Origin of the sequence: Pseudomonas sp. KU26590 (genome assembly GCF_026153515.1) — a bacterium.
GTDB lineage: Bacteria > Pseudomonadota > Gammaproteobacteria > Pseudomonadales > Pseudomonadaceae > Aquipseudomonas.
In genome coordinates this window covers 5,756,412-5,871,003 of sequence record NZ_CP110644.1, presented here as the reverse complement: position 1 = coordinate 5,871,003, position 114,592 = coordinate 5,756,412, and the positions used below count along the sequence as shown (strand labels likewise).

Annotated in this window: 104 protein-coding genes, 5 tRNA genes and 1 other RNA gene (2 of these 110 only partly in view); 62 read left to right on the top strand and 48 right to left on the bottom strand. The window is 58.3% G+C overall.

All coding sequences use genetic code 11. The annotated features are described in order from the left end of the window. Positions 1-932 carry the 5' end (the start) of a hypothetical protein gene (locus OKW98_RS26080; RefSeq protein ID WP_265387270.1) on the bottom strand. The gene continues 1,027 nt to the left of window position 1, outside the view, so 932 of the gene's 1,959 nt are visible here — the first part of the coding sequence; it begins with the start codon at positions 930-932; its stop codon lies beyond the left edge, outside the window. 1,132 nt (positions 933-2,064) lie between these two features. Here OKW98_RS26080 and OKW98_RS26075 point away from each other — a divergent pair. After that, on the top strand, positions 2,065-4,119 hold the full coding sequence (locus OKW98_RS26075; protein WP_265387269.1) for an autotransporter outer membrane beta-barrel domain-containing protein: 2,055 nt from the start codon (positions 2,065-2,067) through the stop codon (positions 4,117-4,119). Between the two features lie 411 nt (positions 4,120-4,530). Next, on the top strand, positions 4,531-5,424 hold the full coding sequence (locus tag OKW98_RS26070; protein WP_192133180.1) for a PA4780 family RIO1-like protein kinase: 894 nt from the start codon (positions 4,531-4,533) through the stop codon (positions 5,422-5,424). 80 nt (positions 5,425-5,504) lie between these two features. On the opposite strand, the gene OKW98_RS26065 is transcribed toward OKW98_RS26070, so the two are convergent. Beyond that, positions 5,505-5,957: a DUF2599 domain-containing protein gene (locus OKW98_RS26065; protein WP_265387268.1), complete on the bottom strand. Its 453-nt coding sequence runs from the start codon at positions 5,955-5,957 to the stop codon at positions 5,505-5,507. Between the two features lie 652 nt (positions 5,958-6,609). Then, entirely contained in the window at positions 6,610-6,990 is a 381-nt protein-coding gene (locus OKW98_RS26060; protein WP_265387267.1) for a hypothetical protein, read from the bottom strand. Between the two features lie 153 nt (positions 6,991-7,143). Here OKW98_RS26060 and OKW98_RS26055 point away from each other — a divergent pair, with 153 nt between their 5' ends. Continuing rightward, a complete protein-coding gene (locus OKW98_RS26055) occupies positions 7,144-7,341 on the top strand; it encodes a heavy-metal-associated domain-containing protein (RefSeq protein ID WP_265387266.1) in 198 nt (65 codons plus the stop codon). Positions 7,342-7,457: 116 nt separating this feature from the next. On the opposite strand, the gene OKW98_RS26050 is transcribed toward OKW98_RS26055, so the two are convergent. Next, entirely contained in the window at positions 7,458-9,317 is a 1,860-nt protein-coding gene (locus tag OKW98_RS26050; RefSeq protein WP_265387265.1) for a DUF4105 domain-containing protein, read from the bottom strand. A 72-nt stretch (positions 9,318-9,389) separates the two neighbouring features. Further along, positions 9,390-9,878, bottom strand: coding sequence for a DUF3015 domain-containing protein (locus OKW98_RS26045; protein WP_065987685.1), 489 nt, complete (start codon positions 9,876-9,878; stop codon positions 9,390-9,392). Positions 9,879-10,158: 280 nt separating this feature from the next. On the opposite strand from OKW98_RS26045, the gene OKW98_RS26040 reads away from it, so the two are divergent. From OKW98_RS26040 to OKW98_RS26020, 5 genes are all read left to right on the top strand, one after another. Continuing rightward, the gene (locus OKW98_RS26040) at positions 10,159-12,591 is read left to right on the top strand and encodes a Lon protease family protein (protein WP_265387264.1); all 2,433 of its coding nucleotides are present in this window, start codon (positions 10,159-10,161) and stop codon (positions 12,589-12,591) included. Between the two features lie 185 nt (positions 12,592-12,776). Continuing rightward, entirely contained in the window at positions 12,777-13,109 is a 333-nt protein-coding gene (locus OKW98_RS26035; RefSeq protein WP_265389841.1) for a hypothetical protein, read from the top strand. A gap of 171 nt (positions 13,110-13,280) precedes the next feature. Further along, complete coding sequence (locus tag OKW98_RS26030; RefSeq protein ID WP_265387263.1) at positions 13,281-13,769, top strand: TIGR00645 family protein; 489 nt, start codon at positions 13,281-13,283, stop codon at positions 13,767-13,769. A gap of 139 nt (positions 13,770-13,908) precedes the next feature. Beyond that, the gene (locus OKW98_RS26025) at positions 13,909-14,214 is read left to right on the top strand and encodes a DUF6482 family protein (protein ID WP_265387262.1); all 306 of its coding nucleotides are present in this window, start codon (positions 13,909-13,911) and stop codon (positions 14,212-14,214) included. 83 nt (positions 14,215-14,297) lie between these two features. Further along, positions 14,298-14,915: an FKBP-type peptidyl-prolyl cis-trans isomerase gene (locus tag OKW98_RS26020; protein ID WP_265387261.1), complete on the top strand. Its 618-nt coding sequence runs from the start codon at positions 14,298-14,300 to the stop codon at positions 14,913-14,915. 82 nt (positions 14,916-14,997) lie between these two features. On the opposite strand, the gene OKW98_RS26015 is transcribed toward OKW98_RS26020, so the two are convergent. Continuing rightward, positions 14,998-15,240: a hypothetical protein gene (locus OKW98_RS26015; RefSeq protein WP_265387260.1), complete on the bottom strand. Its 243-nt coding sequence runs from the start codon at positions 15,238-15,240 to the stop codon at positions 14,998-15,000. A gap of 166 nt (positions 15,241-15,406) precedes the next feature. Next, the gene (locus OKW98_RS26010; protein WP_074890505.1) at positions 15,407-16,375 is read right to left on the bottom strand and encodes a polyprenyl synthetase family protein; all 969 of its coding nucleotides are present in this window, start codon (positions 16,373-16,375) and stop codon (positions 15,407-15,409) included. 239 nt (positions 16,376-16,614) lie between these two features. On the opposite strand from OKW98_RS26010, the gene rplU reads away from it, so the two are divergent. From rplU to OKW98_RS25985, 5 genes are all read left to right on the top strand, one after another. Further along, positions 16,615-16,929 carry a 50S ribosomal protein L21 gene (rplU, locus tag OKW98_RS26005; RefSeq protein ID WP_003230856.1) on the top strand — a complete coding sequence of 105 codons (315 nt, stop codon included), beginning with the start codon at positions 16,615-16,617 and terminating at the stop codon, positions 16,927-16,929. Between the two features lie 33 nt (positions 16,930-16,962). Continuing rightward, positions 16,963-17,235, top strand: coding sequence for a 50S ribosomal protein L27 (gene rpmA / locus OKW98_RS26000; protein ID WP_037015434.1), 273 nt, complete (start codon positions 16,963-16,965; stop codon positions 17,233-17,235). Between the two features lie 241 nt (positions 17,236-17,476). Then, entirely contained in the window at positions 17,477-18,700 is a 1,224-nt protein-coding gene (gene cgtA, locus OKW98_RS25995) for an Obg family GTPase CgtA (protein ID WP_074890507.1), read from the top strand. 85 nt (positions 18,701-18,785) lie between these two features. Further along, the gene (gene proB / locus OKW98_RS25990) at positions 18,786-19,904 is read left to right on the top strand and encodes a glutamate 5-kinase (RefSeq protein ID WP_265387259.1); all 1,119 of its coding nucleotides are present in this window, start codon (positions 18,786-18,788) and stop codon (positions 19,902-19,904) included. 28 nt (positions 19,905-19,932) lie between these two features. Beyond that, positions 19,933-20,403, top strand: a complete 471-nt coding sequence (locus OKW98_RS25985) for a CreA family protein (RefSeq protein WP_133774346.1) — start codon at positions 19,933-19,935, stop codon at positions 20,401-20,403. 83 nt (positions 20,404-20,486) lie between these two features. On the opposite strand, the gene rpsT is transcribed toward OKW98_RS25985, so the two are convergent. Further along, positions 20,487-20,765, bottom strand: coding sequence for a 30S ribosomal protein S20 (gene rpsT, locus OKW98_RS25980; protein WP_037015424.1), 279 nt, complete (start codon positions 20,763-20,765; stop codon positions 20,487-20,489). Between the two features lie 250 nt (positions 20,766-21,015). On the opposite strand from rpsT, the gene murJ reads away from it, so the two are divergent. From murJ to ispH, 6 genes are all read left to right on the top strand, one after another. Next, a complete protein-coding gene (gene murJ, locus OKW98_RS25975) occupies positions 21,016-22,560 on the top strand; it encodes a murein biosynthesis integral membrane protein MurJ (RefSeq protein WP_265387258.1) in 1,545 nt (514 codons plus the stop codon). Positions 22,561-22,678: 118 nt separating this feature from the next. Further along, positions 22,679-23,626: a bifunctional riboflavin kinase/FAD synthetase gene (gene ribF / locus OKW98_RS25970; RefSeq protein ID WP_265387257.1), complete on the top strand. Its 948-nt coding sequence runs from the start codon at positions 22,679-22,681 to the stop codon at positions 23,624-23,626. 1 nt (position 23,627) lies between these two features. Further along, on the top strand, positions 23,628-26,459 hold the full coding sequence (gene ileS, locus OKW98_RS25965) for an isoleucine--tRNA ligase (RefSeq protein ID WP_265387256.1): 2,832 nt from the start codon (positions 23,628-23,630) through the stop codon (positions 26,457-26,459). Next, entirely contained in the window at positions 26,452-26,964 is a 513-nt protein-coding gene (gene lspA, locus OKW98_RS25960; protein ID WP_265387255.1) for a signal peptidase II, read from the top strand. Before ileS ends, lspA begins: the two co-directional genes overlap by 8 nt. Positions 26,965-26,971: 7 nt before the next feature. After that, the gene (gene fkpB / locus OKW98_RS25955; RefSeq protein WP_416148549.1) at positions 26,972-27,424 is read left to right on the top strand and encodes an FKBP-type peptidyl-prolyl cis-trans isomerase; all 453 of its coding nucleotides are present in this window, start codon (positions 26,972-26,974) and stop codon (positions 27,422-27,424) included. Between the two features lie 82 nt (positions 27,425-27,506). Then, on the top strand, positions 27,507-28,454 hold the full coding sequence (gene ispH, locus OKW98_RS25950) for a 4-hydroxy-3-methylbut-2-enyl diphosphate reductase (protein WP_265387253.1): 948 nt from the start codon (positions 27,507-27,509) through the stop codon (positions 28,452-28,454). Positions 28,455-28,475: 21 nt separating this feature from the next. Here the strand turns inward: ispH and OKW98_RS25945 are convergent, their stop codons facing one another. Beyond that, positions 28,476-28,979 (bottom strand): GspH/FimT family pseudopilin, encoded by a 504-nt coding sequence (locus OKW98_RS25945; RefSeq protein ID WP_265387252.1) that lies wholly within the window; start codon positions 28,977-28,979, stop codon positions 28,476-28,478. A 194-nt stretch (positions 28,980-29,173) separates the two neighbouring features. Between OKW98_RS25945 and pilV (OKW98_RS25940) the strand changes: the two genes are divergently transcribed. The 11 genes from pilV (OKW98_RS25940) (at position 29,174) to thiO (ending at position 38,096) form a co-directional block, all read left to right on the top strand. Next, positions 29,174-29,602, top strand: coding sequence for a type IV pilus modification protein PilV (gene pilV / locus OKW98_RS25940; RefSeq protein WP_265387251.1), 429 nt, complete (start codon positions 29,174-29,176; stop codon positions 29,600-29,602). Then, the gene (locus OKW98_RS25935) at positions 29,599-30,300 is read left to right on the top strand and encodes a pilus assembly protein PilW (RefSeq protein ID WP_265387249.1); all 702 of its coding nucleotides are present in this window, start codon (positions 29,599-29,601) and stop codon (positions 30,298-30,300) included. The genes pilV (OKW98_RS25940) and OKW98_RS25935 overlap by 4 nt, the downstream gene beginning before the upstream one ends. A 10-nt stretch (positions 30,301-30,310) precedes the next feature. Further along, on the top strand, positions 30,311-30,796 hold the full coding sequence (locus OKW98_RS25930) for a pilus assembly PilX family protein (protein ID WP_265387248.1): 486 nt from the start codon (positions 30,311-30,313) through the stop codon (positions 30,794-30,796). Then, a complete protein-coding gene (locus tag OKW98_RS25925) occupies positions 30,793-31,215 on the top strand; it encodes a type IV pilin protein (protein ID WP_265387247.1) in 423 nt (140 codons plus the stop codon). Before OKW98_RS25930 ends, OKW98_RS25925 begins: the two co-directional genes overlap by 4 nt. A gap of 125 nt (positions 31,216-31,340) precedes the next feature. Then, positions 31,341-31,823: a GspH/FimT family pseudopilin gene (locus OKW98_RS25920; RefSeq protein WP_265387246.1), complete on the top strand. Its 483-nt coding sequence runs from the start codon at positions 31,341-31,343 to the stop codon at positions 31,821-31,823. After that, on the top strand, positions 31,823-32,284 hold the full coding sequence (pilV, locus tag OKW98_RS25915) for a type IV pilus modification protein PilV (protein ID WP_265387245.1): 462 nt from the start codon (positions 31,823-31,825) through the stop codon (positions 32,282-32,284). The genes OKW98_RS25920 and pilV (OKW98_RS25915) overlap by 1 nt, the downstream gene beginning before the upstream one ends. After that, the gene (locus OKW98_RS25910; protein ID WP_265387244.1) at positions 32,281-32,973 is read left to right on the top strand and encodes a PilW family protein; all 693 of its coding nucleotides are present in this window, start codon (positions 32,281-32,283) and stop codon (positions 32,971-32,973) included. Before pilV (OKW98_RS25915) ends, OKW98_RS25910 begins: the two co-directional genes overlap by 4 nt. A 65-nt stretch (positions 32,974-33,038) precedes the next feature. Then, the gene (locus tag OKW98_RS25905) at positions 33,039-33,485 is read left to right on the top strand and encodes a pilus assembly PilX family protein (protein ID WP_265387243.1); all 447 of its coding nucleotides are present in this window, start codon (positions 33,039-33,041) and stop codon (positions 33,483-33,485) included. After that, the gene (locus OKW98_RS25900) at positions 33,472-36,552 is read left to right on the top strand and encodes a pilus assembly protein (RefSeq protein WP_265387242.1); all 3,081 of its coding nucleotides are present in this window, start codon (positions 33,472-33,474) and stop codon (positions 36,550-36,552) included. The genes OKW98_RS25905 and OKW98_RS25900 overlap by 14 nt, the downstream gene beginning before the upstream one ends. 14 nt (positions 36,553-36,566) lie before the next feature. After that, positions 36,567-36,962, top strand: a complete 396-nt coding sequence (locus OKW98_RS25895; RefSeq protein ID WP_265387241.1) for a type IV pilin protein — start codon at positions 36,567-36,569, stop codon at positions 36,960-36,962. A 30-nt stretch (positions 36,963-36,992) separates the two neighbouring features. Then, positions 36,993-38,096 (top strand): glycine oxidase ThiO, encoded by a 1,104-nt coding sequence (gene thiO, locus OKW98_RS25890; protein ID WP_265389840.1) that lies wholly within the window; start codon positions 36,993-36,995, stop codon positions 38,094-38,096. A gap of 84 nt (positions 38,097-38,180) precedes the next feature. Here the strand turns inward: thiO and OKW98_RS25885 are convergent, their stop codons facing one another. From OKW98_RS25885 to OKW98_RS25855, 7 genes are all read right to left on the bottom strand, one after another. Further along, on the bottom strand, positions 38,181-39,557 hold the full coding sequence (locus OKW98_RS25885) for an LLM class flavin-dependent oxidoreductase (protein WP_265387240.1): 1,377 nt from the start codon (positions 39,555-39,557) through the stop codon (positions 38,181-38,183). 34 nt (positions 39,558-39,591) lie between these two features. Next, complete coding sequence (locus OKW98_RS25880; protein ID WP_265387239.1) at positions 39,592-40,437, bottom strand: amino acid ABC transporter permease; 846 nt, start codon at positions 40,435-40,437, stop codon at positions 39,592-39,594. After that, positions 40,434-41,138 (bottom strand): transporter substrate-binding domain-containing protein, encoded by a 705-nt coding sequence (locus tag OKW98_RS25875; RefSeq protein WP_416148547.1) that lies wholly within the window; start codon positions 41,136-41,138, stop codon positions 40,434-40,436. The genes OKW98_RS25880 and OKW98_RS25875 overlap by 4 nt, the downstream gene beginning before the upstream one ends. Positions 41,139-41,428: 290 nt before the next feature. After that, positions 41,429-42,769 carry a sigma-54-dependent transcriptional regulator gene (locus OKW98_RS25870; RefSeq protein ID WP_265387237.1) on the bottom strand — a complete coding sequence of 447 codons (1,341 nt, stop codon included), beginning with the start codon at positions 42,767-42,769 and terminating at the stop codon, positions 41,429-41,431. A 2-nt stretch (positions 42,770-42,771) separates the two neighbouring features. Further along, the gene (locus tag OKW98_RS25865) at positions 42,772-44,364 is read right to left on the bottom strand and encodes a sensor histidine kinase (protein WP_265387236.1); all 1,593 of its coding nucleotides are present in this window, start codon (positions 44,362-44,364) and stop codon (positions 42,772-42,774) included. Further along, on the bottom strand, positions 44,354-44,593 hold the full coding sequence (locus OKW98_RS25860) for a PP0621 family protein (RefSeq protein ID WP_133774309.1): 240 nt from the start codon (positions 44,591-44,593) through the stop codon (positions 44,354-44,356). Before OKW98_RS25860 ends, OKW98_RS25865 begins: the two co-directional genes overlap by 11 nt. Positions 44,594-44,745: 152 nt before the next feature. Next, positions 44,746-45,768, bottom strand: a complete 1,023-nt coding sequence (locus OKW98_RS25855; RefSeq protein WP_108118973.1) for an outer membrane protein assembly factor BamD — start codon at positions 45,766-45,768, stop codon at positions 44,746-44,748. Positions 45,769-45,919: 151 nt separating this feature from the next. Here OKW98_RS25855 and rluD point away from each other — a divergent pair, with 151 nt between their 5' ends. From rluD to OKW98_RS25820, 7 genes are all read left to right on the top strand, one after another. Further along, the gene (gene rluD / locus OKW98_RS25850; RefSeq protein WP_265387235.1) at positions 45,920-46,882 is read left to right on the top strand and encodes a 23S rRNA pseudouridine(1911/1915/1917) synthase RluD; all 963 of its coding nucleotides are present in this window, start codon (positions 45,920-45,922) and stop codon (positions 46,880-46,882) included. 8 nt (positions 46,883-46,890) lie between these two features. After that, a complete protein-coding gene (gene pgeF / locus OKW98_RS25845) occupies positions 46,891-47,619 on the top strand; it encodes a peptidoglycan editing factor PgeF (protein WP_265387234.1) in 729 nt (242 codons plus the stop codon). 179 nt (positions 47,620-47,798) lie between these two features. Next, the gene (clpB, locus tag OKW98_RS25840; protein ID WP_265387233.1) at positions 47,799-50,363 is read left to right on the top strand and encodes an ATP-dependent chaperone ClpB; all 2,565 of its coding nucleotides are present in this window, start codon (positions 47,799-47,801) and stop codon (positions 50,361-50,363) included. A gap of 349 nt (positions 50,364-50,712) precedes the next feature. Further along, positions 50,713-50,788: transfer RNA gene (locus OKW98_RS25835), tRNA-Asn, on the top strand. Positions 50,789-50,808: 20 nt separating this feature from the next. Then, positions 50,809-50,885 (top strand) — tRNA-Pro (locus tag OKW98_RS25830). Positions 50,886-50,891: 6 nt separating this feature from the next. Continuing rightward, positions 50,892-50,967 (top strand) — tRNA-Lys (locus tag OKW98_RS25825). Between the two features lie 94 nt (positions 50,968-51,061). Further along, positions 51,062-51,138, top strand: a tRNA-Pro gene (locus OKW98_RS25820). Positions 51,139-51,240: 102 nt separating this feature from the next. On the opposite strand, the gene pstS is transcribed toward OKW98_RS25820, so the two are convergent. Then, a complete protein-coding gene (gene pstS / locus OKW98_RS25815; RefSeq protein ID WP_265387232.1) occupies positions 51,241-52,275 on the bottom strand; it encodes a phosphate ABC transporter substrate-binding protein PstS in 1,035 nt (344 codons plus the stop codon). 211 nt (positions 52,276-52,486) lie between these two features. Here pstS and OKW98_RS25810 point away from each other — a divergent pair, with 211 nt between their 5' ends. Beyond that, positions 52,487-53,887 (top strand): diguanylate cyclase domain-containing protein, encoded by a 1,401-nt coding sequence (locus OKW98_RS25810; protein WP_265387231.1) that lies wholly within the window; start codon positions 52,487-52,489, stop codon positions 53,885-53,887. Between the two features lie 1,549 nt (positions 53,888-55,436). Here OKW98_RS25810 and OKW98_RS25805 read toward each other — a convergent pair. From OKW98_RS25805 to OKW98_RS25790, 4 genes are all read right to left on the bottom strand, one after another. Continuing rightward, positions 55,437-56,735 carry an NAD(P)/FAD-dependent oxidoreductase gene (locus OKW98_RS25805; RefSeq protein WP_265387230.1) on the bottom strand — a complete coding sequence of 433 codons (1,299 nt, stop codon included), beginning with the start codon at positions 56,733-56,735 and terminating at the stop codon, positions 55,437-55,439. Positions 56,736-56,987: 252 nt separating this feature from the next. Further along, a complete protein-coding gene (locus OKW98_RS25800; protein ID WP_265387229.1) occupies positions 56,988-57,527 on the bottom strand; it encodes an MOSC domain-containing protein in 540 nt (179 codons plus the stop codon). Beyond that, positions 57,524-58,153 (bottom strand): DUF1780 domain-containing protein, encoded by a 630-nt coding sequence (locus OKW98_RS25795; protein ID WP_074888345.1) that lies wholly within the window; start codon positions 58,151-58,153, stop codon positions 57,524-57,526. Before OKW98_RS25795 ends, OKW98_RS25800 begins: the two co-directional genes overlap by 4 nt. A gap of 333 nt (positions 58,154-58,486) precedes the next feature. Beyond that, positions 58,487-59,389 carry a helix-turn-helix transcriptional regulator gene (locus tag OKW98_RS25790; RefSeq protein WP_265387228.1) on the bottom strand — a complete coding sequence of 301 codons (903 nt, stop codon included), beginning with the start codon at positions 59,387-59,389 and terminating at the stop codon, positions 58,487-58,489. 321 nt (positions 59,390-59,710) lie between these two features. On the opposite strand from OKW98_RS25790, the gene OKW98_RS25785 reads away from it, so the two are divergent. The 4 genes from OKW98_RS25785 (at position 59,711) to OKW98_RS25770 (ending at position 63,751) form a co-directional block, all read left to right on the top strand. After that, positions 59,711-61,054: an MFS transporter gene (locus OKW98_RS25785; protein WP_416147710.1), complete on the top strand. Its 1,344-nt coding sequence runs from the start codon at positions 59,711-59,713 to the stop codon at positions 61,052-61,054. A 194-nt stretch (positions 61,055-61,248) separates the two neighbouring features. After that, the gene (locus OKW98_RS25780; RefSeq protein ID WP_265387227.1) at positions 61,249-61,950 is read left to right on the top strand and encodes a fumarylacetoacetate hydrolase family protein; all 702 of its coding nucleotides are present in this window, start codon (positions 61,249-61,251) and stop codon (positions 61,948-61,950) included. Between the two features lie 51 nt (positions 61,951-62,001). Further along, the gene (locus OKW98_RS25775; RefSeq protein WP_265387226.1) at positions 62,002-62,766 is read left to right on the top strand and encodes an SDR family oxidoreductase; all 765 of its coding nucleotides are present in this window, start codon (positions 62,002-62,004) and stop codon (positions 62,764-62,766) included. A gap of 31 nt (positions 62,767-62,797) precedes the next feature. Next, positions 62,798-63,751, top strand: a complete 954-nt coding sequence (locus OKW98_RS25770) for a 2-hydroxyacid dehydrogenase (protein ID WP_265387225.1) — start codon at positions 62,798-62,800, stop codon at positions 63,749-63,751. Between the two features lie 198 nt (positions 63,752-63,949). On the opposite strand, the gene OKW98_RS25765 is transcribed toward OKW98_RS25770, so the two are convergent. Then, entirely contained in the window at positions 63,950-64,849 is a 900-nt protein-coding gene (locus tag OKW98_RS25765) for a LysR family transcriptional regulator (protein WP_265387224.1), read from the bottom strand. 156 nt (positions 64,850-65,005) lie between these two features. Between OKW98_RS25765 and OKW98_RS25760 the strand changes: the two genes are divergently transcribed. Next, a complete protein-coding gene (locus OKW98_RS25760; RefSeq protein ID WP_122535388.1) occupies positions 65,006-65,650 on the top strand; it encodes a hydrolase in 645 nt (214 codons plus the stop codon). A gap of 78 nt (positions 65,651-65,728) precedes the next feature. Here the strand turns inward: OKW98_RS25760 and OKW98_RS25755 are convergent, their stop codons facing one another. The 6 genes from OKW98_RS25755 to pilB all read right to left on the bottom strand — a co-directional run bounded on the left by OKW98_RS25755 (position 65,729) and on the right by pilB (position 71,025). Next, complete coding sequence (locus tag OKW98_RS25755) at positions 65,729-66,205, bottom strand: RidA family protein (protein WP_265387223.1); 477 nt, start codon at positions 66,203-66,205, stop codon at positions 65,729-65,731. 210 nt (positions 66,206-66,415) lie between these two features. Next, positions 66,416-66,619: a DNA gyrase inhibitor YacG gene (yacG, locus tag OKW98_RS25750; protein WP_062378727.1), complete on the bottom strand. Its 204-nt coding sequence runs from the start codon at positions 66,617-66,619 to the stop codon at positions 66,416-66,418. Continuing rightward, positions 66,619-67,239, bottom strand: a complete 621-nt coding sequence (gene coaE / locus OKW98_RS25745) for a dephospho-CoA kinase (protein WP_265387222.1) — start codon at positions 67,237-67,239, stop codon at positions 66,619-66,621. Before coaE ends, yacG begins: the two co-directional genes overlap by 1 nt. Next, positions 67,236-68,108: a prepilin peptidase gene (locus OKW98_RS25740; RefSeq protein ID WP_265387221.1), complete on the bottom strand. Its 873-nt coding sequence runs from the start codon at positions 68,106-68,108 to the stop codon at positions 67,236-67,238. Before OKW98_RS25740 ends, coaE begins: the two co-directional genes overlap by 4 nt. Positions 68,109-68,110: 2 nt before the next feature. Continuing rightward, a complete protein-coding gene (locus tag OKW98_RS25735; protein ID WP_265387220.1) occupies positions 68,111-69,328 on the bottom strand; it encodes a type II secretion system F family protein in 1,218 nt (405 codons plus the stop codon). Positions 69,329-69,330: 2 nt separating this feature from the next. Then, positions 69,331-71,025 carry a type IV-A pilus assembly ATPase PilB gene (gene pilB, locus OKW98_RS25730; RefSeq protein ID WP_265387219.1) on the bottom strand — a complete coding sequence of 565 codons (1,695 nt, stop codon included), beginning with the start codon at positions 71,023-71,025 and terminating at the stop codon, positions 69,331-69,333. Positions 71,026-71,249: 224 nt separating this feature from the next. Here pilB and OKW98_RS25725 point away from each other — a divergent pair, with 224 nt between their 5' ends. The 3 genes from OKW98_RS25725 to OKW98_RS25715 all read left to right on the top strand — a co-directional run bounded on the left by OKW98_RS25725 (position 71,250) and on the right by OKW98_RS25715 (position 73,015). Next, positions 71,250-71,684: a pilin gene (locus OKW98_RS25725; protein ID WP_265387218.1), complete on the top strand. Its 435-nt coding sequence runs from the start codon at positions 71,250-71,252 to the stop codon at positions 71,682-71,684. Between the two features lie 70 nt (positions 71,685-71,754). Beyond that, positions 71,755-71,830 (top strand) — tRNA-Thr (locus OKW98_RS25720). A 741-nt stretch (positions 71,831-72,571) separates the two neighbouring features. Continuing rightward, positions 72,572-73,015 carry a hypothetical protein gene (locus OKW98_RS25715; RefSeq protein ID WP_265387217.1) on the top strand — a complete coding sequence of 148 codons (444 nt, stop codon included), beginning with the start codon at positions 72,572-72,574 and terminating at the stop codon, positions 73,013-73,015. 243 nt (positions 73,016-73,258) lie between these two features. On the opposite strand, the gene OKW98_RS25710 is transcribed toward OKW98_RS25715, so the two are convergent. Both OKW98_RS25710 and OKW98_RS25705 read right to left on the bottom strand, forming a co-directional pair. Beyond that, complete coding sequence (locus OKW98_RS25710; protein WP_265387216.1) at positions 73,259-73,510, bottom strand: hypothetical protein; 252 nt, start codon at positions 73,508-73,510, stop codon at positions 73,259-73,261. Positions 73,511-74,520: 1,010 nt separating this feature from the next. Further along, positions 74,521-75,951 carry an IS1182 family transposase gene (locus OKW98_RS25705; protein ID WP_265387215.1) on the bottom strand — a complete coding sequence of 477 codons (1,431 nt, stop codon included), beginning with the start codon at positions 75,949-75,951 and terminating at the stop codon, positions 74,521-74,523. 1,329 nt (positions 75,952-77,280) lie between these two features. Between OKW98_RS25705 and OKW98_RS25700 the strand changes: the two genes are divergently transcribed. Then, positions 77,281-78,483 (top strand): hypothetical protein, encoded by a 1,203-nt coding sequence (locus OKW98_RS25700; RefSeq protein ID WP_265387214.1) that lies wholly within the window; start codon positions 77,281-77,283, stop codon positions 78,481-78,483. Between the two features lie 395 nt (positions 78,484-78,878). On the opposite strand, the gene OKW98_RS25695 is transcribed toward OKW98_RS25700, so the two are convergent. Further along, complete coding sequence (locus tag OKW98_RS25695; protein ID WP_265387213.1) at positions 78,879-79,346, bottom strand: hypothetical protein; 468 nt, start codon at positions 79,344-79,346, stop codon at positions 78,879-78,881. Between the two features lie 441 nt (positions 79,347-79,787). Here OKW98_RS25695 and OKW98_RS25690 point away from each other — a divergent pair, with 441 nt between their 5' ends. Beyond that, on the top strand, positions 79,788-80,765 hold the full coding sequence (locus tag OKW98_RS25690; RefSeq protein WP_265385849.1) for an IS5 family transposase: 978 nt from the start codon (positions 79,788-79,790) through the stop codon (positions 80,763-80,765). Between the two features lie 797 nt (positions 80,766-81,562). Here the strand turns inward: OKW98_RS25690 and OKW98_RS25685 are convergent. The 3 genes from OKW98_RS25685 to nadC all read right to left on the bottom strand — a co-directional run bounded on the left by OKW98_RS25685 (position 81,563) and on the right by nadC (position 82,896). Next, entirely contained in the window at positions 81,563-81,691 is a 129-nt protein-coding gene (locus OKW98_RS25685) for a hypothetical protein (RefSeq protein ID WP_265387212.1), read from the bottom strand. Between the two features lie 45 nt (positions 81,692-81,736). After that, positions 81,737-81,967, bottom strand: coding sequence for a hypothetical protein (locus OKW98_RS25680; RefSeq protein ID WP_265387211.1), 231 nt, complete (start codon positions 81,965-81,967; stop codon positions 81,737-81,739). An 80-nt stretch (positions 81,968-82,047) separates the two neighbouring features. Continuing rightward, entirely contained in the window at positions 82,048-82,896 is an 849-nt protein-coding gene (gene nadC / locus OKW98_RS25675; protein ID WP_265387210.1) for a carboxylating nicotinate-nucleotide diphosphorylase, read from the bottom strand. Between the two features lie 383 nt (positions 82,897-83,279). Here nadC and OKW98_RS25670 point away from each other — a divergent pair, with 383 nt between their 5' ends. From OKW98_RS25670 to OKW98_RS25650, 5 genes are all read left to right on the top strand, one after another. Beyond that, positions 83,280-85,520 carry a DUF1631 domain-containing protein gene (locus OKW98_RS25670; RefSeq protein ID WP_265387209.1) on the top strand — a complete coding sequence of 747 codons (2,241 nt, stop codon included), beginning with the start codon at positions 83,280-83,282 and terminating at the stop codon, positions 85,518-85,520. Between the two features lie 123 nt (positions 85,521-85,643). Next, positions 85,644-86,192, top strand: a complete 549-nt coding sequence (ampD, locus tag OKW98_RS25665; protein WP_265387208.1) for a 1,6-anhydro-N-acetylmuramyl-L-alanine amidase AmpD — start codon at positions 85,644-85,646, stop codon at positions 86,190-86,192. A gap of 15 nt (positions 86,193-86,207) precedes the next feature. Continuing rightward, positions 86,208-87,044 (top strand): regulatory signaling modulator protein AmpE, encoded by an 837-nt coding sequence (ampE, locus tag OKW98_RS25660; protein ID WP_265387207.1) that lies wholly within the window; start codon positions 86,208-86,210, stop codon positions 87,042-87,044. A gap of 337 nt (positions 87,045-87,381) precedes the next feature. Continuing rightward, a complete protein-coding gene (gene potE, locus OKW98_RS25655; protein ID WP_265387206.1) occupies positions 87,382-88,791 on the top strand; it encodes a putrescine-ornithine antiporter in 1,410 nt (469 codons plus the stop codon). After that, positions 88,788-91,073: an Orn/Lys/Arg decarboxylase N-terminal domain-containing protein gene (locus OKW98_RS25650; protein WP_265387205.1), complete on the top strand. Its 2,286-nt coding sequence runs from the start codon at positions 88,788-88,790 to the stop codon at positions 91,071-91,073. The genes potE and OKW98_RS25650 overlap by 4 nt, the downstream gene beginning before the upstream one ends. Positions 91,074-91,115: 42 nt before the next feature. On the opposite strand, the gene OKW98_RS25645 is transcribed toward OKW98_RS25650, so the two are convergent. The 3 genes from OKW98_RS25645 to OKW98_RS25635 all read right to left on the bottom strand — a co-directional run bounded on the left by OKW98_RS25645 (position 91,116) and on the right by OKW98_RS25635 (position 93,542). Further along, positions 91,116-91,388, bottom strand: a complete 273-nt coding sequence (locus OKW98_RS25645) for a hypothetical protein (RefSeq protein ID WP_074888396.1) — start codon at positions 91,386-91,388, stop codon at positions 91,116-91,118. Positions 91,389-91,628: 240 nt separating this feature from the next. Next, on the bottom strand, positions 91,629-91,910 hold the full coding sequence (locus OKW98_RS25640) for a hypothetical protein (RefSeq protein WP_265387204.1): 282 nt from the start codon (positions 91,908-91,910) through the stop codon (positions 91,629-91,631). A gap of 453 nt (positions 91,911-92,363) precedes the next feature. Further along, entirely contained in the window at positions 92,364-93,542 is a 1,179-nt protein-coding gene (locus tag OKW98_RS25635; RefSeq protein WP_265387203.1) for a sugar transporter, read from the bottom strand. A 464-nt stretch (positions 93,543-94,006) separates the two neighbouring features. Between OKW98_RS25635 and OKW98_RS25630 the strand changes: the two genes are divergently transcribed. After that, a complete protein-coding gene (locus tag OKW98_RS25630) occupies positions 94,007-96,706 on the top strand; it encodes an autotransporter outer membrane beta-barrel domain-containing protein (RefSeq protein WP_265387202.1) in 2,700 nt (899 codons plus the stop codon). Between the two features lie 119 nt (positions 96,707-96,825). Next, on the top strand, positions 96,826-97,029 hold the full coding sequence (locus OKW98_RS25625; protein ID WP_122535404.1) for a DUF6021 family protein: 204 nt from the start codon (positions 96,826-96,828) through the stop codon (positions 97,027-97,029). Positions 97,030-97,111: 82 nt separating this feature from the next. Here OKW98_RS25625 and OKW98_RS25620 read toward each other — a convergent pair whose 3' ends face one another. From OKW98_RS25620 to OKW98_RS25585, 8 genes are all read right to left on the bottom strand, one after another. After that, a complete protein-coding gene (locus OKW98_RS25620) occupies positions 97,112-97,444 on the bottom strand; it encodes a YceK/YidQ family lipoprotein (protein ID WP_265387201.1) in 333 nt (110 codons plus the stop codon). Positions 97,445-97,563: 119 nt separating this feature from the next. Beyond that, positions 97,564-97,980 (bottom strand): DUF1493 family protein, encoded by a 417-nt coding sequence (locus OKW98_RS25615; RefSeq protein WP_265387200.1) that lies wholly within the window; start codon positions 97,978-97,980, stop codon positions 97,564-97,566. A 76-nt stretch (positions 97,981-98,056) separates the two neighbouring features. After that, positions 98,057-98,401, bottom strand: a complete 345-nt coding sequence (locus tag OKW98_RS25610) for a hypothetical protein (RefSeq protein ID WP_265387199.1) — start codon at positions 98,399-98,401, stop codon at positions 98,057-98,059. Positions 98,402-98,657: 256 nt separating this feature from the next. Beyond that, positions 98,658-99,049: a transfer-messenger RNA gene (gene ssrA / locus OKW98_RS25605) on the bottom strand. A gap of 113 nt (positions 99,050-99,162) precedes the next feature. Further along, positions 99,163-99,453: a hypothetical protein gene (locus OKW98_RS25600; RefSeq protein WP_172610661.1), complete on the bottom strand. Its 291-nt coding sequence runs from the start codon at positions 99,451-99,453 to the stop codon at positions 99,163-99,165. 208 nt (positions 99,454-99,661) lie between these two features. Continuing rightward, positions 99,662-102,472 carry an FAD-binding and (Fe-S)-binding domain-containing protein gene (locus tag OKW98_RS25595; protein ID WP_265387198.1) on the bottom strand — a complete coding sequence of 937 codons (2,811 nt, stop codon included), beginning with the start codon at positions 102,470-102,472 and terminating at the stop codon, positions 99,662-99,664. Positions 102,473-102,546: 74 nt separating this feature from the next. Beyond that, positions 102,547-103,692, bottom strand: a complete 1,146-nt coding sequence (lldD, locus tag OKW98_RS25590; protein ID WP_265387197.1) for an FMN-dependent L-lactate dehydrogenase LldD — start codon at positions 103,690-103,692, stop codon at positions 102,547-102,549. 68 nt (positions 103,693-103,760) lie between these two features. Beyond that, a complete protein-coding gene (locus OKW98_RS25585) occupies positions 103,761-105,473 on the bottom strand; it encodes a lactate permease LctP family transporter (RefSeq protein WP_265387196.1) in 1,713 nt (570 codons plus the stop codon). A 430-nt stretch (positions 105,474-105,903) separates the two neighbouring features. Here OKW98_RS25585 and OKW98_RS25580 point away from each other — a divergent pair, with 430 nt between their 5' ends. Continuing rightward, the gene (locus OKW98_RS25580) at positions 105,904-106,671 is read left to right on the top strand and encodes a GntR family transcriptional regulator (RefSeq protein WP_265387195.1); all 768 of its coding nucleotides are present in this window, start codon (positions 105,904-105,906) and stop codon (positions 106,669-106,671) included. Positions 106,672-106,884: 213 nt separating this feature from the next. Here OKW98_RS25580 and smpB read toward each other — a convergent pair whose 3' ends face one another. Then, entirely contained in the window at positions 106,885-107,367 is a 483-nt protein-coding gene (gene smpB / locus OKW98_RS25575; RefSeq protein ID WP_074888437.1) for an SsrA-binding protein SmpB, read from the bottom strand. Positions 107,368-107,495: 128 nt separating this feature from the next. Between smpB and OKW98_RS25570 the strand changes: the two genes are divergently transcribed. Genes OKW98_RS25570 through OKW98_RS25560 form a run of 3 tightly spaced genes read left to right on the top strand, consistent with a single transcriptional unit; the run spans position 107,496 to position 109,654 of the window. After that, positions 107,496-108,899, top strand: a complete 1,404-nt coding sequence (locus OKW98_RS25570) for a sodium-dependent transporter (RefSeq protein WP_265387194.1) — start codon at positions 107,496-107,498, stop codon at positions 108,897-108,899. Positions 108,900-108,906: 7 nt separating this feature from the next. After that, entirely contained in the window at positions 108,907-109,341 is a 435-nt protein-coding gene (locus tag OKW98_RS25565) for a type II toxin-antitoxin system RatA family toxin (protein WP_074888440.1), read from the top strand. After that, a complete protein-coding gene (locus tag OKW98_RS25560) occupies positions 109,334-109,654 on the top strand; it encodes an RnfH family protein (protein ID WP_265387193.1) in 321 nt (106 codons plus the stop codon). The genes OKW98_RS25565 and OKW98_RS25560 overlap by 8 nt, the downstream gene beginning before the upstream one ends. Before the next feature lie 87 nt (positions 109,655-109,741). Here OKW98_RS25560 and OKW98_RS25555 read toward each other — a convergent pair whose 3' ends face one another. Next, the gene (locus OKW98_RS25555; protein ID WP_265387192.1) at positions 109,742-110,266 is read right to left on the bottom strand and encodes an outer membrane protein assembly factor BamE; all 525 of its coding nucleotides are present in this window, start codon (positions 110,264-110,266) and stop codon (positions 109,742-109,744) included. A gap of 98 nt (positions 110,267-110,364) precedes the next feature. Here OKW98_RS25555 and fur point away from each other — a divergent pair, with 98 nt between their 5' ends. After that, positions 110,365-110,772, top strand: coding sequence for a ferric iron uptake transcriptional regulator (gene fur / locus OKW98_RS25550; protein ID WP_065987616.1), 408 nt, complete (start codon positions 110,365-110,367; stop codon positions 110,770-110,772). 111 nt (positions 110,773-110,883) lie between these two features. On the opposite strand, the gene recN is transcribed toward fur, so the two are convergent. Further along, positions 110,884-112,557 (bottom strand): DNA repair protein RecN, encoded by a 1,674-nt coding sequence (recN, locus tag OKW98_RS25545; protein ID WP_265387191.1) that lies wholly within the window; start codon positions 112,555-112,557, stop codon positions 110,884-110,886. 276 nt (positions 112,558-112,833) lie between these two features. Between recN and grpE the strand changes: the two genes are divergently transcribed. Next, complete coding sequence (gene grpE, locus OKW98_RS25540; RefSeq protein ID WP_416147698.1) at positions 112,834-113,400, top strand: nucleotide exchange factor GrpE; 567 nt, start codon at positions 112,834-112,836, stop codon at positions 113,398-113,400. A gap of 103 nt (positions 113,401-113,503) precedes the next feature. Next, positions 113,504-114,592: the 5' portion of a molecular chaperone DnaK gene (gene dnaK / locus OKW98_RS25535; protein ID WP_265387190.1), read on the top strand. The gene runs 831 nt beyond the window's last position; the window shows 1,089 of its 1,920 coding nt (coding positions 1-1,089); its start codon is at positions 113,504-113,506; its stop codon lies beyond the right edge, outside the window.

Here is a 114,592-nt window from a genome sequence, read left to right as displayed (position 1 = left end):
GTAATGATGTCGTTTACTTTGGGGGTCGTGTAAGTCGGTACTTCAACTTCAACCTGGGCGCGAGCGTCATCGTCATTGACCACGCCATCACCAGCACCGGTGCTGTCTTTGTAAGCCGGAACGATGGGGGCGTCCAGCGCGCTCGGAACGTCAGAAAGAATGACCCGGATATTGGCCACGGGTGAATCTTTCGACACATTGCCGGGCTCGTCAGTGACTCGATAGCCGAACTTATGGAGTCCGTCCCCCAGTGCGACAATGTCGGCCTTTTTGAAGTGCAGAAGGACTTTTCGTGTGTGAACTTCGTCTGCATCCACAATTTCAATCGAGCCCGAAAGATAGACAGGCGGAACTGTGCCTTCAGCAATGATAAAGGGCTCGATGATGTCGTTGAGTGCGGTTCCGTCGTAGTCCGATACGGCCGTGATGAACTCATCGGCGACCAGATCACTTTCAAGCAGCGTGCCACTCAGCTCCGAGCCGTTTGCATCAAGCAACAGCGGCAGCAAATCTCCGCCTGGCGGGGTGCGGTCAACGACGACGGTTACCGGTGTCACTGGCCATCTGGGGTTTGAGCCTGTGCGAGTTGTATCCATGAAGCTGACGAGTAGCGGTCCCTCTGCCAGGGTGTATGACGAGTTGAGGGTGAAGCTGAAAATCGTCTTCGGGTCAGCGGCTTCTGCGGCGGTTATTACGTGTGCTGGTGTAACTCTATTGGCTGAGAGATTGCCCCCGATTGTGACATATATGTTGTGGCCCGCAGTAATTCCGGGCCAGGCAGGTACATCTACCCTAAGGCCTGAGTCGGCCTCCGTCACCTTGATTTTATTGGCGGTCAGTATGTTGGGTATCACAGCGGGAAGCAGGGTTGGATCCTCGGCAAAAGTACCCTTTCTAGGTTTCGAAGTTGAAAGTACTTCGGTGGTTCTCATGATGTTTACCTTCCTTGGGTTGTCGTGTTCGGCACCTTGGGGCGGATCTTCAAATGCCGAATCGTTGGGTGGCTTTGTTTGGAGATTTGAGAATAGCGACTCCAGGTTTTTTTTAAAAAGATTAAATCGACATAAGGTCGCTAACTTTTTGCAGTAGATCGTTTTGGTTTATTTCCAATCGAAATAACGGTAATCGCTATTCGACATAATGCATGTCGAATTTTAGACGTTGTCTTGACAGGCTCGGAAGTTGGCTTTTACTGAGAAGGCGGGCTGTCATAAATAGAGATGAAAAATCTGTTTGGCCAGTACGTGAATCTTCTGTCTGTAAGAACGCAGGGTGTATTAGGAGGCGAAGATTCTGAAGGGTCTCTAGGACACGTCCTACATTCCTGTAGGTCTTGTCCTACGTCTAATTTAAAGGGATTGCTGTTTAATGCGCGGCTGGCCATAAGTTGCGTAAAAGCAGCTTGTACAAAACGCTCAAGGGAAGACTTTTCGTGAATATAAGATACCTCGTCTGTGCACTGCCATTGTCGGTTATCGCGTCGGCTGTTGCATTCGCCCTGAGCTCATCGGCTTACGGGGGAGTAGTGCCTGAAGACGACACCCGTAACGTTGACGAGAACGCACGTGTGGAAGGCTGGTTGTTGAGCGCCAGGTCGACACTCAATGTCCTACCGGGAGCGAGTACTCTTGAAATAACCGCCGTAGACGGTGCGACGCTCAACATTACCTCCGGCAAGGTGTCTACCGCCTTCGAGGGGATCAACCTCGTTGGCTCCTCCGCCAATCTCACAGATGCCACCGTCGTCAGTACTGGCAGCTATGGATTGTTGGTCAATCGCGGGGGGCTAACGACAACGGCCCATCGCGCGCAGTGGTAACCGGGGGTAGCATTTCTGGCGTTGGAGGCGGCGTTTATGCAACCTTTGAAAGCGAAGTTGGCCTGTCCGGTGTCAGCGTCAACGGAAGCGGTGACGGTAGCGCTGACCCTTTTACGGGGGGCACGGGCCTGATTCTTGAAGGGGCGAGCGGCATTGTCCAAAACGGCAGCATTATCACAGGCTCCGCGCACGGTGTTTATCTCGGCGCTGATGCATTGAGTGAGGACTCCGGTGGGAGTACGTCGTTGTCGGTCCAGGGCTCCACCATTATCGGGACGGCCTCCAGCGCAATCGTCGTTCAGTCGTTCGAGCCGGACATACCCGCCAACGCGAATATTCTCATTGGTGCGGGTTCGCTTGTGCAGGGCGGTAATGGCGTTGCGATTGAAGTCACCGAGAGTGCCGCGGCCACCATTAAGGTGGATAACAGCACACTGCAGGGTGCAATTGCAGTCGCGGACACAGGGACAGCTTCTGCCACGCTCAGCAATGGCGCCAAGGTTAACGGGGATGTAACCAACGTCAGCGACGTAACGCTTAACGGCGCTTCGATTCTGACAGGTAATCTGACACGCACGACCGATCTGCTGGCCAGTGGTAATTCCGTCATCAACGGAAACGTGAGTGAGGTCGAAAGCTTCGTCCTCGACAGTGGCTCAAGCTTGACGGGTAATCTGAGTAATACCGCTTCACTCGTGGCCGGCGGTAAATCCACGGTTAGCGGCAACGTTACCAATGTGCAGAATTTCACCCTTAACGATGGCTCTCGGTTGACGGGTAATCTGTCCGACAGCGATACCCTTAGCGTCAATGGCGCGTCCCGCTTGGACGGTAATGTTTCAAACGTACAGAACTTCAACGTCACCGGAAATTCTTCGCTCAATGGCGACCTCGTCAATGTTGCCAACCTCAATCTGGACAATTCCTCCTGGACCACTGGTGGTGGCTCGGGCGTCGAGAATCTCACCCTCAATGCAGGCACGGTGAAGCTTGGCTCGGTCGACAGTACGTTCGAAACACTCAATGTCAACTCGCTGTCCGGTAACGGTCGGTTCCTCATGGACACGAATCTTGCGACTCATGAAAGTGATTTACTGAGTGTGTCCGGCGTGGCAAGTGGCAACTACGACCTGCAGATCAAAAACACCGGTGTCGAGCCCGTCAAGGGCGACCAGGACCAACGGCTTGTTCACACGGGTGCAGGCAGCACGGCAGGTTTCGGTGTCGTCGGCGGTCAGGTAGATGCCGGTACTTTTGTTTATGAACTCAAGCAGCGCGGTGACGACTGGTATCTGGTGCAAAAGCTCGAGGGTGGCGGTGGCGGTGAGGAAGGTGGGGGTGGCGAGGAAGGTGGCGGCGAGGACGGCGGTGACGATGGCAAACCGATTACCACGCCAGGTACACGTTCAGTTATTGGCTTGTTCAGCGCAGCCCCGACGGTTTGGTACGGCGAGCTGAGCAGCCTGCGCACGCGGATGGGTGAGCTGCGTTATGGCAAGGCCCAGGGGGGTGGCTGGATGCGCAGCTACGGCAATAAATACAATCTTTCGGCGGCGGGCGGGACGGCTTATCAACAGAACCAGAGCGGTATTTCCTTTGGCGCCGATGCACCGTTGCCCACTTCGGACGGACAATGGCTGGTAGGGGTGCTGGGCGGTTACAGCCGTTCCGACCTGGATATTGCGTCAGGCACCACTGGCCGGGTCGATAGCTACTACATTGGCGGTTACACCACTTGGCTATCGGATCAGGGCTGGTATGTGGACGCGATCCTTAAGGCCAACCGCTTCAAAAACAAGTCCGATGTGCGCATGAGCGATGGCACCAAAGCCAGTGGCGACTACAACAACTCCGGTATTGGTGTCTCCGTTGAGGCTGGCAAGCACATCAAGCTTCAGAACGATTGGTTCGTCGAGCCGTTTGCTCAGATATCGACGCTGTGGGTCGAGGGTGAAAGCTACTCGCTGGACAACGGTATGCAAGCCCGCAGCAACAAGGCGGACTCGATCCTGGGCAAGGTAGGCACAAGCGTAGGCCGCAACTTTGCTTTGCCACAGGGTGGCTTTGTTCAGCCCTACGTGAAAGTAGCCATGGCTCAAGAGTTCGCCAGGAGCAATAGAGTCAAGGTTAATACCAACAGTTTCAGCAACGACCTGTCCGGAAGCCGTGGGGAAATCGGAGCTGGCATCGCGGCTCAATTGTCGGATGTTTTGCAGTTGCATGCAGATGTTGGGTACAGCAATGGCGAAAACATCGAGCAGCCTTGGGGCGTCAACGTAGGATTGCGCTACAGCTGGTAACAGCGACGCTTTTCATGACCGCAAAAGAGGGCCCCGGACGGGGCCCTTCTGGAGTGAATAGAAGTACCGACCGTATTAAGGTTGTTTCACCGCTTTTGAATTCATCCGGACTCATTACAGTCAAGGTTTGCTTAGTAGCGTGACGAATAAACGCGGATGAGTTCATCGACTGCATGGGGACTGTCTTGCTCCGCCAGCAGGGTGCCGTCTGTCGATCAATAGCTCGGCGGCAGCCGGATCATCCAGCGGCCTGTCTGTCCGTTTCTCCTGCGGCACAAATTCTGCTTGAACAACCCGGTAGCGACAGCCGTGAGGCAATCAATCGGCTTACCCCCTACTCGCTGGCAGAGGATTGCCGTATAACGGGCAACAATCGCGTGTTCGGCAACGAAGGACCCAGAATAAAAGCTGATGAAGACTCCAAAACGCATTGAACCCCTGATCGAAGACGGTCTGGTCGACGAGGTGCTGCGCCCGCTCATGAGCGGCAAAGAGGCAGCTGTTTATGTGGTGCGCTGTGGCAAAGAGCTGCGGTGTGCCAAGGTGTACAAGGAGGCCAATAAACGTAGTTTCCGTCAGGCGGCGGAATACCAGGAGGGCCGCAAGGTCCGCAACAGCCGCCAGGCCCGCGCCATGGCCAAGGGTTCGAAGTTCGGCCGTAAGGAAACCGAAGACGCGTGGCAGAACGCTGAAGTCGCGGCGCTGTTCCGTTTGGCAGGGGCCGGCGTGCGAGTGCCCAAGCCGTACGACTTCCTGGAGGGCGTGCTGCTCATGGAGCTTATTGCCGATGAATACGGTGATGCCGCGCCGCGTTTGAATGACGTGACGCTTGAGCCCGATCAGGCGCGCGAGTATCACGCGTTCCTGATTCAGCAGATCGTGCTGATGCTGTGTACCGGACTGGTGCACGGTGATCTATCCGAGTTCAATGTGCTGCTCACGCCTACCGGCCCGGTCATTATTGACTTGCCGCAAGCGGTGGATGCTGCGGGCAACAACCATGCGTTCACCATGCTCGAGCGCGACGTCGGCAACATGGCGTCCTACTTCGGCCGCTTTGCGCCCGAGCTGAAAGAAACACGCTATGCCCGTGAGATGTGGTCCCACTTCGAAGCCGGCACGTTGTCCCCTGCGACCGTGCTGACCGGGGAATTTGCAGATCCGGATGACATTGCCGACGTCGGCAGTGTCTTGCGCGAGATCGAAGCGGCGCGACTGGATGACGCAAGGCGCCAGGCCGCGCGAACGGCGGACGATGCGCCGCCGAACAAGTCCGAAGAACCGCCTCCGCCCTGGATGCAGTAGCAAGCCGCCAATGAAGCGCTGGATCAGTGTCCAGCGCTTCATTTTTACGGTGCTCAGCCATCTCCAGGTCCGGCGCGGGCTCAGTGGTAGGCAGGGTCCGGATCGGGTTCGAGAGGGTTGCATCCGGATGCTACCGTTTTGGTATACCCCACGTATGGCCTCCACGGCTCCAGATTCCACTCAGTTTTTTCCCGCGCGATGTACAGGTGGCAGGTCAGTTGGTTGATCATGCCCCTGTTGTTCGACCAGTGCTCGCTTTGTCCGAACTTCTTGACGATTTCATAAAACATGTAAGCGGTTTCGCTGGAATCAATATAGCGTCCGCAGTCACTGGGTTTAAGCGACAGCATCCATTCGTTGAATGGATAGTCGCTGCTGTATCGATAGACCCACTTTCCGCTTTCAATGTATTCGGGGCAGTTCTGCTTGATAGAAGGCTTGAGTGGTTTCTGCTTCGCCACTTCAGCGGCTGATAGTTGCGTGGCGGCGGCGCTGGTTAACAGTGCTGCGATTAATAGCGTACTTGATTTCATGGGGTATTCCTCTCTAACGAATGTTGAGCGGTCGCTTGATGAACGTGTGCCAGTTCGTGATAAAGCGTTGAGTGATATCGCGCCCGGTTGAGTCAAACGACTTGATCCCTTCAGAGGCTATCTCGTAATGCTGGACGACAGGTTGTCGGCCCACACGAGTTGTGAGTAGAAAGTCGCTATGCTGTTGAATCTAATCCTTCCATGGGTTGAGGTGTCACGCCATTGCAATGCGCATTAAACGTATGCTGGCTTTTTGCGCGTACCGTGGCGAGTAAGTTTCAGTTTTTATCGCCCCGGAACATGGCTGTTCCAAGGGTGACGCTGTTATCTAGATGTTGTTTTGATGTGGCTTCAGGGTGTATGTGCGCCATGTTGCAAACTCCATGTAAGCAGGGCTGGGTGATCGTGTCGTGCATTCAACTTATAGATGGAAAGCGCGTTGTTTACCATGTTCTACGAATATCGATTCGCGATAGGATGCTGGCACGCATATAGCGAATAAAACAGCGGGGCGCCGGCAGCGCCGAGTTGCCTGTCGGAAGTTGTGCAATGAAATGGCACGAGTGGGGGGTATTGCGCGGGGATACGCTCACTGAAATCGATTGACTTCAGGCTGACCTCGCGGCGGTGGCGAGGTCATTGTTCGCCGTGATCAGTAATTCAAATCCGCTTTCTTCAAATACAAACCGCTGGGCCCGGACGCGATGCGGTATTTCAGAACGTCACCTGCATTGATGTGCAGGCGCGTGTTGTTCTGCGCCTCGATGCCCGGCGAGCAGCCCGGTGTCTGGCCCGGCAGCACACGCAGGCGCACCGACAAGTCGCCGGCTGGCAAATTGAATGACCGCGACTCTTCCTGGTACAGGCGGCCGACGAGTTGGTCCTGCATGAAAATCCCGATTTCGCAGGAGGTAGAGATCTCCAGGCGCTCGCGGGAAATGATCAGCACACCATAGTCCTGATCGGCATGAGCCAAGGTCGCGGAGGCCAACAGACCGGCTAAACCTGCGATACGCAGAACTGACCAGCGCATGGCTGATTCTCCTGATGACGTGAGTGGGCTCACTTTGGCGCAGAGCGTAGAGGAATGCCAGCCCGGCAGATCCATAGAAAACTTGACCTTGTCCCGACGGGAAGGTCTTAGATAGCGTGATCACACGTTTTCGATGGGAAGAGGAGTCAGCCAATGCAGGTATTCAAGGTTCAAGGCATGACCTGCGCGCATTGCGTGCGCGCCGTCACCGATGCCATTCAGGGACAAGACCCGACGGCGCAGGTGCAGGTTGATCTGGCGAACGGGGAGGTCAAAGTGCAAAGCCAGCTTGAGGCTGAGCAGATTGTGGAATTGATCGAAGAAGAAGGTTACGCCACGACGCGCACATAGCAGGGCTGGCCTCTTCCCGGCTAAAGCCAGTCCTGCAGAACCGTCGCGCGCATCGTAGGACCGGCTTCAGCCGGGAAGGCGTCAGGGGTCGCACAAAAAAATCACGAGCGTGCCACTCAATAGTGATACCACTTCAGCTCCAGCATCACTTCATTCACCGGCGATGTCAGCTGGCTGAAGTCGCGCTGCGCGCTGAGCCGCAGGCCAAGATTGCGCGACAGCTCCCATTGCTGATTGAGGCTGATGTTGCGCCGCACTTCACCGTTGGTGAAGTAATCGCCCTTGGTTTCCAGACTGAAATTACCCAGCGGGTTGCGCCACAGCACACCGGTATTGAACCCCGCGGCCGGCGAAACCAGCGCCGAGAAATCGTTGTTGTGCTCAACCCGCACGGTGCCCATTGCGAAGCCCAGCACGTCGTCCCCAAGCTTCCACGTGCCGCCGGCGCCGCCGTTGACATGGCTGACCAGGTTCTCGTCGCCGTGCTTGCCCAGTACGCGCTCAAGGCCGCCTGCCACCTGCCATGACCACGGTTGCAACAGCTCGTTGCGCGGTGTCAGCGAGCGAATGGTCGCCAGATCGAGCCGCTGCACTTGCCAACGATTGTCTTCGTATTGGCGCAGCTTGAGCTGGAGGATTTCGATCTGCGCGCCCAGCGGGAAGCCGTACGCGTTGTCGTTCAAATCGTGGTACGCCATGCGCAGGCCGTACTCTGCAAACGCCTTGTCATCCCGCGTCCCCGCACCCAGTTGCCAAGTGCGCGACTCATGCCCGTCCTCCGGCAGTCCCGGCCGCTCAATCTCCAGCGCCGGCGGCGGATTGGTGCTGATCGCGCGCAGCAGTTCATAGCTGCGTTGAGCGCTTGTAGGATCGCGCTCCTGACCATTGGCGCGATATCGCTCCAGCCTGTAGGCCGCGTCCTGAATCAGCGCGCGACGTTCCTTCGGCAGGGCGATGTAATCGGCACTCTGCATTTGCTTCTGGTCCGCACTGACTTTCAACACCCACTGCTGCTCGTCGTGATTCAACGGCTCGGCGCGGCTCAGCAGCTCGCGCTCCCGGGAAGGGCGATAGTCGATCTTCTCGACAAGTCCTGCTTCTTTCACAGCACGAACGGTGTCCGTGGGAATGGCTGTCAGACGAAACTGCGGCGTCAGGTCCAGGCTCGGACGAGCGACTTGGAGCAGCTCCAGCAAACGGTAGGAGCAGTTTTCGTCGAAGAAGAAATACCCGAAGCGAATCTGTTTGAGTTCCCACACGTGCTCGACCATGCGCCGGGTTTCTTCCGGCGTCAGATTGAGGCGGTATTCCCACAGATCACGGTTCTCAAGGCTACGGTACTCGGAGAGTTTTTCCTGATAAGGCACCAGCGCGAACAGACCCGGATAGCCTCCCGCCAGGCCTTTCCACGCGTACAGAATGCTGTTGTCGGAACCCTCGATGTAGGCGCCGAAGTTGATCGCGTAGCTGAGCAAGGCGGTCTTGTTGGCCTGCACGTCCGCCTGATCGATGCGCAGCAGCGTGTGGCCAAACATGGACGACGGGCTGTTGAGGTACGCCGCCGGGAAGATCAGCACGGTGCTGTCCGGGGCGACATCGGAAAACCACTTGTTGAATTCTTTGCAGTCGACCGCGGGCAGGTCGGTCAGCTTCAGTTCGTCACGCAGAAACCGCGTGCGGGAGGGGTAGACGCATTGAGGGTGTGCGTTTTCCTGGCCTTGGGTGACGGGGCGGTAGATCGCCTCAAGCGTCGCGGCCAGCTCGGCTTTGGGGTCATGGGCGCCGTTCTGGGCGAGGAAAAATTTCGGGTCGTCCACATAGCTGCGCCAGCCACCCAGCTTGCCGGCTTCGTAGTGACCGATGGAGATCCAGAACCTGGAATTGGCCAGTTGCTGCAAACGATCATTGTCGACGTGAGGCGCGGCGTACAGCGGGGCGCAGACACAGAGCGCCAGCCAGGCAAGGCGTTTGAGCATAGATTGGCAACTAGTCAGAAGTGGGCAGGGCGGAGAACCTGCCTTCCGGGGAGGAAGGCAGGCGGCACGACTTTAAGCTTGGGTCGCGTATTTAGCCAGAGTCGGATCGTTCTTCAGGATGTCGATGGTGTTGGTGTGAACATCTTCAGCAGTGGCGTCGGCCTTGGTGAAGATCTGCTGATAGTGCTCGTGGGTGACTGCGGCGAAATGCGCACGGTCTTCCGGTGCAACGCCCAGCACGACCGCGTAGGTGGTCAGTGCTTCGCCCTGGCCCATGGCCATGTCTTTGGAAAGCTCGTCCATCATGCCATTCATGGCAATCCAGGATTTGCCGCCGTAAGTCAGCGCGCTGTTGGTGGAGCAGCCGTTGGTGCCCGAGGTCATGCCGAAGGTGGCGTTGCCCGAAGTACCGTTGGTGGTGGAAGCGAGGAAGTGAGCGGGAGTGCCGCGTTGACCTTCAAACAGCATGTTGCCCCAACCGCAGTCCGGACCGCCAGGCGCTTGAGCCATGGCGTTGATGGACACAGCGGCGAAGAGAGTACCAAGAAGAATCCGTTTCATAGCTTTAGTCTCTGTTGTTTCAACCAAGGGTCGGATTCCTGGCCGATAGGGCGCCAGGGCGGACCGGTTATTTAAATTGTTACCAGTCGCGCAAGTTGGAGTTTAGGCACGATATGAACGTTCCGTCAGCTATTGCAGATTGTTACGTGTAATCCGCCTCCACCAGCTGTGTAGGACGGTTCCTCATATGGAAAAGCGATCAGGTGGTTCATGCCTTGCCAGTGCGGTGCGGCGAGCGCCAGAATGCGCCCATCTGCCCCGCCTGATGTAAGGATGTCCGATGCCCGATTCTGTTGCTGCCAGCTTGCGACTTGCGCCTGAAGCGCTGACCCGTCCCTTTTCCGCTGAACAGTTCAGCTTCACGACAACCAACGATCTGGAACCCTTTCGCGGCGTGCTCGGTCAGGAACGAGCGGTCGAAGCCCTGCAATTCGGCGTCGCCATGCCGCGGCCCGGCTACAACGTGTTCGTCATGGGCGAGCCCGGCACCGGCCGGTTCTCCTTCGTCAAGCGCTACCTCAAGGCCGAAGCCAAGCGCATGCAGACGCCGTCGGACTGGGTGTACGTCAACAATTTCGACGACGCCCGTGAGCCGCGCGCGCTGGAATTGCCGCCCGGCAGCGCCAGCGCTTTCATTGCCGACATCAACGGACTGATCGACAACCTGCTGTCGACCTTTCCTGCGGTGTTCGAACATCCGTCCTACCAGCAGAAGAAGAGCTCCATCGACCGCGCCTTCAATCAGCGCTACGACCGCGCCCTCGATGTCATCGAACGTCTTGCGCTGGAAAAGGACATCGCGCTGTACCGTGATAACACCAACATCGCGTTTACCCCGATGCTCGAAGGCAAGGCACTGGACGAGGCCGAGTTTTCGCAATTGCCGGAAGCCGATCGCGAGCGTTTTCACAACGATATTTCGACGCTCGAAGAGCGGTTGAATGAAGAGCTCGCCAGCCTGCCGCAGTGGAAGCGCGAGTCCAACAACCAGATGCGTGAGCTCAATGAAGAGACCATCATCCTCGCGCTTCAGCCGCTGCTGGCACCGTTGTCCGAGCAGTACGCCGAGAACGCCGCGGTGTGCGCCTACCTTCAGGCGGTGCAGGTCAACCTGCTCAGGACCGTGGTCGAGCAACTGGTCGACGACAGCAAAACCGATGCCCAGGCGCGCAAGCTGCTCGAAGAGCAATACTGCCCGAGCCTGATGGTCGGCCATTCCGCCAGCGGTGGGGCGCCGGTGGTGTTCGAGCCGCACCCGACCTATGACAACCTTTTCGGTCGCATCGAATACAGCACCGACCAGGGCGCGCTTTACACCACATTCCGCCAAATGCGGCCTGGCGCGTTTCACCGGGCCAACGGCGGTTTTCTGGTGCTGGAAGCCGAAAAAATGCTCAGCGAGCCGTTCGTGTGGGACGCCCTCAAGCGCTCCCTGCAATCGCGCAAGCTGAAAATGGAAGCGCCACTGGGTGAACTGGGTCGTCTGGCCACCGTGACCCTGACCCCGCAGACCATTCCGTTGCACGTCAAAGTCATCATCATTGGCGCGCGGTCGCTGTATTACACGCTGCAGGACCTGGATCCGGACTTCCAGGAGATGTTCCGGGTGCTGGTGGATTTCGACGAAGACATCCCGATGGTCGACGAGAGCCTTGAGCAGTTCGCCCAGTTGCTCAAAACCCGGACCTCGGAGGAGGGCATGGCGCCCCTGACGGCGGATGCGGTGGCGCGTCTTGCCACCTACAGCGCGCGCCTCGCCGAGCACCAGGGGCGCTTGTCGGCGCGCATTGGTGATCTGTTTCAACTGGTCAGCGAAGCGGACTTCATCCGCAGCGTGGCCGGTGACGAACGCACTGACGCGGGGCACATTGAGCGCGCGCTGAAGGCCAAGGCCACCCGCACCGGTCGTGTGTCGGCCCGAATTCTCGATGACATGCTTGCGGGCATCATCCTGATCGACACCCATGGTGCGGCGGTCGGCAAGTGCAATGGCCTGACGGTGCTGGAAGTGGGCGATTCGGCGTTCGGTGTGCCGGCGCGGATCTCGGCGACGGTTTACCCGGGTGGCAGCGGCATCGTCGACATCGAGCGTGAGGTCAACCTGGGTCAGCCGATTCACTCTAAAGGCGTGATGATCCTCACTGGTTATCTGGGCAGCCGTTATGCCCAGGAATTCCCGCTGGCCATTTCCGCGAGTATCGCGCTGGAACAGTCCTACGGCTACGTCGATGGCGACAGCGCTTCCCTCGGCGAGGTCTGCACGCTGATTTCCGCACTCTCGAAAACCCCGCTCAAGCAGTGCTTCGCCATCACCGGTTCGATCAACCAGTTCGGCGAGGTTCAGGCGGTCGGCGGCGTCAACGAGAAGATCGAAGGCTTCTTCCGACTCTGCGAAGCCCGAGGTCTGACCGGTGACCAAGGCGCGATCATTCCTCATGCCAACGTCGCCACACTGATGCTCGACGAGCGCGTGCTGCAAGCCGTGCGCGCGGGGCAGTTCCACGTGTATGCCGTGCGTCAGGTGGATGAGGCGCTGAGCCTGTTGGTGGGCATGTCGGTCGGCGAGGCGGATGAGGACGGTCAATTTCCCGATGATTCGGTCAACGGCAGGGTGGTGGACCGTCTGCGCGACATCGCTGAAATGCTCAGCGATGACGACCTCAAAGAGCTCGAAAAGGAGGCGCCACAATTACAGCCCGAGCTGAAAAGCTAGGCCTTTGACGTCAATGAAACGGGGCGCTTGATGGCAAAATGACCATTCGGCGCCCTTTTCGTTTTCGCGCTTTTCCAACGGGGTATTTGTTCGATATTGTCGGGTTGCAGCAGTTGTCAAAGGGACTGACGCGTTTCCCTCGTTATGCGAAGGAGATGAATACTGCAATCAATGAGGAGCTCGCCATGCCGCGCAGCCTCTGTCTCACTCGCCAATGCCTGGGTCTGGTGACCCGAATCGAATGTGTGGTTCGCCCGCTGTCAGGCGATAAAGGAATGTGGACCTTGTTGTTCGCTGCCGGGATGTCTGGCGAGCAGCCTTCCGCACTCAAGGCTCAGGGGCCTTTTCATGGACCGATTGCTGCCGAATCGGTGCTTGATGCCATTGCTGAAAGCCTTGTGTTGCATGGCTATCAAACGGCGGAGGAGATCCCTATCTGGGGCCTTCACCTTCAGGGGGAGCTGCGAAGAATCAACAGCGATGCCGCCCAGGGTCAGCGGACGTCTCCTGTCAACTGACCCCTGCGCCTCGACGAGTCCGGGATCTGCCTTCTGCTGTCTGCAGATGCGGATTTGTCGAGCGCCCCCAATGCCTCATCTTGCGTTATTGTTTCAACTCTTTTCGGGGTGGGTTGTGCTAATCGGCCTTCGCCCTATACTCGCGAGCTTTTAAATTACCTGTGAGCTTCAATGGAACGTTTTATCGAAAATGCCATGTACGCATCGCGCTGGTTGCTGGCGCCGATCTACTTCGGTTTGTCTCTGGGACTGCTGGCGCTGGCGTTGAAGTTTTTCCAGGAAATCTTTCACATCATCCCCAATGTGTTCGCCCTGGCTGAATCGGACCTGATCCTGGTGCTGCTGTCGTTGATCGACATGGCGCTGGTCGGTGGTTTGCTGGTCATGGTGATGATCTCCGGCTACGAGAATTTCGTGTCGCAGCTGGATATCGACGAAGGCAAGGAAAAGCTCAACTGGCTGGGCAAGATGGATTCTTCGTCGCTGAAGATGAAAGTCGCGGCGTCCATCGTCGCGATTTCGTCCATTCACCTGTTGCGGGTGTTCATGGACGCCAAGAACATCGAGCCGCAATACCTGATGTGGTACGTGATCATCCACATGACATTTGTGGTCTCGGCCTTCGCGATGGGTTATCTGGACAAGCTGACCAAGCAGTGATTGCGTGCACTTGTGGCCGTGCGGTGATAGCAGCGTTCTGAGCAAATATGACCAGCGGCATCGCTGGTTTCTTGCGCTACGGCCTCCATCAGCGAGACTGAGTACTCGCCTATTCAGCCAGTGACCACGAGGCTCGACCATGAACTTGCAGGAACTCACTTCCCATGCCGGCGCCGGCCGCATCGACGAACTCAACCTGATCTCCATAGAAGGCGGTATCTACCTGCTGGAAGCGAGGATGCAGGGCGTCGGACATCGCTTGGTCGACTCGCATAACAAGGCATTGCACCTGCGTTCCGTCGAGCACGCGCGGGAGCTGCTGCAGTCGGTGCCGCCGCTGCCGTTCAGTCTGGTCCACGCGGTGGTTCACGATGAAATGTGCGGCGTGCACGATGAGCTGGACCAGAACGTCAAGATTCCCCTGTCCATTCGCTCGGCCTGGTAGAGGTTACGGGTATTACGCTTTGTGCTAGGCTGCCCGGCCTTTAAATACGGGCGCCCCAGGGCGCTCTTCAGCGGAGCAGTCTCATGTCCGAAGTCAATCTGTCCACAGACGAAACCCGCGTCAGCTACGGCATTGGCCGTCAACTGGGCGACCAACTGCGTGACAACCCGCCGCCGGGTGTCGACCTCGACGCTATTCTGGCTGGCCTGACCGACGCTTTCGCCGGCAAACCGAGCCGTGTGGGCCAGGAAGAAATGGGCGCGAGCTTCAAAGTCATCCGCGAAATCATGCAAGCCGAAGCAGCTTCCAAAGCGGAAGCAGCGGCTGGCGCCGGTAAGGAATACCTGACCGAGAACGCCAAGCGTGATGGCGTGACTACCTTGGAATCTGGTCTGCAATATGAAGTGATCACCGCAGGCGAAGGCGCTCAACCGACCCGCGAAAGCAATGTGCGCACCCATTATCACGGCATGCTGATCGACGGCACTGTGTTTGACAGCTCCTACGATCGTGGCGAACCGGCTGAATTTCCGGTCGGCGGCGTGATTCCAGGCTGGACCGAAGCCCTGCAACTGATGAAGGCTGGCAGCAAATGGCGTCTGTACGTTCCTAGCGAACTGGCGTACGGCGCTCAAGGCGTTGGCAGCATTCCGCCGCACAGCGTTCTGGTCTTCGACGTCGAGCTGCTCGACGTTCTGTAAGACCGTGTAGCACCCGCTTCACGCTCGACAGATGCCGAGTCAGCCCCGCGCTGGCTCGGCATTGTCGTTTTATCTGCTGTCATCAATGCAGTTCACTGGCCGGACGCAATGCCCGCGCATAGCAGAACAGAAACAGACTTCGCACCATCTCCTTCTGAACGCCGGGTTCGCTCGAACTCAGGCTGCTGACATCCAGATCCCCCTGATCGCGCAATTCGTCGAGCGCCTCTTCCTCCAGCACTGCACACACTTGGCCTGTCTCGCGATCCAGGATGCGCAGGTAGGGCTGTGGCCGATCAAGCCAGGCATCAATCAGATACGTCATGTGCTTCTCCTTAAATGTTTCAATGAGAATAATTCTTATCTGAGGAATAGCAAGGATCTATTTGAGATTAATTCGCATTGAGTGTGAGGTCTGGCTAAACGGCCCTGGATCGCAGACAACAAAAAGCCCGTCACGTGGACGGGCTTTCAACGGAGCAGGGCAGGGGTCAGTGTGTGCGAGCGACCGCAAATTCACTCAGTTCGACGAGTGCGTCGCGATAGACGCTCGGCGGCAGTACGTCCAGACAGGCAATGGCGCGAGCAATGTAGTCCCGTGCCAATTGGGCGGTGTACTCAAGGGCACCTGACTTTTCCACGGCATCGCGGATACTTTCGAGATCTTCCAGGCCGCCTTTCTGAATGGCCTGGCGAACCAGCGCAGCTTGTTCAGGCGTGCCTTCGCGCATGGTGTAGATCAGCGGCAGGGTTGGCTTGCCTTCGGCGAGGTCGTCACCGACATTCTTGCCGAGGGTTTCCGCATCGCCGCGATAGTCCAGCAGGTCGTCGACCAATTGGAATGCCACGCCCAGATGATCACCGAAGGTACGCAGCGCTTCGCTTTGCTCCGGACCGGCGTTGGCCAGGGCTGCGGCGCTGTGGGTCGACGCTTCGAAGAGCATCGCGGTTTTGCCGCGGATGACTTCCATGTAGGTTTCTTCGGTGGTGCTGGCGTCGCGGACTTTGGACAGCTGCAACACTTCCCCTTCCGCGATGATCCGCGTGGCCTTCGACAGGATCTGCATCACCTGCATCGAGCCCAGTTCGACCATCATCTCGAACGAGCGCGAATACAGGAAATCACCCACCAGTACGCTCGGCGCGTTGCCCCACATCGCATTGGCGGTCGAGCGGCCGCGGCGCATGCCGGACATGTCGACGACGTCGTCGTGCAGCAGCGTGGCGGTGTGCAGGAATTCGATGGTTGCGGCCAACAGGCGCAGGTCATCACCGCCAGAGCCCAGCGCTTTGCCGCACAACAGAACGAGCAATGGGCGCAGACGTTTACCGCCAGCGGAAGTGATGTAGTCGCCGATTTTGGAGACCAGCGGCACGCGCGATGTCAGCTGCTTCTTGATAATGTGGTCGACGGCTGTAAAGTCGTCCGCCACAGCGGTGTAGAAGGCTTGGGGTTGCATCAGCGAGACGTGCTCCAGAAGGGTTGCGCGGCATGCTAGGTTGCAGGCCCAACCCTGTCAAGGCGTGACATAACGCAGCTTGCAAGGCGTTGATCGCTTGCGTACAATCGCGCACCCTAACTTCCTGGGCAGCACCTGCCTTACGCAATTGCATGTCGGCCTTCCAGCCTTGTGCAGCCATGCCAGCCAATACCTCTTCCTATAAAGAGCTGGGTGAGCAGGATTATCGGAGATACACCATGTCTTATGCAGTAATCGTTACTGGCGGCAAGCAATACAAGGTCGCCCCAGGTGAATACCTGAAGATTGAAAAACTGGAAATCGCTACCGGCGAATCCGTTACTTTTGATCGCGTTCTGTTGGTTGCCAATGGCGACGACGTGAACATCGGCGCTCCAGTTGTTGCAGGCGCTACCGTTGTGGCTGAAGTGATCTCCCAAGGTCGTCACGATAAAATCCGCATCATCAAGTTCCGTCGTCGTAAGCACCACATGAAGCGTATGGGCCACCGCCAGTGGTACACCGAGATCAAAATCACCGGTATTCAGGCTTAATTTCAGCCTAATCCTCACTAGGAGAATTGACTCATGGCACACAAAAAAGCTGGTGGTAGTACCCGTAACGGTCGCGACTCAGAAGCCAAACGCCTTGGCGTGAAGATGTATGGCGGCCAGGTTATCGTTCCGGGCAACATCATCGTGCGTCAGCGCGGCACCCAATTCCACGCTGGCTACGGCGTTGGTATGGGCAAAGATCACACCCTGTTCGCTAAAGTCGAAGGCGTGATCAAGTTCCAGGTTAAAGGCGCCTTCGGTCGTCGCTATGTAAGCATCGTGCCAAAGACTGAAGTCGCGGCATAATCTTGCGTTCAGGGGGTGTGAGGGCCTGACCTTCACACCTCCTGAGCTGAAAAGCCCTGTCGATGACAGGGCTTTTTCGTTTGTAGAAGGTCCTGTTTCTGGTGAGTCTCTTGCAAAGCTGTTTGTGTGGGCCGTTGTGGTGTGAAGTCGCTGGTTTTTGATCGGTATCGCAACGCTCATCTTTGCAAGAGCCTTATGAATCTATGTTGTTTGCTCGTCTTTGTGACGGGAGGCGTGCGCTATGAAATTTGTTGATGAAGTATCCATTCGAGTAAAGGCCGGTGATGGCGGTAACGGTTGCATGAGCTTCCGCCGCGAGAAATTCATCGAGAACGGCGGTCCTAACGGTGGTGATGGCGGTGACGGCGGCTCGATCTACATGATCGCCGACGAAAACCTCAACACCCTGGTCGACTACCGGTATACCCGCCACTTCGACGCCGAGCGCGGTTCGAACGGCGGCAGCACCGACTGCACCGGTCGCAAGGGTGAAGAGCTGGTGTTGCGCGTGCCGGTCGGCACCACCGTGATCGACGCCGGTACCCAGGAAGTCATCGGCGACTTGACCAAAGCCGGTCAGCGTCTGCTGGTGGCCCATGGCGGCTGGCACGGTCTGGGCAACACGCGTTTCAAATCCAGTACCAACCGCGCACCACGTCAGACCACGCCGGGTAAGCCGGGTGAGCAGCGTGACCTCAAGCTGGAGCTGAAAGTACTGGCTGACGTGGGTCTGCTCGGTTTGCCGAACGCTGGCAAGAGCACGTTCATTCGTTCGGTGTCCGCTGCCAAGCCCAAGGTTGCTGATTATCCGTTCACCACTCTCGTGCCGAACCTGGGTGTTGTCAGCGTCGATCGCTGGAAAAGCTTCGTCGTTGCCGATATTCCCGGCCTGATCGAAGGCGCTTCACACGGCGCTGGTCTGGGGATTCGTTTCCTCAAGCACCTGGCGCGTACGCGTCTGTTGCTGCACCTCGTCGACATGGCGCCGCTGGATGAAAGCAGCGCGCCGGATGCCGCGGAAGTCATCGTCACTGAGCTGTTCAAGTTCAGCCCTGCGCTGGCGGACCGTGATCGTTGGCTGGTGCTGAACAAGTGCGACCAGATCCTCGAAGAAGAGCACGAGGCCCGCAAGCAGGAGATCATTGATCGCCTGGAGTGGACCGGTCCTGTCTACGTGATCTCGGCCATCGCCAAAGAAGGCACCGATCGCCTGACCCACGACATCATGCGCTATCTCGAAGACCGCGCTGATCGTCTGGCCAATGACCCGGCGTACGCCGCAGAGCTGGCTGAGCTGGATCAACGCATCGAAGATGAAGCCCGCGCCCAGTTGCAGGCGCTGGATGATCAGCGTGCCTTGCGCCGTAGCGGCGTGAAGAGCGTGCATGACATCGGCGACGATGATTGGGATGAGGAAGACGTGGAAGACGAAGATGGTCCGGAAATCATTTACGTCCGCGACTGATCGACTGAAGTAAACTACGACGCCGCTCTTGAAGCGGCGTTTTAGTATCTAGAATTCGGACTCTCTGGCTTAAGGTTGAAAGATCATGCGGAGCAAGGTGACAGGTGCCCAGCGTTGGGTGGTGAAGATCGGAAGTGCGCTGCTGACAGCGGACGGCAAGGGTCTGGATCGCAACGCGATGGGTGTTTGGGTCGAGCAGATGGTGGCCCTGCATGAGGCAGGTGTCGAACTGGTCCTGGTCTCGTCCGGCGCGGTAGCGGCCGGCATGAGCCGTCTGGGCTGGACTGCGCGACCGAGTGCCATGCATGAGCTTCAGGCCGCTGCAGCAATCGGTCAGATGGGTCTGGTGCAGGCGTGGGAATCCAGCTTCGCCGAGCATCAGCGCCATACCGCGCAGATTCTGCTCACCCACGACGATCTGTCCGACCGCAAGCGCTACCTGAATGCCCGAAGCACGCTGCGCACCTTGGTTGAGCTGGGTGTCATCCCTGTCATCAATGAAAACGACACGGTCGTCACCGACGAGATCCGTTTCGGCGACAACGACACGCTGGCGGCGTTGGTGGCCAACCTGGTTGAAGCTGACCTGTTAGTCATCCTGACCGACCGCGACGGCATGTTCGATGCCGACCCTCGCAATAATCCCGAGGCGCAGCTCATTTATGAAGCGCGCGCTGATGATCCCGCCCTTGATGCAGTGGCCGGCGGCACCGGCGGTGCGCTGGGTCGTGGCGGCATGCAGACCAAATTGCGTGCTGCACGACTGGCCGCTCGCTCGGGTGCGCACACCGTGATCGTGGGTGGTCGCATCGAGCGCGTGCTGGCGCGTCTGAAAGCCGGTGAGCGCTTGGGTACGTTACTGTCCCCGGAGCGTGAAATGCTCGCGGCTCGCAAGCAGTGGCTGGCCGGGCATCTGCAAACCCGTGGCACGCTGGTGCTGGACGATGGTGCGGTCAAGGCATTGACCGAAAGCCACAAGAGTCTGTTGCCGGTTGGCGTCAAGCTGGTGCAGGGCAGCTTTCGTCGCGGCGAGATGGTGGTGTGCGTGGCGGCTGACGGCCGCGAGATCGCCCGGGGTCTGAGCAATTACAGCGCGCTGGAAGCGCAGAAGATCATTGGTCTGCCCTCTGACGCCATTGTCAAGGAGCTGGGTTACATGGCTGAGCCTGAGCTCGTGCACCGTGACAACCTGATTCTGGTCTGAATTGCATCATCAAAAAAAGGAAGCATACATGCGAGTCATGAAAGGGCTGGTAGGCGCGTTACTGATGTTGCCAGTGCTGGCGTCAGCTGAAGAGATCGGCCAGGTATCCACCGTGTTCAAGATGGTAGGTCCGAACGATCGAATCGTGGTCGAGGCATTCGACGACCCCAAAGTCGACGGCGTGACGTGCTATCTGTCCCGCGCGAAAACCGGTGGGGTGAAGGGTGGGCTGGGCCTGGCTGAAGACCGTGCCGAAGCGTCCATTGCTTGCCGGCAGGTCGGCCCCATTCACTTCAAGGAGCAATTGAAGGATGGCGACGAGGTGTTCAAGGAGCGGACGTCGCTGGTGTTCAAAACCATGCAGGTCGTGCGATTCCTCGACAAGAAGCGCAACACGCTGGTGTACCTCGTCTATAGCGACAAGGTGATCGAGGGCAGCCCGCAGAACGCCGTGACTGCGATTCCGATTCTGCCATGGACGCCTGCGCCGGCGCCTTGATGCTGTAGAGGCGAATCGAAGAGAGGCAAATCGAAGGCAATAAAAAACCGACCCTGGGGTCGGTTTTTTAACAAGCGAATCGCTTAGGCTGCAGCAGCAAGGTTCAGAGCCTTGATGTGGCCATTCAGGCGACCTTTATGGCGAGCAGCTTTGTTCTTGTGGATGATGCCTTTATCGGCCATACGGTCGATAACTGGCACAGCCAGAACATAAGCAGCTTGCGCTTTTTCAGCGTCTTTAGCGTCGATGGCTTTAACTACATTCTTGATGTAGGTACGAACCATGGAACGCATGCTGGCGTTGTGGCTGCGACGCTTCTCAGCCTGTTTTGCACGTTTTTTGGCGGAAGGTGTGTTGGCCACCGTCGAGCTCCTCGAAAGACTTGGGAAATAGCTAACAAAATAGGCCGCGAATCATGCCGATGAGTTTGACACTTGTCAAGGGCAGTTGATGCGTTCCGCTGAGTGGTCGCCGTGTGGTGCCGAGGTGATTTCTTTCCGGCGTGCGACCTGTAAACTCGCGGGCTTTGGCTCTGAGCTGTTTTGCGGCGCGGAGTATCGCATATATGGAACGCGCTTTGGCGCTTCCTTTGGTCAGGCGTACAACCTTTCGATGAATCTACTCAAATCGCTTGCCGCGGTCAGCTCTATTACGATGCTTTCGCGGGTGCTGGGCTTTGTCCGCGATACGATCATCGCGCGCGCATTTGGCGCCGGTATGGCCACTGACGCCTTCTTTATTGCTTTCAAGCTGCCCAACCTGCTGCGCCGAATTTTTGCCGAGGGCGCCTTCTCACAAGCATTCGTGCCGATCCTGGCGGAATACAAAAGCCAGCAGGGCGAAGAGGCAACCCGCACATTTGTCGCCTATGTCACCGGCCTGCTGACCCTCGCTCTGGCGATCGTCACCGTGCTGGGCGTTGTGTTCGCCCCTTGGGTCATATGGGCAACTGCGCCGGGCTTTGCCGACACACCGGAGAAATTCCAGCTGACCTCGGACCTGTTGCGGGTGACCTTTCCTTATATATTGCTCATCTCGCTGTCGTCGCTGGCCGGGGCGATCCTCAACACCTGGAATCGCTTCTCCGTTCCGGCGTTCGTGCCGACGCTGCTTAATCTGGCGATGATCTTCTTCGCCCTGTTCCTTACGCCGTATTTCCACCCGCCCGTGATGGCGCTGGGCTGGGCGGTGCTGGCAGGCGGGCTGCTGCAGCTTCTTTATCAACTGCCACACCTGAAAAAGATCGGCATGCTGGTACTGCCGCGCCTCAACCTGCGCGACACCGGCGTCTGGCGGGTGATGAAGCAGATGCTGCCGGCCATACTCGGGGTTTCCGTCAGTCAGATTTCGCTGATCATCAACACGATCTTTGCCTCGTTTCTTGTCGCCGGATCGGTGTCGTGGATGTACTACGCCGACCGCCTGATGGAGCTGCCTTCCGGTGTGCTCGGTGTAGCGTTGGGGACGATTCTTCTGCCGATTCTCTCGAAAACCTACGCCAGCCGGGATCGCCACGAATATTCGCGCATTCTCGACTGGGGCCTGCGCTTGTGTTTCCTGTTGGTGCTGCCGTGCACCCTGGCGCTCGGGCTGCTCGCCGAGCCGCTGACGGTTTCGCTGTTCCAGTATGGCAAGTTTGATGGCGTAGATGCCGCGATGACCCAGCGTGCGCTGGTCGCGTATTCGGTCGGGCTGCTGGGCATCATCGTGATCAAGGTGCTCGCGCCTGGCTTTTATGCTCAACAAAATATCCGTACGCCGGTGAAAATCGCGATCTTCACCCTCATAGTGACTCAACTGTTCAACCTGCTTTTCGTCTACGTCATCCATCTGGCGCACGCCGGTCTGGCGCTGGCGATCAGTGTGGGGGCGTGCCTCAACGCCTTGCTGTTGTTCTGGCAGTTGCGCAAGCAGGACCTGTTTCAGCCGCAGCCGGGGTGGCCGGTGTTTTTGGGCAAGCTGATTATCGCTGTGGCGGTGATGTCTGCCGTGCTGCTGGGCCTGATGCATGTGATGCCCGCCTGGTCAGACGGTGAGATGCTGCAGCGATTCCTGCGCCTTGGCGCGCTGGTGCTGGCGGGCGTCGTGGCGTATTTCGGCACCTTGCTGGTGCTGGGCTTCCGGGTCAGACATTTCGCTCGCAAGGCGATCCTGTAGGATCAGTCGTCGTTTTCTGCCGGTTAACGTCGATTGTTGTGGTTTGCCCGGATGTGTCGCCTGTCGTTGACGGCGGTGTGTGGTTATAATCGGCCACTTTATGAGCAAGAAGCGCGTTATGCAGCTGGTTCGAGGCCTTCACAATCTGCGCCCGCAGCACCGGGGCTGCGTCGCCACCATTGGCAATTTCGACGGTGTTCACCGGGGTCACCAGGCTATCCTGGCGAGACTGCGTGAGCGTGCTGTCGAACTGGGCTTGCCCAGTTGTGTGGTGATCTTCGAACCGCAACCGCGCGAGTTCTTTGCTCCCGACACGGCGCCGGCCCGCCTTGCCCGACTGCGCGACAAGCTTGATCTGCTTGCCGCCGAAGGTGTTGATCTGGTGTTGTGTCTGGCCTTCAATCAGCGTTTCAGCAAGCTGAGCGCTTCCGAATTCGTCGACACCGTGCTGATCGATGGTCTGGGCGTGAAGCACCTGGAGGTTGGCGACGACTTCCGTTTTGGTTGTGACCGGATCGGTGATTTTGATTTCCTGCAAAAGGTCGGCGCCGAAAAGGGCTTCACCGTCGAGGCGGCGCAGACCGTCGAAATCGATGGCGTCCGTGTCAGCAGCACCAAGGTGCGCACTGCGCTGGAAGCCGCAGACTTCACGCTGGCCGAGCATTTGCTGGGCCGCCCGTTCGAGATATCCGGCCGGGTGCTGCATGGCCAGAAACTGGCGCGTCAGCTGGGTACGCCCACGGCCAACGTGCAACTCAAACGTCGTCGCGTGCCATTGACCGGTGTCTACCTGGTCAGCGCGCAGATTGACGGCAAGGTATGGCCGGGCGTCGCCAACATTGGCGTGCGTCCCAGCGTGGCGGGCGATGGACGTCCCCACCTGGAGATTCACCTTCTGGACTTTACCGGCGATATCTATGGCCGGCGTTTGACGGTGGTATTCCACCAGAAGCTGCGTAATGAGCAGCGCTTTGCCTCCCTGGAGGCGCTCAAGACGGCGATCGATGCGGATGTCGCTGCCGCTCGTGCCCACTGGCACGACCAACCGCTAAACTTTAGAGCCTGAAATGACCGACTACAAAGCCACGCTTAATCTTCCGGACACCGCCTTCCCTATGAAGGCCGGCCTGCCCCAGCGCGAGCCGCAAACTCTGCAGCGCTGGGACAGCATTGGCCTGTACCAGAAGCTGCGCGAAATTGGCAAGGATCGGCCCAAGTTCGTGCTGCACGACGGGCCTCCGTACGCCAACGGCAATATCCACATCGGTCATGCGGTCAACAAGATTCTCAAGGACATGATCACTCGCTCGAAGACCCTTTCGGGCTTTGACGCGCCTTATGTTCCCGGCTGGGATTGCCACGGTCTGCCGATCGAGCACAAGGTCGAAGTCACCCACGGTAAAAACCTGCCTGCGGACAAGACCCGCGAGCTGTGCCGTGCCTACGCGGCCGAGCAGATCGAAGGACAGAAAGCCGAATTCATTCGTCTGGGCGTGCTCGGCGATTGGGCCAACCCCTACCGCACCATGGACTTCGCCAACGAAGCCGGGGAAATCCGCGCGCTGGCTGAAATGGTCAAGAACGGCTTCGTCTTCAAGGGCTTGAAACCGGTCAACTGGTGCTTCGATTGCGCCTCGGCGCTGGCTGAAGCGGAAGTCGAGTACCAGGACAAGAAATCGTCCACCATCGACGTGGCCTTCCCGGTTGCCGATGCCGACAAGCTGGCTGCCGCCTTCGGTCTGCCAAGCCTGGGCAAACCTGCTGCCATTGTGATCTGGACCACCACCCCGTGGACCATCCCGGCGAACCAGGCGCTCAACGTTCACCCGGAATTCACCTACGCGCTGGTCGATACCGGCGAGCGCCTGCTGGTGCTGGCTGAAGAGCTGGTTGAGTCCTGCCTCAAGCGCTGGAACCTCGAAGGTTCGGTGCTGGCGACTGCCGAGGGTTCAGCGCTTGAGCTGATCAACTTCCGTCATCCGTTTTACGATCGTCTTTCGCCCATCTATCTGGCGGACTACGTCGAGCTGGGCGCGGGTACCGGCGTCGTTCACTGCTCGCCGGCCTATGGCGTCGACGACTTCGTGATCTGCAAGGCCTACGGCCTGACCAACGACGACATCATCAGCCCGGTGCAAAGCAACGGCGTGTACAGCCCGTCGCTGGAGTTCTTTGGCGGCCAGTTCATCTTCAAGGCCAACCAGCCCATCATCGACAAGCTGACCGAAGTCGGCGCGCTGCTGCACACCGAAACCATCACCCACAGCTACATGCACTGCTGGCGCCACAAGACGCCGCTGATCTACCGCGCCACCGCGCAGTGGTTCGTCGGCATGGACAAGCAGCCGACGTCGGGTGACACCCTGCGTAACCGCGCCGTGAAAGCCATCGAAGAAACCAAATTCGTCCCGGCATGGGGGCAGGCGCGCCTGCACTCGATGATCGCCAACCGCCCTGACTGGTGCATCTCCCGTCAGCGCAACTGGGGCGTGCCGATCCCGTTTTTCCTGAACAAGGAAAGCGGCGAGCTGCACCCGCGCACCGTCGAGCTGATGGAAGAAGTCGCTCAGCGCGTCGAGCAGGAAGGCATCGAAGCCTGGTTCAAGATGGACGCTGCCGAGCTTCTGGGTGACGAAGCGCCGCACTACGACAAGATCTCCGACACCCTGGACGTCTGGTTCGATTCCGGCACCACGCACTGGCATGTCCTGCGCGGCTCACATCCGATGGGCCACGAAACCGGTCCACGCGCTGACCTGTACCTGGAAGGCTCGGACCAGCATCGCGGCTGGTTCCATTCTTCGCTGCTGACCGGTTGCGCCATCGACAATCACGCGCCGTACCGTGAGTTGCTCACCCATGGTTTCACCGTGGACGAGAACGGCCGCAAGATGTCCAAGTCGCTGGGCAACGTCATCGCGCCGCAGAAAGTCAACGACACGCTGGGCGCCGACATCATGCGTCTGTGGGTTTCGGCGACCGATTATTCCGGTGAAATGGCCGTCTCGGACACCATCCTGCAGCGCAGCGCCGATGCGTACCGTCGCATCCGCAACACCGCGCGCTTCCTGCTCTCGAACTTGACCGGCTTCAACCCGGCCACTGACTTGCTGCCTGCTGAAGACATGCTGGCACTGGATCGCTGGGCCGTGGATCGTGCGTTGCTGCTGCAACGTGAGCTGGAAGAACACTACGGCGAGTACCGTTTCTGGAACGTCTACTCGAAGGTGCACAACTTCTGCGTGCAGGAGTTGGGCGGCTTCTACCTCGACATCATCAAGGATCGCCAGTACACCACTGGCGCCAACAGCAAGGCGCGTCGTTCCTGCCAGACCGCGCTGTTCCACATCTCCGAAGCGCTGGTTCGCTGGATCGCACCGATCCTGGCGTTTACCGCCGACGAGCTGTGGCAGTACCTGCCGGGCGACCGTAACGAGTCGGTCATGCTCAACACCTGGTATACCGAGCTGAGCGAACTGCCGGAAGGCTTCGAGCTGGACCGCGCCTACTGGGAGCGGATCATGGCGGTGAAGGTGGCGGTCAACAAGGAAATGGAGAACCTGCGCGCGGCCAAGGCCATCGGCGGCAACTTGCAGGCTGAAGTCACGCTGTACGCCGAAGACGCGTTGGTGGCGGATCTGTCCAAGCTGAGCAATGAGCTGCGTTTTGTGCTGATCACCTCAACGGCTAGCGTCGCGCCTTTCGTCAGCGCGCCTGCCGATGCTGTGGTCACCGAAGTTGCCGGCCTGAAACTCAAGGTCGTCAAATCCGACCACGCCAAGTGCGCGCGCTGCTGGCATCACCGCGAGGACGTCGGGGTCAATCCCGAGCATCCGGAAATCTGCGGTCGTTGCGTCGACAACATCAGCGGCGCAGGCGAGGTTCGTCACTATGCTTAATGCATCGGCTGGCCGTATGGGCCGACTGGGTTGGTTGTGGCTGAGCGTGCTGGTGGTGGTCATTGATCAGGCCAGCAAGTTCTACTTCGAAAACCGCCTGGAGTTGTACGAGCAGATCGTCATCCTTCCTGACTACTTCAGCTGGATGCTGGCCTACAACACCGGGGCTGCGTTCAGCTTCCTGGCCGACAGCTCCGGCTGGCAGCGCTGGTTGTTTGCGCTGATTGCGGTAGTGGTGAGTGCGGTTCTGGTGGTCTGGCTCAAGCGTCTCGGGCGCGACGAAACCTGGTTGGCGGTTGCGCTTGCCCTCATCCTGGGCGGGGCGCTGGGTAATCTGTACGACCGAATCTTCATCGGCCATGTCATAGACTTCATCTTCGTGCATTGGAAAGAACACGGCTTCCCGGCCTTCAATGTTGCGGACAGCGCCATTACCGTCGGCGCGATCATGCTGGCTCTGGACATGTTCAAGAGCAAGAAAACCGGAGAACCCGTCAATGACTGATAAGTCGATGGCCGAACAGGCTACTCAGGAAACACGCATCGGTCAGAACACGGAAGTCACCCTGCATTTCGCCCTGCACCTGGAAAATGGCGACACCGTCGACAGTACGTTCGACAAGGCCCCGGCGACCTTCAAGGTCGGCGATGGCAGTCTGCTGCCGGGCTTTGAAGCACTGATCTTCGGCTTCAAGGCCGGGGACAAGCGCACGCTTCAGGTGCCGCCGGAAAACGCTTTCGGTCAGCCGAACCCGCAAAACCTGCAGATCATGCCGCGCTCGCAGTTCCAGAACATGGAGCTGTCCGAAGGGCTGCTGGTGATCTTCAACGATGCGGCGAATACCGAGCTGCCTGGCGTGGTGAAAGCGATGGACGATGATCAGGTCACCGTCGATTTCAACCATCCGCTGGCGGGCAAGACGTTGACCTTCGAAGTGGAAATTTTCGAGGTGAAGGCACTCTGAGCATCGCCAGAGCGCTTGGCCCCGGCACTGTTCGGGGCCTTTTCGTTTATATGTTTCATTGCGCGTAGACACGAGGCACATCATGCAAATCAAACTCGCCAACCCACGTGGCTTCTGCGCCGGGGTGGACCGTGCGATCGAAATCGTCAATCGCGCGCTGGAAGTGTTTGGCCCGCCGATCTACGTGCGCCATGAAGTGGTTCACAACAAATTCGTCGTCGAAGACCTGCGCAGCCGTGGCGCGATCTTCGTCGAAGAGCTGGAGCAGGTGCCGGACGACGTCATCGTGATCTTCAGTGCCCACGGCGTATCGCAGGCGGTGCGCACCGAGGCGGCAGGTCGCGGTTTGAAGGTGTTCGACGCCACGTGTCCGCTGGTGACCAAAGTGCATATCGAAGTGGCGCGCTACAGCCGTGACGGTCGCGAGTGCATCCTGATCGGTCACGCCGGTCACCCTGAAGTCGAGGGCACCATGGGTCAGTACGACGCCAGCAACGGTGGCGCGATCTATCTGGTCGAAGACGAAACAGACGTCGCCAATCTCCAGGTAAGCAATCCCGAGAACCTGGCTTTCGTGACCCAGACGACGCTGTCGATGGACGACACCAGCCGTGTGATCGACGCCCTGCGCACACGATTCCCGGCCATTGGTGGCCCGCGCAAGGACGACATCTGTTACGCCACGCAAAACCGGCAGGATGCGGTCAAGGTCTTGGCTGACGAGTGTGACGTGGTGCTGGTGGTCGGCAGCCCAAACAGCTCCAACTCCAATCGCCTGCGTGAACTGGCTGAACGCATGTCGACCCCGGCCTATCTGATCGACGGCGCCGAAGACATGCAGCGCAGCTGGTTCAACGGCGTTGGACGCATCGGCATCACCGCCGGCGCCTCGGCGCCTGAGGTCCTGGTACGTGGCGTGATTCAGCAGCTGCACGCCTGGGGTGCTACCGGCGAAGACGAGCTGGCCGGGCGCGAAGAAAACATCACCTTCTCGATGCCAAAGGAATTGCGCGTCAAGTCGCTGCTGTAATCCGCTCATACCTTAACCGCTTCATGCGCAGGGCTCGCCGCTGAATCCTTCGGATCGCAGCGTGACCCTGCCGGTCACCGCAATCGCCAACTGGTAGTGGCTGGCGGGTGAGTCTTTGAGGCAGACCGCCAGTGTCCCGTTGGCGTTGTTCAGCAGCCGCCCCGTGTTATCGAAACCTATGCGCGCAGCTACCTTGCTGTTGCCGACGACCCTGACATTTCGGTGGCTGGCGAACTCGGCCAGTGATAGCTCGCCCTCGTCCCTGAACTGGTTGCGGTTGCTGTCCACGAACACGTTCCAGCCTCGGCTCCAGTTATTTTCCAGCGCCTGCATCACCACCGGCTGACTGCGCAAAATCGCCTCGGTCCGGGCCATTCGCAGCCCGCTGGCGAGTTGCTGAGCCGTGTCCTGACGGCGTTGAGAATCGATCAGTTGCCCGAAGGCAGGGATCGCCAGCGTGGCGACGATGCCGACAATCACCAACCCTGCCAGTAGTTCTATCAGCGTCAATCCGTGCTGTTTCACGAGTGTCTTCCGTTGAGTGCGGCGCTCAAGCAAACACCCGCTCAGCCATGCTGACAACCGGGTCGATTGTCAGCCGGTATGTCCGCAAGCCGCCGTTACACATCCTCCGGGCAAACCGCCGCGCATCGTCTTCAATGGCGTCTGCATGGGAATGACCGAGGTGGGTGATGGGAGGGAAGGCGATGCAATCAGGGATGACATTGATCGAAGTGCTGGTCGCGTTGCTGATCTTCAGCGTCGGCATATTGAGCGTGGCGATGCTGCAGCTCAACGCCCTGAAATACACCGACAGCTCGATGCGCAGCATGCACGTCAGCTTCATCGCCCACGATCTTTTCGAGCGCATCCGCGCCAATCCGGGCAGCAGTTACGTGCTGGCTTCGCTGAGTCAGGCGCCGACATCCGGCAGTCTCGCCGTCCCTCGCCAGCAAGACCTGTACGACTTCGCCACGCAGTTGAAACGCGCAGCCGGTGAGGACGCCGAGGCATCGATTGCGGTAGCGGGATCGAGCGTGACCCTCACATTGACGTGGGACGATTCCCGTGCCAGCCAGGAGGCCGCGCAGAAGCAAACGCTCACGCTGACCGCCGATGTCTCTGCCGAGCGGGGCGCACGGCCATGAACGCATCGGTGAAAGGCTTTGGCCTCGTCGAGGTTTTGTTGGCGCTGGTGCTGGGATTGGTGATGTCGCTGGCCTTGGCGCAGATATTCATCAGCTCAAAGAGCAGCTATGCCAGTCAGACATCGTCCGCCAGCCTGCAGGAAGACGCGCGATTCGTCCTCAGCAAAATGGTCCAGGAAGTGCGGCTGGTAGGTATGTTCGGCTGCTTGGGGAAGGTCGAGGACGCCACTGCCGGCAATGGCTTCTCCAAGGCGTTTGAAGAGCCAATCGCTTGGGACGCCCGTTCCGAGACACTGATCCTTGCGACGGCCGGAACCGGGGAGGGCGGAGGCTGGTCGACCTGGGTCATTCACACTGACTGCGTGTCCTCCGCCACCGCGTACACCAACGGCCGGGCGCCCCGACTTGCCCCCAATGAGACTGCGATGCCAGTGCACCGACAGGTCTATCGCTTTAATAAGGCGCGCAACGAACTGTCGCTGAACGGCCAGCCCCTCGTCAGCAACGTGCGCGCGTTCAGCGTGCTGTTCGGCGTCGCCAGCTCGACCCGCGAGCGCTCCATCGCGCGGTACGCCGCGACCGCCGATCCCTCGTTGATCCGCAGCGTGCGATTGACCCTGACCCTGTTCGACCCCGCAGACCGCGTGCAGGAACAGACCATTGATGTTGTCGCCGCCCTCCGTAATCGGCTGGGATGAGGGCAGGAACATGAATGCGCAACGTGGTGCGGTGTTGATCGTCAGCCTGGTGTTCCTGTTGCTGCTGACCCTATTGGCGACATCGTCGATGCAGAACGCCACGCTCCAGGAAAAAGTGGCCGGCACCCTCAAGCTGCGCGATGCATCTTTTCAGTCCGCCGAGACAGCGCTGCGCATTGCTGAAGCGAAAATCGTGGCGCCGGGTTTTTCGTTGCCGGCTTGTTTGTCGCCAGCGAAATGTTTGCCACCGCCTGAAGCGCTGACCCTTTCCAGCAGCGGAACGGGCGGGGCCTCGGGTGTGGATTGGGTCGCGACGCGAGGCGGTTATTACGGCATTCAGCATGTCGGCCAAACCGATCAACCCGCCAGTGGCGCAGACGGTCAACTCTGGACCTTGTACCGCGTGACGGCCATTGGCATCGCGGGCAACTCACGCACCGTGCTCGAAAGCGTTCATACGCAGGAGCGTCGCTTGATGTGGCGGCAGCGGCAATGAACAGACCAACCGCAGGCTTCACACTGATCGAGCTGCTGATTGCCATCGCCATCGTCGCTATTCTCGCCGCCGTCGCGTACCCGCAATACAGCGAATACACCCGGAAAACCCGCCGCTCCGAGATCGCTGGTGTGCTGGTTGAAGAGGCGCAGAAGCTTGAGCGGTTTCATTCGCGGGCAGGGCAATACTCGGACGTCAGCGGGCCGCCGGCATTTAGTCATGAGGTGTCGGTCGGGAATGGGTTTTATCGGATAGGGGCTGAGCGCAAGGAGCGGACGTTCAGGTTGACCGCGTCACCGATTGGCGAGGGGATGATGGGAGGCGATGCGTGTGGGAGTTTTGTGCTGGAAAACACTGGCAGACGCGACAATCTCGGGATGTCGGGGGCTGCCAGTGTGTCGGGGTGTTGGGGGCGCTGAAATGAGTTATGTGGCCTATGGCGACGCATGTCAGGGCGTTCGTCCGTCGAAAACAGCCACACATCTCCCCGACAAATATTGAAACAACCGGTTGCTATATAGTTTCTCCATTAAGGAGAGATTAAATGCCCAAACGGTGTCGGGGTTTTACGCTGATTGAGTTACTGGTGACCATCACGCTGGTCGGGATTCTTGCCGCGATCGCCATTCCAAGTTTCAGCTCTGCCATCCAGAACACCAAGGCCGATACCGAGGTAAGCGACTTTCAGCGTTTCCTTAATTACGCCCGCCAACAGGCCATAAACAGTGGCACTGTCATCCGTGTCACACCATCGGTGGCGGGCACTGCCTGGAATACTCAGCTGAGTGCTATTGATCCTGCGGCAACGGCGCCGATTCCCATTCTGCGAGTTTTGCCAGCGATGGACTCTGCATCAGTGCTTACAGTGAGCGGAAATCCTACTGCGATTGACTTCAACAACCTGGGCGGTTTGGCCGCCCCGGTACCGACGGCGGCCGCTGCCGTCAGCGTTACCTACACACGCGGTACCATTAGCCGAGTGATTAATATATGCCTCAGCGGCCGTATTGTTCTGGGCGGTTGCTGATGAACGCGAAGATGAATTCCAGGCAACAAGGCACAACGCTCATTGAGGTGTTGGTTTCCCTGCTTGTGCTGGCGATTGGGCTTCTGGGCGCGGCGGCACTCCAGTTGAATGCGCTGAAATACACTGACAGTTCAAGGCTCAGCAGTCAGGCCAGCTTTGTGGCGTATGACATGATGGACCGCATACGTGCCAATCCTGACGCGGACTATCGGCTGGCTTCCCTGGCGGCAGCCCCCCCTGCTGGCGATGTGAACGTTCCACGCACGCAAGATCTTTATGATTTCAAGACCAACATCCAGAGCTTTGACCTCGCCACAGGCGATGGGAGCATTGTTGTCGAGAAGCGTGCGGTCACCATTACCGTGACCTGGAGCGATGCCCGCGCAGCCAATACGGCAAACTTCCTGCAAACCTTCACTTTGAAGAGTCGTGTGGCGATAGACGCGAAGGTGACGCAATGAAGCACCGCGCCAGAGGCTTCGGCCTGATCGAGATCATGATCTCGCTGCTATTGGGTCTGCTTATAGTGGCGGGCGTTATTCAGATTTTCATTTCAGCCAAGAACACCTATCTGTCGCAGAACGCCTCGGCGGTCATGCAAGAAGATGCTCGTTTCATTCTCACTAAAATGGCTCAGGAGATACGCATGGTGGGGATGTTCGGCTGTCTGGCGACGGTCAAAGACTCAAGCACCAACAGTGATTTTGCCGCGGCGCAAATGACGCCAGTCCGGTGGGACAACGCAGCTTCAAAATTGACGCTGGTGACAGCCGATGTGGGAAACAACGGCGGTATTCCGACCTGGACCGTTGTCTCCGACTGCAAATCCGGATCGACTGCGACAACCGGAGCGGCTACGCCCGCCATCAATCAGATAGCGTTTCCGATACGTCAGCTCATTTACCAGTTTTCGAATAATCAAATACTGCTAGGCGGCGCTGCAATTGTCAGCAACGTGAACAAATTTACGGTCATGTTCGGCACTGCCAATACGGCCTCGGACACAACCGTTACGGGGTACACCGCGACGCCCGCCAGCACGAATCTGATACGCAGCGTGCGGCTGACCCTGGAGATGAAAGACCCAACCGGTCGAGTGCAAAGCCAGACGTTCAGCGTTCTCACCGCTTTACGTAACCGTCTCTATTAGGTATGGCGATCGTGAACGCAGCTAAATATAAAACAGTTCAACACACCCGGCCCCGCGAGCGTGGCATGGCGCTGATTGTCAGTCTGGTGTTTCTCCTGCTGCTGACGTTAATCGGGATTTCGTCAATGCAGAACGCGACGCTTCAGGAAAAGATGTCGGGCAGCGTCAAGTTTCGCAACGAGTCCTTCCAGCTCGCAGAGGCGGCTGTGCGGATCGGGGAGTCTGTGGTTCAGGGTAACAATTACAAACTGGCGACCTGCACTAAGTGTGCACCACCTTCTGATGCCGCCACTGTTTCGGCAGCGGCTGCCAACACGTCCACGGGAGTCAGTTGGACGGCAGTGGATGGCGGTTTTTGGGCAGTGCAGAAAATTGCGACAACGAAGGACCCGGTCAACCTCAATCTGGTCGGGTGGGATGAAAGTAAGTCGTGGACGCTGTATCGCATCACAGGCGTCGGCATCTCTGGTAACTCGCGCACTGTAGTGGAAAGCATCTATGCCAAACGTTGAGTGGTATCGCAGAGCAAGGCTTTATCTGGGCAGGCTTTTGATGGGTGTATTGCTCGGCCTTTATGGCTCGGCCACTGCCTTCGCGGCGTTTGTGCCGTCTGACTCCCCCTTGTTAACCGTAGGGTCGGTGACGCCCAACGTCATGCTGTTGGTCGATGACTCCGGGAGTATGAACAGCATCATTTGGGCCTCAGGGTTCGATCCCAATGCGAACCCGGTGCAAGTGTACAGCTGCAATTCGGATTTCAACTGCAATAACGTCACTTCCCTGGATATGACAGACACCAATTTTTTTGTGGGAAACCTGCGTGCCGGCGGCTGCGATAATGGGTATGACGGCTTCTACAAGTTCACCACACGTACCCTCGTCTGTCTAAAGCTCCCCGACCCTGTCGGTAACGGTAATACTCGTTACACCACTGCTTACATTAGCTACTTGCTTTACGGTACGTCGTTGACCAAAAAAGACTACACCGACGGGTCTGTGCCTAACGATTACCGGATCAACGTCGCCCGTACAGCGTCTGCGGCATTGGTGGCCAGCAATCGAAATCTGCGAATAGGCCTGGCTACCTTCAACCCACCAACGAGCCGAGACTCTGGGCCGGGCGGTAACATTGCAAGAGCGATCAGCGATCTAACCCAGACGACTTCTACAACCACTGCGCAAGCCAATACAAACTACAACTCGCTGATCTCGTCCATCAATGGCCTCGCGGCAATCGCCAACACGCCATTGGCTAAAACGTATTACGAAGTGACGCGCTATTTCCGCGGAATGGCGCCTTACTACAACTCCACGCCGACGACCTACACCAGCCCTATCCAGTACCGTTGCCAGCGCAACTATGGCGTGGTGATAACCGATGGTCTGCCGACCTACGACCGGACATTTCCAACCAACGACCCTTTGGGCGGTGCAAACTTGCCTAACTGGGACGGCAAAAATAACGACGGTGACAACCTCAATGGCGATGGTGAGGGTGACACGCTGTATCTGGACGATATGGCGAAATTTGCCTACGACATCGACATGCGAACGGGCGGCACCGATGCTGCGGGGAAAAGCTGGGACGCCACCGACTTCCCCACGCAGAACATGTTCACCTATACCGTGGGGTTCACAGCAGCTAATGCGATGCTCTCCGACGCTGCCGCTTATGGCAAAGGCACTTACTATCAAGCGACGGATAGCGCCGGCCTGAACGCTGCGTTATCTGCTGCTCTTAACGACATCACCTCCCGCGCGGGGACCGGGGGAGGGGCGGCGTCCAACTCGTCGTCACTGTCGAGCACTTCTGTGTTTTTCCAGACGCAGTACGACCCAACTGACTGGCGCGGTACGATCAAGGCTTTGGCGATTGCGGCGGATGGAAGCGTCAACACCTCATCGCCTATCTGGTCTACGGACGACCAGATCATTCCCGGCATAACCCCTACTTATGAGTCCTGGAACACGCTGACCAATAGCGTTATCGCTTTAACGTATGCCAGCTTCTCACCACAGCAGCAGGTCGCTCTTAACGCCAGCCTGCCCGTAGGGGTTTCCGGCGCAGATTTGGTGCAGTGGACTAAAGGGACGAACAAGACAGGTCTGAAAACAAGGACCGTGCTGCTAGGTGATGTGATTAATTCACCGTTGGCCTACGCGTCACCTACAGACAACCCCGCGTCAGACCCTGTTGCCGACAATAGCTACTCCACCTACGTGGACATTAAATCCAACTCGATGAGCCCCCGCCTGGTGGTGAATGCCAACGATGGACTGGTAAACGTGATTGATCCGTCAACGGGCAAGAGGCTTTATGCGTATATGCCGTCCACCGTTTTGGCGAACCTGCATTACGTTGCCGACCCAAGCTACATCAATGGGGTTTCACACAAATTCCTGGTGGATGGGCAAATCTCGATTGTAGATGTCCAGTACGCATCGTCGTGGAAGACGCTCGCCATTGGTGGTACTGGGGCGGGGGGCAAGGGTTTTTACGCGTTGCAAATGTTCAATGCCGGTGCCTCGAATACCGTGAAAGCCTTGTGGGACATAAGCAGTGTCACCGCAGGCTTTGGCAATATGGGCTACGCCTACGCCAAGCCGGAAGTGGCTCAATTGCCCGATGGCCGATGGGCAGCGTTCATTTCGAACGGCTACGGCAGCACCAACGGCGTGGCGTCGTTATTCGTTGTGGATGTCAGCACTGGGGCACTCATCAAAGAAATACCAGTTGATACGTCAGGCAACAACGGGTTGTCCTCCGTCAAATTACGCGTCAACGCTGCAAGTGTTGTTCAGTACGCGTATGGCGGTGATTTGAAGGGGCAAATGTGGAAGTTCGACTTCACATCACAGGCCGCGCCCACGGGTAAAGTTGGGCTGGGCGGCAGTCCTTTATTTACGGCTTCCGGGGGAGCGAATCAGCCGATTACCGCTCAGCCAGTCGTGGGTAACAACCCGAACGGCGGCAAGATGGTTTACTTTGGTACCGGTAAATTAATGGAAGCGTCGGACAAAACCATGACAGCGACTCAGGCGTTCTATGCGGTCTGGGACAACGATGGGACGAGTGCCAACTACCACGAGAGCGACCTAGTGGCGCAAGCCATTAATGGCACGTACAACGCATCCTCAGTACAGTTTTTTACAACCACCCAGAACGACGTAAATTACGCCGCCAAGAAAGGTTTCTACCTCCCGCTGATCTACAACAACATCGCGACGGGTGAGCGGGTTATCTACGCCGCCAACCTCGGCTTCGGTAGGGTTCGATTCGCCACTGCAATTGTCGACACTACGGATCCTTGCTCCAGTTCGGGGTCCAGTAGGTTCGTGGATCTAGATGCTTTGAATGGGAGGATGCTCAGCTATCCCGTGCTGGATACGAACGGGGACGGACAGATAAACAGTTCTGACTCCAATTCAAGCGGCTTCCTGGTGAGCGGCGGCGTTCTAAATCCGGGTGTTGTGCTGGATAAAGATAACGGTAATCAAGAGTTTGTTAGTAACTCTAATACGTTCAACGAGGCGGGCGGCCCGTCAAACCGACGTATCATGTGGCGACAGATCAGATGAGGAAAGAAAAAATAATGGGCAGTAAAGCGAAGGGATTCACCCTTATAGAACTGATGATCGTCGTGGCGATTGTGGGTATTCTCGCTGCGATCGCGTACCCCAGTTACACCGAATATGTGAGGCGCACTCACCGTACCGAGATTGCCGGGTTGCTCATGGAGCAGAGCCAGATTCTGGAACGCGCTTTTACCAAAACCGGCAGTTATCTGAACGTGCCAGTCCTTGGCAATGCTTGGTACAACGTTGCCTATGTATCTTCGACGCCTGCTGGTATGGATTTCACGCTGACCGCAACACCCGCTCCCGGCTCCATGATGAATGGCGACAAGTGCGGCAATTTCCAGATCACCAATACTGGCTTGCGGACTAACTCCACCGGGCTGTCGAACAAAGACTGTTGGGGCCGTTGAATCCATGCAGATGAAAAAGTCGTGGCCGTTGTGCTAAATCAAGACATAGTCATTATCGGCGGCGGCGTCATCGGTCTCCTGACCGCCTTCAACCTCGCCCCCAAAGTCCGAAGCGTGACGCTGCTCGACCGCTCGGAAGTCGGCCAGGAATCCTCGTGGGCCGGCGGCGGCATCGTGTCGCCGCTCTACCCGTGGCGCTACAGTCCTGCCGTCACTGCACTCTCACACTGGTCGCAGGATTTTTATCCACAGCTCGCCGAACGCTTGCTGGCATTGACCAGCATCGATCCGCAGGTGCACAAGACCGGCCTTTACTGGCTGGACCTCGACGACGAAGCAGAGGCGCTCGAATGGGCAGCGCGTATGAATCGTCCGCTGACATCGGTGGATATTTCTGCGGTGTACGACGCCGTCCCCGTCATGGGCGGTGGCTACTCACGTGCAGTGCACATGGCCGACGTCGCCAACGTGCGCAACCCGCGTCTGGTCAAGTCGCTCAAGGCGGCACTGCTGGCGCTGCCGAACGTGGTGATTCGTGAGCACTCCCAGGTCATCGACTTCGTGCGTGAAGGTGATCGCATAGTGGGTGTCACGACGGAAGAGGGCGATGTGCTCGGCGACAGCGTGGTGCTGGCGGCAGGTGCATGGAGCGGCGACTTGCTCGGCAAGCTGGGGCTGGCGTTGCCCGTTGAGCCGGTCAAAGGTCAGATGATTCTCTACAAATGTGCCGCCGACTTTCTGCCGAGCATGATCCTCGCCAAGGGCCGTTACGCGATTCCCCGTCGTGACGGGCATATCCTCATTGGCAGTACGCTCGAACACGAAGGGTTTGATAAGACACCCACCGAAAATGCCCTGGAAAGCCTGAAAGCCTCGGCGATCGAACTGATCCCCGCATTGGCGGATGCACAGGTGGTCGGGCACTGGGCAGGGTTGCGGCCGGGCTCGCCTGACGGCATTCCTTTCATCGGGCCGGTACCGAATCAACCAGGCTTGTGGCTGAACTGCGGGCACTACCGCAACGGCCTGGTGCTGGCGCCAGCTTCGTGTCAGTTGTTGACGGATTTGCTGGTAGGAGAAACGCCGATCATTGATGAGACGCCTTATGCGCCGGAAGGAAGACTGAAGCCCTGAGCCTTCATCTCTTTCGCCAGTAAGCCTCGAAGTGTTTCGGTACTCGCAAGTAAACCTGCGAGTACCGCGTCATCAGCGTCACGGTTATTTATCAAAACGAAAAGACGCGCCATATGCCGAGTCCGGCAAACGGCTGCCGCCATCCCCCTGTAGCCTTGAACGCAAGGTTCCGCGCTGCGGTTGTGTGCGATACAGCCCACGTTTCTGCAAGGCGGGCACCACCCACTCGACGAAATCTTCCAAACTGCCGGGACTGATCAGCGGATTGATCATGTAGCCACTGGTGCCGCTGATCCGGGCGTGCTCCTCAATGCGCTGCGCCACTTGTTCCGGCGTGCCCACCAGAATCAGGTCAGTGCCTCGGGTGACGTTGGCAAAGCGCTGTCTGACGTCGCCAGCGGTGAGCGGCTTGCCGCTGCCGTCCGGGCGCATCACATAAGAGGTCATGCCTTCGGTGTGGGTAGACAGCGGCTCGTTATCGCTATAACGGCTGAGGTCGATACCGGTGTCGCCCGCATAGCTGACCAACTGAGCCTGGGCGTTGTAGTTACTTTGCAATTTCTCGTATTTTTGCTGGGCCTCTATCTCTGTTTTAGCGGTGACGATGCGCAGCACTGTCAGGGCTTTGACATCATCCGCTGCGCGGCCACGAGCCCGGGCTTGAGCCCAGATATCTTCCAGCCCCTGGCGAATCTCGTGAGGGTTCGACTTGGCGGTGAAAATCATCTCGGCATGCTTGGCGGCAAACTGGCGGCCTCGGCCTGACCAGCCGGCCTGGATCAGCAGGGGTGTGCGCTGTGGTGACGGCGCCGTGAGGTGCGGACCCGCAACCCGGTAGTGATCGCCTGAATGATTGATCGGACGGATGCGCTCGCCACGGGCATAGAGCGCGACAGATTTGTCGGCCACTACCGCGTCATCAGCCCAGCTGCCCTCCCAAAGTTTGTAGACCACATCGAGAAATTCCTCGGCCCGCTCATAGCGGTCATCGTGCTTGATCATCTCCTCAAGCCCGAAGTTACGCGCGGCGCTGTTCAGGTAGGAGGTGACGATATTCCAGCCGATACGGCCGTCAGTGAGGTGGTCAAGCGTGCTGAAGCGCCGGGCATGGCTGAACGGATGTTCGTAGCTGGTGCTTACCGTCACGCCGAACGCGAGGTTCTCAGTCACCGCCGCCAGCGCCGGAATAATCATCAACGGGTCATTGGCGGGCGCTTCAACTGCCCACTTCATGGCGGCATCAGCGTTGCCGCCGTACACGTCGTAAAAACCCAGCACATCACCAAAGAACATCATGTCCAGATGCGCCTGATCGGCAATTCGAGCCTGGTTTGACCAGAAGCGTAACGAGTTCATGGTCAGACGCTCGTCTGCCGGGTGAGTCCAGAGGCTGGGGGCGCCACCGCAGCCCACGCTGGCTTGCTCATACAGGGCGAACAACAGAGGTTTTGGATCGGACATGGGATTTCCTGCCAAAAGGGTGAAGCGCTGGCTATCAGCGCTGATTCGTGAAGCCTTTGCCGTAGTGGCGCTCCAATCGGAGTTGGATCAGCTCAAGCCCGATGGACATCAGCCAGTAGAGCACCGCTGCGGTGGTCAACATCTCAATGTAGCGATACGAAGAGCGGCCATAGGACTGCGCGAGAAACATCACCTCCCAAACCCCCATGACCGACACCAGCGATGAGTCCTTGAGCATGGAAATGAACTGGCTGGTGGCGGGTGGGATGATGGTGCGCATGGCTTGGGGCAACACAATCTGAATGAACGTTGTCATGGGTTTGAGGCCCAGTACGGCGGCAGCTTCACGTTGGCCCGGCGCCACGGAGAGAATCCCGGCGCGAAAGATTTCGCTCAGGTAGGCGCCGTAGTTGAGTGACAAGGCGATGATCCCGGCGCTGATAGCGCCAGGCACCACGCCCAGTTGTGGCAGCCCCAGATAGATCAGCAGTATCTGGATCAGCAGAGGCGTGCCCCGAAAGAACGACGCGTAGAAGCTGGCGATACCAAACGCCACGGCGCTGCGCGACAGCCGCGCCAACGCCGTGACGAAACCCAGGATCAACGATAACCAGATCGAACAGAAGCACAGGAACAGCGTCAACGCCGCCCCCTGCAGAAAGCCGTTCGGGCCCAGGTGCACGCCGACCAAGTTGGGAAGCTTGTCCAGAATGATCGAGAACTTCAGGTCGAAGCTCAGGAAAAACTGCACGCACGCCCCCAGCAGCACCAGCCAGGTCAGATAAACGCGTGTGCGAAAGCCCAGGCGCGTGCGTACCCTGCCGAGCAGCGTTTCAGGTGCGCCTGCAGTTGGCGCCGGTCGTGGTTCAAAGGCACTCATTGGGTAATGTCTGAGCCGATCCACTTTTGCGAAATCTTGCTCAACGTGCCGTCAGCCTTGAGCTGGGCGATGACCTCGGTCACTTTGGTTCGCCACTCGGGGTCGCCTTTTTCGATCGCGACGACGTTGGGCTCGGCATACAGCGGCTCACCGACGACCTTGAAGCGCGGGTCTTGGGCGATGCGTTGGTTCGCCGTAATCAAATTGGTGACCATGGCGTCCAGACGTACGCCAGTGCCCAGCGCCAAGTCTTGGAAAGCCACCTGCTCATTGTCGTAGGGGGCAACTTGAACGTTGCTGAAAGGGTACGTGATGGGCTTGTCTTCAGCCCCTTCGATCACAAGGTCTTTGTTCAGGTAGGCCTCATAGGTCGAGGCGCTGATAACGCCGACTTTCTTGCCAGACAAGTCTTTACCAGTGCTGATGCTCTGGTCCTTGGCGTTGACAACGACCACCGCGGGCGACTGGTAGTAGGTCGCCGGGAAGTCAAAGACTTCAGCACGTGCCTTGCTGGGCGTCATCGAGCAGATGCAGATGTCAAAGCGACCGCTCCAATGACCGGCGGCGATCACGTCCCATGAGGGCGTCTCAAGCTTGAGTTTGACGCCAAGACGCTCGGCCACAGCCTTGGCGACATCCACATCGAATCCATCCAGCTGGTTCTGATCATTCAGAAACGAAAAGGGCGGATAACTTTCCATCAGGACTTCGGTCAATTCGCCTGTTTTCGTCACGCGATCCAAGGTTGAACCGGCAAATGCCGTCGAGCAGGCGACAAGCAAAGCAGCGCCAATAACAAAGTGAGATTTCTGTTTCAAGGACACGCTCCAACGCGGCAATTTGGGCCGAATTTAACCGCACTGGGGAGGGGTGTGGGTACGAGGTTTTTCGACTAGAAAGCTAACTTTTTGGCATATCAGGTCGCGGTTTAATAGCCTTTAGCAGATAAGCGCGGTCGCAGATCTTCACGCATGGAGGGGTCTCAACCCCATCACTCCAACCCCAATTTCTTCAACCGATAACGCATCGACCTGAACGTCAAATTCAGGCGTTGCGCCGCTGCCGTTCGATTCCAGCGGGTTTCCTCCAGCGCTTGCAGAATCAGTTTGCGCTCGATGCTTTCCAGGTAGTCTTCCAGATTATCGATGTCGGCCAGGCTTGGACCGTCCTGCTCGGTAGACCGTGACGGCTCGGCCAATCGCAGGTCTGCGGTGTTGATCTGATCGTCTTCGCACAACGTGTACGCCCGTTCGAGCATGTTTTCCAGCTCGCGCACGTTGCCGGGGAAGCGATATCCCTTGAGCGCGGCCAGCGCGAGCGGCGGGAGGAGGGTTGCAGGTTCGCCGGCGGCCTCGGTCAGGCGGCGCAGCACGCTGTTGGCGATCTCTTCGATATCCTCGCGGCGCTCGCGCAGGGGCGGAACGCGCAGTTCGATGACGTTCAGCCGGTAATACAAGTCTTGCCGAAAGCGCCCGGCGTCCACTTCTTGATTGAGGTCCTTGTGGGTCGCGCACAGCACGCGAACGTCCACGATTTGCTCCTGCTGGCCGCCGATGGCGCGGACGGATTTTTCCTGGATCGCGCGGAGCAATTTCACCTGCATCGCCAGCGGCAGGTCAGCCACTTCATCGAGAAACAGCGTCCCGCCATTGGCGACCTGAAACAGCCCGGGCTTGTCTTCGTGGGCGCCGGTGAAACTGCCTTTGCGATGGCCGAAGAATTCGCTCTCCATGAGCTCTGACGGGATCGCGCCACAGTTGACTGGCACGAACGGTTGATCGGCGCGCGGGCCTTGCTCATGAATCAATCGGGCCACCAGCTCCTTGCCACTGCCCGACTCGCCGCTGATGTAAATCGGTGCCTGGCTGCGCGCCAGTTTGGCGATCTGCTTGCGCAGCGATTGCATCGGTGGAGAGCTGCCAAGCAGGCGGTGGTCGATGCGGTTTTGCTCGGCAGGCGTGAGGCGCAGGCGCAAGGCGCTGGAGACCAACTCACGCAAGCGCGTCAAGTCGACCGGCTTGGTGAGGAAGTCAAACGCGCCGGCTTTCAGTGCATGGATTGCCGTATCGAGGCTGCCGTGGGCGGTGATCATCGCCACCGGCACCTGGTTGTGGCGCTTCTGTATGTGTTGCACCAGCTCCAGGCCATTGCCATCGGGCAGGCGCATGTCGGTCAGGCACAGGTCAAACGCCTCGCGCGCCAGCCACTCCTGCGCTTCCTTCACATTGCGCGCGCTGCGGGTGTCCAGTTTCATCCGTCCGAGCGTGATTTCCAGCAACTCACGAATGTCCGGCTCATCGTCGACGATCAGGATCTTTTGCCGTTGGCTCATGTTCAGCTCAGCTTGAACGGATGGGCGAAGGTTATTCGCATGCAGCTACCGCCACCTTCCCGTGGTGTGTAATTGAGGCTCGCCTGATTGCTTTCGCACAGTTCGCGCGACAGGTACAGGCCCAAGCCGGTTCCTTTGCTTTCGGTGGTGAAAAAAGGTTCGAAGATCTTGGCGAGGTGCTCATCGGCAACCCCCGGGCCGTCGTCGAGAACCTCCAGTGTAGGCAGTTCGCTGAACGGGGCTTGAAACAACCTTAGCCAGACTTGCGCCTGTTCGTGCAGTTGGCCGCTGTAGCGCAAACCGTTTTGCACCAGATTGCTCATCACCTGCTGCAGTTGTTCGGCGTCCATCTGCGTGGAGAGCACGCCCGGAAGGATGTCCAGATGCACGCGTTGACCGGCCTGCAGCTCATCGCCAAGGTTACGGACGAACGCCTCGAGCCACTGCTTGAGATCGAGCAGCTGGGGTTCGGTCTGACGTCGACGAGACAACTGCAGAACGTTCTCGATCACCAGATTCATCCGCCGCGATTGATCGTGAATGATCTGATTGAGACGCCGGTCCGGCGCGGTCAGTTCCTCGGATTCCAGCAGCAGTTGTGCGGCATGACTGATGGCGCCCAGCGGGTTGCGGATCTCGTGGGCGATACCGGCGGTCAGTCTGCCCAGCGCGGCGAGTTTAAGCTGTTGGGCCTGTTGCGAAATCTGTGAAAGGTCATCGAGAAACACCAGGGTGTGGCGATGGCTGCCGCGCGCCAGTGCGATGAAACCCGGGCGCAGCACCGGACCAATGGCCGAGGTCGTGATGCTGCGCGGCGCCATCGACGGGTTGGTCATCCACTGACCCAGGCGCTCGACCAGTTGCGGCGAGTAGGCGTCGACGATTTCGCCGAGCAGGCGCTCGTGGCCCAGCAGATTCAGCGCGCTCTGGTTGGCGAGCAACACTTTGTGATCCTCGTCGATCACCAGAATCCCCGTGCGCATGCGCTGCAGGATCAGAGCGTTGAGCTCTTCAAGGTTGTCGACATCGGCGGCGCGACGTTCGGCGATGTCTTCGCTGAGCTGAAGCCGCCGTGCGAGGGCCTGAACCAGCAGCGCTGCCGCGAAGCACAGGGCGCCGAGCGAGCCGGCCTGCACGAAATGATTGGCCGCAGAGGGCTTGTGATAGCTGATGTAGAACGTCAGGTAGATGATGCCGATGGCCGATAGCGCGGCAATCAGCAGTCCGGTCCGCTTGCGCAGTAGCACATTGCTGATCGCCACCGAGGCAATGATCAGGTTACCAATGCCGCTCGGTGCACCGCCCCCGGCGTAGAACAGGGCCGCTAGCATCAGCGTGTCAGCCATGGCCAGGGAGAACAGTTGCCCCTGGCGGCTCGGGCGCTCAAGCAGCACCACGACCAGGATGTTGAACACCAGATACAGCCAGCAGCCGATGCGGAACAGCTCGATATCAGCCAGCTCCAGCAATTCTGCATCCAGGCTGCTGGAGATCAGCAGCACCAACAGCACGCCGATGCTCAGACGATACAGGTGATACAGCCGCAGGATGCGTTGGGCCTGGGGCGTCGTCAGCGAAAGGCTGTCAGCGGTCACGTGCAGCGGGGCCCTGCAAACGGTGCGCTTCGGTGCAATACCATTGCTGGTCTTGGCTCAGCGCGCGATCGCGAGGGACATGCACGCCACATTGCGCGCAGCGCACCATGGGCGCGGCGTGGAGTTCCGGCGTTGCGGGTTTCGGGCGTGGGGCGGGGCCTTTCACCAGGCGTTTGAAAAACCAGATGGCCGCCACGATCAGGGCGATCCACATAATCAAGCGAATCATGTCTGTCAGCTTATGAAGTGAAGAGCGCGCAGTGTAGCCAAGCGGCTGTCGGGCGCACAGTCATCTCCATCGCCGAATGCTGTCGGAAAACGGTCAGGCATGAAAAAAGGCCCCGAAGGGCCTCTTTTAGCTGACATTTGGCGGGGACTGAATCAGTCGAACAGGCCAAAGGTCATGTAGCTGAAGATCGAGCGGCTTTTCGGCGTGCCGTCGTCATCACTGTTTTTCTTCTCTTCGTCAGCCGACTGGTTCTCAGGCAACAGGTCGGCAGGGATGGCTTCCTTGGCGTCCTGGTATTGCTTGATCACGTCCTGGTTGGCGCGGGTTTGTCCTGGCGGCAGCGGCGGACGGCTTTCGATCAGGCCCAGCGTCGCCTTGGACAGCCACGAGCGGTTGTCGGCTTCTGCCGTCCGCGCTTCGAACTTGCCGTCGACCAGTTGCGGGTGATCCGGGTAGTTGGTCTTCAGGACCTGCAGGCTGGTGTCAGCCAGGTCGTCCAGGTGCAGACGCTGATAAGCCTCGACCATGACCGCCAGGCCGTCACCGACCGATGGGGTTTCCTGGAAGTTTTCAACCACGTAGCGACCACGGTTGGCCGCTGCCACGTAGGCCTGACGGGTCAGGTAGTAGTCGGCAACGTGAATCTCGTAGGCCGCCAGCAGGTTGCGCAGGTAAATCATGCGCTGCTTGGCGTCGGGCGCGTAGCGGCTGTTCGGGTAGCGGCTGGTCAGCTGAGCGAACTCGTTATACGAATCGCGAGCAGCGCCCGGGTCACGCTTGGTCTGATCCAGCGGCAGGAAGCGGGCGATGATGCCGACGTCCTGGTCGAACGAGGTCAGGCCCTTGAGGTAATAGGCGTAGTCGACGTTCGGGTGCTGCGGGTGCAGACGAATGAAACGCTCGGCCGCCGACTTGGCAGCTTCGGGCTCGCCATTCTTGTAGTTGGCGTAGATCAGCTCGAGTTGCGCCTGGTCAGCATAGCGACCGAACGGATAACGCGACTCCAGCGCCTTGAGCTTCTCGGTGGCGCTGTTATAGCTGTTGTTGTCCAGATCGGCCTGCGCCTGCTGGTACAGCTCGACTTCACTGAGGTTTTCGTCGATGACTTCTTTCTTCGAAGAACAGGCAACAGTAAGTCCGAGGATGGCTATCAGCAGCAGGTGTTTCACTTGCATGGCGGCTTGCGTCCCTATAACGGCCTGCTGTCTTGCGCAGGACCGTCCTGTTATGATGGGCGCCCCGTGGAACCCCCGGGACAAAAGACGCCGTATTTAACCACAAGCGCACAGCCGAAACCAAAGGCCAGTGCCACCTCCTAGTTTGAGCATGTCTGAGATCATAGAACTCCGCGCAGAGGTGCCGTCCGAATTGGGCGGTCAACGCCTCGACCAAGTCGCCGCCCAACTATTCGCAGAGCACTCGCGCTCGCGCCTTTCCGCCTGGATCAAAGACGGTCGCCTGACTGTGGACGGAGGCGCTTTGCGCCCGCGTGACATCGTGCATGGCGGCGCCGTTCTGCTCCTCAAAGCCGAGCAAGAGGCCCAGGGCGAGTGGATCGCGCAGGACATCGAGCTCGATATCGTCTACGAAGACGACCAGATCCTGGTCATCAACAAACCGTCCGGTCTGGTGGTGCATCCGGCAGCCGGTCACGCCGATGGCACCCTGCTCAACGCCTTGCTGCACCATGTGCCGGACATCATCAATGTCCCGCGTGCTGGCATCGTGCACCGCCTGGACAAGGACACCACCGGCCTAATGGTGGTTGCCAAGACCATCCAGGCGCAGACGCAACTGGTCACCCAGCTGCAGAATCGCAGCGTCAGCCGCATCTATGAGTGCATCGTCATCGGCGTGGTGACTGCCGGCGGCAAGATCAACGCACCGATCGGTCGTCATGGTCAGCAGCGTCAGCGCATGGCGGTGATGGAAGGCGGCAAGCCTGCGGTCAGCCATTACCGGGTTCTGGAGCGTTTCCGTTCGCACACCCACGTGCGGGTCAAGCTGGAAACCGGGCGTACCCACCAGATTCGCGTGCACATGGCCCACATCAACTTCCCGCTGGTCGGCGATCCTGCCTACGGCGGGCGCTTCCGGATTCCACCTGCGGCCAACGTCAACATGGTCGAATCGCTGAAACATTTCCCGCGTCAGGCGCTGCATGCGCGTTTCCTTGAACTGGATCATCCGACGACCGGTCAGCGCATGAGCTGGGAATCGCCGCTGCCGGACGACTTTGTCTGGTTGCTGACTCTGCTCAAGCAAGACCGCGAAGCCTTTATCGGATGACTGAGCCCGTGACGGACTGGTTGATCCCCGACTGGCCTGCGCCAGTGGGTATCAACGCGTGCGTCACGACGCGTTCGGGCGGTGTCAGTGTGGCGCCGTTCGACAGTTTCAACTTGGGTGATCACGTCGACGATGATTCAGCAGCCGTTGCGCATAACCGTTCAGCGCTGAACTCGCGCCTGCGCATTCAGCCTGCATGGCTGAAGCAGGTTCACGGTATTGACGTCGTCGAGGCCGCGCCGGCAGAAGTCCTTCAGGCTGACGCAAGCTGGAGCAAAACACCGGGCGTGGCGTGCACCATCATGACGGCCGATTGCTTGCCCGCACTGTTCTGCAATAAGGCGGGCACCCAGGTCGCCGCTGCCCATGCGGGCTGGCGCGGTCTGGCGGCGGGTGTGCTTGAGGCGACTGTGGACAGCTTTGCCGATGTGCCCTCTGACGTTATTGTCTGGCTCGGCCCTGCCATCGGGCCGCAGGCGTTCGAAGTGGGCCCTGAAGTGCGCGAGACCTTTATGGCCAAGCACCCCGAGGCAGCCGATGCATTCGTGCCAGGCGCCAACGCCGGCAAGTTCATGGCCGACATCTACCAGTTGGCGCGCCTGCGTCTGGCGGCCCACGGCGTGACAGCGGTGTATGGCGGCGGTCTCTCGACCTTCAACGATGAGCGATTCTTCTCCTATCGCCGTGGCGCACGCACCGGACGGTTCGCTTCGCTTGTCTGGATCGAAGCCCGTTAGCCTCAGCTGCGCGTCTGCACTAATACCTCCCGAATCCCTTCCTTCAAGCTAATGTTGATCCACATCAACCCGGCAGCGCTTGAATCCTGCCTAATCGGCCGCATGTAAAGAACCATCTGGCAGGTTTTCTTTATTAGGTGTGTTCATTACTCCGGCCTGCCCACATAGGAAGGTGATCCATGCGTATTGACCGTTTAACCAGCAAATTACAACTCGCTTTATCAGATTCCCAATCCCTGGCGGTAGGCCTTGACCACCCGGCCATCGAGCCTGCGCATTTGATGCAGGCATTGCTTGAGCAGCAGGGCGGTTCGATCAAGCCTTTGCTGCTGCAAGTGGGCTTCGACGTCAACAGCCTGCGCACTGCGCTCACCAAAGAGCTCGACCAGCTGCCGAAGATCCAGAACCCGACTGGCGACGTGAACATGTCGCAGGATCTGGCGCGCCTGTTGAACCAGGCCGATCGTCTGGCTCAGCAGAAGGGCGATCAGTTCATCTCCAGCGAGCTGGTGCTGCTCGCCGCGATGGACGAGAACAGCAAACTCGGCAAGCTGCTGCTTGGCCAGGGCGTCAGTAAGAAAGCTTTGGAAAACGCGATCAGCAACCTGCGTGGCGGCGATGCCGTCAACGACCCGAACGCGGAAGAGTCCCGTCAGGCGCTGGACAAGTACACCGTTGACCTGACCAAGCGCGCCGAGGAAGGCAAGCTCGACCCGGTGATCGGCCGCGACGACGAAATCCGTCGGACCATCCAGGTGCTGCAGCGTAGGACCAAGAACAACCCGGTGCTGATCGGTGAGCCTGGCGTGGGTAAAACCGCCATCGCCGAAGGCCTCGCCCAGCGCATCATCAATGGCGAAGTGCCGGACGGCCTGCGTGGCAAGCGTCTGTTGTCGCTGGACATGGGCGCGCTGATCGCGGGCGCCAAGTTCCGTGGCGAGTTCGAAGAGCGCCTGAAAGGCCTGCTCAACGAACTGTCTAAGCAGGAAGGGCAGATCATCCTGTTCATCGACGAGTTGCACACCATGGTCGGTGCCGGCAAGGCCGAAGGCTCGATGGACGCAGGCAACATGCTTAAGCCTGCGCTGGCCCGTGGCGAGCTGCATTGCGTGGGCGCCACGACGCTCAACGAGTACCGCCAATATATCGAGAAGGACGCGGCGCTCGAACGTCGCTTCCAGAAAGTGCTGGTGGACGAGCCGAGCGAAGAAGACACCATCGCCATCCTGCGCGGCTTGAAAGAGCGCTATGAGGTTCACCACAAGGTGGCGATCACCGACGGCGCGATCATCGCCGCGGCCAAGCTCAGTCATCGGTACATCACTGATCGGCAGCTGCCGGACAAGGCGATCGACTTGATCGACGAAGCGGCGAGCCGCATTCGCATGGAGATCGACTCCAAGCCTGAAGTACTCGACCGTCTTGAGCGCCGCCTGATCCAGTTGAAGGTAGAAGCGCAGGCGCTCAAGAAGGAAGACGACGAGGCCGCGATCAAGCGCCTGGAAAAACTTCAGGAAGAGATTCATCGCCTTGAGCGGGAATATGCCGACCTCGAAGAAATCTGGACCTCCGAAAAAGCCGAAGTGACCGGTTCTGCGCAGATTCAGCAGAAGATCGAGCAATCGCGCCAGGAACTGGAAGCGGCGCGGCGTAAGGGCGACCTCAACCGCATGGCTGAATTGCAGTACGGGGTCATCCCTGATCTGGAACGCAGCCTGCAGATGGTCGACCAGCACGGCAAACCGGAAAATCAGTTGCTGCGCAGCAAGGTGACCGAGGAAGAGATTGCCGAAGTCGTGTCCAAATGGACCGGCATTCCGGTCTCGAAGATGCTCGAAGGCGAGCGTGACAAGCTGCTGAAGATGGAAGAGCTGCTGCACCAGCGCGTGATCGGGCAGAACGAAGCGGTCGTCGCGGTGGCCAATGCGGTGCGCCGTTCGCGTGCCGGGTTGTCGGACCCGAATCGTCCGAGCGGCTCGTTCATGTTCCTCGGCCCAACCGGTGTAGGGAAGACCGAGCTGTGCAAGGCACTGGCCGAATTCCTGTTCGACACCGAAGAGGCCATGGTGCGGATCGACATGTCCGAGTTCATGGAGAAACATTCCGTGGCTCGACTGATCGGCGCGCCACCTGGCTATGTCGGTTACGAAGAAGGTGGCTATCTGACCGAGGCGGTGCGCCGCAAGCCTTACTCGGTCATCCTGCTGGACGAAGTCGAGAAAGCGCACCCGGACGTCTTCAACATCCTGCTGCAAGTGCTCGAGGACGGGCGTCTGACCGACAGTCACGGGCGTACGGTGGATTTCCGTAATACCGTGATCGTCATGACGTCCAACCTGGGCTCGGCTCGCATCCAGGAGCTGGTGGGCGATCGGGAAGGGCAGCGCGCGGCGGTCATGGATGCGCTCACCACGCACTTCCGTCCGGAGTTCATCAACCGGGTCGACGAAGTGGTGATCTTCGAACCGCTGGCCCGCGACCAGATCGCAGGCATCACCGAGATCCAGCTGGGCCGACTGCGCCAGCGCCTGGCGGAGCGCGATCTGGGTCTGGAGCTGTCAAGCGAGGCGATGGACAAGCTGATCGCCGTGGGCTACGACCCGGTATACGGCGCGCGGCCGCTCAAGCGAGCCATCCAGCGCTGGATCGAAAACCCGCTGGCTCAGTTGATTCTGTCGGGTGGCTTCATGCCTGGCACCAGCATCAGAGGCACGGTGCAGGACGACGAGATCGTCTTCGGCTGATCCGCGCTTCTATATAGATGCGCAAAGGGCTCTCCTGGTGGGAGCCCTTTTTTATGCGGGGTGATTTATTCCCTGAGGCGCAGGATTTTCGAGAGCTTGAGGGCGATCCGCAAAAAATTCGCAAATCATTGTCTTGAAAGCAATTTAGAGGGTTGACAGGTGTTTCTGGAAATGTAGAATAGCGCGCCTCAGAGACGTGAACGCAGCGATGCAAACAGGTCGAAGAGGCTGAAAATGCGGTAGGTCCAGTGAAGTAAACGCCAGATTCGTTTGGTGGGAATTTACTGAATTTGTTGTGTTGAAGCGCGTCAAACGCTGCATCTGAAATTGATAGATTTGAAAAGATCGTTCCGTGATAGCTCAGTCGGTAGAGCAAATGACTGTTAATCATTGGGTCCCAGGTTCGAGTCCTGGTCACGGAGCCAATTTCAAGAGGTAGTACCGTCGGGGTATAGCGCAGTCCGGTAGCGCGCCTGCTTTGGGAGCAGGATGTCAGGAGTTCGAATCCCCTTACCCCGACCATTATTTGGGTCGTTAGCTCAGTTGGTAGAGCAGTTGGCTTTTAACCAATTGGTCGTAGGTTCGAATCCCACACGACCCACCATTTTTGACCTGGCTTCATCGGGTTGGATCTTAGGGAGTGACGCCATTCGCGTCACCCGCTCTGGAAATACCTTAGGGTGTTTTCAATGTTTCACCGGGGTATAGCGCAGTCCGGTAGCGCGCCTGCTTTGGGAGCAGGATGTCAGGAGTTCGAATCCCCTTACCCCGACCATTTTCGCCTTGGCTGTATCAGAGCAGAAAATACCGCTTAAGCGCCACTCGCGCTGAAGCTACAAAAAAGCGTCCTTCGGGACGCTTTTTTCGTTTCCGGCATTCACTGAGCCTTGGACGGGTTAGCCCAGTACGCCTCGATCTGATTCTTCAGGTCATTCGGGATCGGTGCGAAGTCCAGCGAGCGTGCGTGTTCCTGCCCACTCTCCAGCGTCCAGCGAAAGAAATCCTGAACGGTCTTCTGCCGGTCCGCGTCTTTGGGCTCCTTGTACATCACGATGAACGTTGCCGCGGTGATCGGGTAAGCGTTTTCCCCCGGTGCGTCGAGCATCGACAGATCAAAGTCCTTCGCATTCTTCCAGTCTGCCGTCGCGGCTGCCGCCTGAAAGCTCTCGGTGCTCGGCGTCACGAATGTGCCGGCAGCGTTCTGCAACAGCCCATAATTCAACTTCTGCTGTTTGACGTAGGCGTACTCAACGTAGCCGATCGAGTTCGGAACCTGCTTCACGTACGTCGCCACGCCTTCGCTGCCTTTGCTGCCCATGCCCACCGGCCACTTGACCGAAGAACCCGCGCCGAGCTGACTCTTCCATTGCGGGCTGACCTTCGCCAGATAACTGACCCAATTGAACGTAGTGCCGGAATCATCCGAGCGGTACGCGACGCTGATTTTCGCGTCAGGCAACTTCACGTCCGGGTTCAGGGCGGCGAGGGCCGGGTCATTCCAGTTGCTGATCTTCCCCAAGTAGATGTCGGCCAGCACCGGGCCCGTGAATTTCAGGGTGCCCGGTTTTATCGAGGCGATGTTGATGACCGGGACGATGCCGCCGATCACAGACGGAAACTGCTGCAGCCCGAAGGATTGAAGGTCAGCCGAGCTCATCGGGCGGTCAGTCGCACCGAAATCCACGGCGCCTTCCTTGATCAACGCAATGCCCGCGCCAGAGCCGATGTACTGGTAATTGACCTTGATGTGGTTCTTCTGGTTGTAGTCAGTGGCCCACTTGTACAACACCGGATAAATGAACGTGGAGCCGGCGCCGGTAACCTCGGACGTTGCGCCTGCCGTGGCGACCATGGATAGATTGAGCGCGATGCCAAGGCCTGCGGCCAGCATCAGTCGGGAGAGCTGCAACATGGATGACTTCCTGTAATCAAGCGACATCGGGGTGAGATGCCTTGATGGGATCACAGCAAACAGCACGTTTTTATGACAAGGCATGACGGACGTCTTCATCGTTGAAAGAATCCAGCGATACGGGCGGGAGGCGGTTATTTAAAGACCTCGCTGGGCGGATTCATGAGGGCCGGTATAGACTTCAGGCAGTCTTTCCAGGATCGGCCGTTCTATGAAGTCGCCAACTCCTTCATTCGAGCAACAGCGACTAGACGCGCTGCACCTTCTCGAAGTACTCGACACACCGCCCGAGGTCGAGCTTGACCGGATCACGCGGCTGTTGGCGCAAGTATTAAACGTACCCATCGCCCTGATCTCGCTGGTCGATCAGGACCGTCAGTGGTTCAAGTCCCGCGTCGGGCTTGAGGCGGTAGAGCTGCCGCGGGAGTCCGCCTTCTGTGCTCACGCCATTCTCGAAGATGCCGAACTGGTGGTGCCCGATGCCATCGAGGACGCGCGCTTCTGTGACAGCCAATTGGTCACCGGCGGTCCCCATGTGCGTTTTTATGCTGGCGTGCCCATACGTACCAGCAAGGGCTTCGCGGTCGGCACGCTTTGCGCAATCGACGCGCGGCCGAGGATTCTGACGCCGGACGAGATGACCATCCTTCGCGACCTCGCTGATATCGTCAGCCGCGAAATGCAGCTGCGAGAGAACCTGATGCTGGCCAGGCTTCAGAAGAGTCGCTCCGAGGCGTTGTTCGAAGCCAGCGAGGCGGGCTATCGCTCCATGTTCGAGCTGGCGTCGGTAGGCATTGCGCTGGTTGCGCCGGACGGTGGCTGGATCAGCGTCAACGCCGCATTGTGCGACATCGTCGGCTACGCACCCGAAGAACTGCGGCAGCTGACTTTTCAGGACATCACTCACCCTGACGATCTGGGCATTGATCTTGAGACGCTGCATCAGCTGAGTGTCGGTCAGATCGACAGCTACCAGATGGAGAAGCGTTACCTGCGCAAAAACGGCAGTGCGGTCTGGGTCAATTTGAGCGTCACGAAGAAGCTGTCCGAAGCAGGAGAGCTGGAATATTTCATTTCAATCATCCAGGACATTCAAGCGCGCAAGGAGCTTGAGCAGGAAGCCCGACATGACTCCCTGACCGGCCTGCACAATCGCCGCGCGCTGGACTCGCTGTTGCCCATCGCTCAAGCCCGGGCTGACCGCTCCAGGTTGCAACTGGCGCTGATGTTCATCGATCTGGATGGGTTCAAATTCATCAACGACAATTATGGGCACGACGCCGGGGATGATCTGCTGCGCGCTATTTCCACACGGTTGCAGAGCTGCATCCGCAGGACCGACAGCCTGGTTCGGCTGGCCGGTGACGAATTCATCGTGATCCTGGAGGGCATCACGCCGGGTGTGGACGAAGCACGCGAAGTGGCCCACAAACTTCTCGCCGCTATTGCTCAGCCGCTCACGATCAAAGGCGATGTGATTCGCAGCAACGCCAGCATCGGCTTTTCCATGTACGAACCCGGCTCCGGCAAAGCCCCCGACGACCTAATGCGCGAAGCCGACCGCTGGATGTACAAGGCCAAGCATCTGGGCAAAGGGTGCGTGATGCCATAGCGTGTTGGTGCTGAGCGCGGTAGAGCGGCGCTCGTTCGACTTCAGGCGAGAAGCATATCCCGTAGCACCACCATCATTGTAGGAGCGAGCTTGCCCGCGAAGACGTGGGTACAGCCGATAGAGATGTGTCGGATGTACTGACGCTTTCGCGGGCAAGCGCGCTCCTACGCCTTCTGCAGAAGCGGGGCGGGGTGTGCCTGAACGGTTGGGGTGTTGATTCTGGCCGGAGGCCGTAGGAGCGTGGCTTGTCCCGCGATCTGCCGGGAACCGGCAGTCAACCAGACGACCCTGTTTCATCAGGCACACCGCATTGGCAGGTTTGCTGCCGCTGCGCGCCAGATCGCGGGACAAGCCACGCTCCTACGCATTAATACCAGACGTCTATCCCGCACCGCCCCGTCATTGTAGGAGCGCGCTTGCCCGCGAAGGCTTACGTACAGCCGATAGAGATGCGTCGGATGTACCAACGCTTTCGCGGGCAAGCGCGCTCCTACGCCTTCGGCAGAAGCCAGGCGATATTGCCTGAACGGTTGGGGTGTTGATTCTGGCCGGAGACCGTGGGAGCGTGGCTTGTCCCGCGATCTGCCGGGCACCGGCAGTCAACCAGACGACCCTGTGTCATCAGGCACACCGCATTGGCCGGTTTGCTGCCGCTGCGCGCCAGATCGCGGGACAAGCCACGCGCCTACGCCTTAAAACCAGACGCCTATCCCGCAGCGCCCCGCCATTGTAGGAGCGCGCTTGCCCGCGAAGACTTACGTACAACCGATAGAGATGCGTCGGATGTACAAATGCTTTCGCGGGCAAGCGCGCTCCTACGCCTTCGGCAGAAGCGGGGCGAGATTGCCTGAAAGGTTGGGGTTTGATTCTGGCCGGAGGCCGTAGGAGCGCGGCTTGTCCCGCGATCTGCCGGGAACCGGCATTCAACCAGACGACCCCTGTTTCCTCAGACGCACCGCATTGACGGGTTTGCTGCCGCTGCGCGCCAGATCGCGGGACAAGCAACGCGCCTACGCCTTAAAACCAGACGTCTATCCCGCACCGCCCCGTCATTGTAGGAGCGCGCTTGCCCGCGAAGACGTGGGTACAGCCGATAGAGATGCGTCGGATGTACCAACGCTTTCGCGGGCAAGCGCGCCCCTACGCCTTCGGCAGAAGCCAGGCGATATTGCCGGAGCGGTTGGGGTTTTGATTCTAGCCTGAGGCCGTAGGAGCGTGGCTTGTCCCGCGATCTGCCGGGAACCGGCAGTCAACCAGACGACCCTGTGTCATCAGGCACACCGCATTGGCAGGTTTGCTGCCGCTGCGCGGCAGATCGCGGGGCAAGCCACGCTCCTACGTCTAAAAACCAGGCGCATATTCCGCAGCGCCCGGCCATTGTAGGAGCGCGCTTGCCCGCGAAGGCTTACGTACAGCCGATGGAGATGCGTCGGATGTACTGACGGTTTCGCGGGCAAGCGCGCTCCTACGCCTTCGGCAGAGGCGGGGCGAGATATGCCTTTCAAGCCAGGCCCGCCCCACCTTTCGCGCGGGCCTGCAAGGCTCAGCCTTAGTGCAGCTTCATCCGTGGTTCGGTGCCGCGACCGATTCGGCTCCCCAGCATGAGCATCAGCGTGCGGAACATGCCGTAGAGCGCCATCTGGTGCATGCGGTACAGCGAGACGTAGAACATCCGCGCCAGCCAGCCTTCGAGCATGACACTCCCGGTCAGGTTGCCCATCAGATTGCCGACCGCTGAGAACTTCGACAGCGAAATCAGCGAGCCGTAATCCTGGTAGCGATACTCCGGCAGCGTGCCGCCCTCGATGCGCAGCTTCAGTGATTTCACTAGCAACGACGCTTGTTGATGCGCAGCTTGCGCGCGGGGCGGGACATTGCGGTCGGTGCCTTTTTGCGGGCAGGCGGCGCAGTCACCGAAGGCGAAGATACTGTCGTCGCGCGTCGTCTGCAGCGTCGGGCGCACTTGCAGCTGGTTGATGCGATTAGTCTCAAGGCCGGCGATGCCTTCCAGAAATGCCGGAGCGCGGATGCCCGCCGCCCAGACTTTCAGCGTCGCAGGAATCACCTGACCGGTCGCGGTCACCAGACTGTCAGCCGTCACTTCGCTGACTGCCGAATTGGTCAGCACCGTGACGCCGAGCTTCTCCAGCGTCTTGTGTACCGGGCCGCCAATGCGTTCCGGCAGCGCCGGCAGGACGCGCGGCCCAGCCTCGATCACCGTGATGCGCAGGTTTTCCGGCTTGATCTGGCCCAGCCCGTAAGCCGCCAGTTCGTGCGCGGCATTGTGCAGCTCCGCAGCCAGCTCGACACCGGTCGCACCGGCGCCGACGATGGCGACGTTGATCTCTTCGGCCACATCGGTCTGGCTGGCGTGGGCGCGCAGATAGCGATTGAGCAACTGCTGATGGAAGCGCTCGGCCTGCTTGCGCGTGTCCAGGAACAGGCAGTGCTCCGCCGCGCCTTTGGTGCCGAAATCATTGGTCGTGCTGCCCACGGCAATCACCAGCGAGTCGTAATCCAGGCTACGCGCCGGGACCAGCTCATTGCCGTTTTCGTCGAGGGTCTCGGCCAGGTGGATCTGCTTGTTCTCCCGATCCAGCCCGGTCATGCGACCCATCTGGAACTGAAAGTGGTTCCACTTGGCTTGGGCCACGTAATTCAGCTCGTCCTCGTAAGAGTTGAGCGAACCGGCAGCCACCTCGTGCAGCAGCGGCTTCCAGATGTGGGTCAGGTTGGCGTCGACCAGCGTGACGCTGGCGGTGCCTTTCTTGCCCAGGGTTTTACCCAGACGGGTAGCCAGCTCCAGACCGCCAGCGCCTCCGCCGACAATCACAATACGATGGGTCATGGGGATATCTCATAAGGCTTAAGGAATTCTGTGTCAGCGCAATCCGCGCGAGCGCAAGGCAGCTCATAGCGTCAGATCGCTTTGTAAACGGTTCAACGGGCCCGGTCCGAGCACCACCAGAAGGAGCAGCCGAAGCCAAAAAGGCCGGCGCTCGACCTGGGCTGGGGGCTCGAAGGTACTCTTCGACACGCGCTGGGTCGGCAGGTTTCAGGCGGCTGATCATTTGAGGTTCTTTATCAATCTTGACCCGGATCAGGAAACGGCGCTGTTGGCTGCGTTAAAGTCCTGGACGCTCGGTTCGATCGGTTCGATACACAAAACGTCGTCCACACGCACGATGCCGCTTTGTATCACCCGCGCAGTGATTCCGCCATGGCCGCGAACGGCCTGAAAAATGCCGTGGCCCAGGCGTTGCTCAAGGCGCGCGCAGGGTTGGCACCAGCCGGTGGTCTCGAAGATCGCCTGACCGATGCGGAAGCGTCGGTTTTTCAGGCTGAACAGGTTGATGCCGCTGATCACAATGTTGCGTCGCAAATCCTGGGGCAACACCGGGTTGTCCTCGGCCCGGCCCATCAGCGAACTGACCACGGCGAAATGCTCCCACTGGATCAGCGTCACCTGTCGAGCGTTGCGCGGGCCAGGGCGCGCGTGGTCGCCGGTCAGGCCAGCTTCGCGGCGAGCTTCCACGGCGTCAAGTTCAACCATCTCGCCACGGGATTCCGGGCGCACGCCGATCCAGCGCACGCGCCCGCGCTGGGGTACATCGGCGATCAATTCCTGCAACGGACTCATAAACTGATTCCTACATCAAACACCACACTGCGGCCCAGATTGGTCCGCAGGAAATCCGGGGCATCCGGATGGGCGAACAATACCCGGGCAAAGGTCGGTCCGACCAGCGAGAGTGATCGCCAGCCCTGACGCAAATACTCGGTGGGCGGGGGAAAGTGGCTGTTCAGGTCGAGCACCTCGCGCTTGAGGCTGGCGAAAGCAATGATGTCCAGCTCGCCCAAATCCAGCCCACGCTCCTTGTAGTTGTGGGCCTTTTTGCGCAGCGTGGGTGCCAGGCGCCTCAGCAATTCGGCAGCAGGAATGCGTTTGGGTTTGGCTTCGCGCCGCACCAATTGGCTGAGGGAAAACGCGCTGCGTCGACGCTGCAGTTCTTCGCGCCACTCATCGTTCAGCCGACGGCCTTCGTCCAGAACAAAGAACACTTCAAAACACGCATCGCGAAACAGTACGTCCGGCGGCTCTTGCCCGGCAGGCAGGAAGTCGTCGGTGCGATGGGGAATGTTCAGGCCCTGCAGCAATCGTTCGCACACCCAACGTTCGCGCTCCCACTTGCGCGCATTGGACAGAAACGCATTGGCTTGCTCGGCCTGGCTCGTCAAAAGACGCAGATAATCGGAGTCATCCATGGCGCCAAGCTTAACGCGCTGGAGGGGGGAAGAAACAATGGGGCGGAGATAAAGTTGGGTTGGTCTGCACCCATATCCCGTAGGCGCCGGCTTGCTGGCGAGCGCGGTGGATCAGCTACAGAAATATTGACTGACCCAATGCCTTCGTCCGATCGCGGTCCGCAGCAAGCCGACTCCTACAGTCCGATTTACAACCCAGAGTCCCCGCCACCGCAAGTCAAGTGTAGGAGCGCGCTTGCCCGCGATTGCGGTGGGTCTGCACCGATGGTGTTGCAGGCAAATTCGAGCTGCTACAGGCGCCGGCTCCTACGCACCGTGCGGCGTTGATCACGGCTACAAATCCCGCTGCTTCCTGAACTGCCCCGGCGGCATGCCGTGGGCGTGGCGGAACCGTCGCGAGAAGTACGCCTCATCGGCAAAACCACACAGTCGCGCCACTTCCCCCACCGGTTTGCTGCCGTTGAGCAACAGCGTGCGCGCCAGGTGCATGCGCCGCTCCAGCACCAGCTCGCTGAAGGTCTTGCCGACTTCCTTGCGCAGCCAGTGCGTCAGGTAGTTGGGTGAGAGAAACGCGGCCGAGGCGGCTTTTTTCAGGCTCAGGTCCGGGTCTTCGAGGTTCTTGCGCACGTACTCGGACATCCGCGCCAGTGCGTCGCGGCGGCTGCGCTCGGCGGCGTTGTCATCAGCCAGTAGTTTGATCGGCTCGGCGTACAACTGGCAGACCGTGCCAATCAGTTGCAGCAGACACCCCTTGAGAACCTCACGTGTGCCGAACTGTCGGTTCGCGTCCAGCTCACGCATGCGCCCGAGCAAATGCGCGATCTCGGCGAAGTCATCGGCGTCCAGCGTGAAATCCAGGTGCTCCTGAAAACGGAACGGCGACAGCTCCGGGGCGAGGGCGATGGCCACGTCTTCGAGGTCTAGCGGGTCGCATTGAAGCTGGGGCAGCAGGAAGGTCTGGGCAAAGTTGATCAGCAAGAAGTTGCCTTCCGGCGGATGCGGGATCAGATGCAATTTGTGCGGAAGGATGAAGGCCAGCGTGTTGCGCGGGAACGGCCGCACCACGCCGCCGATGTGCTGCACAGTATCGCCGCCGAGGTTGATCTGAATCTGAAAATACTCGTGCCGATGGGGCGCGGTCTCCGCTTTGCCCTCGGTCTTGCCGCGTATGTAAAAGTCCGGCCGCTCACTGCGCTGCTGCATGCCGTAGGTGGGTACGCGATTGACGGAATCCATCGAGTGCTCCTCTTCTTTTTTTGCTTATTGTCGGTCGTCGTATGACTAAGCCCAAAACTTTCATCAGGGAGGTAGCGAGTCGATTTGTCCAAGAATGCTTTTACCGCTCGCCTTCTACAGACCGCTCTAGCGCAGGCATTTGCACGCGCATTGGGTCGCTCTACATTGTTTTAGCACGCGCACCGTTTTTTGGACAATTCATTACGGGCGCCTATTGAAATCCAAAAACGTTCTAAGCGTCGTCTTGTTTAAACCAAGTTGTACGATAAGTTTAGGGCGCGCTTCATCACTCGATACCAATAAAAACAATGAGGAATTCTCATGTCGAGCAACCCTGAAATTCAGGCGATGGATGCTGTCGTGGCCGTTCCTGCCACCACTGCTCCTGCCCACCCGATGACCCACCGTCGCTGGTTCATGCTGTCGCTGTTGTTGATCGCCACGATCATCAACTACGTCGACCGCGTCAACATCTCCATCGCTGCGCCATTCATGGCCAAAGACCTCGGTCTGGACAAGGTCGAGATGGGCCTGATCTTCTCCGCCTTCGCCTGGACCTACGCTTTCGCCCTGGTGCCCGCCGGCTTCATCGCCGACCGTTTCGGCTCGCGCTTCACCTACGGCGCATCACTCATTTCATGGTCGGCGGTCACGGTTTGCCAAGGCATGGTCGGCGGGTTCGCTTCATTGTTCGGCTTGCGCCTGGCGATCGGCGCGATGGAAGCACCAGCTTTTCCAGCCAACAGCCGCGCGGTCACGGTCTGGTTTCCGGCGCGGGAGCGGGGCATGGCCAGCAGCATCTATGTGTGCGGGCAGTATCTGGGCACGGCACTGTTCACCGGTTTGCTGTTGTGGCTCGCCACGACCTATGACTGGCGCCACGTGTTTTACAGCACCGGCATCGTCGGCATTCTCTTCGGGGTGGCTTGGCTCTACCTGTACCGCGATCCGATGAACTGCAAGAAAGTCAGCAAGGAAGAACTGGCCTACATCGAAGACGGCGGCGGCCTGGTCAAAAGCAGTCAAGAAAGAAACAAATTCAAGTGGGCGCAAATTGCCGAGCTGTTGAAATATCGGCAGGTATGGGCCATCTGCCTGGGCAAGTTCGCCAGCACGTCGGCGCTGTACTTTTTCCTGACCTGGTTCCCGACTTACCTGATTGAAGAGCGGCATCTGACCATGGTCAAAGTCGGCATCTTCGCAGTACTGCCGTTCATTGGCGCCACGGTCGGCGTGCTGCTGGCCGGGTTCATCGCCGACTGGATGATCCGTCGTGGCTACTCGCTGTCCTTCTCCCGCAAGCTGCCGCTGGTGGTGGGCTCGGCGCTCGGCATGTCGATCATGCTGGTCAACTTCACCGACTCCAATGAAGTCTGCATCGCGCTGCTCACAATCGCCTTTTTCGCACAGGGCATCGCGTCATCCTCCTGGGCGGCCGTGTCGGAAATTGCACCCAAAGAACTTATCGGTCTGACCGGGGGCATCACCAGTCTGGCGGCCAATATCGGCGGCATCGTCACACCGATTGTCATCGGGCAGATCCTGCACGTCACCGGCAACTTTGCGTGGGCGTTCTGGTTCATTGGCGGGGTCGCGTGTATCGGTACGCTCTCTTATTCACTGTTGCTCGGCCGCATTTATCGCATAGAGCTCAAGGCCAGCTAACCGCTCGAAAATGTGTGTGTGAACTTATGCCGTACTGGGCAGAGGCGTATGCAAATACGCCTTTTTTAATGTCGCCGATATTGAGTTTTTTAGTCCAGTGCAAACACGGTTTTGTCCAACTTTCCCGCCGTTTGATCCCGTAGTCTGAAATGCATCTGGCGGGATCGAGCGTCTTATCGGTGATAAGGAATTCCATGAGCAACTTTGTATTCGAACCTCCCCGGGTCAGCAGTCTGCCGGTGCATGGGAGTGACGCGCGATTCCCCATTGGCCGGGTGTTTTGCCTGGGCCGCAACTATCAGTGGGGCCATCAGTGGGGCGATGTGGTCAGCGCCGAGCGCGAGGTGCCGGCGTTCTTCATGAAGCCGGCGACGTCGGTGGTGGATGCAGTCGGCGAGGTCGCGTTTCCGACCCAGACAGAACAGTTTTGCCACGAGATCGAGCTGGTCGTTGCCATCGGCAAGGATGGCTTCGAAATCGACGCCGAACACGCCCTTGACCACGTCTGGGGCTACGCCGCCGGGCTCGACCTGACCCGTCGTGATCTGCAAATGGCCGCCAAGGCGGTCGGCAATCCGTGGGAGCCGGCCAAGGCGTTCGACGGTTCGGCACCGATCACGCCCATCCGCCCGGCAGGCCGCGATGGTCATGCGCGACAAGGCGCCATCTGGCTGAGCGTCAACGGCGTCGAGCGCCAGCGTGCCGATCTCGACAGCCAGATCTGGTCGGTGAGCGAAGTCATCAGCCAACTTTCCCATTCCGTCACGTTGCGCGCCGGCGATCTGATCATGACCGGCACGCCGCCGGGTGTCGCCGCGCTCGAAGCCGGAGATGTGATCAACGGCGGCATCGACGGCATCGGTGAATTTGAAGTGAGCGTGGGTAAGCGGCGCTGAGCGATCCATCCAGAACCGCAGCATTTTTGATGAGCAAAAAGGAGAACAATAATGACTGATCAATCCGTTTCGAAAATTGCCCTGGTCACCGGCGCAGGCAGTGGCATTGGCCGCTCCGTCGCGTTCGGCCTGCTTGAAGACGGCTACAAAGTGGTCGTGACCGGGCGTCGCGTGGAACCTCTCGAAGCACTGGTGGCACAGGCCCGCGAGCAGGGTCGCGAAGCGCTGGCGGTGTCGTGCGACGTGCGTGATCCGGCCAGCGTCGACCATCTGTTCGCGATGATCGAGGAGGTGTATGGCCGCCTCGACCTGGTGTTCAACAACGCCGGCGTCAACGCGCCCGCCGTGCCGATGGACGAACTGCCGATCGAGAAGTGGCTGAGCGTGATCGACACCAACGTGACCGGGGTTTTCCTGTGCAGCCGTGGCGCGTTTGGCCTGATGCGCAAACAGTCGCCCCAGGGAGGCCGGATCATCAACAACGGTTCGATCTCCGCCCACGTGCCACGCCCGTTCACCGGCCCCTACACCGCCAGCAAACACGCGGTGCTGGGTCTGACCAAAAGCCTGGCGCTGGACGGTCGCGAATTCAACATCGCCTGCAGCCAGATCGACATCGGCAACGCGCTGACCGAGCTGTCGGTGCGTATGACCAAAGGCGTGCGACAGGCCAATGGATCGACCGCCGTCGAGCCGATGATCGACGTCAAGCACATCGCCGACGCCGTGCGTTACATCGCCGCGCTGCCGCTGTCGGCCAACGTGCTGAACATGACCGTCATGGCCACCAACATGCCCTTCGTGGGCCGTGGTTGATCCGTCCGAATTCGAGATGAGCGAGATACCGATGAAACCTGAAATCCTCCAATTGAGCCCAATCCTGATCCCTGAAATCAACGCGCGGCTGAACGAGCTTTATACCGTTCGCCCGTATTTCCAGCAGGCCGATAAGGCGGCTTATCTGCGCGAGCACGGCGCCAACATTCGCGGCGTGGTGACTGGCGGCCACACCGGCATCACCCGGGAAGTGATGGAGCAGTTGCCGAACGTGGAAGTCATTGCGGTCAACGGCGTCGGCACTGATGCGATTGATCTGGCTTACGCGCGGGACCGTGGCATTCGCGTCGCAGCCACCATAGGCGCGCTGACCGAGGACGTCGCCGACCTCGCCATCGGTTTGCTGATTTCGGCCTGTCGCGGACTGTGCACGGGCGACCGCTATGTACGCTCCGGCGCATGGGCCAAGACCGCGACGCCGCTGGTGCCGCTGCCACTGGCGCGTCAATTCAGCGGTATGCGCATTGGCATCGTCGGCATGGGCCGGGTAGGGCGGGCCGTCGCCACGCGGGCCGCGGCGTTCGGCTGCCCGATCAGCTACACCGACCTTAATGCCATGGGCGACGTGCCTTACAGCTTCGTCAGCGATCTGGTCGAACTGGCCGCGCAAAGTGACGCGCTTATCGTTGCCGCAGCGGCCGACAAAGCCAAGGGCATCATCAACGCCAAGGTATTGGAAGCGCTGGGCGCGCAGGGGTTTTTGATCAACGTGGCGCGCGGCAGTCTGGTCAATGAGCCGGACCTTGTTGCGGCCCTGGAAACGCGGTCAATCGCCGGCGCGGGCCTGGATGTCTTCGCTGACGAGCCCCATGTGCCGGATGCCTTGTTCGCCCTGGAAACCGTCGTTCTCCAACCCCACCGCGCCAGCGCCACCGTTCAAACCCGAACGCGGATGGGCGAGATGGTGTTGGCGAGTCTGGCGGATGGCCTGGCCGGGAAGGTGCCAGTGGGGAGTGTGGTCTGAAGGACCTGACACCACCGCAATTGTAGGAGCGCGCTTGCCCGCGATGACGCGCATACAAACGATAAAAATCTGTCGAATGTACGACCGTTTCGCGGGCAAGCGCTCTCCTACACTGGGCCCGAGTCGTTTGCAGATGTTATGGCGGGTCATGGTCTGTGGGAGACGGCTTGAAATGAGCATTCATGCCAAGGCTGCCGCTCAAAACGCCCCGGAATCAACCGACAGCTGAGCCACCAGAAAATCAATAAACGCCCGAGTCTTCATCGGCACGCGTCGAGCCGAGGGGTACACCGCGTTCACCGTAATCGCCGGCGCTTCCCAATCGCACAGCACCGGCACCAGTCGCCCGTCCGCCACTGCGCGCTCGATGATGAAATTGGGCAGCAGCGCGATGCCCATTCCCGCCACAGCAGCCTGCGCCAGGATGTCACCGTTGTTGGCGTGCAGCGGCCCGCTCACCGTCACCCGCTGGGTTTCCTTGCCGTTGCACAACTGCAAACTCGCGCCGCTCTGCAGATAGCCGTAGCTCAGGCACTTGTGGTGTGCCAGATCCTTCGGCGTTTGCGGCGTGCCCTCGCGCGCCAGGTAGTCGGGCGAGGCCACCATGATCCTCGGCGCCGGGGCCAGTGAGCGCGCGATCATCGACGAATCCAGCAGGCTGGCGATACGGATCGTCACGTCAAAACCGCCCTTGACCGGATCCACCTGCTGATCGCTCAACACCACTTGAAGCTCGACGTTCGGATGCAGCTCATTGAAACGCGGGATCAGCGGGCCTAGGCGACTCAGCCCAAACGACATTGGGGCGTTGACTCGCAACACGCCGCGTATCTCACCCATCCCCGTCCGCGCCCGTTGTTCGGCTTCGTCCAGCGAGGCGATGACATCCCGACACGCGTCGTAGTACTCGGCGCCTGCTTCGGTCAGATGCAGGCTGCGCGTGGTGCGCTGCAACAACTGCACGCCGATGGCTTCTTCCAGCGCCTGAATCTGTTTGCTTACTTTCGAGCGCGGCACATCCAGCGCGCGGGCCGCAGCGGCAAAGCCATTGGCGACCACCGTGGCGACAAACGCGCGCATGCATTCGATACGATCCATGACCGTCTCTTAATTGGAAACAATGAGTCCCGATTCTATGGGATTGTTCCCTATGCAGCCAGTCCGTAAATTCACTCCCAAGCCAGCTGGCAAGCGCAACACGCGCAGCGGCTAACCCATAAAGAACTTACTGCTGACCACTCAAGGAACTCACCCATGTCCATCCGCGAACTGCTGAACCCAACCAACGCTGCCCTGATCCTCATCGACCACCAGCCGCAAATGGCCTTCGGCGTTCAGTCGATCGACCGCCAGACGCTGAAGAACAACACAGTTGGCCTGGCCAAAGCCGCCAAGATCTTCAACGTGCCGACCATCTACACCTCGGTCGAAACCAAAAGCTTCAGCGGCTTCATCTGGCCTGAACTGCTGGCGGTGTTCCCGGATCAGCAGCCGATCGAGCGCACGTCGATGAACTCGTGGGAAGACAAAAAACTGGTGGAAGCGGTCAAGGCGACCGGGCGCAAAAAGCTGATCATCGCCGCGCTGTGGACCGAGGTCTGCCTGAACTTCCCGACGCTGGACGCACTGGCTGAAGGCTACGAGGTGTACATCGTCACTGACGCTTCCGGTGGCACGACCAAAGAAGCCCACGACATGTCGGTGCAGCGGATGATTCAGGCAGGCGCCGTGCCGGTGACCTGGCAGCAGGTGCTGCTCGAGTTCCAGCGCGACTGGGCACACAAGGAAACCTACGAAGCGGTAATGGAACTGGTCCTGGAGCACAGCGGCGCATACGGCATGGGCGTCGACTACGCCTACACCATGGTTCACGGTGCGCCGCAGCGTAAATTGGGATAGCCCCCGCAACAAAAAAAGCTTCGCGATTTAGGTCGTGAAGCTTTTTTTCGTTTCACGCGACTACGCGCGTGCAGTCCGCTATTCCTGGATTGCCACTGCAATCAAATCGATCTCTACCGGCGCGTTTTTCGGTAATCGATACACGCCGACTGAAGTGCGAGTATGAGCACCCGCTTCACCCAACACACTGTGAAGAATGGACGATGCCCCATTGGCCACTTCGCTTTGTTGAGAGAAGGTATCGGCCGACTGCACAAAAACGGTTATTCGAAGAACGGCCTTGATCGCATCCAGAGAGCCTAGTTGCTCGCGCAATAACGCCAGGCAACGTAGCGCACAGATTCTGGCCGCATCCTGTGCTTGGTCAAGGCTGATTTCAGTGCCGACTGTACCGGAATGAACTATCGCGTCATCCACTCGCGGTATTTGCCCGCTGACGTATATCTGGTCGCCATGACGAACCGTTGCGGCGTAATCACCACCCCGTTTCAAACCGCCGTCGAACGAGCAACCCAGCTGCTTCAAAGCCGCAGTGAATCGTTCTTCCCTAGACATAATTGCTCCGCAGCAAAGTCAGTTAACGCGATATATCGCGTTTGGATTCAGGACCGATTCTGGGCGAGTTGCTGCGAGGAAGTCAGATACAGATCGACTTGAAAATAGTCATACGGGGGATAAATGCAGGGCGTTCTGCCTGGAGACGTTCAACCGCACCCGTTATTTGTTGGCGCCCGGGGAAGCTGAGTCTCCGAGCGCCGCGTTTGATCAATGCTGACGAGGGTCGAAGTCGCCCGAAAACAGCTCGTCTTCTGCATCCGGCGCAACCGGAATCGCATGTTCTTCCGACGCCCAGGCGCCCAAGTCGATCAGCTTGCAACGGTCCGAGCAGAACGGCCGGAATTTACTCTCCGGCGTCCACTCGACGGGCGCTCCGCAGGTTGGGCAGTCGACGGTCATTGGTTGGCTCATCAGTGGCCTCCACGCAAAGTTAAATAAAAGTGATGCAGACGCTCGACTTCGCTTTTCAGCCAGGCCGGGTCACGGTCATTGACGATCACATCGTCAGCCCGGCTCAAGCGCTCCTCGCGACTGGCCTGCGCCTTCAGAATCGCCCGCACCTGTTCCTCGTTGGTCTTGTCGCGCAACACCGTGCGCTCGATCTGCACCGATTCCGGTACATCAATGACCAACACCCGCTGGACCATCTGGTGCTGAGAGGTCTCCAGCAGCAGCGGCGACACCAGAATCGCGTAAGCCGATTCAGCGCGCGCCAGGTACTGACGAATTTCCTCGCGGATCAGTGGATGCAGCAGGCCCTCGAGCCAGACCCGCTGTTGCGGGTCCTTGAAAATCAGCTCGCGCAACGCGGAGCGACTCAGCGTGCCGTCGGGCTGCAGCACATCGGCACCGAAGTGCTCGGCAATCTGCGCCAGGGCAGGGCGCCCGGGTTCGACGACCCAGCGGGCAGCGTGATCGGCGTCCACCAAATGCACGCCCAGATCCACGAAGCACTGAGCGGCCGCACTCTTGCCGCTGCCGATGCCACCGGTGAGGCCCAGAATCCAGGGTTTTGACGCAGGAGAAGTCATCTGAAGCCGGCGATCTGCAAATACGAAGTGGTTATTTGATCACCCCAGAGCAATGCGATCCACCCCGCAAGCGCCAGATAAGGACCGAAGGGGATCGGCGTGCTGGTCTCGACATTGCGCAAACGCAGCAGAATCAGGCCCAACACCGCCCCGACAATCGACGACAGCAGAATCGTCAGCGGCAGAATCTGCCACCCGCCCCACGCGCCGAGCATCGCCAGCAACTTGAAGTCGCCGTAACCCATGCCTTCCTTGCCGGTGATCAGCTTGAACAGCCAGAACACACACCACAACACCAGATACCCGGCGACCGCGCCCCACACCGCATCAGTCAGTGACGTGAACAGCCCGAACCCGTTGACGATCAGGCCCAGCCACAACAGTGGCAGCACGATTGCGTCAGGCAGAAGCTGGTGATCGGCGTCGATCAGACTCATCGACAACAGGCCCCACGTCAGCACCAGCATCGCCGCTGCCTGCCAGCCGAAACCGAAATGCCAGGCGATAAAGGCTGAGAGTAAGCCGCAGGCCAGTTCAACCAGTGGGTAGCGCTTGCTGATGGGGGCTTTGCACTGGGAACACTTGCCGCCGAGGATCAGATAACTCACCACCGGAATGTTTTCCCACGCGCGTATTTTGTGAGAGCAGTGCGGGCAGCGGGAGTGGGGGAGGATGAGGTTGAAGGTTTCTGTTTGCGGCTCGGGGGGGAGGTCGAGCATTTCCCGGGATTGGATTTTCCAGTCGCGGATCATCATTTTGGGGAGGCGGTAGACGACTACGTTCAGGAAACTGCCGACGAGCAGGCCGAGGATGAATGCGCATAGAGCGAAGGCCAGCGGGGAGCTGGCCAGGAGGTCGAGGAGGGGCATGGTTAGACGACTTGTCCGAGCTTGAAAATGGGAAGGTACATGGCGATCACGAGTCCGCCGACAATGACGCCGAGGAAAGCCATGATCATGGGTTCCATGAGGCTTGTGAGGCTGTCGACCATGTTATCGACCTCGTCCTCGTAGTAAGTCGCGACTTTATCAAGCATAGAATCCAGCGCGCCGGATTCCTCCCCAATCGCGGTCATCTGTATGGCCAGCATCGGAAACACGCCGGTGCTGCGCATGGAGAAGTTAAGTTGCATGCCGGTGGAGACGTCCTGTTTGACTTTGTTGACGGCGTTCTTGAAGACAACATTTCCGGTGGCGCCAGCGACAGAATCAAGCGCCTCTACCAGTGGAACGCCGGCGGCGAATGTCGTGGACAAGGTCCGTGCGTATCGCGCTACTGCGGATTTGTACAACAAAGGACCAATGACGGGCACTTTGAGGAGTGCTCGGTCAAGACCATTTCTAAACTTTTCGGAGGTTCGGTATGCGCGCCGAAACAAGAAAATACTTAACGCAATCCCGCCCAGGATCATCCACCAATAGTCCTGAACAATTTTTGATAAGCCAATCACCATCAATGTGAATGCTGGGAGCTCAGCTCCGAACCCTTCAAAAATGGTCTGAAACTGGGGTACTACTTTGAGTAACAAAATCCCCGTTACGATAAACGCGACGACAACCACCGCAATCGGATAGGTCATCGCTTTCTTGATCTTGGCTTTCAGCGACTCGGTCTTTTCTTTGTAGGTCGCGACTCGATCCAACAACGTTTCGAGGGCACCTGCTTGTTCACCCGCATCCACTAGGTTGCAGAAAAGGTCATCGAAATATAAGGGTTTCTGCCGCAGTGCCGTGGCAAAACTGTGCCCTGCCGCGACCTCCTGCTTGATGTCGTCCACCAGCTTGCGCATGTTCGGGTTGTCATGCCCCTCGCTGATAATGTCGAATGACTGCAACAGCGGCACACCTGCTTTCATCATGGTCGCCATCTGGCGGCTGAAGAACGCGATGTCCAGCGGCTTGATCTTCTTGCCTTTACCGAAGATCGAGACAGACTTTTTACGAACTTTGGTCGGGTTGATACCCTGCTTTCGCAGTTGGGCTTTCACCAGCGCAGGATTGTGCCCATTGATTTCGCCAGTGACCTTGGTCCCTTTTTTATCTACCCCTTCCCAAGCATAGACGCTGACTTTTACTGCTTTGGTCGCCATGCTTAATCCTTGGTCACCCTGTTTATTTCTTCCAGACTTGTCACGCCCTGCATCGCCTTCATCAGCCCCGAGGTGCGCAAATCATTAAAACCGTCTCTGCGCATCTGTTCGGAAATCTGGATCGAGTTGCCTTCCTCCATGATGATGCGCTCCAGCGCTGGCGTGCTCTTCACCACTTCGTAGATACCTACTCGGCCTTTGTATCCGCCGTTGCAGTGTTCGCAGCCTACTGGAGAGTAAAGCTGGAACGAGCCGATTTGCGACTCGGGGAAACCTTCCGCAATCAAAGTCTCACGTGGGATCTCAGCTTCTTTTTTGCATTGCGGGCACAACTTTCGCGCAAGACGTTGCGCGATGATCAGGTTGATCGCCGTGGCGATATTGAATGCTGCCACGCCCATGTGATGAAGCCTGGTAAGTGTCTCTGCCGCGCTGTTGGTGTGCAAAGTAGATAAAACCATGTGACCGGTTTGCGAGGCCTTGATCGCGATTTCGGCTGTTTCCAAGTCCCGGATTTCGCCCACCATGATCACGTCAGGATCCTGACGCAGAAACGCCCGCAGTGCCTGAGAGAAGTCCATTCCCTGACGCGGATTGACGTTGACCTGGTTGATGCCTTCAAGGTTGATCTCTACCGGGTCTTCTGCTGTCGAGATGTTGATATCAACGGTGTTGAGAATATTCAATCCGGTATAAAGCGATACCGTTTTACCCGAGCCGGTAGGGCCGGTCACAAGGATCATGCCCTGGGGTTGGCGAAGAGCTTCAAGGTAAAGAGCTTTTTGTTCTGGCTCATAACCCAAAGCGTCAATGCCCATTTGCGCGGTAGTCGGGTCCAGAATCCGCATCACAATTTTTTCGCCCCACAGAGTGGGCAGCGTGTTGACCCGGAAATCGATAGCGCGGTTTTTTGAGATTCTTAGTTTGATGCGGCCGTCTTGGGGTTTGCGACGCTCCGAAATATCGAGGCTCGCCATGACCTTCAGACGTGCAGCAATCCGCCCTGCAAGGTGAATGGGCGGCTTTGCCACTTCATGAAGAATGCCGTCGGTGCGGAGCCTTACCCGGAAGATCTTTTCGTAGGGTTCGAAATGCAGGTCAGACGAACCTAGGCGGATCGCGTCCATCAGCATCTTGTTAACGAAGCGGACAACCGGCGCGTCATCGGCGTCTTGACCACCGATCGCAGTTTCTTTGCTCTCATCGACCGCCTGGATTTCGAGGCCCAGATCGACGTCCGCCAAGTCGCCCATACCAGCATTGCCGTCGAAAAACTTATCGATGGCGATGGTCAGTTTGTCGTCCTCGACCAAAATGGCTTCGGTGGTCAGGCCGGTGCTGAACTGGATGTCAGTAATAGCTTGATGATTGGTGGGGTCGGATATGCCCACAAATAACTTGTTACCCCTACGCCAGAGCGGAAGCGCGCAGTGCTGGCGAATGAGCTTTTCACTGACGAGCCCTTTCGGTTGGGTCTCCTTGTCTAGGGTGCCGAGATCGAGAAAAGGAATACCGAATTGATCTGATGCGACCTCGGCCAGCGTAATGCTCTTGAGCAGCTTCGTCTCGACGAGGTGGTGCACAAGCGAAACCTTGTCACGTCGCGCTTGTTCGTAGGCTTTTTGGGCCGTTTTTTCTGTGAGCAGCTCAGCCACAACAAGTTGTTTAGCCAAGCCGGTTAGGACGACGTCAGTCATTACAGCCACCAGATCCAGACATTGGACCGTTTATAGCCTAGTCAAGCTTGGCTGCCAAATATGCAATGTCAGGGTGACGGAAATTGTCACTTTGTGCTGACTCTGCGTGCCACTTGCGACGGCGAAAATGGAGGGAGGGGCAAAGGCTTGGGCGATTAAAAACTGGCACGTTGCGTGCAGTAGCTACTTCGAGCAACACCAAATTGACGCTTGGAGTAGTAGCGATGAATTTACAAAAAGGTTTTACGTTAATCGAGCTGATGATTGTCGTGGCGATCATCGGGATCCTGGCCGCTATCGCAATTCCGCAATATCAGGATTACGTAGTACGTGCGCGCTGGGCTGACAACAACACTGCGATTGCACCTGTGAAAGCGGCAATTGCGGAGTGCTTGCAGACTAACAACAGCGTCCTCGCCAGTTGCGACACCGCTGCAAGGTTGTTGACGACCGTTGGGTATGCAGGTCTTCCTGTTGGGACCCCTAACATGGGACCCGTGGCGTTGACTGCGGGTACCGCAGCAATCGTGGTAACTGGTACAGCGGCGGCAGGTGGTTGCACTGTCACTTGGACGCCTGGCGTTGCTGACGCTAACCGCATCACTTGGACTAGTGCAACAGGCGGTGGCTGCACTCGTTCTCGTACTGGTGTGAACTAACGACGTCGCCAGAATTGGCGTTCTGTTGGTGGGGGGGCCTAGAGCTGTTGCTCCCGCCGCAACGCTTTTCGCCGAAATAGCTCAGTCGGTAGAGCAGCGCACTCGTAACGCGAAGGTCGTAGGTTCGATTCCTATTTTCGGCACCAGAAACACAAAAAGCCCGGTCCTCAAGACCGGGCTTTTTCGTACTCAACATCGCACCATCTCGACAATCTACAGGCCCCGCAGGCGTAGGCGCGTGGTAGGCGGTATCGTCGATTAAGCGATCCGGTTTGATGTCGAACAGCTCTTCGACTTGAACAGTCATGGTTTTGGTGCTCTCGACTTCGGCGTTTCGATGATCCGCTGTCAGTTCTACGCAATAACCCACGACCAGCATGCGGATCATCAAATCAGGATTAACCGAAGGACGCCCAATTGGGCAATGGAAATCGGCGAGATAGTGGGGCAGGTCGCTCAGATCGAGACGCCGATCAATGCTCAGTAGCAGGTGATTTGTTGGGGGTGGTCTTCATAGTTGAGCGAGGAAAACAGCCGATCCTTCTCACTCGATAACTGTGCCATCATGCTCCGTACTCCGCCACCGGCCGTTGAGCAGGTTTTGCCCAAGGCCAATTGAGAGAACTTTTTTCTACGGAAATGACCCTTGGCTGTCTTTCACAAGCGACCGCCTTTTGCCATACCAATTCAGTCAAATGCGCTTCCGACCCTGGCTGGGGTAAACCAAGCACTGGCAGCCCTATGGGGACAATCCCAACGGACAGCCCTGGGTAACTGAGAGAGGGAATGACTGCATGGGCTTTTATGTATGGCGAACCCAGGAGCTCCCCGCCGTTTTAGGCTTGCTCCATTCAAGCCCTATTACATTACTGCACTGGAGTCCGCCAATGTTGGTGAAACCAGATTTAAAGCATAGGTGGCTAAGGTTTCTTTTTATTGGGATGGCTCTTTTAATCTTGCTCGGCTATGCACTACTACTGATGGGAAAGTATTACTTTGCGGGACTCGACGGCATGACAAGCTGCAGTGAGGATGTGGTTGCCAGTAGGGTGTCTCCGAGCAAAAAGTATCTGGCGTCGATTGCGCTGAAGAACTGCGGTGCTACCACCCCGTTTGTAGCAAGGGTGTATATTAAATTTAATCCAGACGTTCATTTGGAGGGCGAGACGGAAGAGGTGACGCTTTGGCAGAATATTACGAATACCAATATGGGCATAGAATGGCGGGGAGAGACTAACCTAGGTATCTCGGGAGAAACGAATAAACACGCATCTTACTCTGTGCATGCCCTAGATGCGGTGTTTGAAGTTTCCATAATAGATCGAAAGTAACTACCTGAACTTTGTGTTTGAGGTTCGGAGGATTTCATAAGGGACCGGCTGCTATCGAATCACTGAAGTGGGTGACAGCAGATTGAATCTGGTCAGAAAGTAGCTTGAAAACGAGGCTCCCTCCACCTAGCGGCCGATGCTCCCACGTCGTCTCCCAGTATACGAAAACGATCCCTTTCGGCACTTGAAGGCCAGCAATGGTTGGGAGGGAAGGTCGGGGAGGGGCGATCTTAAGCCTTCCGTCTATGATCTTTCGAGAGGGATAGCAGGGGGCAAGGGTGTGCCGTCCTCATAGCGAGCCAATTCCTTTCGGGCGATCAGCACTAAATTTTCAATCTGTACGAATGGCAGATCATCACCGAATAGCGACATTTTCAATGTGTTATCAGCATCACACCTGAAGACCTCAGCGCATACTTGATTGGTCGTGTTGATAAGCTCTAGTCCCAAGCCATCACGGATCATGTCCGAAGCAATCTGAAACCGGTATGCCATGTCTTATTCCTCGTGTTTGAAAGTCCCCGGTCAGCTAAAGGCCGATACCGGGTTATCGTGCATCGTCGTCCTGCATCATCGCAATGATGGCTTCTAGTCCATACCTGCTCCTGCTCAATACGCCGCGTATGGAGTGTCCGAAACCGATCCCTTTCGGCACCGGGCGGGCTGCATCCAGTTGGAGGGATCGCAGCGGAGAGGCTGCTATCGGCCAGAAGCAGAAGTTACTGATGTACTATAACTAATTTCTGGCAAAAGGACTCTTCCCTCATGATGCGTCGTGCCGGCTTTTTGCTCATCGGAATTCTCGGACTCGCGCTCACCCTGCCTTGGGGTGCCTATTGGGTCGGCCTTTATAGAATTTCGCAGTACCCTTTGCCTCCACCTCAGGCTATATCGGCACCGCAGCGTGAGTGGGTATGGAGCCTCGCCAAAGTCTCAGGCGAGCCGGTAATAGTGCCGTTAAGTCCGTATACGTATCTGTACGACCTTTTCATTTTGAAAGGGAAAACTGATAGGAATATGCGAGTCGCCTGGTGGGTGGCTTCTGATCACCTGATCAAACAAAACACAAGTCAACAGATGCTGTGGAGGCACCTATCCGGCGCGTCTCTGACCATATGGTTAACCAGGAACTGGACAGATCAACAGATAACAGCAGCCGCCTTCGTCGCCCTTCAGCAGCGGGGTGAGGTATATGGTGGTAACTAGCTGAACTTAACAAATGCGAAGTCCTTGATAGCTCCGTATGTGAAATGGCACCTTTTTCAAGGTATGCTTTTTACCGTTATCTGGATGTCTCCACTGGCTGCTATGGGTCGAAAGGAGCCAGTCGTGGCTGTCCGCTTTCGATCCAGAGTGTGTAAAAACGCGCTGATGCACTGTCGGCGCGCAGCGCTGACGGTTGTTAGCTGAGTAATTGCTCACAACAAGTCCTGCGGATCATCACGAGGGTCTGGGAGCCCCTAGCGCCGCTTCTACCTTGCTGGGTGGCCAAAATACAGACCTCTTCAGGCCGACAGCGCCTTCATTAAACCGCTGGTACCGAGAATTTTCATGACTCGTTTCAAGTTGTAGGCGAGGACGTTCAAGCTCATCTCCGCACTTACTCCGTTCAGCTTTCGTGTCAGGAAATGTGTGGCGCCCATCCATTGTTTGAGTGTCCCGAAGGGATGCTCGACCGTACGCTTGCGGACTCGCATCATGTCCGGCGCGTTGCTCAGCCTGTTCTGCATTTCCTCCAATACGGCTTCATGCTCCCATCGCCGAACTCGCCGTTGCTTGCTCGGTGTGCACTTCGATTTCAGCACGCATCCCTGGCAATTAGAACTCCAGTAACGGTGCAACTTCAGGCCTTTTTCAACGCTGGAAAAGCGCCAGATCAACGCCTCTCCAGCGGGACAAATATATTCGTTTTTTGCCGCGTCATAGAGAAAGGCATCGTTATTGAAACGCCCGTCAGCCTTGGCTCCAGAGGTCATCGGCTTGGGCACATAGGCGGTGATACCTGCATCGTGACAAGCCAGGACTTGTTCGCTTTTGAAGTAACCTCGGTCAGCTACTACCGACAACGTATCTGACGCCATAGCCTCGCGGGCCTGCTTGGCCATCGAACTGAGTTGATCGCGGTCGGAACCGACGTTGGTAACCTCATGGGCAACGATCAAATGGTGCTGGGTATCGACCGCTGTCTGCACGTTGTAACCGACGATTCCAGTGCCGCGCGTCATCATGGAACGGGCGTCTGGATCGGTCAGTGAGACCTGTTTATCCGGTGATTCGTTGAGCTGAGTTTCAATGACCTGCAACTCTTTCATCTGAGCTTTGAGCTTGTCGATTTTCTCTTGCAGACGAGCAGCCTTGGGCTGAGCGACCGAGGGTTCTTGCCGGTCGGTTTCGGCGAGCGTAGTCAGGTACCGATTGATACTTGATTCAATTTCTTCCATCCGCCGATTCAGCTTGGCGCTGGTGAAATTGCGGTCGCGGTTATTGACCGCCTTGAATTTACTGCCGTCGATGGCGACCAGATTTTCTTCGAATAGTCCTAGCTGCTGGCACAGCACCACGAACTGGCGGCAGACACCTCGGATGGCCTTGCTGTTGTCTTTTCGGAAGTTGGCGATGGTCTTGAAATCGGGCATCAAACGCCCAGTCAGCCACATCAGCTCGACGTTGCGTTGGGCTTCTCGTTCAAGACGCCGGCTCGATGGAATGCGGTTCAGATAGCCGTAGATGTAGATCTTCAGCAGGACCGAGGGATGGTAAGCCGGCCGGCCTGTATCAGCAGGTAAGGCGCCCTCGAAACCTAGTTTGACCAGGTCCAGTTCGTCGACAAAGATGTCGACTACGCGCACCGGATTGGCATCCGTGACGTAATCGTCGAGGCTCGCGGGAAGGAAGGTTTCTTGGCCTCGATGTTCACCTTGGATAAAGCGCTTCATGGGCGATCCCTGCGATGAAATCCTCAGAAATCATAGCAGGGCTAAGAGCGGTGTTCTGCTCAGATATTGATGCGTTTTTCAACCGCCTGTAGTTGCTTTACCGGGTCCCAACCACTCGGCGACGCTTGAGCTTTGCTCCACCAAAGCATTCCTTTAGAGATCCATAATCTCCGCAAATCAGCATGAGCAGATGTTGCGTCATCATAGCCGAACTGCGTACCGCAGGACGGGCACATGCCAAACGAAGAGCAGCCAACCTCATCGTATGGAGGCTCTTCAAGCCCGGGGTATCCACAAACCGGACATAGATATGAAACGTTGCTTGCAATCATCCAACCCCCAGATTTCTAGCCTCTAGCCCACGTTGTCGGCGTACCTGCTGATTTCCGGAATCTTATACTGAATCTGAGCAACTGATGTCTGACCTGGGCTGAGTAGGAAAAAACACTAGAGTGGAAGCCGCTAACAAGGGTTTTGACACACTCTGGATCCATAGCAGTCACTGACGCCCAGAGCGTGCAGCGCCCCAAAGCGGGTAGAGGGATGAACCATACTGGCATTCACTCAGAAGAATAATGGTATTTAGAAACGACGTATCCGTCCTGAGAATACCCTACGGCCCAAGTGCTCAAAAAGTTTTCGTAGCGCGCCTCTGTGACACAACGCCCGTCATTTTCTCCGCGATATTTTGTATCGTCTCCCCACCAAAGACTGTCGCCGCAAGCTCGAACAGCATCTGGTACCCCAAGAAGAGCCACGACTTGCTGCTGTGAAGCGCCCATATCTACTTGCTCGAAGGCGTGACTCGCGCGGTCTTCTAAATATGAACTTATGTAGAAGCCGAGAATGGTAGTTGCTATTGCACTAACAATTGCCAGCGCTAGTATTCGATTCCATGCTGTATGACTTGGCACACATGATCTCCATAGGGTGTTAGATCACGATAGCTTAGCACCGAGCGACGCTGACTTATTCGCGGCGCAAGCAACCGCTGTAGGTCGAAAGCAGCCGGTCGTGGCTGACCGCTTTCGACCCAAACCGGACGTTTGCGCTTCCATCGCAGCTGGCCGGGGATCAAACTGCTAAAACCAGCCAATCAACGATGGCAGTTATCCTACATTTCCTAATTGCGGCTGGCTCACGATTGCTATGTTTACAGTGCGAGGCGGAGAAATGCCGCTACCTTCACTGGCTTGATGATCCGACATTGGACACCAAATGCGAATACAACACCAGGTTCTGCCCCTTGCCAAAGCCTCATTCGCCGCTGCTCTCAGGACAGGTCATGGGCGCGCTATCCAGCACATCGAGAACCATGGATCGTATGGGTTGGAAGACACGATTATCGAAGCGTGCGTAGCATGTCTTTCCTATGATCCTCAGCTGGAGGCAGAACGGGCGCCATGGCTGGTTTCGATTGTCGATCGCGCGAAGCTGTCCGCAGAAGTGGTGCAGGCGATCAAGGCGCTAGAAAACACGCCTCCGCCCGAGGATCAACGCGACAGTAACCAGCGCAGTGCGATCCTGAAAGAGCTTGCTGCGTCAGGATCAGAAGACGCCAGAAGTCTTTTGTATTCTTCCCTCGCGCTGTTTCCGGGTACCGCTAGCGTGATAGGCGCTGAGGAAATCATTGCGCTCGACGGCTTGGATGGATTGAAATATGTCGCCAGGCAAATGGGGCAATGGTGGCAAGCTAATCCGGACTTTTGGGTTGATGACTATCCGATCAAGCAATTTGATGCCTCCACGGGGATTGAGGGAGGACTTGCCGCATTGGAACGCGAGGCCGCAGTTGATTCCGATATTGCGAGTTATCTCGCAGGGATACGCGAGACACGCGATAGTCACAGCCGTTCTTCGGCCCGCTTTGAACCAATGTTATTTAATGGCAATGAGGTGGTGGCGTATGTCAAAAAGAATCCCAGAGAACAATGTTATTGGCTCAAAAGATGGGGCACGCACGCCACTAACAATCAATGCGACATAGTATTCGCAGCCCTGGTCGCGTCGGAGGAGTCGGAACATGTCAAACGACTGTTCAGATGCTTTGCAAAAACCGGCGTTCCTCGATTCGAAAGTCGATTAATCCGATGGACTGACCATGCCGACCCACAAGTTCAATGGGCGGCAGTAGAGGCTCTTGCACCTAAGACGCACGGGGAGCTGCGAAAAGCGGCTAAGCGATTGATCGTTGATGGCAACGTCTCAAACGGTGTCGCGTTGCTGGTGAACAATTTCTTTGAGGGCGATTTTTTAATGTGCATGAAGCATGTAACACAGCTTGATGATGCTGACGCAACGCACCATCTCGTCGGAGAACTCTTAAACTTGTGCGAAGCGCATCCTGGCCAAGAGGCGCTCGACTGTCTCCTCTACGTATATGAGTTTTCGCCGTGTTCGACCTGCCGCAAGCGAGCAGTAAAGGCGTTAACCGACGCGAACACCGCTCCGGCCTGGGTGCTTGTAGAGTCGGCATTCGACGCCGATCCCGAAACGCGGGCACTCGCCCGTGCAGACCGTCCCTTCAATTAGTTTTTATTACTCTCGGCCTACTGTGTAAGCAAAAGCTGGATCGATTGGCCTTTCGACGATATGAAAAGGAAGGGATGTATTCGAAGGACTGATCGTCCGCTTGTGGCCGATTTCTGCCTGTCGCATCTGGTTACTTTCATTAGCGCGGCCAGTTAGCTGCACCATCACTATTGTATGTAGCGTTCGCCATCATAAGCACTGAGTGGACCCGCGAAGCATGACACCCGAGGCCACGGTGGAAAGCGGCACCGGTCATCAGTAATGGGCTGTCAAATCACTTTCTCGACTGATATCGCCGTAGCCGTGATTGCGATGTCGCCAAAATCACCTTCCAGGGGCAGGACGTTTCCGACAATGCTAATCGCTTCAAACTCCCAAAATCCGGGCTTAAGTGTCTAGATGGGGCGCCAGTTCACGCTGATATCCCTGCACTCTACCAGCCACAGCGCACGTGCAAGCTCAACTTTGTGAATAACTTGGCCGTGATCACCGGCCCGAACCTCGTCATAAAGCCAGTCCCCATGATGAGGCGCATTGCTGGTGATGTGATATTGACTTACCTCTTCATAGCGAATATCGATGTAACCATCATGATAGGCCCCTAGGAGCGTAACCTGAATGGAGAGTTTTCGATGCTCGTGACGGTCACCGGAGCCTTCCTCAGTTACGCGCATAGATTCGACCCAAGCATCATGCGGGCACTGAGAATGGTGAGGGTTGTAATGCCAATCTGCTGTTGCGAAAGCGTATGCGCTGGGGGGGATCAGCCCTTTGAGGCTATCCAGGTATGTTTCGTATGCAGCCCACTGAATGCCCTGCTGCTGAAAGTCTGCACCTAGAAGGTCAGCGGTCAAAATAAACATTTCACATCTCTGTGAGGTTGGTTAGTCGTACGCTAACAGTATACAAATTTCCTGTCGAGCGGCTCCTCCTGGCCGATTTCGGTCAGTCGTGACAGGCAACAATCGACCCAGAGTGTGTAAAAACGTATTCGATCAGCAGCATCGTAAGGCGCTGGGTCAAACCACGTTCTGTGTAGATGCCCGACAGACCGAAAACCATCGAACGATGGGATCGTCTAAAACCAGTGCTCGTTCATTTTCGAAAGAAACTCTGGGTTAACCGGCGCGCTGGATGCTGAGCCGATGACCGCGTCAATCCCACACTTCGGACACAAAGCGGTGGTATCCAGATCGACCCACTCTGTGATTTCTGCGGACGAAAACACACTTAAGGAAACTCTGAAAAAGACTTCCAAATCTGGTGAAATACGCCAGTCCCAAGCACTGAACGGTTGAGTCCCGATGAAGCAGATGTCCTTCGCTGACGCCGAATACGCTGGCAAACGCAAACAAACCCGCCGTGAACGCTTCCTGATCGAGATGGATCAGGTCGTGCCCTGGAATGGCTTGGTCAAACTGATCGAGCCGCACTATCCAACGGGAGAAGGTGGTCGTCCGGCATACCCGTTGATGGCGATGTTGCGGGTTCATCTGATGCAGAACTGGTTCGGTTATAGCGACCCAGCTATGGAAGAATCGCTGTACGAAACTACGATTCTGCGCCAGTTTGCCGGGCTGCATCTGGATCGGATTCCAGACGAAACCACGATCCTCAACTTCCGCAGATTGCTCGAAAAACATGAGCTGGCCGGTGGGATTTTGCAGGTCATCAATGGCTATTTGGGCGACCGTGGTTTGTTGTTGCGCCAAGGCACCGTGGTCGATGCGACGATCATTCATGCGCCGAGTTCGACCAAGAACAAGGACGGCAAACGCGACCCTGAAATGCATCAAACCAAGAAGGGAAATCAATACTATTTCGGGATGAAATCGCACATCGGTGTCGATGCCGAATCCGGTTTGGTGCATAGCGTAGTGGGCACTGCGGCGAATGTGGCGGACGTAACCCAGGTCGATCAGTTACTGCACGGAGAAGAAACTTACGTCTCTGGCGATGCCGGTTACACCGGCGTCGAAAAGCGCCCCGAGCATCAAGATCGCCAAATGATCTGGTCGATTGCTGCGCGGCCCAGCAGCTATAAAAAGCATGCAAAGAAGAGTCTGATCGGGCGCATGCGTCGCAAAATCGAATACGCGAAAGCTCAACTGCGCGCCAAGGTTGAGCATCCGTTTCGAGTAATCAAGCGCCAGTTTGGTTATACGAAAGTACGCTTCCGAGGCCTGCTGAAAAACACTGCGCAGCAGACCACGCTGTTTGCTCTGTCGAACCTGTGGATGATGCGAAAACGATTACTCAATGCAGGAGAGGTACGCCTTTAATGCGGAAAATGAGTGCTGAAAAGCGCTTGTACGCAGAAAAAAGCGGGGATTGAGAGAGCAAAAGGTCTAATTTTCGATTGAGTCGACATTTTTTGAGCCTCAAGCAACGGGGCTGTTAAAAACGCGTGCCTACTTCAGACCTTCCCTAGCAGCTTTGCTCAGAAAATAAACGGATCCTTTATCATGGTTACCTTCTAAAGATGCGCCCAAAAACCGAAATATTCTTGCTGAAATTTTCCTAATCATATGTACCCTACTCCGCGGCAATGAGTCTATTTAGAGCATTCAGTGAAGAGGCTCGCATTCCACATGCCGGGCTCGTTGACCTGCTTAGTTCGATACGGGCATCCATGATTAGAAGACAGAATTTTTTGATGCAATCACAGCGGTAAACGCTCGCTCACAATGCGGTAAGGCATACCTATTCGGGCAAAGTGTGCAGTACAAGTATTGAAGTCACACGCGCCTGAAAATCGTGAGTCGTCCATGGTTTCGTAGACGCCATGAGCAACTGCTCTGGGACGAATCGCGTTGGTCGTTCAATTTCCATTTCCGACCAAACAATGCGTTTGCTCGGCGAGCGCGATATCGCCCTATCAATAGACATCCATGCTTCGTGAGGCGATGAGTGAAGTCAGCACCTTGCCAGCTTGAGTCAGAAGGTATCGTGTTATTCGTATTCTGGTAACCACTGCACCATGCGATCACGAGAAAGACTCTCGCCGTGGGCCTGTAAATTCTCCGCGAGGATCGCGTTACCCTTCCGAGGTACACGACCCGAGCCTACCGAACCCGAATCAACAGATCCCAGGCGGAATCCCGTCCTTATTAAAATCCTTCAGCCGCTCCTTCTCTTCCTCAGTCGAATGAGCGGGCACGTCCTTCTCAGGTTGTTCTTTCTCGTCAGGTTTCTTCTCGTCAGTCATCTTCATTTCCTCATCCGTCCTATCAAAAACCGAAACCCAAAAGCCTCAAGCCCAAACCGCCGTCTCGCTGTTGATCTGCGCCATGGACGTAGCATTGGACTGCCGCTGGTGATGCAGCTCTTCGCGCATTTTGGTGAAGTTAAGCGGGCTCGACGTCAACTGCCTGAGCACCACATCAGAGATCAGGTATTCACCGCAGTCACGGCACACAACAACCTTCCCACCCTGCGCCGACTCACGCTGCTCAGCTTCGGTCCCGCACAGATAACAGTTCATGCCCGTTCTCCCTGTAAAGGTCATAACAAGCAGAGCCCGGGCAACCGTCGCAGTTCAACCTTAAAGACGCCGGGGCGATCTCAAATGCTCAACCGCATCGACAAATCCACCGCCTTCACATCCTTGGTCAACGTTCCAATGGAAATGTAATCAACACCGGTCTCGGCGATAGTGCGCAAAGTCGCGTCAGTCACGCCGCCGCTCGCTTCAAGCTTGGCGCGGCCGGCGGTGAGGCGTACGGCTTCGCGCATGTCGTCCAGGCTCAGTTCGTCGAGCATGATGATGTCGGCGCCACCGTCGAGGGCTTGCTTGAGTTCGTCGAGGCTCTCCACTTCGATTTCCACGGGCTTGCCCGGCGCGATTTTGTGCGCGGCGGTGATGGCTTCGGCGATACCGCCACACGCGGCGATGTGGTTTTCCTTGATCAGAAAGGCGTCGAACAAGCCGATGCGGTGGTTATGGCAGCTACCGCAGGTGACCGCGTATTTCTGCGCCATTCTCAGGCCGGGGAGGGTTTTGCGGGTGTCGAGCAGTTTGACCTGAGTGTTCGCGACCATGTCCGCGTAATGCTGCGCGCGGGTGGCAACGCCTGAAAGCAGTTGCAGAAAGTTGAGCGCGCTGCGTTCGCCCGTCAGCAGCGAGCGAGCGGGGCCTTCCAGGTGGAATAGCGCCTGATTGGGCTGCACGCGATCACCGTCAGCGACCTGCCAATGCACGGCGACGCGCGGGTCAAGTTGACGGAAAATCGCGTCAACCCACGCCGTGCCAGCAATCACCGCTGCGTCGCGGGAGATCACAGTGGCCTTGGCCAATCGCTCTGCCGGAATCAGCTGCGCGGTGATGTCGCCAGTGCCAACATCCTCGAGCAACGCACGGCGCACGTTGGCTTCGATTTCGGCAGTGAGGGCGTCAAGACGTAGGTTTGGCATATCAGGCTCCACGGACTAAGTGCGGCGAGTATATGGCAGACACGTGTACCAACCTACGTACGCCAAGTGTCCAGTCGGGTGCATAACCTGCACTTTGTCGGTTTTTTCCTCGGTTATGCGACAGATTGTGATTTTGAGTGTCTATCGCTGCGCACGTCTCTTCGCCGCCTCCTATTATTCCAACCAAGGCGAAGTGTCCGCTGGCGAGCGGGCCTGATTTAACCGATACTTTCGCCTTGTATTTGACGTCATAGTATTGACGTCAGCCTGCTGCATCCCCAGGGATAAATTTTTAGATCCGTCCGAATGGAGTCGATTCTTCATTCGGCGCGGGCTGTAGCTGTTGTTAAAGCAGTGGTGTCGACGGTGTGAAGGAGTCCTTGATGCAGAACGACGGTAACAAAGTGGTGCCCTTGAAGGCGGGTCCGGATCATCCGGGTTCCTCGCCTCTTGCTCGGCTGCCCGTCGTCCTGCTTCAGGTCCGTGACCGGGCCGCGCAGCAGTTGAAGGAAAGTCTGCAGACGCTCTTCGATAACGCTGATGACACGCTGTTCGAAATGGCCGATCGTGCTCACAACAACGCTGAACAGAATATCTTTTTCGAGGCCATGCGCGACTTGCGCCTGAAGCGCAAAAGCATCGAGCGCAATTTCCTCGACAAATTCTTTGAAGCGTTCCTGCGCCTGGGTCAGTACGAAGTGGCTGAGCCCCCGATGCCCGAGCCTGTTTCCTACGACAAGCTTGCGCTGGTTCACAACGACGATCTAGAGCGCACCGTGGCGGTAGACGCCATGGTGGTCAAGGTCATGAGTCGCGACGGTATCGCCCTCGGTCAATTGACCACACGTTTGAACGTACTCATCCCCCAGCCGTTGACCGACGAGACCAATCCGTTGGGTCCGACGCTGCTGTGCGACTATTTCCTGCAGGCCGGGCGCAGTCTCGGCGTTGAAATCAAGGTGAAGCTGATCATTCTCAAGCTGTTTGAGAAATACGCCTTGAGCAACGCCGATCAGCTTTATGAGGAAGCCAACCAGTTGCTAATTTCCGCAGGTGTATTGCCGGAACTGAAGGCGTTGCCGTCTCGTCGCTCCACTGATCGTATCGCCAGCGCGCCGCCTTCGAGCGAAGCCGTGCGTGCCGACAACGCGGCCATTCTTCAGGCGACGGAAAGTCTCGATAAAAGCGTGCAGGACGTGTTTTCTGCCTTGCAGGAGTTGCTGGTCCACGTGCGTGGGCACCTGACGCCGCGTCCCGATTCCGTGAGTGATGCGCGTCCGATTTCCAGCCAGGACCTGCTGCGTCTGCTGTCCCACTTGCAACAATACGTGCCGAAAGCCGAAGAGAGCGATGACTTCGACCTGCGCGCTCAGCTTGAACAGTTGATCAGCCGCGTCAGCGCGAGAAGCGGCAAGTTTCGCGTCGTCGGCACGATGGATGAGGACGTTATCAACCTCATCTCGATGCTGTTTGAATTTATTCTCGACGACCGCAACCTGCCGAGTTCGCTGCGCGCGTTGATCGGCCGTCTGCAGATTCCGATGCTCAAAATCGCGGTAATCGACAAAAGCTTCTTCAGCCGTGGAAGCCACCCTGCGCGCCGGCTGCTGAACGAAATCGCTTCCGCAGCGCTGGGCTGGGGCGGTCGCGATGACACCCAGCGCGATTCCCTCTACGCCCGCATCGATCAGATCGTTCAGCGTTTGCTGCATGACTTCGTCGACGACCCGGCGATTTTCACCGAGCTGCTGGTGGATTTCCTGGCATTTACCAGCGACGAGCGCCGTCGCAGCGAACTGCTTGAACAGCGCACCCGCGACGCCGAACAAGGCCGCGCGTTGGCAGAGTTGGCGCGTCAGCGAGTGCAGCAAGCGCTGAATGATCGCCTGCTCGGCAAGACGCTGCCTCAGGTAGTGGTTCGTCTGTTGCAGGAGGCGTGGAGCAAGGTGTTATTGCTGACCTGCCTGAAGCACGGTGATCAGTCGAGCGAGTGGACCTCAGGCCTTCAAGCCATGGACGATCTGATCTGGAGCGTCGAGCCCCACGACGAGCCGGAAGCGCGACAGCGTTTGCTCGAGCTGGTGCCTGGGTTACTGAAGTCCCTGCGCGACGGCTTGAGCAGCGCCGCCTTTGATCCTTTTGCCACCAGCGAATTCTTCAGTCAGCTCGAAGTGCTCCACGTCCAGGCGTTCAGTCATGTGGCGCGGACGCCGGTAGGAGATGCGGAAGGCGATCAGACCCAGTCCACTAGCGGCCCTACGATGATGGCCGTGGTTGAGGAGATTGTGTTAGTGGGTCCGGGCGAGCAGATTCAGCCTGAGCCGTCGATGCAATTGCCCGCCGACGACGAAGGCCTGATGCAAGTTGAAAAGCTCCGTCTGGGCAGTTGGGTCGAGATCCACGAAGACGAATCCCACAAGTTGCGCTGCAAGCTGGCGGCCATCGTTGAGCCGAGCGGGCGCTATGTGTTCGTCAATCGCACCGGCATGAAGGTGCTTGAGAAAACCCGCATGGGCCTGGCAGTGGAATTCCGTCGCGGCACCATTCGTGTTCTCGACGATGCCTTGCTGTTCGACCGCGCGCTGGAGTCGGTATTGGGCAACCTGCGCAAGCTCAAGGGCTGAGGCCAGATCGGTCCTACGACTTCTTACTGCAAATCTGCGCGACCTCAGCGTAGATTCGCCATCCACATCCTTTCCTGTCGCGGGCATACTGCGCGCTGTCGATTCACGCCCTAAGGACTCCCCATGCATCTGGACCCTGCCACTGGCTGGTGCCACGGCGCGCAGCATTGCCCTTCACCCAATTTCAACGCCCGCCCGGCAAACGAAATCTCGTTGCTGGTGATCCACAACATCAGCCTGCCGCCTGCGCAGTTCAAGACCGGCAAGGTCCAGGCGTTCTTTCAGAACCGCCTGGACGTCACAGAACACCCTTACTTTGAAGGCATTGCGGAGCTGCGGGTGTCCGCGCATTTCCTGATTGAGCGCGACGGGGAAGTCACTCAATTCGTGTCGTGCCTTGATCGCGCCTGGCACGCAGGTGTCTCGGTATTCGACGGTCGCGAGACGTGCAATGATTTTTCCGTTGGCATCGAGCTTGAAGGCACCGATGATCAGCCCTTCACCGACGCGCAATATGAGGCGTTGATCGAGCTGACCCGCCAGTTGCAGGCGGCGTGGCCGGCGATTACGGCGCACCGTATATGCGGTCACAGCGACATCGCGCCGGGACGCAAGACCGATCCGGGTCCGTGTTTTGACTGGGCGCGGTTTCGTGCCGCCCTGGACGTTTGAAGTGAGGAACAGCTAATGAGTTTTCTGGTTTTGCTGCTGGCGGTCTGGATCGAGAAGTTCTCGGCCCTGCGCCAGCGTATTCAGCGCGACGGGCCATGGCTCAATCAATTGAGCCGGCTGGAATCCAACCCGCGCTCAGCCAAGCGGCCGTGGTGGATTTTGATGGTGACGGTTGTGCTGCCTTTGGTGGTCCTGGCGCTCGCACTGGTAATTGTCGGCTCGGTGGCCTACGGCTGGCTCGCCCTGCCGATCCACTTGCTGGTGCTGATTTACAGCCTGGGCCGTGGCGACGTCAAAGCCGCGCTCGGCTCGTTTCGGGATGCCTGCCGTCGGGGCGATCAGGAAGCCGCGGTGCTGGTTGCCGAACGGGACCTGGGCGTCAAGGCCGAGAATGAAGAACAGCTATTGGGCGGCGCTCAAACGTACTTGCTGTGGCAGATTTATCAGGGCTTTTTCGCGGTGATTTTCTGGTATTTCGTGCTTGGCCCGGTTGCCGCGTTGGCGTACCGCTTGTTGGCGCTTGCCTCGGAGCACGGCAAAACGCCGGCGCTGGTCGAGCGCGCGACCCAGGCAAGGCACGCATTTGATTGGGTGCCCGTGCGCTTGCTGGCGGCCAGCTTCGCACTGGTGGGCAACTTCGTCGCGGTCAGCCGCGTGATGCTCAGCGAGCTGCTCAACTGGAACATCAGCGCCTCGCGCCTGATCAGCAAAGTCGGCTGCGTCGCCGGCGAGGTCCCCGCGCCAGTGGTGGGTGTCGAAGGCGTCAACAGCCTCGACGTGCTGTGGGAATTGCTCATCCGCTCGGCCATCGTCTGGTACGTCGGTTTTGCGCTGATCACGTTATTCGTGTGAATCGTCGGGGGCCGGCAAGCCGGCTCCCGCGTAGTCAGCCCCTGTGACCCCATGCATCCTCCCCGAAATATGCGGTGGTGCCGCATCGCTACCTGACACCTGATTGATATAGATCAATACCCCACCATTTCCTGACGCTAATCTCCTTTGCCTTCGGCCAGACGCCGCCATCCCTCTGAACTGACCGTTCTCTTCAACGTAATCCGTCCTTCAAACCTCGCACTTAGCCAAGTAAAGATGGCCTGTCGTCAGTCACTAAAGGCGAGCGACTTGCTGATCAACAAGAATTCTTTGCTATAGCTCAAACCTCCTCACATCTTTCACATAGGGCAACGGAATGGCAGTCGCTAAGAAAATGAGCGTGGGCCAGCTGACGATGTTGACTGCGGTCAACATGCTGGGCTCCGGCATTGTGTTGTTGCCTACCAAGCTCGCCGAAGTCGGCGGCATTTCCATTCTGTCCTGGCTGATCACGGCCACTGGCTCGCTCGCTCTGGCCTACGCCTTTGCGCGGTGCGGCATGCTCAGTCGCAAGACCGGCGGCATGGGCGGCTACGCGGAATACACCTTCGGCAAGTCGGGCAACTACATCACCAACTACACCTACGGTTTGTCGTTGCTGATTGCCAACGTGGCGATCAGCATTACTGCGGTGGGATATATCCAGACGCTGTTCGATATCAAGTTGGGTTCGCTTGAAGTCGGCCTGGCGACGATCGCGCTGTTATGGATTACCACGTTCGCCAACTTCGGCGGCGCGAGTATTACCGGCAAGATTGGCGCGGTGACCGTATGGGGCGTTATTGCGCCGGTCGTGCTGGTTTCGACCATCGGCTGGTTCTGGTTCGACAGCAGCACGTATGCGGCAGGCTGGAATCCCCACGACAAAACCTGGTACGAAGCCGCAGGCGCCTCGGTGGCGATCACCTTGTGGGCGTTTCTCGGTCTGGAGTCGGCGTGCGCCAACGGCGATGCAGTGGAAAACCCCGAGAAGAACGTGCCGATTGCGGTGCTCGGCGGGACCCTTGGCGCAGCGGTGATCTACATCGTGTCGACCAACGTCATCGCCGGCATCGTTGGCAACGCGGAGCTTGTTTCTTCAACCGCACCCTTCGGGCTAGTGTTCGCCAAGATGTTCAACCCCATGATCGGCGACATCGTCATGGGCCTGATGATACTGGCCTGCGTCGGCTCGTTGTTGGGCTGGCAGTTCACGGTGGCTCAGGTGTTCAAAAGCTCGGCGGACACCGGTTACTTTTTGCCGATCTTCGCCAAGGCCAACAAGCACGGGGTGCCGATCATCAGCATGTTGATCCTGCTGGCGATCCAGACCGCACTCGCGCTGCTGACCATCAGCCCCGACCTGGCCAAACAGTTCGACACGCTGGTTAATCTCGCGGTGGTCACCAACCTGGTGCCGTACATCCTGTCGATGGCAACACTGATGACCCTGCAAAAGGTCTCCAACGTGCCGCCGCAAAAAGCCCTCATCACCAACATCGTGGCCGGCATCGCGACCGCGTATAGCTATCTGGCGCTGTACAGCTCCGGCGCCGAAGCATTGATGCTCGGCGGGGTGGCAACCATCGTCGGCTACACGCTGTTCGGCTTCGTCAACACCCGCCTGATCAAGCTTGAAGCACTGAACAACAGCGTGCCGACCCAGACTGTCGCGGCGCAGCACATCGTCGGCGAGCCGATCCCCGTCAATAACCTGAACCTGGCCACCCTGGAGACTCGACCATGAGCGACAACAGACAGCTGCTCGGTATGCTGGCCCTGCTGGTCAGCAGCCAGCCCGACAAACGCAGCGTGTTCGGCCGGGCGCTGATCCAGCTGATCAGCGACGTGGAAGAACGCTCCATCAGCGTGCTGACCTCCGAAAGCCTGAGCGACGCGAAGTCGATCCTCAGCTCTGATCCCGCCATTCAGTGTGTGCTGCTGAGTTGGGAGATGGACGACAGCCAGGACCATCACGAATGCATCAACCTGCTCACCGCCTTGCGTGAGCGCAACACGCGAGTGCCGGTGTTTCTGATCAGCGATCGCAGCACGGCGTCGAGTGTGCCGTTGATTGTCATGCAGCACGCTGACGACTTCATCTGGCTGCCGGAAGACACCAGCCGTTTCCTCAGCGGACGCATCATGGCGGCCATCGAGCGCTATCGTCAGGCGGTGTTGCCACCGATGTTTGGCGCGCTGCTGAAGTTTGCCCGCAGTTACGAATATTCCTGGCACACCCCGGGCCATGCCGGTGGTACCGCGTTTCTGAAAAGCACCGCAGGCCGCGCGTTCTACGAGTTCTTCGGCGAAAACCTGCTGCGCTCCGACCTGTCGATTTCCGTCGGCGAACTGGGCTCGTTGCTCGACCACAGCGGCCCGATCGGTCAGGGCGAGCGCTACGCGGCGAAGGTTTTCGGCGCCCACCGCACCTACTACGTGACCAACGGTTCGTCGATGTCCAACCGCGTAATCCTGATGGCCAGCGTCACCCGTGATCAGATCGCCCTGTGCGACCGCAACTGTCACAAGTCCGTCGAGCACGCTATGACGCTGTCCGGCGCCATCCCGACCTACCTGGTGCCGACGCGCAACCGCTTCGGCATCATCGGCCCGATCCTGCCGCAGACCTTGAGCGCCGAGAGCGTGAAAGCCGCCATTGCCAGCAACCCGCTGGTCAAAAGCCACATTGATCCGACGCCGGTGCATGCCATCGTCACCAACTCCACTTACGACGGCCTGACCTACAACGTCACCCGCGTCGAAGAGCTATTGGGGCAGAGCGTTGACCGGCTGCATTTCGACGAAGCCTGGTACGGCTATGCGCGGTTCAATCCGCTGTACAAAGACCGCTTCGCCATGCACGGCAGCCCGGCTGATCACGATCCGTCCAAGCCCACCGTGTTCGCCACGCAGTCGACCCACAAGCTGCTCGCGGCGCTGTCCCAGGCGTCGATGATTCATGTCCGTAACGGCCGCAACCCGATTGCCCACGGGCGCTTCAACGAGTCTTACATGATGCACGCGTCGACCTCGCCCAACTACGCGATCATGGCGTCATGCGACGTGAGCTCGGCGATGATGGAAGCGCCGAGTGGCCAGATTCTGACCAACGAATCCATCGAAGAAGCGGTGGCGTTCCGTCAGGTTATTTCGCGCATGCAGACCGATATGCTGAGCCGCGACGACTGGTTTTTCTCCTGCTGGCAGCCGCCTACAGTGCAGGTCGGTGCCACTGCTGTCGCCTTTCACGAAGTCGATCCGGTCCGGCTCAAGACCGATCCGAATTGCTGGGTCTTGCACCCCAACGAGGTGTGGCATGGCTTCGGCGACATCGAAGACGGCTACTGCATGCTCGACCCGATCAAAGTGTCCATCCTCAGCCCGGGCATGGGCGACGACGGCAACCTGCTGGACTTCGGCATTCCCGCCTGTGTGCTCAGTGCCTATCTGGACCACCAGGGGATCATCGTTGAAAAGACCACCGACTTCACCATCCTCTTCCTGTTTTCCATCGGCATCACCAAGGGCAAGTGGGGCACGCTGGTCAACGCGTTGCTCGACTTCAAGCGCGACTTCGACACCAACCTGGAACTGGAACTTTGCCTGCCCGAGTTGCTCACCGCCAATCAGCAGCGCTATGCCGGCATGGGGCTGAAGGATCTGGCGGAAGATATCTTTGCCGCGATGAAGGAGACCAAGACCACGGCGGCCATGTCGAAGGCGTTCGGCACATTGCCCAGGGCGGAGTTCAGCCCGGTGGAGGCGTACGAGAAGTTGGTCAAAAACGAGGTGGAGCAGGTCACCCTGGAAGAGGCTGCCGGGCGTATTGCCGCGACAGGCATCGTGCCTTACCCGCCGGGCATTCCGCTGCTGATGCCGGGGGAAAACGCAGGCCCTGCTGACGGGCCGGTGCTGGCCTACCTCCGGGCGCTGGAGAGCTTCGATCGGTCGTTCCCCGGCTTCACCCACGATACCCACGGGATTGAGAGCGAAGCGGGGGTTTATCGGATGCTGGTGCTGAAATAGTTTTCAGCGCTGAAGAGGCGAATCGTGTGGCGCACCTCCGGCTCAGTTGCTCTGGGCCTTTTGCAGCGCTTGCTGCGTCAGTGCCACACATTCACGCCCACCGTCATCGTTGTGCCGCGCCAAGGCCGCTTCGGCGCGGTGCACGGTGGTGTCGATGTCGCTTTTGACCGCGTCGCTGAGATTGGGATTGGCAACTTTCGCGTCACGAACCTTGCTCAGGTTCATCTGGCACTGGTTGTTGTCGTCGTTGGCATTTGCCGCGAAGGGCAGGGCACATGCAGTCAGGAGCAAGCCGGCGAGCAGGGCGTGTTTCATGTGGGATTCCGCAGAAGTAGGTGTGTGGCTCGTTATCTGTACGAGCTTTGCGCATCAGACCTCAGATTCTGGATTTCTGCCAGTGGGTGCTCAAGCAAATGCGAATATCGCTGGCCGAAGCCAACTCCCGAGCGGCGTCCGGGGCGGGGGATTTGAAGAAATGCGCGCAAAAAAAAGCCACCCGTGTCGCCAAGGTCGGGGTTACCTGGCTGCAGGGGTGGCGTTGTTCAAAAGCGCTTTTTACAGACTGCGCGACTGAGCTGACTGTAGAGCTCGGCGTGCAGGTCGGGCCTCTTCAACTTCCAGCAAGTGCATGGCCAATACGTCAGTCAAAAACCGGAACTGATCGTTGAAGCCCACCACCTCGTTGCTGAAGTGGTTTTCCGCCGAGGGCATCATGAAGGCGCCGAAGCGATTGTCCTCAACGAGACCGTGGCTGTTCTTGCGGGCGATGACATGTTGTGAGAAATAGTTTTTCCCAAATGAGGGAAAAGCAACGTGCAAAGTGACGTCTCGGGTCATGTCGATTGCTCCGCATCTAGCAGGAAGTTGAAAGCGTGAAAGGTGCTGATAAGTGTCAGCTACTTGGCCTTAGCTGGCCGGTGCCACAACACGATTGTTCTCATCATCCGCGGTCATGACGACCGATCCCAGATCGAAGAGTTTGAGGGCGACGACGTAGCTGGTGAGAGCTGCAAGCGTCAAGCAAGTAAGGAGATGAACGATCATTTTTCCTGCCCTCGGTTCGTGTTTGGGTGTGAGGGCGATGGTACGCCCATGAGTGTTGAGCGGAAGGCATTAGCGGGAATGTTGGTTATCGATGGGAATGATGGATCGGGAATCCTGTAGGAGCGCGCTTGCCCGCGAATGCGTCCAGTCAGGCGCATCAGACTTCCTGACCCAACGTGATTCGCGGGTAATCGCGCGCCTACTGCAGCTCGTGCATTTGCCCGCCCGACTGCTGGGTTTTGTTGCCTACGCCCGAATCGTTTCGCCGTACCGATGCGTCGCCAGGCACGCCAGCAGCAAGCCACTGATCGCCACCATTCCGCCCACCAGACCGATGTTGGCCACGCCGAGCTGGCTGATCACCACGCTGCCCAGCAGCGCGCCGCCGCCGATGCCGATGTTGTAGATGCCTGAATGCAGCGCCATTGCCACGTCCGTAGCGTCCGGCGCCATTGCCAGGACCTTGGACTGCATCACCAGACCAAAGCACATGATCGCCATGCCCCAGACCACGCTCAGCGTACCCATCGACCCGGCACTGCCGGACAGCGGCAGCAGCAGAATCAGACACGCCGCCAGCGCGCCGATCGCGGTGATCAGCAGGCCCCGCGGGTAACGGTTGTTGTAGCGGCTGAAGATCACCGACCCTACGATCCCGGCGCCGCCGAACAGCAAGAGGATAACAGTGGTCATGTCGCTGCTCATCTTCGCCACGAGCTGTGCGAACGGTTCGATGTAGCTGTAGGCCGTGAACTGCGCCGTGACCACCAGAGCGGTCAGCAGATACAGGGACATCAGCGCCGGGCGCTTGAACAGCATGGGCAGGCTTTGCAACGAACCCGAGTTCTGGCTCGGCAACAGCGGCAATGACTTCATCAACACCAGCACGGTCAGACCCGAGGCCACCGCAATCGCCAGGAACGTTGCACGCCATCCCAGCGCTTCGCCCAGCACGCGCCCCAGCGGAATGCCGAGCACCATCGCCAGTGCGGTGCCGGTTGCGAGGAGGCCGAGGGCTTGAACCTGCTTGCCCTCCGGTGCCACTCGTACGGCCAGCGATGCGGTGACCGACCAGAACACGGCGTGGGCCACCGCGATACCGACGCGACTGACCAACAGCATGCCGAAGCTCGACGACAGGCTCGACATCACGTGGGCGACGATGAACATCAGAAACACAAACAACAGCAGCTTGCGCCGCTCGATGTTGCGGGTCAGCAGCATCATCGGCAGCGAGGTCAGCGACACGACCCACGCGTAGACCGTGAGCATCAGGCCGACCTGCGCGGTGGTCATGTCGAAGCTATGGCCGATGGCGCTCAACAAACCCACCGGCACAAATTCCGTGGTGTTGAAGATGAAGGCTGCCAGGGCCAGCGCGATGACGCTCAGCCAACTTCCGGTGTGTGCGTTAGTGGTATTCATTGAAAACGAATGCCCTCCTGAAAAATTCGGTTGGCCGCTTCCCCAACAAAAACGCCGACAAGCAGGAATACCGCTCGAGGCGTTTGCCTGGGCGGTGCATGCGGTCAGCTGAATATTATGAGTATGGGGAGATGCGACGAGATGTTGCGGATTCTACGCCGTTGTTAACGTTGTCACAACCGAGGTCAGGCAAGGTCAGGTGCTCACAAGCAGGTGCTGATTAGAGACTTCGTGCGTAGACATTAACGGCATTTTCCCGCAATGCCCGAGACGACGAGGCCCTCGCCGTTTGACATACCCTGATTTGTATCCTTCGCTGTTTATGTCAGGGCGACAATTGGACGCACTTCCTCAAGTGCCTTCTTTATAGGGATGTAAACACGCGGGTTATTCCGCAGGACGTTGTGATGAAACAGCCCAGTCGGGCGCTTTTCAGCCATTTTCTCCGTGTGTCTTGTGTATCAATGCTGTTGCCAGTCACGCCGATCGAAGCGGCTTGCACGTTGGTGTCAGGAACAGGAAATGACAACTACGTGTGCGACAGCGGCAACAGTCCCGGTCTGGTCGACCTTTCCGGCGACAACGTGCTGACGTTTCCAAAGGGCGGTACGGGCGTCGTGATGGGCAACATCCTGTTTGGCGGCGGCGCCGACCGGATTGTCATGAGTTCTGGCCTGCTGCAGGGTGCGGTCAATCAAGGCGCCGGGGCCAACGCCATCTTGATGGAGGCCGGGACCATCACCGGCAGCGTCCAGCAGGGCGCCGGGATCGATAATTTTTCTATGACCGGCGGCACGCTCCAATCGCTCGCCCAGGGTGACGGTCGCGACGTGTTCTTCATGAGCGGCGGCACCATCGTCGGGGCGTTTGAAGACGGCGATATCGCGACCCTCAGCGGCGGCACCATTGGCCGCGTCGACATGAAACTCGACAACAACGTCTTCGACATGTCGGGCGGCCGGATCATCGGCAACCTTGTCACCGGTTTTGGCCGCGATACCATCATCGTTTCTGGTGGCAGTGTCGGCGGCAACATCAGCGTCAGTGGCGGAAACGACAGCATCAGCGTGAGCGGCGGGACGGTATCGGGTGAAATCCGCGCCAGCTTCGGCGACGACACGTTCAACTGGGACGGGGGCGGACTGATTCGGTCTTCCGTGCTCATGGGCGACGGCAACGACCGGGCATCAATCAGCAACCTCACTGAAAGCACATTGAGCTCCACCCCTTCGGTAGACGGCGGGCTGGGTAATGACCAACTGACGTTTTTCCAGACGTCGACTGCCGGGGCCGGGCGCTATCTGGGATGGGAAACGATCGACCTCACCGGCCAGTCGCGCTTCAAGCTCGACGACGACCTTTTTCTGGGCGACAGCGTGAGCAACACCGGCACCTTCAACATCGACAGCAGCAGCACGCTGGAGGTGACGCAAGGAGCCATTCGCCCCTACGGCGCAGGGCAGCTCGCGTCGTTGAACAACGCCGGCATTATCGACATGACCGCCAACAGCGTCGTGGCGGGCGACGCGCTCACCGTCTACGGCAACTACACAGGCAACAACGGTCAGTTGCTGTTGCAGACCGTGTTGGGCGACGACCGCTCGGCCAGCGACCGACTGGTGGTGTCCCAAGGTGCAATCAGTGGCAACACCCAGCTGGGCATCAGTAACCTCAACGGGCTGGGCGGATTGACCCAGGACAACGGCATCGAGGTGGTTCAGGCCGTCAATGGTGCGACCAGCAGCAACGATGCTTTTGTGCTCAGCAACCGCGTCTTGGCCGGTGCATACCGCTATCAGTTGTTCAAAGGCGGCCTCACCGCCGGGACCGAAAACAGTTGGTTCCTGCGCTCGTCGGTGGTTGCGGTCCCAAGCCCGTTGAGCGTACCGCCGCCCAGTGCACCGCCTGTGGTTGATCCGACACCGCAGCCCGTCACGCCGTCGCCTGTCATTCCGACTCCGACTCCGACACCTGCACCTGCACCGATACCTGCGCCTATACCTGCACCTACACCAGCGCCCGTTCCCCAGCCGGTGCCCGCTGTTCCTGTCGATCCGGATGAACCGGCCGTTGAGCCACCGACCCTTGCTCCGGTCGCACCGCCTGCTGCGCCGATTACACCTTCCGCTGCGCCCGCCGTTGTCTCGCCAGTCCCGGCTCCGTTAACGGTGCCATTGCCAACGGCGTCGCCCGGCGCCGAACCTATCCCATTGTATCGCCTGGAAGTGCCGATCTATTCGGTGTTCTTGCCGGCTGCGCAGATCATGGCTCGGGAGGCTCTGGGCACTTTTCACGATCGGCAGGGTGATCAACGTCTGCTCAGCGATACCAGCGGAGCTCCGGCCGGGTGGGCGCGGCTGTATGGCAGCGACATACGCAGGGACTGGGCCGGCGATGCGTCGCCGCATTTCGACGGGTCGACCAAGGGCTATCAAGTGGGCCACGACCTGTATGTCGCACCAACGGATTCCGGCCGGGTGCAACGCGCTGGCGTCTTCGTCGGCCAGAGCCGGTTGCAAGGCAGCGTCGAAGGATTCGCCGAAGGGTTCAAGGGCACAAAGGCCGGCCGCATGAAAATCAACGGCGATCACGTCGGCGCCTACTGGACCCTGGTCGATCCGGGCGGGTGGTACCGGGACGCTGTCGCCATGGGCACGCGTCTTGGCGGCAGCAGTCGGTCAGATCAAGGCATCAGGCTCGACACCGACGGCCATGCCATCAGCCTGTCTCTGGAAACGGGCTACCCGATGGCCGTTTCCGAACGCTGGGTCGTTGAGCCCCAGGCACAGGTCGTCCATCAACGGATCGATCTCGACCGCCAGAACGACGGCATCTCCGACGTCTCGTTTGACGCACAGGACTACTGGACGAGCCGAGTCGGCGCGCGCTTGAAGGGCCGATACCTGATCGACAACCTGCCCGTCGAACCATACCTGCGCGCGAACGTCTGGCATGTGCAGGATGGCAAGGACACCGTGACCTACAACGGCGTCGACCGGATCAAAACTCAGCACAGATCGTCATCCACAGACATTGGCGTCGGGTTGATCGTTGGCGTGGCGAAGGGCGTAAGCGTGTTCTTAGCGGTGGACTACGCCGCACAGCTCGACAGCAATGAACTGGCGGCCGCCAGCGGCAGTATCGGCGTTCGTGCGAGTTGGTGAGCCTTGTGATGGGTAGGCGATTTTCAAACCGCCTGTCTAATCCGCGGCACTTGGCGCGCTCCTGGGCTTCTGATGGTCATGGTGCGGATAACTCGCACGTAAACGAGGAGATCGAATTCATGGCTAATGACACTTCGCTTACAGGGACCAGCGCGCAGACGGATCCGGATAAGGATCTTGGTTTTAATGAGGAATCGCCCGATGTTTCCGACCCGCAGGTAGACCCGACCGAGCCCGCACGCACCGAGAATGATCCGGTGACGGAAGAGCCAACCACTCGCCGAGGGAATGATGAGCCGCTGCCGGGGAAGGGTGGGGTCTGATCGACTCGCTCCGAACCCAAAAGCCCTGCTGATTCGAGCGGGGCTTTTTTATGGCTGTTGGCGAATGCTGACGGCGTGCTGATCAGCGCTTCCTGCGCTTGACCGGGATAACACCGAGCTCATTCTGCTGATAAATCGTGTAGGGCAGGACGAGGGTGTCTGCAATCCCTGAAAGGAGCATGTCGGCCGCGGCGATCGGAGCCGAGTCATGGACGCCATACCTTTCCGGCGCATCCATGGTGCAATACCCGTAAGCGAAGCCGCTGTAAACGCGCGGGATCTGAGAGCAATACGAATGCCAGCCGGCAAGATTGTCCGCTGCGCCCGGCCCGTTGTAGAGCGTGATGATGGTGCCGCAGCCGGATAGGGTTAGGGTTAGGGTTGTGGTGAGGAACGCTGCAATCCATTGCTTCATGAGTGGTCCTAGGTTGGGGGTGTTAGGGGCTCCAAATCCAATTGCGGATTAGAATCTGACAGCATGGCCAAATAATTTTGGTTTGAGGTACATACCATTCACGACATAGACCCTGTCCGCTACATCCCATACCCTGGCAGCGGTACGTCGGTCTTGCTGTTGTACAAAGGGATATTGCTGTAGCTGACCTGCTCCAGAAGAGTCGGATCCCAAGTCTGTGTTTTGGCGGCCAGATACAACATCCCCAGCTTAATTGGTATCTTGCCCTTTCTCTCCTTACCACGCCTGAAAGAGAGCAAGTCAAAACCTTCTGGCACGAAGTATCTGTAGGGGTCATAGTTCTCGATGTTCACCGAGAACCGTTGGAAAAACTCAGGCATCAGCTCGTTGGCGTCGTCGCCTTCAATGCCTAGATCACGGTTTAAATCCGTCGATAGACTTAAATCTTTAAATGCGGTTGCGCTGAACTCAAATGTTTCTTGAATGCATTCTATAATTTTGCCCAGCAGTTCATAATCAACGTCATCGTTGTCCATTCGATATACCTGATATTCGGGGCGCGCGTTGGCAATGGAGGGTCCCGGGTAGCCAAGCCGAGATCAAATTGCTCGGTCAGCTCTCGCTTTGAGATCCGTTCATCTTGGCGGCTATGAGTGCGCGCTCCTTGGAAAGGGGCGTGATCAGCCCTGTGGTGCCCTCTACAAGCATGTACAGAAAGTATCGGCCGTCTTGATCCAGAAGTATCCGGTAGACCGCTTCGGATGTTTCGTAACCCGGGGCGACAGTTCGATCCACAAGAAATGTATAGCTGTGTACCTGCATACGCTTAAGCGCTGCCTCGAAGTCTGCGCTGACGTCAGACTCCCACTGCTTGGTGCTGCGGAGACTGAATATGAGTCTGATCAGCAGGGCCGATCCGATGCTGACTACCGCAAAAATGCCCGACCCATAATCCACGCGTCTACTCCCTGTGATGCTAAAGATCTGATAAGTACCGGCAATCAGTCCCCATTTCGATACATCTTGACATGATCCCACACACGCTCACACGAAGCTGATGGTGCGGAGACCCCTGTTGGTGGAGCTCGCCGGGGGTTTCTCCCTCGTTCATTACCGCTCGACACCCAATCGTGATACAGCCCTGACCGGCCTCAAAAAGGCACAAAAAAAGCACTTGCGATAAACGCTAAGTGCTTGATTTGTATTGCGTGTTTGGTGGAGCCGGGGGGATTTGAACCCCCGTCCGCCAGTACTCCGCTTTCGGGCCTACATGCTTAGCCGTGTCTATTAAGTTAACCCTCAGCGACCCGACGGGCAGGGTGCTTTGGGCGAGCTGTGTAAGTTTTAGCCGATTCGTCCACAGCGTACTGCACGGCGATCCTGTTCTATATGACAATCACTTTGGGTTTACAGGCATCCCCTGGTGATTGCTGGAGCCGAAGCTACCAGAAGGAAGGCTAGCACCGCTTACGCGGCGAGAGCTTGTTCCCCGTAGGTTTCGTCATTGGCAACTATAGAAAGTTGCAACAGTGGATTTACGACTTCTGTTACCAAGTCGGCATGCCCCTAGAGTTTCATCACCGGCGTCGAATCCTAATCGGCCCCAATTCTGCTGCTCTAGCAGTCAGGCGGCGGAGTCTACCCGAATCAATGAGATACGTCGACCTCTCGCCTGACATTCCGCTCGCGACCGGCTTGAGCCAGTCGCGATTCGGCGATTACTTGGCTGCACCGCCGTCGCTACCGTCACCGCCGGTTTTCAGCTCGGTGATTTTCTTGGTAGTGATCGAGATGCACTCCTTGTCATTGCCACTTTTTTGCGCGGCAGTGGCATCAGCGACGGTTTTTTCAATGTCAGTTTTGCTGTCGCCGGTGAGGTTGGTAGTGGTCGACGCCTCGGCATTTTTCAGTGCCGCGATGTTCGCGCCGCACAGGTCATCAGCAGCGAAAACCGGGGAACCCAACAGTGCAGCGGTAAGAAACAATCCAGTCAGTGCGGTGCGCTTCATGTGTATCTCCTTGAGCCTGTTGACTCGGTGTCGCCGCTCAGTTTGCCGGTGCCCGAGATAGAGGGAAAAGCGCCGAATGGTTTGTGGCGCCTAAAGAGATGGACTGCCGCCTGTCGCAGGGGTTCTATTTTTTTTCACGATGCTGTGAAAAAGCCACGTTGCCGGATGTTTCGGGATTATGGGGCGATCTACGCCCCATTTGTGTGCATCAAGCGGTTCTTGGTTGAGTCACTCGATCCACGAGATAAACCAGACCGTGGTAGTCGATACCGCCATGTTGCGTGAGCCCGATCTCGCACGTGCGGCTGGTGGAAATGCCTTCATCACAGTACTGAACAGCGTCTTTCAAGGAGCGCAGCGCATGGGCATTCAGCTCCGGTGTGGTGAAGCCTTTGTCGCCCGCGAAGCCGCAGCAATGAATGCCTTCGGGCACGACCACATTGACGCTGCACATGCGCGCAAGGTCGATCAGCGCCTGGCTCTCGCCCAGGTGTTGCGTGCTACAGGTGAGGTGAACAGCGATGGGCGCCTGCTGTGGCGTGAACACCAGTTTGTCCAGCAGATGGGTGCGGATGAAGCGTACCGGGTCGTACAGGTCGAGCCGGGTTTCCTTGAGGTCTTGGACCAAACGCAGGGTGCAGGGACTGGTGTCGCAATAAATCGGATCGAGCCCGCCGCGACTCGCCTTGGTCAGCGCAGCAAGCATCTGCTGGCGTTTGTCTTCTGCCTGCTCGGCGTAGCCCTTGGAGGCGAAAGGCTGGCCGCAGCACAGACTGTCCTGGTCTTCCGGAAACACCACTTGATAACCGGCTTTCTCCAGCAGCCCTCGGGTTTTGTCCATCAGCGACATCTGCTCGCGATCCCCCGCCGCAGGTCCCATGACGCGGGACACGCACGCGGCCAGATAGACCACACGGGGCCGCGAATCTTCAACCGGCGGCGTGAAGCGAATAGCGTTCTCGGGCTGCGGCATCGCCGGCGTCCACTGAGGCACGCGGCTTGAAGACGCCTTGCTCAGCGCGCTGGAAATCCTCGCCAGCCTAGGTGCGCCCAACAGCATGCGGGCGCCATTGGCCGCATGCAGCGTAAATCGCGCGCCCTTCAAAGCCGTTGCGAAGTGCTGGCTGATCCAGCTGGCAGCCTTGCCGTGTTGCGCTTGTTCCCCGCGAAGCTTCTTCACCAGCTCGCCGGTGTTGATGCCGACCGGGCAACGTTGCGCGCACAAGCCGGTGGCCGCGCAGGTATCGATGCCTTGGTATTGGTAGTCGCGCTCCAGCTGAGTCGTGTCGGTGCCTGCGCGTTTTTTTGCCTGAATCTCACGCCACATGACGATGCGTTGCCGTGGGCTGAGGGTCAGTCCATTCGACGGACACACCGGTTCGCAGAAACCGCACTCGATGCATTTGTCGATGATCGCATCGGCCGCCGGCATGGGTTTCAGGTGCTTAAGGTGCACCTGCGGGTCGTCACTGAGCACGACATCCGGATTGAGAATGCCGCTAGGGTCGAGCAGGCGCTTCAGCTGCCACATCAGCGCATAAGCCTCGGCGCCCCACTCAAGCTCCACGAACGGCGCCATGTTGCGGCCGGTGCCGTGTTCGGCTTTTAGCGAGCCATTGAATTCGACAGCCACCAGCTGCGTGACGTCATCCATGAACGCGGAATAGCGCGCGATCTCCTGCGGATCGTTGAAGCCCTGGGTGAAGACGAAGTGCAGGTTCCCCTCCAGCGCATGGCCGAACAGGATCGCCTCGTCGTAGTGGTGCTTTTCGAACAGCTCGATCAATCGCCGAACGCCGATGGCCAGTTGCTCGACGGGGAAGGTGACGTCTTCAATGATCACCGTCGTACCGGTCTCACGCACCGCGCCGACGGCAGGAAAGGTGTCTTTGCGAATGGCCCATAGCCGTGCGTTCTCGGTCGCGTCTTCGGTGAAATCAACCTGCTTCTCTACCGGGAAGTGCGCGATGGACGCCATGATCTGCGCCAGTTGTTCGTGCAGTAACGGTCGTGTAGCGGCGCGGGCTTCGATCAACAGTGCGCAGGCGCCTTCCGACAGTTCACGAACGAATGCCGGCATGCCCGGCTTGTTCTGCACCGAGCGCAAGCTGCGCCGATCAAGCAATTCGACGGCAGCAACCGGCTGGGTTTTCAGAACCGTCACGGCGTTGCAGCAGGTCTCGATGTCGGGAAAGACAATCAGCGCCGTCGCCTTGCTCGGGTGATCTGGCACCGTGTCGTACGTCACCGCGCTGATGAAACCCAGCGTGCCCTCCGAACCCACCAGCAGATGGCTGAGAATGTCGAGCGGCTCGTCGAAATCCACCAAGGCGTTCAGCGACAGGCCGCAGGTGTTCTTCAGGCGGTACTTGTGGCGGATCTTCGCGGCGAGTTCGGTATTCGCGCGGGTCTCGCGGCCCAGTTGCGCGAGGCGACTCAGCAGCTCGGCATGACTGACGCGGAACGCAGCGACGCTAGTGGCTTCTTCCGTGTCCAGGCGGGCGCCGTCGGCGAGCACCAGCCGAATGCCGGCGAGGGTGTGGTAGGTGTTTTGGGCCGTGCCGCAGCACATGCCACTGGAATTGTTGGCGACGATGCCGCCGATTTTCGCCGCGTGCATGGACGCCGGGTCCGGGCCGATCTTGCGCCCGAATGGTGCCAGCCAGACATTGGCCTGTGCGCCGATAACGCCCGGTTGCAAACGGATCTGCGCGCCGTGCTCGCGGATTTCACGGCCATTCCAGTTGTCGCCGAGCACGATCAACACCGAGTCGCTGATGGCTTGCCCCGAGAGGCTGGTGCCCGCCGCGCGGAAGGTCACGGGGACTTTATCCGCCTGCGCCAGTTTCAACAGCGCCACGACTTCATCTTCCGATTCGACGCGGATGACCAGTTTGGGGATCAGCCGATAAAAACTGGCGTCGGTGCCGAAGGCCAGGGTCGAGAGCGGGTCGTCGAAGCGTCTTCCGGCAGGAATGAGGCTGTTCACACCGGCCAGAAACGCGGCGGGCAAGGTCATGCGGTCTTCCTCGTGGGTGCATCTCGGTGGCGGCTGCGGCCTCTGTCGGACCGCATGCGGGGTATCAGCGCGGGTCAGGCGCCCAGTTCGCTGACCAGCGAATCGCGGGTGATCTCGCTGATCGACTTGGCGCCGGTTAGAACCATCGCCACGCGCATTTCCTTCTCGAACAGATCCAGCAGGTTTTTCACCCCGGCCTCGCCGTGGGTGGCCAAGGCGTAGATGAACGCGCGGCCGATCAGCACGGTGTCGGCACCGAGGGCAATCATGCGCACCACATCCAGGCCGCTGCGAATGCCGGAGTCGGCGAGAATTTTCAGATCGCCTTTCACGGCGTCGGCAATGGCGGGCAGTGCTCGGGCACTGGACAGCACGCCGTCGAGTTGGCGGCCGCCATGGTTGGAAACCACGATGCCGTCGGCGCCGAATTTCACTGCGTCGCGTGCATCGTCCGGGTCGAGGATGCCTTTGATGATCATCGGGCCGTCCCAGGAATCGCGAATCCACTCCAAGTCTTTCCATGAAATCGACGGATCGAAGTTATTGCCCAGCCAGGCGATGTAATCGGTAAGCCCTGTGGGGTTGCCGCGATAGGCCGACACGTTGCCCAAGTCGTGGGGGCGGCCGTTGATGCCCACATCCCACGCCCATTGCGGGTGAGTCATGGCTTGCAAGACGCGGCGCATCGGCCCGCTTTTGCCGCTCATGCCGGAGTGCGCGTCACGGTAACGAGCGCCCGGGACGGGCATGTCGACGGTGAACACCAGTGTTTTCACGCCGGCGGCCTTGGCTCGTTCCAACGCGTTGCGCATGAAGCCGCGGTCTTTCAGCACGTAAAGCTGAAACCACATGGGCCGCTTGATCGCCGGGGCGACTTCTTCAATCGGGCACAACGAAACCGTCGACAGCGTGAACGGAATGCCCTTGGCGTCTGCGGCGCGGGCGGCCTGCACTTCGCCACGGCGGGCGTACATGCCGCAGAGACCGACCGGGGCGAGTGCCATCGGCATGCTCAGGGTTTCACCGAACAGCGTCGTCTCCAGACTCAGCTCGGACATGTTCTTCAGGATGCGCTGGCGCAGCGCAATGTCGGCCAGGTCGGAGACGTTGTGGCGCAGGGTGTGCTCGGCGTAGGCGCCACCGTCAGCGTAGTGAAACAGGAAGGGCGGGAGCTTGCGCTGGGCGGCGGCGCGGTAGTCGGTGGAGGCAGAAATGATCATGGGATCTCGCAGATGAGTGAGCGGGGCTACAGCCGGGCGCGCAAGAAGCACACCCGGCGCTCGTCTGATTAATGAACCAGCATGCCGGTGAACCAGTACGCCTGGGCGTAGGTGATGCAGCCAACGATCGTGGCAAAGAAAATGCTGTGCTTGAGGGTGAAGCGGAACAGGTCGGATTCTTTACCCACCAGCCCGGTCGCCGCGCAGGCCACCGCGATCGATTGCGGGGAGATCATCTTGCCGGTCACGCCGCCGCTGGAGTTCGCTGCAACCATCAGCACGTCACTGACGCCCAGTTGGTGTGCAGTGGTGGCCTGCAACGAGCCGAACAGCGCGTTCGACGATGTGTCGGAGCCTGTCAGGAACACGCCCAGCCAGCCGAGGAACGGCGAGAAGAACGGGAAGGCGCTGCCTGTCCCGGCAAGTACCAAGGCCAGCGTCGAGGACATCCCGGAGTAGTTCATGACGAAGGCGAAGGCCAGCACCATGCCGATGGACACGATGGCCCAGCGCAGCTCGATCAGCGTTTCTTTGAACGTGGTCAAACCTGTTTTAGGTGTAATGCGCAGCACGATCATCGCCAGAATCGCCGAGATCAGAATCGCGCTGCCCGACGCGGCGAGCAGGTCGAACTTGTACACCGCCGGCATGGCGGTCGGGTTGGCGACAATCGGCGCCATTTTCATGACCAGTTGATCCAGGTGCGGCACCGGGAAGTTCATGGTCAGCGCCTGCAGCGGACCGCCCGCAGCGAACAGCGCTTTGAACGGCTTCAGCGTCCAGATCGTCACGACAACGGTCAGAATCAGGAAGGGCGACCATGCCTTGATGATGGTGCCCGCCGAGTAAGGCGATTTCTTGGTGGTGCGAGGCTGACCAAAGCCGCCTGCGTTGCCTATGCCTGGGCCGCCGGCCATGACCGCGGCACCGCCGGACTTGCCGGCGAGTTGGGCATCGGCTGAGCGTGCTGGCTGCCAGACTTTCAGGAAGAAGGTCAGGGACACGAGGCTGACCAGCGCCGAGGTAATGTCGGGCAGTTCCGGACCGACGAAGTTGGAGGTCAGAAATTGCACGATGGCGAAGCTGCCCCCCGCGACCAGCGCCGCTGGCCAGGTTTCCTTCACGCCTTTCACGCCGTCCATCATGAACATCAGCCAGAACGGCACGAACACCGACAACAGCGGCAATTGACGACCGGCCATGGCGCCAATCTTGAACGGATCGAGCCCCGACACTTGGCCAGCCACGATGATCGGAATGCCCAGTGCGCCGAATGCCACCGGTGCGGTGTTGGCGATCAGGCAGAGGCCTGCGGCGTACAGCGGGTTCAATCCCAGTCCAACGAGCAATGCAGCGGTGATCGCCACCGGTGCGCCGAAGCCTGCCGCCCCTTCCAGAAACGCGCCGAAGCAAAAGCCGATCAGCAGGACCTGCAAGCGCTGGTCGTCAGTGATCGACATGACCGAGCTGCGGATGATCTCGAACTGTCCACTCTTGACCGTCAGTTTGTAGAGAAACACGGCCGCAATGATGATCCACGCGATGGGCCACAAGCCGTAGAGGAATCCATAACCGGCGGACGCGACGGCCATGTCGGCGGGCATCTGGAACGCGAAGATCGCAATCAGTATGGCGAGCAGCAGTGTGATGGCACCTGCGACGTGGCCTTTGAGCCGAAATATCGCCAGCGCCAGAAAGAAGAAGATGATCGGAATGACAGCCACCAGCGCCGAAAGGCCCAGGCCGCCAAGAGGTGTGTAGAGCTGTTGCCAGGTTTGCATGTATGAGGCCCCTAATTGTTTTTGGTTAGGCCCGGTGTCCATGTCTTACGTGCGCGGCTCCTGCAGGTGACAACTGCTTGTCTGTCCTCCTGTCGGCGCTGACGAACGAGTCGCACAGCTCACCAGCTCAAGCGTTCCGCCGTCGGGAAGTGCCTGCGGCGTGGGACAGTGATAAGCCGTCCATCGCCGGCATTGTAAATTGGTAATACCAATTTACAATGTCTTGGAGGTAGGTTAGAAGCCTTGCTGACGGTGTGTCAATTTATGACGGGTAAACTTTCGTCGCAGGCTCGCCCGGATTTAACCAGCTGTTCGCCTGAGAGGGTGATTTCTCCTACATCTGCTGGGTGAATGTCTGATCGTGATCGGCGAGAATATGCGCCCCGCAGCTACGTCAGACGGGGGCAGCCGGGTTGTGGAGTGAAGGGTTATGGGCTTTGATCAGGTGCGTCAGCGCCGCTTGTCCGACGACATTGTCGAGCAGCTGGAAAGGATGATTCTGGAGGGCACGTTGTGCTCCGGCGGTCGTCTGCCGGCTGAGCGAGCCCTGGCCGAGCAGTTCGGGGTATCACGTCCCTCGCTGCGTGAAGCCATTCAAAAACTGACGGCCAAAGGGCTGCTGGTTAGTCGGCAGGGCGGCGGCAACTACGTCGTCGACAGCCTTGGGTCGACGTTCAGTGATCCGCTGCTTCATCTGTTGGAAAGCAGCCCTGAGGCCCAGCGCGACCTGCTTGAGTTCCGCCACACCCTCGAAGCCTCCTGCGCCTATTACGCGGCCATACGTGCAACGGATGTTGATCGGCTGCGGCTGCGTGAAGCCTTTGATGCGTTGCAGGATTGCTACAGCCGCGCGGAGGACGTGAGCCGTGCGGAGGAGGGCGCCGCAGACGCCAGCTTCCACCTCGCCATCGCCGAAGCCAGCCACAACGCTGTGTTGCTGCACACCATTCGCGGCCTCTTCGACCTGCTGCGGCGCAGCGTGGTGACCAACATTGGCGGCATGTACAAACAGCGCGCAGAAACCCGCGACATGCTGATTGATCAGCATCGTGAGTTGTACCTGGCGATTATCGAAGGGCGGGCGGACGATGCTCGAGAAGTGTCGAGCCGTCATCTGCTGTATGTGCAGGAGGTTCTGGAGGAAGTGCGCCAACAGGTACAACGCACCGCGCGGGCCGAACGTCGTAACCGGGTTTGAAGATATCAGTTGGGCCTGGAACCCAAAACCAACCGCTGGTATCGACCCTGTAGGAGTCGGCTTGCTGGCGAATGCGTCATTTCGGTCATCACAAAGTTGACCCCAAGGACGCATTCGCCAGCAAGCCGGCTCCTACAGATTCCGCATCAATCATTAAGCTCAACGCTGCTTTCGGCGGCCTCTGGCGAGGCGTCAAATCAGACAAAGAAAGAATCAGTCTTCCTTGCCCTTGTTCCGCACTGCGCGTTGCAGCTCGCGATTGGAGTCGCGTTCGCGCTCGGTGTCGCGCTTGTCGTATTCCTTCTTGCCTTTGCCCAGAGCAATCTCGCACTTGATCAAGTGCTGCTTCCAGTAAAGGGCAAGGGCCACGCAGGCATAGCCTTTTTGGTGAACAGACGCCGTCAGCTTTTCCAGCTCGCGCTTGTTGAGCAACAGTTTACGGGTGCGTGTCGGGTCAGCGATGACGTGGGTACTGGCTGTCGTCAGCGGAGAGATATGGCTACCCATTAGCCAGGCCTCACCGTCCTTGAGCAACACGTAACTGTCAACCAGCTGCACCTTGTTGGCACGCAGGCTTTTTACTTCCCAGCCAGCCAGGACCAGACCGGCCTCGAACTTGTGTTCGATGAAGTAATCGTGACGCGCCTTTTTATTTTGCGCGATGGTCCCTGTGGGATGTTTCTTGAGCTTAGCCATAGGCGACGCATTATAGGGATCAACGGGCGTCTCGGCTATGGGCTCGGTACGCTGAAGCTGTGTGCTTGAGCACGTGGAGTGAATCCCGGACAATGCGCGATCTTTTTTGCGTGTTGGACGTGTCAACGATGTCGACGGACAAGGTTTCGGTTCACGGGAGTTGGGCCAGTCGCTGGGTGTTCATCCTGGCTGCCACCGGCTCTGCCGTGGGGTTGGGCAGCATCTGGAAATTCCCCTACATGGTCGGCGTCTATGGCGGCGGTGCGTTCGTGCTGGTGTTCCTGGCGTGCATCGCCCTGATCGGGATTCCGGTGATGATCGCCGAGACACTCATCGGTCGCCGCGCGCGGCAGAGTCCTGCCAACGCGCTGCGTTCGCTGGCACTCGCCGCCGGGCATTCGTCGAAGTGGTCATGGGGCGCGTTTGCCGGCATGGTCACGGCGTTGCTGATCCTCTCGTTCTATAGCGTCGTGGGTGGCTGGTCGCTGGAGTACATCATCGATGTCGGCAAGGGCGATTTCAAAGGCGTGACACCTGACGGTGTCGGTGCATACTTTGGCGAGATGATCGCTGATCCATGGCGGCTGGTTGGCTGGCACACGCTGTTCATGTTGCTGTCGGCGATCACCATTGCCAAGGGCGTCAACGCCGGCCTTGAGCGCAGCCTGCGCATCCTCATGCCTTTGCTGTTCGTACTCATTGTGATTCTGTTGGGTTATAGCCTGACCACCGGGCACTTCATGGAAGGCGTGCATTTCATGTTCGACTTCACGCCCGAGAAGCTGCTCGACGGCCTGCTCCCGGCCATGGGCCACGCGTTCTTCTCGCTGAGCGTGGGCGTCGGATCGATCATGATCTACGGCGCTTACATGACCAAAGAGGCGTCGATCAGCGCGACTGTGGTCGGCGTGGCATTGCTCGACACGTTCGTGTCGCTGCTGGCGGGGCTTGCATTGTTTCCGATTGTGTTCGCAGCCGGTCTGAACCCAAGCGAAGGGCCGGGCCTGATGTTCGTTACGTTGCCTTATGCATTTGGTAACGTCGCCTTCGGCACTGTCATGGGCGTGGTGTTCTTTATCCTTGTCGCCGTCGCGGCGTGGAGTTCGGCCATTTCCCTGCTCGAACCCATGGTCGCGTACCTCGTGGAGCGCACGAAGGTTCGCCGAGGCTGGGTGACGTTCTGGCTATCGTTCATCTGCTGGTTCGTAGGGCTAGGGACGGTCTTCTCGTTCAACATCTGGAAGCAGGCCAAATTCTTCGTGAACGAAGGCGGCGGCTTCCATCTCTATCAGTGGGGAGCGTCGTCGGGGCTGGATTTCTTTGGTGTGATCGATTTCTTCACCTCGCGGATCATGCTGCCGCTGGGTGGATTGTGTTTTGTGGTATTCGCAGGTTGGGTGATGGGACGCGGTGCGGTGCGCGACGAATTGTCGGTACGCAGCCCGGTCCTGTTCGCTTTAACGTTCTCTTTGATGCGCTATGTGGCGCCGATCGGCATCTTGATTGTCTTTGCCGCTCAGCTTTGGAAATGACGCTGACATGACTACGCATATTCAACGTTCCGCCCTTTTGCCATATCCCGCCCAGGCGCTGTATGACCTGGTCAACGACGTGAGTCGCTACTCCGAGTTTCTGCCGTGGTGTTCCGCCGGCACCGTGCTAGAGCAGAGTGATACCTCAATGCGTGCGCGTGTCGAGATCGCCAAAGGCGGCTTGAGCCAGCACTTCGTCACGCGTAATACGCTGACGCCGGGACAGGTCATCGAGATGAATCTGGAGGAGGGGCCTTTCAGCCAGCTTCACGGCGTCTGGACCTTCAAGGCCCTGAACGAAAAGGCCTGCAAGATCAGCCTGGACCTGTCGTTCGACTACAGCGGTTCGATCGTCCGCGCGACCTTGGGGCCGCTGTTCAATCAGGCCGCCAACACGTTGGTTGATGCTTTCTGCCAGCGAGCCAAAGAGCTGCATGGCTGAGCCGATGATTCGCGTCGAGGTGGTATATGCCGCCGTCGACCGTCAGGAGTTGCTGGCGCTGGACATGCCTGTCGGTACATCGGTACGCGCTGCGGCTATTGCGTCGGGCATGGCTGAGCGGTTCCCTGAACTGGATCTCGTACGGTGCCAGTTGGGCATCTTCGGCAAGCTGGTGGGCGACCCGGAGCAGCGCAAGCTGGAAGCCGGCGACAGGGTTGAGATCTATCGACCTCTGCTGGCTGATCCTAAAGAGGTGCGTCGCCTGCGCGCGTTGAAAGCGGCGGATGCAAGAAAGGCGCAAAAACCGATTTAATTTTCTCATCGGCTCGATTGAGAGACGTAAAAAAGCCCGGGATGTCCGGGCTTTTTTATACGGCTGATTCCGGAAGGAGACGGTGGATCAGCGCGGGTTTGTGTCCAGTGGTTCCTGGGAAGGAACGGGCACGGTCTCGACCTTGTCGACGTCGTTCTGAATCTGCTCAAGCAACGAACCAGGCTTCGGTGGTTCTTCCTTCGGCGGCTGCGTCCCTTGGTTTTCGGGGGTGACAGTCGTGTCAGTGCTTTTGCCGAGAATGGCTTCGTCGCGGCTGACACCCGGCTTGAAGTCACCGGACAGGCTCGCCAACTGGTCGTTGCCATTGAAGATCAGGCTGACGCGTTCCTGCTGGCGTTCGCCACCACCGGGCTGCAGGCTGTACAGATAGTCCCAGCGTTCAGGGTGGAAGGTGTCGGTCAACAGGGGGTTGCCCATGATAAACCTTACTTGCCGACGGGTCATTCCCGGGCGTAACTGGTCTATCATGTCCTGCGTGACGACATTGCCCTGTTGGATGTCGATTTTATAAACCCCGGGGAATGAACAACCGGCGAGTGCGAGCAGTCCCACAAAGGTGAAACTGGTTAGCAAGAGCTTGGTGTTTTGCATCGGTGGGCGACTTCCACTATCTTGGCTGGGACAACGTAAACCCCGATCATACCTGCATTAAGAGAAGCTGCGAAGCAGCGTCTGCGAGAAAGCTGACCATGGTTGAAAATAGCGAACTACGCAAAGCCGGACTTAAAGTGACCCTGCCGCGGGTCAAGATCCTTCAAATGCTCGATTCTGCGCAGCAGCGTCACATGAGCGCGGAGGACGTCTACAAGGCGCTGATGGAGGCCAACGAAGACGTCGGTCTTGCAACGGTTTACCGAGTTCTGACTCAGTTCGAAGCAGCCGGATTGGTGGTTCGCCACAATTTCGACGGCGGCCACGCGGTATTCGAACTGGCTGACGGAGGCCACCACGACCACATGGTCAACGTGGAATCCGGTGAGGTCATCGAGTTCTTCGACGAAGAAATCGAAAAGCTGCAAAAAGCCATTGTGAGCAAGCACGGCTTTGAGCTGGTTGATCACAATCTGGTGCTCTACGTACGCAAGCAAAAGGTGTAAGCCTCTTGTGAAGTACGACAAAGGCGACCCTTGGGTCGCCTTTGTTGTTTCTGCATTTCGCGATCAGGATGATGTCAGATCGACGCCGCCTCGGTTAAGCCGTGATGATTCTCACGATTTGGAAGTGACCACCATCTTCTTGGCGTGAGCGAGCGACTCCTTGGTCAGATCAATCCCTCCCAGCATTCGCGCCACCTCTTCCACCCGTTCATTCTTGCTGAGCTTTGAAACCGCCGTACGCGTCACGTCCGCGTCCCGGACCTTGTGCACAAATAGGTGTTGATGCCCCTGGGCGGCAACTTGTGGCAAGTGAGTGACGGTCATGACCTGGCCGCGTTCGCCCAGGCGGCGCAGCAGTTGGCCAACGATTTCAGCTGTAGGACCACCGATGCCAACGTCAACTTCGTCAAATACCAGCGTCGGAACTCGAGAGGTCTGCGCGGTGATCACCTGAATCGCCAGGCTGATCCGCGACAGTTCCCCGCCCGACGCCACTTTCGCCAGCGCCTTGAGCGGCTGACCCGGGTTGGCGCTGACCATCAGTTCGACCTGCTCCAGCCCGTTGGGTGACAGCTCTTTGTCTACGTTCTCGCGCAGCTGAATGTTGAAACGGCCGCCCGGCATGCCCAGCCGCTGAATTTCGTGCTCCACCTTGTGGGCCAGCTCCGGTGCGGCGCGGTGACGCAGGTCACTCAGCTCGCGCGCTTTCTCTTGATAGTGCCGCGCGTAGGAGCCCACCTCGTGTTCCAGTCTCTCGATCGCTTCATCGTTGGCGTTGAGGGTTTCGATCTCATCGAGCAACCGCTGATGCAGCGCTGCAACTTCAGTCGGCTGCACGCGGTGTTTGCGTGCCAGCGTGTAGATGGTGTCGAGGCGTTCTTCGATCTGCTGCAGGCGGGCAGGGTCCGCTTCAAAGCGATCAAGGAAACGATTGATCTCGCCGACGGCCTCTTCAACCTGAATCTGCGCACTGGAGAGCAGGTTGGTCGCTTCATTCAACGCATCGGGCGTGTTGTTCACGCTGCTGAGTCGGTTGAGGCTGGCGGTCAGTGCGTTCAGCGCATTGCCGGAATCGCTTTCACTGCACAGCTCGACCACTTGTCGGCAGATGCCCAGCAGGCTCTCGGCATTGGTCAGCGTGGTGTGTTCCTGCTCCAGCCGTTCGAGCTCGTTTTCGCCGAGGCTCAGGCTTTCCAGCTCTTCAAGCTGGTAGCTGAGCAATTGGTGCTTGGCACGCTGCTCGTCGCCTGAGTTGGAAAGGCGCTCAAGCTCCTGACGCGTTTGCCGCCAGCGCTGGGAGGCCAGTTGGACCTGACGTGCGAGGTCGGTGGCGCCCGCGTATTCATCCAGCAGGCGCCGATGGGTATCTGTCTTGAGCAGCGACTGATGCTCGTGCTGGCTGTGAATGTCGATCACCAGCTCGCCAAGTGCTTTCAGGTCACCTTGGGGGCATGGCGTGCCATTGATGTAGGCGCGTGAGCGGCCTTCGGCAGTAATGACGCGGCGCAGGATGCAGGGGCCGTCGGTTTCGAGGTCTCGCTCCTTGAGCCATGCGCTTGCTTCAGGGATATCCGACACGTCGAAGGTTGCCAGAATGTCTGCCTTGTCGGCACCTGGCCTTACCACGCCACTGTCGGCGCGATCGCCCAGCGTCAGGCCGAGCGCGTCGAGCATGATCGACTTGCCGGCGCCGGTTTCGCCGGTAATCACACTCATGCCGCGATCAAGTTCGAGGTCGAGATGTTCAACGATAGCGTAGTTATGTATGGACAGGTGGACCAGCATCAGAGCGGCTCCCAAACAATTTGTCTGGTTATTTATACAGTGTTTTGCTTTAGGCTGACAATGCCCGGCCTTAGCTCGATTTGAAAGGTCATTGCCAATTTTTAGCATCAATCCTGCATTTCGCCACCGCGCGTGGCCACCGAACTCATGTCGGAACATTTGTAGGGTTATTCAGCCGATCCTGCACCCAAACCCTTGAACCCGAAAATTACGGCCCCATATAGCCGGACAGAAGCGTGAGTTGAGCTCACGGATGTAATTAGAAGGAGAGAATTGATGGCTGACGAACAGAACCCGGACATGCAGGCCCAGGATCAGGCTGCCGACGCGGCGACTTCTCAAGATGATCTGGCAACGCGTGTGCAAGTGCTTGAAGAACAGCTGAAGGCGGCGCAGGACCAGTCTCTGCGTGTGGCTGCGGATCTGCAGAACGTCCGCCGACGTGCCGAGCAAGACGTTGAGAAGGCGCACAAGTTTGCGCTTGAGAAGTTTGCCAGCGATCTGCTGCCGATCGTTGACAGCCTTGAGCGTGGCCTGGACTTGTCCAGCCCGGATGACGAGAGCATCCGTCCAATGCGTGAAGGCATCGAACTGACGCTGAAGATGTTCTACGACACGCTCAAGCGCTACCACTTGGAAGCCATTGATCCCCACGGCCAGCCGTTCAACGCCGAGCACCATCAGGCAATGGCGATGCAGGAAAGCGCAGACGTGGAGCCGAACAGCGTGCTCAAGGTGTTTCAGAAGGGTTATCAGCTCAATGGCCGTTTGCTTCGCCCGGCCATGGTTGTGGTCAGCAAGGCGCCATCGCCTGTTTCGCCGTCTATTGACGAGCAGGCTTGAAATTAGCTGAGCGGCCCCCATTTACAGGCCAAGCGTTTAAGAATTACCGCAATTTGTAAATGCAGTTGCGGCAACCAAATTTTAAGTTTCGGGAGATTCAAAAATGGGCAAGATTATCGGTATCGACCTGGGGACCACCAACTCCTGCGTCTCGGTTCTGGAAAACGGTAAGGCCAAGGTTATCGAGAACGCCGAAGGCGCTCGTACCACGCCTTCGATCATCGCGTATGCCAATGATGGCGAGATCCTCGTGGGTCAATCGGCCAAGCGTCAGGCAGTGACCAACCCGCACAACACGCTCTATGCGGTAAAGCGTCTGATCGGCCGTAAGTTCGACGAAGAAGTCGTTCAGAAAGACATCAAGATGGTGCCGTACAAAATCGCCAAAGCTGACAACGGCGACGCATGGGTAGAAGTCAACGGCAAGAAAATGTCCGCTCCTCAGATTTCGGCTGAAATCCTGAAGAAGATGAAAAAGACCGCTGAAGACTACCTCGGCGAGCCTGTGACTGAAGCGGTCATCACCGTTCCGGCTTACTTCAACGACAGCCAGCGTCAGGCTACCAAAGACGCCGGTCGTATTGCCGGTCTGGACGTCAAGCGCATCATCAACGAACCGACCGCAGCCGCGCTGGCTTACGGTATGGACAAAGCGAAGGGCGACCACACCGTCATCGTTTATGACTTGGGTGGCGGTACGTTCGACGTCTCGGTCATTGAAATCGCTGAAGTCGATGGCGAGCACCAGTTTGAAGTGTTGGCCACCAACGGCGACACGTTCCTGGGTGGTGAAGACTTCGACAACCGCCTGATCGATTACCTGGTTGACGAATTCAAGAAAGAATCCGGCATGAACCTGAAAGGTGATCCGCTGGCGATGCAGCGTCTGAAAGAAGCTGCCGAGAAAGCGAAGATCGAACTGTCTTCGAGCAATTCGACCGACGTGAACCTGCCGTACATCACTGCAGACGCCACCGGTCCTAAGCACTTGAACGTGAAGATCTCGCGCGCCAAGCTGGAGTCGCTGGTTGAAGACCTGGTTCAGCGCACCATTGAGCCTTGCCGCATTGCGTTGAAAGATTCGGGTATCGACATCGGCGCGATCAACGACGTGATCCTGGTCGGCGGTCAGACCCGTATGCCGCTGGTTCAGCAAAAGGTCACCGAGTTCTTCGGTAAAGAAGCACGTAAA

Excerpts from the sequence above, each read along its gene's own strand:
- rplU (WP_003230856.1), top strand. The coding sequence starts at position 16,615 with ATGTCTTATGCAGTAATCGTTACTGGCGGCAAGCAATACAAGGTCGCC.
- nadC (WP_265387210.1), bottom strand. The coding sequence starts at position 82,896 with ATGCCAAACCTACGTCTTGACGCCCTCACTGCCGAAATCGAAGCCAAC.
- rluD (WP_265387235.1), top strand. The coding sequence starts at position 45,920 with ATGTCTGAGATCATAGAACTCCGCGCAGAGGTGCCGTCCGAATTGGGC.
- OKW98_RS25555 (WP_265387192.1), bottom strand. The coding sequence starts at position 110,266 with ATGCAAAACACCAAGCTCTTGCTAACCAGTTTCACCTTTGTGGGACTG.
- OKW98_RS25860 (WP_133774309.1), bottom strand. The coding sequence starts at position 44,593 with ATGATTCGCTTGATTATGTGGATCGCCCTGATCGTGGCGGCCATCTGG.
- OKW98_RS25615 (WP_265387200.1), bottom strand. The coding sequence starts at position 97,980 with ATGGACAACGATGACGTTGATTATGAACTGCTGGGCAAAATTATAGAA.
- OKW98_RS25805 (WP_265387230.1), bottom strand. The coding sequence starts at position 56,735 with ATGACCCATCGTATTGTGATTGTCGGCGGAGGCGCTGGCGGTCTGGAG.
- proB (WP_265387259.1), top strand. The coding sequence starts at position 18,786 with ATGCGGAGCAAGGTGACAGGTGCCCAGCGTTGGGTGGTGAAGATCGGA.
- OKW98_RS25585 (WP_265387196.1), bottom strand. The coding sequence starts at position 105,473 with ATGCAAACCTGGCAACAGCTCTACACACCTCTTGGCGGCCTGGGCCTT.
- OKW98_RS25690 (WP_265385849.1), top strand. The coding sequence starts at position 79,788 with ATGAAGCAGATGTCCTTCGCTGACGCCGAATACGCTGGCAAACGCAAA.
- OKW98_RS26035 (WP_265389841.1), top strand. The coding sequence starts at position 12,777 with ATGCCGCGCAGCCTCTGTCTCACTCGCCAATGCCTGGGTCTGGTGACC.
- OKW98_RS25790 (WP_265387228.1), bottom strand. The coding sequence starts at position 59,389 with ATGGATTCCGTCAATCGCGTACCCACCTACGGCATGCAGCAGCGCAGT.
- OKW98_RS25885 (WP_265387240.1), bottom strand. The coding sequence starts at position 39,557 with ATGTCCGATCCAAAACCTCTGTTGTTCGCCCTGTATGAGCAAGCCAGC.
- OKW98_RS25900 (WP_265387242.1), top strand. The coding sequence starts at position 33,472 with ATGCCAAACGTTGAGTGGTATCGCAGAGCAAGGCTTTATCTGGGCAGG.
- OKW98_RS25755 (WP_265387223.1), bottom strand. The coding sequence starts at position 66,205 with ATGTCTAGGGAAGAACGATTCACTGCGGCTTTGAAGCAGCTGGGTTGC.
- OKW98_RS26015 (WP_265387260.1), bottom strand. The coding sequence starts at position 15,240 with ATGACGTATCTGATTGATGCCTGGCTTGATCGGCCACAGCCCTACCTG.
- OKW98_RS25625 (WP_122535404.1), top strand. The coding sequence starts at position 96,826 with ATGGCTAATGACACTTCGCTTACAGGGACCAGCGCGCAGACGGATCCG.
- OKW98_RS25930 (WP_265387248.1), top strand. The coding sequence starts at position 30,311 with ATGAATGCGCAACGTGGTGCGGTGTTGATCGTCAGCCTGGTGTTCCTG.
- OKW98_RS25705 (WP_265387215.1), bottom strand. The coding sequence starts at position 75,951 with ATGAAGCGCTTTATCCAAGGTGAACATCGAGGCCAAGAAACCTTCCTT.
- murJ (WP_265387258.1), top strand. The coding sequence starts at position 21,016 with ATGAATCTACTCAAATCGCTTGCCGCGGTCAGCTCTATTACGATGCTT.
- lspA (WP_265387255.1), top strand. The coding sequence starts at position 26,452 with ATGCTTAATGCATCGGCTGGCCGTATGGGCCGACTGGGTTGGTTGTGG.
- OKW98_RS25985 (WP_133774346.1), top strand. The coding sequence starts at position 19,933 with ATGCGAGTCATGAAAGGGCTGGTAGGCGCGTTACTGATGTTGCCAGTG.
- pilB (WP_265387219.1), bottom strand. The coding sequence starts at position 71,025 with ATGACTGACGTCGTCCTAACCGGCTTGGCTAAACAACTTGTTGTGGCT.
- OKW98_RS25670 (WP_265387209.1), top strand. The coding sequence starts at position 83,280 with ATGCAGAACGACGGTAACAAAGTGGTGCCCTTGAAGGCGGGTCCGGAT.
- OKW98_RS26050 (WP_265387265.1), bottom strand. The coding sequence starts at position 9,317 with ATGCTCAAACGCCTTGCCTGGCTGGCGCTCTGTGTCTGCGCCCCGCTG.
- OKW98_RS25875 (WP_416148547.1), bottom strand. The coding sequence starts at position 41,138 with ATGGAAAGTTATCCGCCCTTTTCGTTTCTGAATGATCAGAACCAGCTG.
- OKW98_RS25725 (WP_265387218.1), top strand. The coding sequence starts at position 71,250 with ATGAATTTACAAAAAGGTTTTACGTTAATCGAGCTGATGATTGTCGTG.
- OKW98_RS25925 (WP_265387247.1), top strand. The coding sequence starts at position 30,793 with ATGAACAGACCAACCGCAGGCTTCACACTGATCGAGCTGCTGATTGCC.
- ispH (WP_265387253.1), top strand. The coding sequence starts at position 27,507 with ATGCAAATCAAACTCGCCAACCCACGTGGCTTCTGCGCCGGGGTGGAC.
- ampE (WP_265387207.1), top strand. The coding sequence starts at position 86,208 with ATGAGTTTTCTGGTTTTGCTGCTGGCGGTCTGGATCGAGAAGTTCTCG.
- OKW98_RS25800 (WP_265387229.1), bottom strand. The coding sequence starts at position 57,527 with ATGAGTCCGTTGCAGGAATTGATCGCCGATGTACCCCAGCGCGGGCGC.
- OKW98_RS25795 (WP_074888345.1), bottom strand. The coding sequence starts at position 58,153 with ATGGATGACTCCGATTATCTGCGTCTTTTGACGAGCCAGGCCGAGCAA.
- OKW98_RS25680 (WP_265387211.1), bottom strand. The coding sequence starts at position 81,967 with ATGAACTGTTATCTGTGCGGGACCGAAGCTGAGCAGCGTGAGTCGGCG.
- grpE (WP_416147698.1), top strand. The coding sequence starts at position 112,834 with ATGGCTGACGAACAGAACCCGGACATGCAGGCCCAGGATCAGGCTGCC.
- pilV (WP_265387245.1), top strand. The coding sequence starts at position 31,823 with ATGAACGCGAAGATGAATTCCAGGCAACAAGGCACAACGCTCATTGAG.
- OKW98_RS25650 (WP_265387205.1), top strand. The coding sequence starts at position 88,788 with ATGAGCGACAACAGACAGCTGCTCGGTATGCTGGCCCTGCTGGTCAGC.
- fkpB (WP_416148549.1), top strand. The coding sequence starts at position 26,972 with ATGGCCGAACAGGCTACTCAGGAAACACGCATCGGTCAGAACACGGAA.
- pstS (WP_265387232.1), bottom strand. The coding sequence starts at position 52,275 with ATGTTGCAGCTCTCCCGACTGATGCTGGCCGCAGGCCTTGGCATCGCG.
- recN (WP_265387191.1), bottom strand. The coding sequence starts at position 112,557 with ATGCTGGTCCACCTGTCCATACATAACTACGCTATCGTTGAACATCTC.
- OKW98_RS25715 (WP_265387217.1), top strand. The coding sequence starts at position 72,572 with ATGTTGGTGAAACCAGATTTAAAGCATAGGTGGCTAAGGTTTCTTTTT.
- potE (WP_265387206.1), top strand. The coding sequence starts at position 87,382 with ATGGCAGTCGCTAAGAAAATGAGCGTGGGCCAGCTGACGATGTTGACT.
- OKW98_RS26030 (WP_265387263.1), top strand. The coding sequence starts at position 13,281 with ATGGAACGTTTTATCGAAAATGCCATGTACGCATCGCGCTGGTTGCTG.
- OKW98_RS25595 (WP_265387198.1), bottom strand. The coding sequence starts at position 102,472 with ATGACCTTGCCCGCCGCGTTTCTGGCCGGTGTGAACAGCCTCATTCCT.
- OKW98_RS25910 (WP_265387244.1), top strand. The coding sequence starts at position 32,281 with ATGAAGCACCGCGCCAGAGGCTTCGGCCTGATCGAGATCATGATCTCG.
- OKW98_RS25810 (WP_265387231.1), top strand. The coding sequence starts at position 52,487 with ATGAAGTCGCCAACTCCTTCATTCGAGCAACAGCGACTAGACGCGCTG.
- OKW98_RS25935 (WP_265387249.1), top strand. The coding sequence starts at position 29,599 with ATGAACGCATCGGTGAAAGGCTTTGGCCTCGTCGAGGTTTTGTTGGCG.
- OKW98_RS25760 (WP_122535388.1), top strand. The coding sequence starts at position 65,006 with ATGTCCATCCGCGAACTGCTGAACCCAACCAACGCTGCCCTGATCCTC.
- OKW98_RS25620 (WP_265387201.1), bottom strand. The coding sequence starts at position 97,444 with ATGAAGCAATGGATTGCAGCGTTCCTCACCACAACCCTAACCCTAACC.
- ileS (WP_265387256.1), top strand. The coding sequence starts at position 23,628 with ATGACCGACTACAAAGCCACGCTTAATCTTCCGGACACCGCCTTCCCT.
- OKW98_RS25770 (WP_265387225.1), top strand. The coding sequence starts at position 62,798 with ATGAAACCTGAAATCCTCCAATTGAGCCCAATCCTGATCCCTGAAATC.
- OKW98_RS25645 (WP_074888396.1), bottom strand. The coding sequence starts at position 91,388 with ATGAAACACGCCCTGCTCGCCGGCTTGCTCCTGACTGCATGTGCCCTG.
- OKW98_RS26025 (WP_265387262.1), top strand. The coding sequence starts at position 13,909 with ATGAACTTGCAGGAACTCACTTCCCATGCCGGCGCCGGCCGCATCGAC.
- OKW98_RS25895 (WP_265387241.1), top strand. The coding sequence starts at position 36,567 with ATGGGCAGTAAAGCGAAGGGATTCACCCTTATAGAACTGATGATCGTC.
- OKW98_RS26040 (WP_265387264.1), top strand. The coding sequence starts at position 10,159 with ATGCCCGATTCTGTTGCTGCCAGCTTGCGACTTGCGCCTGAAGCGCTG.
- OKW98_RS25580 (WP_265387195.1), top strand. The coding sequence starts at position 105,904 with ATGGGCTTTGATCAGGTGCGTCAGCGCCGCTTGTCCGACGACATTGTC.
- rpmA (WP_037015434.1), top strand. The coding sequence starts at position 16,963 with ATGGCACACAAAAAAGCTGGTGGTAGTACCCGTAACGGTCGCGACTCA.
- OKW98_RS25855 (WP_108118973.1), bottom strand. The coding sequence starts at position 45,768 with ATGCAAGTGAAACACCTGCTGCTGATAGCCATCCTCGGACTTACTGTT.
- OKW98_RS25565 (WP_074888440.1), top strand. The coding sequence starts at position 108,907 with ATGACTACGCATATTCAACGTTCCGCCCTTTTGCCATATCCCGCCCAG.
- OKW98_RS25775 (WP_265387226.1), top strand. The coding sequence starts at position 62,002 with ATGACTGATCAATCCGTTTCGAAAATTGCCCTGGTCACCGGCGCAGGC.
- OKW98_RS25600 (WP_172610661.1), bottom strand. The coding sequence starts at position 99,453 with ATGAAGCGCACCGCACTGACTGGATTGTTTCTTACCGCTGCACTGTTG.
- OKW98_RS25780 (WP_265387227.1), top strand. The coding sequence starts at position 61,249 with ATGAGCAACTTTGTATTCGAACCTCCCCGGGTCAGCAGTCTGCCGGTG.
- OKW98_RS26065 (WP_265387268.1), bottom strand. The coding sequence starts at position 5,957 with ATGAAATCAAGTACGCTATTAATCGCAGCACTGTTAACCAGCGCCGCC.
- OKW98_RS25710 (WP_265387216.1), bottom strand. The coding sequence starts at position 73,510 with ATGGCATACCGGTTTCAGATTGCTTCGGACATGATCCGTGATGGCTTG.
- OKW98_RS26055 (WP_265387266.1), top strand. The coding sequence starts at position 7,144 with ATGCAGGTATTCAAGGTTCAAGGCATGACCTGCGCGCATTGCGTGCGC.
- ribF (WP_265387257.1), top strand. The coding sequence starts at position 22,679 with ATGCAGCTGGTTCGAGGCCTTCACAATCTGCGCCCGCAGCACCGGGGC.
- OKW98_RS25905 (WP_265387243.1), top strand. The coding sequence starts at position 33,039 with ATGGCGCTGATTGTCAGTCTGGTGTTTCTCCTGCTGCTGACGTTAATC.
- fur (WP_065987616.1), top strand. The coding sequence starts at position 110,365 with ATGGTTGAAAATAGCGAACTACGCAAAGCCGGACTTAAAGTGACCCTG.
- OKW98_RS25740 (WP_265387221.1), bottom strand. The coding sequence starts at position 68,108 with ATGCCCCTCCTCGACCTCCTGGCCAGCTCCCCGCTGGCCTTCGCTCTA.
- OKW98_RS25735 (WP_265387220.1), bottom strand. The coding sequence starts at position 69,328 with ATGGCGACCAAAGCAGTAAAAGTCAGCGTCTATGCTTGGGAAGGGGTA.
- ampD (WP_265387208.1), top strand. The coding sequence starts at position 85,644 with ATGCATCTGGACCCTGCCACTGGCTGGTGCCACGGCGCGCAGCATTGC.
- OKW98_RS26045 (WP_065987685.1), bottom strand. The coding sequence starts at position 9,878 with ATGAAACGGATTCTTCTTGGTACTCTCTTCGCCGCTGTGTCCATCAAC.
- OKW98_RS26070 (WP_192133180.1), top strand. The coding sequence starts at position 4,531 with ATGAAGACTCCAAAACGCATTGAACCCCTGATCGAAGACGGTCTGGTC.
- smpB (WP_074888437.1), bottom strand. The coding sequence starts at position 107,367 with ATGGCTAAGCTCAAGAAACATCCCACAGGGACCATCGCGCAAAATAAA.
- coaE (WP_265387222.1), bottom strand. The coding sequence starts at position 67,239 with ATGACTTCTCCTGCGTCAAAACCCTGGATTCTGGGCCTCACCGGTGGC.
- clpB (WP_265387233.1), top strand. The coding sequence starts at position 47,799 with ATGCGTATTGACCGTTTAACCAGCAAATTACAACTCGCTTTATCAGAT.
- lldD (WP_265387197.1), bottom strand. The coding sequence starts at position 103,692 with ATGATCATTTCTGCCTCCACCGACTACCGCGCCGCCGCCCAGCGCAAG.
- OKW98_RS25635 (WP_265387203.1), bottom strand. The coding sequence starts at position 93,542 with ATGAATACCACTAACGCACACACCGGAAGTTGGCTGAGCGTCATCGCG.
- cgtA (WP_074890507.1), top strand. The coding sequence starts at position 17,477 with ATGAAATTTGTTGATGAAGTATCCATTCGAGTAAAGGCCGGTGATGGC.
- OKW98_RS25640 (WP_265387204.1), bottom strand. The coding sequence starts at position 91,910 with ATGACCCGAGACGTCACTTTGCACGTTGCTTTTCCCTCATTTGGGAAA.
- OKW98_RS26020 (WP_265387261.1), top strand. The coding sequence starts at position 14,298 with ATGTCCGAAGTCAATCTGTCCACAGACGAAACCCGCGTCAGCTACGGC.
- OKW98_RS25870 (WP_265387237.1), bottom strand. The coding sequence starts at position 42,769 with ATGAGCCAACGGCAAAAGATCCTGATCGTCGACGATGAGCCGGACATT.
- OKW98_RS25695 (WP_265387213.1), bottom strand. The coding sequence starts at position 79,346 with ATGTTTATTTTGACCGCTGACCTTCTAGGTGCAGACTTTCAGCAGCAG.
- OKW98_RS26010 (WP_074890505.1), bottom strand. The coding sequence starts at position 16,375 with ATGCAACCCCAAGCCTTCTACACCGCTGTGGCGGACGACTTTACAGCC.
- OKW98_RS25570 (WP_265387194.1), top strand. The coding sequence starts at position 107,496 with ATGTCGACGGACAAGGTTTCGGTTCACGGGAGTTGGGCCAGTCGCTGG.
- OKW98_RS25765 (WP_265387224.1), bottom strand. The coding sequence starts at position 64,849 with ATGGATCGTATCGAATGCATGCGCGCGTTTGTCGCCACGGTGGTCGCC.
- OKW98_RS26060 (WP_265387267.1), bottom strand. The coding sequence starts at position 6,990 with ATGCGCTGGTCAGTTCTGCGTATCGCAGGTTTAGCCGGTCTGTTGGCC.
- OKW98_RS25920 (WP_265387246.1), top strand. The coding sequence starts at position 31,341 with ATGCCCAAACGGTGTCGGGGTTTTACGCTGATTGAGTTACTGGTGACC.
- pilV (WP_265387251.1), top strand. The coding sequence starts at position 29,174 with ATGACATTGATCGAAGTGCTGGTCGCGTTGCTGATCTTCAGCGTCGGC.
- OKW98_RS25880 (WP_265387239.1), bottom strand. The coding sequence starts at position 40,437 with ATGAGTGCCTTTGAACCACGACCGGCGCCAACTGCAGGCGCACCTGAA.
- OKW98_RS25685 (WP_265387212.1), bottom strand. The coding sequence starts at position 81,691 with ATGACTGACGAGAAGAAACCTGACGAGAAAGAACAACCTGAGAAGGAC.
- OKW98_RS25630 (WP_265387202.1), top strand. The coding sequence starts at position 94,007 with ATGCTGTTGCCAGTCACGCCGATCGAAGCGGCTTGCACGTTGGTGTCA.
- OKW98_RS25560 (WP_265387193.1), top strand. The coding sequence starts at position 109,334 with ATGGCTGAGCCGATGATTCGCGTCGAGGTGGTATATGCCGCCGTCGAC.
- OKW98_RS25785 (WP_416147710.1), top strand. The coding sequence starts at position 59,711 with ATGTCGAGCAACCCTGAAATTCAGGCGATGGATGCTGTCGTGGCCGTT.
- yacG (WP_062378727.1), bottom strand. The coding sequence starts at position 66,619 with ATGAGCCAACCAATGACCGTCGACTGCCCAACCTGCGGAGCGCCCGTC.